Annotated in this window: 100 protein-coding genes (1 of these 100 cut by a window edge); 48 read left to right on the top strand and 52 right to left on the bottom strand. The window is 32.6% G+C overall.

The window, feature by feature from the left end; genetic code table 11:
* The 8 genes from DK508_RS12885 to DK508_RS12860 form a co-directional block, all read left to right on the top strand.
* Window positions 1–117: the 3' portion of a hypothetical protein gene (locus tag DK508_RS12885; protein ID WP_109301162.1), read on the top strand. It extends 72 nt beyond the left edge of the window; the window shows 117 of its 189 coding nt (coding positions 73–189); its start codon lies off the left edge, out of view; the stop codon is at window positions 115–117.
* Between the two features lie 93 nt (window positions 118–210).
* Window positions 211–369: a hypothetical protein gene (locus tag DK508_RS21165; protein ID WP_160114694.1), complete on the top strand. Its 159-nt coding sequence runs from the start codon at window positions 211–213 to the stop codon at window positions 367–369.
* 228 nt (window positions 370–597) lie between these two features.
* Window positions 598–774, top strand: a complete 177-nt coding sequence (locus tag DK508_RS21160) for a hypothetical protein (protein WP_160114693.1) — start codon at window positions 598–600, stop codon at window positions 772–774.
* Window positions 775–922: 148 nt separating this feature from the next.
* Window positions 923–1132: a hypothetical protein gene (locus DK508_RS12880; RefSeq protein ID WP_160114692.1), complete on the top strand. Its 210-nt coding sequence runs from the start codon at window positions 923–925 to the stop codon at window positions 1130–1132.
* Window positions 1133–1381: 249 nt separating this feature from the next.
* On the top strand, window positions 1382–1570 hold the full coding sequence (locus DK508_RS12875; RefSeq protein WP_109301160.1) for a hypothetical protein: 189 nt from the start codon (window positions 1382–1384) through the stop codon (window positions 1568–1570).
* A 265-nt stretch (window positions 1571–1835) separates the two neighbouring features.
* Window positions 1836–2459 (top strand): hypothetical protein, encoded by a 624-nt coding sequence (locus DK508_RS12870; protein ID WP_160114691.1) that lies wholly within the window; start codon window positions 1836–1838, stop codon window positions 2457–2459.
* A gap of 61 nt (window positions 2460–2520) precedes the next feature.
* Window positions 2521–3063 carry a peroxiredoxin gene (locus DK508_RS12865; RefSeq protein WP_109301158.1) on the top strand — a complete coding sequence of 181 codons (543 nt, stop codon included), beginning with the start codon at window positions 2521–2523 and terminating at the stop codon, window positions 3061–3063.
* Between the two features lie 51 nt (window positions 3064–3114).
* Window positions 3115–5310: a peptidase domain-containing ABC transporter gene (locus tag DK508_RS12860; protein ID WP_109301157.1), complete on the top strand. Its 2196-nt coding sequence runs from the start codon at window positions 3115–3117 to the stop codon at window positions 5308–5310.
* 92 nt (window positions 5311–5402) lie between these two features.
* Here the strand turns inward: DK508_RS12860 and DK508_RS21155 are convergent, their stop codons facing one another.
* The 5 genes from DK508_RS21155 to DK508_RS12850 all read right to left on the bottom strand — a co-directional run bounded on the left by DK508_RS21155 (window position 5403) and on the right by DK508_RS12850 (window position 10022).
* Complete coding sequence (locus DK508_RS21155) at window positions 5403–5573, bottom strand: hypothetical protein (RefSeq protein ID WP_160114690.1); 171 nt, start codon at window positions 5571–5573, stop codon at window positions 5403–5405.
* 105 nt (window positions 5574–5678) lie between these two features.
* Window positions 5679–5855: a hypothetical protein gene (locus tag DK508_RS21150; protein WP_160114689.1), complete on the bottom strand. Its 177-nt coding sequence runs from the start codon at window positions 5853–5855 to the stop codon at window positions 5679–5681.
* 159 nt (window positions 5856–6014) lie between these two features.
* Window positions 6015–7733: an AraC family transcriptional regulator gene (locus tag DK508_RS12855; protein WP_109301156.1), complete on the bottom strand. Its 1719-nt coding sequence runs from the start codon at window positions 7731–7733 to the stop codon at window positions 6015–6017.
* 257 nt (window positions 7734–7990) lie between these two features.
* Window positions 7991–8167 (bottom strand): hypothetical protein, encoded by a 177-nt coding sequence (locus tag DK508_RS21145; protein WP_160114688.1) that lies wholly within the window; start codon window positions 8165–8167, stop codon window positions 7991–7993.
* A 145-nt stretch (window positions 8168–8312) separates the two neighbouring features.
* Complete coding sequence (locus tag DK508_RS12850; protein WP_160114687.1) at window positions 8313–10022, bottom strand: helix-turn-helix domain-containing protein; 1710 nt, start codon at window positions 10020–10022, stop codon at window positions 8313–8315.
* A gap of 97 nt (window positions 10023–10119) precedes the next feature.
* On the opposite strand from DK508_RS12850, the gene DK508_RS12845 reads away from it, so the two are divergent.
* Entirely contained in the window at window positions 10120–11160 is a 1041-nt protein-coding gene (locus DK508_RS12845) for a low specificity L-threonine aldolase (RefSeq protein ID WP_109301154.1), read from the top strand.
* Window positions 11161–11199: 39 nt separating this feature from the next.
* On the opposite strand, the gene DK508_RS12840 is transcribed toward DK508_RS12845, so the two are convergent.
* A complete protein-coding gene (locus DK508_RS12840) occupies window positions 11200–11520 on the bottom strand; it encodes a YegP family protein (RefSeq protein ID WP_109301153.1) in 321 nt (106 codons plus the stop codon).
* 226 nt (window positions 11521–11746) lie between these two features.
* On the opposite strand from DK508_RS12840, the gene DK508_RS12835 reads away from it, so the two are divergent.
* A complete protein-coding gene (locus tag DK508_RS12835; RefSeq protein WP_109301152.1) occupies window positions 11747–12850 on the top strand; it encodes an OmpA family protein in 1104 nt (367 codons plus the stop codon).
* A gap of 60 nt (window positions 12851–12910) precedes the next feature.
* On the opposite strand, the gene DK508_RS12830 is transcribed toward DK508_RS12835, so the two are convergent.
* Window positions 12911–13363, bottom strand: a complete 453-nt coding sequence (locus DK508_RS12830) for a thioredoxin family protein (RefSeq protein WP_109301151.1) — start codon at window positions 13361–13363, stop codon at window positions 12911–12913.
* Window positions 13364–13412: 49 nt separating this feature from the next.
* Window positions 13413–13724 carry a YbaB/EbfC family nucleoid-associated protein gene (locus tag DK508_RS12825; RefSeq protein ID WP_109301150.1) on the bottom strand — a complete coding sequence of 104 codons (312 nt, stop codon included), beginning with the start codon at window positions 13722–13724 and terminating at the stop codon, window positions 13413–13415.
* A 68-nt stretch (window positions 13725–13792) separates the two neighbouring features.
* On the opposite strand from DK508_RS12825, the gene DK508_RS12820 reads away from it, so the two are divergent.
* From DK508_RS12820 to DK508_RS12810, 3 genes are all read left to right on the top strand, one after another.
* Window positions 13793–15928, top strand: coding sequence for a S9 family peptidase (locus tag DK508_RS12820; RefSeq protein WP_109301149.1), 2136 nt, complete (start codon window positions 13793–13795; stop codon window positions 15926–15928).
* Window positions 15929–16015: 87 nt separating this feature from the next.
* Window positions 16016–17056, top strand: coding sequence for a PLP-dependent cysteine synthase family protein (locus tag DK508_RS12815; RefSeq protein ID WP_109301148.1), 1041 nt, complete (start codon window positions 16016–16018; stop codon window positions 17054–17056).
* Between the two features lie 274 nt (window positions 17057–17330).
* Window positions 17331–18590, top strand: a complete 1260-nt coding sequence (locus DK508_RS12810) for an aminotransferase class I/II-fold pyridoxal phosphate-dependent enzyme (RefSeq protein ID WP_109301147.1) — start codon at window positions 17331–17333, stop codon at window positions 18588–18590.
* 73 nt (window positions 18591–18663) lie between these two features.
* Here DK508_RS12810 and DK508_RS12805 read toward each other — a convergent pair whose 3' ends face one another.
* Window positions 18664–19782 (bottom strand): GNAT family N-acetyltransferase, encoded by a 1119-nt coding sequence (locus DK508_RS12805; protein ID WP_109301146.1) that lies wholly within the window; start codon window positions 19780–19782, stop codon window positions 18664–18666.
* 167 nt (window positions 19783–19949) lie between these two features.
* A complete protein-coding gene (locus tag DK508_RS12800) occupies window positions 19950–21596 on the bottom strand; it encodes a transporter (protein WP_160114686.1) in 1647 nt (548 codons plus the stop codon).
* On the opposite strand from DK508_RS12800, the gene DK508_RS12795 reads away from it, so the two are divergent.
* The 4 genes from DK508_RS12795 to DK508_RS12780 all read left to right on the top strand — a co-directional run bounded on the left by DK508_RS12795 (window position 21562) and on the right by DK508_RS12780 (window position 27341).
* Window positions 21562–21966, top strand: a complete 405-nt coding sequence (locus tag DK508_RS12795) for a DUF4834 family protein (RefSeq protein ID WP_370443845.1) — start codon at window positions 21562–21564, stop codon at window positions 21964–21966. The two genes, DK508_RS12800 and DK508_RS12795, sit on opposite strands and share 35 nt — an antisense overlap.
* 176 nt (window positions 21967–22142) lie before the next feature.
* A complete protein-coding gene (locus DK508_RS12790; RefSeq protein ID WP_109301143.1) occupies window positions 22143–24584 on the top strand; it encodes a YfhO family protein in 2442 nt (813 codons plus the stop codon).
* 5 nt (window positions 24585–24589) lie between these two features.
* The gene (locus DK508_RS12785; RefSeq protein ID WP_109301142.1) at window positions 24590–25879 is read left to right on the top strand and encodes a glycosyl transferase family 1; all 1290 of its coding nucleotides are present in this window, start codon (window positions 24590–24592) and stop codon (window positions 25877–25879) included.
* 4 nt (window positions 25880–25883) lie between these two features.
* A complete protein-coding gene (locus DK508_RS12780; RefSeq protein WP_109301141.1) occupies window positions 25884–27341 on the top strand; it encodes a polysaccharide biosynthesis C-terminal domain-containing protein in 1458 nt (485 codons plus the stop codon).
* Window positions 27342–27405: 64 nt separating this feature from the next.
* Here the strand turns inward: DK508_RS12780 and DK508_RS12775 are convergent, their stop codons facing one another.
* The 10 genes from DK508_RS12775 to uvrA all read right to left on the bottom strand — a co-directional run bounded on the left by DK508_RS12775 (window position 27406) and on the right by uvrA (window position 49836).
* The gene (locus DK508_RS12775) at window positions 27406–28716 is read right to left on the bottom strand and encodes a hypothetical protein (protein WP_109301140.1); all 1311 of its coding nucleotides are present in this window, start codon (window positions 28714–28716) and stop codon (window positions 27406–27408) included.
* Window positions 28717–28995: 279 nt separating this feature from the next.
* Window positions 28996–34122, bottom strand: a complete 5127-nt coding sequence (locus tag DK508_RS12770) for a M43 family zinc metalloprotease (protein WP_109301139.1) — start codon at window positions 34120–34122, stop codon at window positions 28996–28998.
* A 296-nt stretch (window positions 34123–34418) separates the two neighbouring features.
* Window positions 34419–38153, bottom strand: a complete 3735-nt coding sequence (locus DK508_RS12765) for a hypothetical protein (RefSeq protein WP_109301138.1) — start codon at window positions 38151–38153, stop codon at window positions 34419–34421.
* Between the two features lie 64 nt (window positions 38154–38217).
* Window positions 38218–42495, bottom strand: a complete 4278-nt coding sequence (locus DK508_RS12760; RefSeq protein ID WP_109301137.1) for a DUF6443 domain-containing protein — start codon at window positions 42493–42495, stop codon at window positions 38218–38220.
* Window positions 42496–42537: 42 nt separating this feature from the next.
* Window positions 42538–43623 carry a hypothetical protein gene (locus tag DK508_RS12755; RefSeq protein ID WP_109301136.1) on the bottom strand — a complete coding sequence of 362 codons (1086 nt, stop codon included), beginning with the start codon at window positions 43621–43623 and terminating at the stop codon, window positions 42538–42540.
* Window positions 43624–43897: 274 nt separating this feature from the next.
* Window positions 43898–44992: an amidohydrolase family protein gene (locus DK508_RS12750; RefSeq protein ID WP_109301135.1), complete on the bottom strand. Its 1095-nt coding sequence runs from the start codon at window positions 44990–44992 to the stop codon at window positions 43898–43900.
* A gap of 151 nt (window positions 44993–45143) precedes the next feature.
* Window positions 45144–45797, bottom strand: coding sequence for a hypothetical protein (locus tag DK508_RS12745; protein ID WP_109301134.1), 654 nt, complete (start codon window positions 45795–45797; stop codon window positions 45144–45146).
* 116 nt (window positions 45798–45913) lie between these two features.
* On the bottom strand, window positions 45914–46558 hold the full coding sequence (locus tag DK508_RS12740; protein WP_109301133.1) for a peroxiredoxin-like family protein: 645 nt from the start codon (window positions 46556–46558) through the stop codon (window positions 45914–45916).
* 55 nt (window positions 46559–46613) lie between these two features.
* Window positions 46614–47039: a GNAT family N-acetyltransferase gene (locus DK508_RS12735; RefSeq protein ID WP_109301132.1), complete on the bottom strand. Its 426-nt coding sequence runs from the start codon at window positions 47037–47039 to the stop codon at window positions 46614–46616.
* 16 nt (window positions 47040–47055) lie between these two features.
* A complete protein-coding gene (gene uvrA / locus DK508_RS12730) occupies window positions 47056–49836 on the bottom strand; it encodes an excinuclease ABC subunit UvrA (RefSeq protein ID WP_109301131.1) in 2781 nt (926 codons plus the stop codon).
* Window positions 49837–50075: 239 nt separating this feature from the next.
* Between uvrA and DK508_RS12725 the strand changes: the two genes are divergently transcribed.
* On the top strand, window positions 50076–50660 hold the full coding sequence (locus DK508_RS12725) for an RNA polymerase sigma factor (RefSeq protein WP_109301130.1): 585 nt from the start codon (window positions 50076–50078) through the stop codon (window positions 50658–50660).
* Window positions 50661–50893: 233 nt separating this feature from the next.
* On the opposite strand, the gene nth is transcribed toward DK508_RS12725, so the two are convergent.
* Window positions 50894–51562, bottom strand: a complete 669-nt coding sequence (gene nth, locus DK508_RS12720; RefSeq protein WP_109301129.1) for an endonuclease III — start codon at window positions 51560–51562, stop codon at window positions 50894–50896.
* A gap of 154 nt (window positions 51563–51716) precedes the next feature.
* On the opposite strand from nth, the gene bcp reads away from it, so the two are divergent.
* Entirely contained in the window at window positions 51717–52166 is a 450-nt protein-coding gene (bcp, locus tag DK508_RS12715; protein ID WP_109301128.1) for a thioredoxin-dependent thiol peroxidase, read from the top strand.
* A 117-nt stretch (window positions 52167–52283) separates the two neighbouring features.
* On the opposite strand, the gene DK508_RS21140 is transcribed toward bcp, so the two are convergent.
* Complete coding sequence (locus DK508_RS21140) at window positions 52284–52436, bottom strand: hypothetical protein (RefSeq protein ID WP_160114685.1); 153 nt, start codon at window positions 52434–52436, stop codon at window positions 52284–52286.
* A 255-nt stretch (window positions 52437–52691) separates the two neighbouring features.
* Entirely contained in the window at window positions 52692–54146 is a 1455-nt protein-coding gene (locus DK508_RS12710; RefSeq protein WP_109301127.1) for a nicotinate-nucleotide adenylyltransferase, read from the bottom strand.
* Window positions 54147–54312: 166 nt separating this feature from the next.
* Here DK508_RS12710 and DK508_RS12705 point away from each other — a divergent pair, with 166 nt between their 5' ends.
* The 3 genes from DK508_RS12705 to DK508_RS12695 all read left to right on the top strand — a co-directional run bounded on the left by DK508_RS12705 (window position 54313) and on the right by DK508_RS12695 (window position 56517).
* Window positions 54313–55074 (top strand): MBL fold metallo-hydrolase, encoded by a 762-nt coding sequence (locus DK508_RS12705; protein WP_109301126.1) that lies wholly within the window; start codon window positions 54313–54315, stop codon window positions 55072–55074.
* Between the two features lies 1 nt (window position 55075).
* Complete coding sequence (locus DK508_RS12700) at window positions 55076–55585, top strand: hypothetical protein (RefSeq protein ID WP_109301125.1); 510 nt, start codon at window positions 55076–55078, stop codon at window positions 55583–55585.
* A gap of 137 nt (window positions 55586–55722) precedes the next feature.
* Window positions 55723–56517, top strand: a complete 795-nt coding sequence (locus DK508_RS12695; protein WP_109301124.1) for a type 1 glutamine amidotransferase domain-containing protein — start codon at window positions 55723–55725, stop codon at window positions 56515–56517.
* A 75-nt stretch (window positions 56518–56592) separates the two neighbouring features.
* Here DK508_RS12695 and DK508_RS12690 read toward each other — a convergent pair whose 3' ends face one another.
* Entirely contained in the window at window positions 56593–56793 is a 201-nt protein-coding gene (locus tag DK508_RS12690) for a hypothetical protein (RefSeq protein WP_109301123.1), read from the bottom strand.
* 94 nt (window positions 56794–56887) lie between these two features.
* Between DK508_RS12690 and DK508_RS12685 the strand changes: the two genes are divergently transcribed.
* Together DK508_RS12685 and DK508_RS12680 are read left to right on the top strand one after the other, a co-directional pair.
* Window positions 56888–59287 (top strand): TIM-barrel domain-containing protein, encoded by a 2400-nt coding sequence (locus tag DK508_RS12685; RefSeq protein WP_109301122.1) that lies wholly within the window; start codon window positions 56888–56890, stop codon window positions 59285–59287.
* Between the two features lie 446 nt (window positions 59288–59733).
* The gene (locus tag DK508_RS12680) at window positions 59734–60516 is read left to right on the top strand and encodes a hypothetical protein (RefSeq protein WP_109301121.1); all 783 of its coding nucleotides are present in this window, start codon (window positions 59734–59736) and stop codon (window positions 60514–60516) included.
* A 106-nt stretch (window positions 60517–60622) separates the two neighbouring features.
* On the opposite strand, the gene DK508_RS12675 is transcribed toward DK508_RS12680, so the two are convergent.
* The 5 genes from DK508_RS12675 to DK508_RS12655 form a co-directional block, all read right to left on the bottom strand.
* Window positions 60623–61282 (bottom strand): alpha/beta hydrolase, encoded by a 660-nt coding sequence (locus tag DK508_RS12675; protein WP_109301120.1) that lies wholly within the window; start codon window positions 61280–61282, stop codon window positions 60623–60625.
* Between the two features lie 12 nt (window positions 61283–61294).
* The gene (locus DK508_RS12670; protein WP_109301119.1) at window positions 61295–61624 is read right to left on the bottom strand and encodes a hypothetical protein; all 330 of its coding nucleotides are present in this window, start codon (window positions 61622–61624) and stop codon (window positions 61295–61297) included.
* A 39-nt stretch (window positions 61625–61663) separates the two neighbouring features.
* A complete protein-coding gene (locus DK508_RS12665) occupies window positions 61664–62917 on the bottom strand; it encodes a dihydroorotase family protein (protein ID WP_109301343.1) in 1254 nt (417 codons plus the stop codon).
* On the bottom strand, window positions 62914–64839 hold the full coding sequence (locus DK508_RS12660; RefSeq protein ID WP_109301118.1) for a BatA domain-containing protein: 1926 nt from the start codon (window positions 64837–64839) through the stop codon (window positions 62914–62916). Before DK508_RS12660 ends, DK508_RS12665 begins: the two co-directional genes overlap by 4 nt.
* Window positions 64840–64985: 146 nt before the next feature.
* Entirely contained in the window at window positions 64986–65507 is a 522-nt protein-coding gene (locus DK508_RS12655) for a porin family protein (protein WP_109301117.1), read from the bottom strand.
* Between the two features lie 237 nt (window positions 65508–65744).
* Between DK508_RS12655 and DK508_RS12650 the strand changes: the two genes are divergently transcribed.
* Window positions 65745–67301, top strand: coding sequence for an NAD(P)/FAD-dependent oxidoreductase (locus DK508_RS12650; RefSeq protein WP_235016404.1), 1557 nt, complete (start codon window positions 65745–65747; stop codon window positions 67299–67301).
* 7 nt (window positions 67302–67308) lie between these two features.
* Here DK508_RS12650 and DK508_RS12645 read toward each other — a convergent pair whose 3' ends face one another.
* From DK508_RS12645 to DK508_RS12625, 5 genes are all read right to left on the bottom strand, one after another.
* Window positions 67309–68517 (bottom strand): ATP-binding protein, encoded by a 1209-nt coding sequence (locus tag DK508_RS12645; RefSeq protein WP_109301341.1) that lies wholly within the window; start codon window positions 68515–68517, stop codon window positions 67309–67311.
* Between the two features lie 282 nt (window positions 68518–68799).
* The gene (locus tag DK508_RS12640; protein ID WP_109301116.1) at window positions 68800–70617 is read right to left on the bottom strand and encodes a cytochrome-c peroxidase; all 1818 of its coding nucleotides are present in this window, start codon (window positions 70615–70617) and stop codon (window positions 68800–68802) included.
* Window positions 70618–70620: 3 nt separating this feature from the next.
* Window positions 70621–72078 carry a phosphatase gene (locus DK508_RS12635; RefSeq protein ID WP_109301115.1) on the bottom strand — a complete coding sequence of 486 codons (1458 nt, stop codon included), beginning with the start codon at window positions 72076–72078 and terminating at the stop codon, window positions 70621–70623.
* Between the two features lie 205 nt (window positions 72079–72283).
* On the bottom strand, window positions 72284–73489 hold the full coding sequence (locus DK508_RS12630) for an ATP-binding protein (RefSeq protein ID WP_109301114.1): 1206 nt from the start codon (window positions 73487–73489) through the stop codon (window positions 72284–72286).
* 180 nt (window positions 73490–73669) lie between these two features.
* Window positions 73670–74443, bottom strand: coding sequence for a TIGR02757 family protein (locus tag DK508_RS12625; RefSeq protein ID WP_109301113.1), 774 nt, complete (start codon window positions 74441–74443; stop codon window positions 73670–73672).
* Between the two features lie 201 nt (window positions 74444–74644).
* Between DK508_RS12625 and DK508_RS12620 the strand changes: the two genes are divergently transcribed.
* Entirely contained in the window at window positions 74645–75706 is a 1062-nt protein-coding gene (locus DK508_RS12620; RefSeq protein ID WP_109301112.1) for an AraC family transcriptional regulator, read from the top strand.
* Between the two features lie 448 nt (window positions 75707–76154).
* The gene (locus DK508_RS12615; RefSeq protein WP_109301111.1) at window positions 76155–76991 is read left to right on the top strand and encodes a M57 family metalloprotease; all 837 of its coding nucleotides are present in this window, start codon (window positions 76155–76157) and stop codon (window positions 76989–76991) included.
* Window positions 76992–77068: 77 nt separating this feature from the next.
* Here the strand turns inward: DK508_RS12615 and DK508_RS12610 are convergent, their stop codons facing one another.
* Together DK508_RS12610 and DK508_RS12605 are read right to left on the bottom strand one after the other, a co-directional pair.
* Window positions 77069–77731: an ABC transporter ATP-binding protein gene (locus DK508_RS12610; protein ID WP_109301110.1), complete on the bottom strand. Its 663-nt coding sequence runs from the start codon at window positions 77729–77731 to the stop codon at window positions 77069–77071.
* 54 nt (window positions 77732–77785) lie between these two features.
* Window positions 77786–80218 (bottom strand): DUF5916 domain-containing protein, encoded by a 2433-nt coding sequence (locus tag DK508_RS12605; RefSeq protein WP_109301109.1) that lies wholly within the window; start codon window positions 80216–80218, stop codon window positions 77786–77788.
* 147 nt (window positions 80219–80365) lie between these two features.
* Here DK508_RS12605 and msrA point away from each other — a divergent pair, with 147 nt between their 5' ends.
* Genes msrA through DK508_RS12590 form a run of 3 tightly spaced genes read left to right on the top strand, consistent with a single transcriptional unit; the run spans window position 80366 to window position 81881 of the window.
* A complete protein-coding gene (gene msrA / locus DK508_RS12600; protein WP_109301108.1) occupies window positions 80366–80923 on the top strand; it encodes a peptide-methionine (S)-S-oxide reductase MsrA in 558 nt (185 codons plus the stop codon).
* Window positions 80924–80928: 5 nt separating this feature from the next.
* Entirely contained in the window at window positions 80929–81525 is a 597-nt protein-coding gene (gene folE, locus DK508_RS12595) for a GTP cyclohydrolase I FolE (protein ID WP_109301107.1), read from the top strand.
* A 56-nt stretch (window positions 81526–81581) separates the two neighbouring features.
* Window positions 81582–81881 (top strand): hypothetical protein, encoded by a 300-nt coding sequence (locus DK508_RS12590; protein WP_109301106.1) that lies wholly within the window; start codon window positions 81582–81584, stop codon window positions 81879–81881.
* Here the strand turns inward: DK508_RS12590 and DK508_RS12585 are convergent.
* From DK508_RS12585 to DK508_RS12560, 6 genes are all read right to left on the bottom strand, one after another.
* A complete protein-coding gene (locus DK508_RS12585; RefSeq protein WP_109301105.1) occupies window positions 81878–82399 on the bottom strand; it encodes a DUF6787 family protein in 522 nt (173 codons plus the stop codon). The two genes, DK508_RS12590 and DK508_RS12585, sit on opposite strands and share 4 nt — an antisense overlap.
* 31 nt (window positions 82400–82430) lie before the next feature.
* Window positions 82431–82862 (bottom strand): DUF6146 family protein, encoded by a 432-nt coding sequence (locus tag DK508_RS12580; RefSeq protein WP_370443844.1) that lies wholly within the window; start codon window positions 82860–82862, stop codon window positions 82431–82433.
* Window positions 82863–82928: 66 nt separating this feature from the next.
* Window positions 82929–83567: a DUF937 domain-containing protein gene (locus DK508_RS12575; RefSeq protein WP_109301104.1), complete on the bottom strand. Its 639-nt coding sequence runs from the start codon at window positions 83565–83567 to the stop codon at window positions 82929–82931.
* Window positions 83568–83747: 180 nt separating this feature from the next.
* The gene (locus DK508_RS12570; protein ID WP_109301103.1) at window positions 83748–84698 is read right to left on the bottom strand and encodes a D-2-hydroxyacid dehydrogenase; all 951 of its coding nucleotides are present in this window, start codon (window positions 84696–84698) and stop codon (window positions 83748–83750) included.
* A gap of 32 nt (window positions 84699–84730) precedes the next feature.
* Window positions 84731–85795 carry a 3-phosphoserine/phosphohydroxythreonine transaminase gene (serC, locus tag DK508_RS12565; protein WP_109301339.1) on the bottom strand — a complete coding sequence of 355 codons (1065 nt, stop codon included), beginning with the start codon at window positions 85793–85795 and terminating at the stop codon, window positions 84731–84733.
* A gap of 126 nt (window positions 85796–85921) precedes the next feature.
* Entirely contained in the window at window positions 85922–86983 is a 1062-nt protein-coding gene (locus DK508_RS12560; RefSeq protein ID WP_109301102.1) for an acyl-CoA reductase, read from the bottom strand.
* A gap of 66 nt (window positions 86984–87049) precedes the next feature.
* On the opposite strand from DK508_RS12560, the gene DK508_RS12555 reads away from it, so the two are divergent.
* The 4 genes from DK508_RS12555 to DK508_RS12540 all read left to right on the top strand — a co-directional run bounded on the left by DK508_RS12555 (window position 87050) and on the right by DK508_RS12540 (window position 89871).
* On the top strand, window positions 87050–87400 hold the full coding sequence (locus DK508_RS12555) for a 4Fe-4S dicluster domain-containing protein (RefSeq protein WP_109301101.1): 351 nt from the start codon (window positions 87050–87052) through the stop codon (window positions 87398–87400).
* 115 nt (window positions 87401–87515) lie between these two features.
* A complete protein-coding gene (locus DK508_RS12550; protein ID WP_109301100.1) occupies window positions 87516–88106 on the top strand; it encodes an outer membrane beta-barrel protein in 591 nt (196 codons plus the stop codon).
* A gap of 102 nt (window positions 88107–88208) precedes the next feature.
* Entirely contained in the window at window positions 88209–89078 is an 870-nt protein-coding gene (locus tag DK508_RS12545; RefSeq protein ID WP_109301099.1) for an alpha/beta hydrolase, read from the top strand.
* Entirely contained in the window at window positions 89071–89871 is an 801-nt protein-coding gene (locus tag DK508_RS12540; protein WP_109301098.1) for an alpha/beta hydrolase, read from the top strand. The genes DK508_RS12545 and DK508_RS12540 overlap by 8 nt, the downstream gene beginning before the upstream one ends.
* Window positions 89872–89910: 39 nt before the next feature.
* On the opposite strand, the gene DK508_RS12535 is transcribed toward DK508_RS12540, so the two are convergent.
* Entirely contained in the window at window positions 89911–90288 is a 378-nt protein-coding gene (locus DK508_RS12535) for a hypothetical protein (protein ID WP_109301097.1), read from the bottom strand.
* A 506-nt stretch (window positions 90289–90794) separates the two neighbouring features.
* Entirely contained in the window at window positions 90795–92492 is a 1698-nt protein-coding gene (locus DK508_RS12530; RefSeq protein ID WP_109301096.1) for an alpha-amylase family glycosyl hydrolase, read from the bottom strand.
* Window positions 92493–92720: 228 nt separating this feature from the next.
* On the opposite strand from DK508_RS12530, the gene menA reads away from it, so the two are divergent.
* From menA to DK508_RS12495, 7 genes are all read left to right on the top strand, one after another.
* Window positions 92721–93680, top strand: coding sequence for a 1,4-dihydroxy-2-naphthoate octaprenyltransferase (menA, locus tag DK508_RS12525; protein WP_109301095.1), 960 nt, complete (start codon window positions 92721–92723; stop codon window positions 93678–93680).
* 31 nt (window positions 93681–93711) lie between these two features.
* Complete coding sequence (locus DK508_RS12520; protein ID WP_109301094.1) at window positions 93712–94392, top strand: metal-dependent hydrolase; 681 nt, start codon at window positions 93712–93714, stop codon at window positions 94390–94392.
* On the top strand, window positions 94393–95436 hold the full coding sequence (locus DK508_RS12515; RefSeq protein ID WP_109301093.1) for an o-succinylbenzoate synthase: 1044 nt from the start codon (window positions 94393–94395) through the stop codon (window positions 95434–95436). It abuts the gene before it with no gap.
* 3 nt (window positions 95437–95439) lie between these two features.
* Window positions 95440–96363 carry a CPBP family intramembrane glutamic endopeptidase gene (locus DK508_RS12510; protein WP_109301092.1) on the top strand — a complete coding sequence of 308 codons (924 nt, stop codon included), beginning with the start codon at window positions 95440–95442 and terminating at the stop codon, window positions 96361–96363.
* A gap of 55 nt (window positions 96364–96418) precedes the next feature.
* A complete protein-coding gene (locus tag DK508_RS12505; protein ID WP_109301091.1) occupies window positions 96419–97534 on the top strand; it encodes an AMP-binding protein in 1116 nt (371 codons plus the stop codon).
* 140 nt (window positions 97535–97674) lie between these two features.
* The gene (locus DK508_RS12500) at window positions 97675–99771 is read left to right on the top strand and encodes a VWA domain-containing protein (protein ID WP_109301090.1); all 2097 of its coding nucleotides are present in this window, start codon (window positions 97675–97677) and stop codon (window positions 99769–99771) included.
* A gap of 128 nt (window positions 99772–99899) precedes the next feature.
* Window positions 99900–101216: a M24 family metallopeptidase gene (locus DK508_RS12495; protein ID WP_109301089.1), complete on the top strand. Its 1317-nt coding sequence runs from the start codon at window positions 99900–99902 to the stop codon at window positions 101214–101216.
* Between the two features lie 111 nt (window positions 101217–101327).
* Here DK508_RS12495 and DK508_RS12490 read toward each other — a convergent pair whose 3' ends face one another.
* The 7 genes from DK508_RS12490 to DK508_RS12460 all read right to left on the bottom strand — a co-directional run bounded on the left by DK508_RS12490 (window position 101328) and on the right by DK508_RS12460 (window position 108266).
* Window positions 101328–101639, bottom strand: coding sequence for a hypothetical protein (locus tag DK508_RS12490; protein WP_109301088.1), 312 nt, complete (start codon window positions 101637–101639; stop codon window positions 101328–101330).
* Between the two features lie 87 nt (window positions 101640–101726).
* A complete protein-coding gene (locus DK508_RS12485; RefSeq protein WP_160114684.1) occupies window positions 101727–102434 on the bottom strand; it encodes a hypothetical protein in 708 nt (235 codons plus the stop codon).
* 4 nt (window positions 102435–102438) lie between these two features.
* Complete coding sequence (locus DK508_RS12480) at window positions 102439–103140, bottom strand: VWA domain-containing protein (RefSeq protein WP_160114683.1); 702 nt, start codon at window positions 103138–103140, stop codon at window positions 102439–102441.
* Between the two features lie 100 nt (window positions 103141–103240).
* Window positions 103241–103873 carry a hypothetical protein gene (locus DK508_RS12475; RefSeq protein ID WP_109301085.1) on the bottom strand — a complete coding sequence of 211 codons (633 nt, stop codon included), beginning with the start codon at window positions 103871–103873 and terminating at the stop codon, window positions 103241–103243.
* Window positions 103874–104005: 132 nt separating this feature from the next.
* Window positions 104006–104758 carry a LytTR family DNA-binding domain-containing protein gene (locus DK508_RS12470; protein ID WP_109301084.1) on the bottom strand — a complete coding sequence of 251 codons (753 nt, stop codon included), beginning with the start codon at window positions 104756–104758 and terminating at the stop codon, window positions 104006–104008.
* A 25-nt stretch (window positions 104759–104783) separates the two neighbouring features.
* Window positions 104784–106625, bottom strand: coding sequence for a tetratricopeptide repeat protein (locus tag DK508_RS12465; protein WP_109301083.1), 1842 nt, complete (start codon window positions 106623–106625; stop codon window positions 104784–104786).
* A 12-nt stretch (window positions 106626–106637) separates the two neighbouring features.
* Window positions 106638–108266 carry an acyl-CoA carboxylase subunit beta gene (locus DK508_RS12460; RefSeq protein WP_109301082.1) on the bottom strand — a complete coding sequence of 543 codons (1629 nt, stop codon included), beginning with the start codon at window positions 108264–108266 and terminating at the stop codon, window positions 106638–106640.
* Between the two features lie 230 nt (window positions 108267–108496).
* On the opposite strand from DK508_RS12460, the gene DK508_RS12455 reads away from it, so the two are divergent.
* The 7 genes from DK508_RS12455 to DK508_RS12425 all read left to right on the top strand — a co-directional run bounded on the left by DK508_RS12455 (window position 108497) and on the right by DK508_RS12425 (window position 114558).
* A complete protein-coding gene (locus DK508_RS12455) occupies window positions 108497–109918 on the top strand; it encodes a DNA/RNA non-specific endonuclease (protein ID WP_109301081.1) in 1422 nt (473 codons plus the stop codon).
* A gap of 207 nt (window positions 109919–110125) precedes the next feature.
* Window positions 110126–110308, top strand: a complete 183-nt coding sequence (locus DK508_RS12450) for a CAL67264 family membrane protein (protein WP_109301080.1) — start codon at window positions 110126–110128, stop codon at window positions 110306–110308.
* 47 nt (window positions 110309–110355) lie between these two features.
* Complete coding sequence (ettA, locus tag DK508_RS12445; RefSeq protein WP_109301079.1) at window positions 110356–112047, top strand: energy-dependent translational throttle protein EttA; 1692 nt, start codon at window positions 110356–110358, stop codon at window positions 112045–112047.
* A gap of 52 nt (window positions 112048–112099) precedes the next feature.
* Window positions 112100–112792 (top strand): HAD family hydrolase, encoded by a 693-nt coding sequence (locus DK508_RS12440; RefSeq protein ID WP_109301078.1) that lies wholly within the window; start codon window positions 112100–112102, stop codon window positions 112790–112792.
* A gap of 1 nt (window position 112793) precedes the next feature.
* Window positions 112794–113423 (top strand): chloramphenicol acetyltransferase, encoded by a 630-nt coding sequence (locus DK508_RS12435; protein ID WP_109301077.1) that lies wholly within the window; start codon window positions 112794–112796, stop codon window positions 113421–113423.
* Window positions 113424–113429: 6 nt separating this feature from the next.
* Window positions 113430–113912, top strand: a complete 483-nt coding sequence (locus DK508_RS12430; RefSeq protein WP_109301076.1) for a hypothetical protein — start codon at window positions 113430–113432, stop codon at window positions 113910–113912.
* A gap of 94 nt (window positions 113913–114006) precedes the next feature.
* Window positions 114007–114558: a hypothetical protein gene (locus tag DK508_RS12425; RefSeq protein ID WP_109301075.1), complete on the top strand. Its 552-nt coding sequence runs from the start codon at window positions 114007–114009 to the stop codon at window positions 114556–114558.
* Between the two features lie 64 nt (window positions 114559–114622).
* Here DK508_RS12425 and DK508_RS12420 read toward each other — a convergent pair whose 3' ends face one another.
* Window positions 114623–115213 carry a pseudouridine synthase gene (locus tag DK508_RS12420; RefSeq protein WP_109301074.1) on the bottom strand — a complete coding sequence of 197 codons (591 nt, stop codon included), beginning with the start codon at window positions 115211–115213 and terminating at the stop codon, window positions 114623–114625.
* Window positions 115214–115343 lie beyond the last annotated feature (130 nt).

The following is a 115343-nucleotide window of genomic DNA, read 5'->3' as shown; positions in this document are numbered from 1 at the left end:
GCTCCAATAGGTCATGTGATTTTAATAGGTTTAATACTAGATGGTGTCGGAGCATGGGTAGAGGGTAATAACCAAAATCAATCCACGAATACCGATTATGGTAGAAATGTAACATAAATTGATAAGAACAAACTATTCATCCATCGATGAATAGTTTGCTTTTTTATGTACTTCCTAAGGGTAATTACCTATTAATATAAAATGTAAGTCATGAGAAATAAAGAATTAAAAAAATTAAATCTACATAGAAATGTGATTTCTAAACTTCAATCTATAAAGATTAAAGGTGGAGTTCATGATTCATGCACTCCACAATGTGTGGGAGATGAAACCAAGAACATTTTATGTATTCCTACAAATACTAAATAAATTATAAACAGAGGTTTCTGAACATTGCTTAACGAAGTAATATAAAAACACTTGAAAATAATTTTCAAGTGTTTTTTTGTTTATGAATAAATCGAAATTCTGGAAAAACGCTCGAAATTCTAGAATCTATATAACCATCATTTGTATTGGAGTAAGAGGTTGCAATAAGTTTGTGAGTATAAAACATTTTAGGTCTAAAATTAATGTTTAATTAAAACAATAAATATTATGAAAAGTAAAAAGAAACTTAGTCTTAAAAAGATGAATGTAGCACAATTGGATAGTGTTAAAGGAGGTAGTTATACTGGACCAATCTTTACGGTACTTTGTGGTCTAGATACTAGAGGAACCATTTGTCAATATTCTAGAACACCAATGAGCTGTCAAGTATGTGTAGAAAAATAAATATCAATTCTAAAAATCTCCATACGTAATTAGATTAATTGTGAGTATTGGATACAAAGAATTGAGTTGAATCGCCCTAAGGCTCCAAGGGCGATTTTACTAATACCATTTTAGATTTAAAATAATGTATAATCAAACAACAAATATTATGAAAAACAAAAAGAAACTTAGTCTTAAAAAAATGAATGTAGCGCAACTAGATAGTGTTAAAGGAGGAAATATAGCTTGGACTTTTCCAACAGGGCCATCTTTACCTACTGCAGATCCAATGGGATGCGGAAATGGAACTCAAGGACTAGCATGTCAATACTCTCAAACACCAATGAGCTGTGCAGTATGTGTTAATGCACATAAATAATAATCTATTTATAATGTCTTCATTTGTATCCTGATTAATTGTGAGTAATTATATGGTAAAAATAGATTCTGAATCGCCCAAAATATATTTGGGCGATTTTATAAGTCATATTGGTCGAATTTCGCGAAAAACGCTCGAAATTCAGGAATACTCGAAATCATATATTGGATAACATACGGTTACCGCATTATGTTTGTTTTGATCAAATATTTTGATGTTAAAAATAAAGTATAACGAAAAACAAACATTATGAAAAGTAAAAAGAAATTGATTCTCAAGAAAATGAATATTTCACAGTTAGGTAGTGTAAAAGGAGGTAATCCTAATGGAGGCTTTATGCAAACAGCCAATCCAGATGGTTGTGGGCTTAATTCTAACCTTACTACATGTCTGTATTCGCAAAATGTGATGAGTTGTCAAATATGTGTAGCGATGTAAAAATATTTAAAAAATTCTCAATGTTTTGATCACACATTTTTAGCTGATTTGTGACGATTTAATCCTTTTTGAGAGTTTGAGTTGAGTCGCCTAGACTTAGGTTTAGGCGATTTCTATAACTCCTAATTTTTTGGAGATTGACTGAAGGAATAGTATGACAATTATATAGCATACAGTAAGTAATGATCTGTGCGTATACCTTCTTAGTGGTATATGTAATCAAAATACTGAAGATTTTTTAGTTTCAAAAATAAAACAGCAAACCATGTTTAAGAAAATACCATTTATAATACTCTCTATAGTATCTGTTCTACTAGTAATAATGACAAATTATTTGCTAGATACTAACGAGTTAATGCTTAATAGTTTATCCGAACAACTTACTAGAGATCAATTTGAAGAATTTATCGAATTGAACCAAAAATGGCAGTGGGTAGGATATCTCTCTCTACCAATTATACTGTTTATAAAAGTTGGGTTGATAAGTACCGTTTTATTTATGGGTACTTTTCTATTTGACAAAAAAATACCATATAAGACATTATTTAGAATAGTTACCAAAGCAGAATTCATTTTTATTATTGTAGGTGTAATAAAATTAATTTGGTTCTCATTTAGTGACACTTTTACGATAGAAGAAATGCAAAGTTTTTACCCTTTGTCTGCTCTTAGTATTATAGGCTATGAAGGAATCTCTCCTTGGTTTATATACCCTTTTCAAACACTTAATTTATTTGAATTAATATATTGGATCATATTAGCCTATTTGATTGGTAAAGAGATTGATACCACAACAGATAAAGCATTAAAAATTGTGGCTAGTAGTTATGGTTCGGTTTTATTGATCTGGGTGGTTACAGTAATGTTTCTTACGCTAAATATGAGTTAAAGATTATTTCTGTCTTTCTATTTAAAGGAATGAAGTATTAGAAACTCTTAATAAAATATAGATGAAAACATATTTAAAAACTACTACGATTGTATTGGTAATCTTATTGTTATGTTTTATGGGATACAAGGTGGTTAACAAAATACAACAGAAGACCAAAGTAATAGAGACATTGAAAACAATTCCTAGATTCTCTTTTGAAACTTTAGATAACGAGACATTTACCAAAAGTGATCTTGTGTTAAATAGAACCACTGTATTTATATATTTTAATACAGAATGTAATTACTGTCAAAATGAAGCAATATCTATAAAACAAAGCATAGATGAATTTAAAAACACCCAATTAATCTTTGTCTCATCTGAAACAAAAGAAACTATAAAAACATTCTCCGAATTCTATAAACTAAATACTTATGATTACGTTAATTTCCTATTTGATTCACAAGATGATTTCTCCAGTCGTTTTGATGCTACTTCAATTCCTTATGTCTTAATCTATGATGAAAACCAAGCATTAGTAAAAAGACATAAAGGTCAACTTAAAGCAGAGGTAATACTCAAAACATTAAAAAGCAATTCAATTAATTTATCAAATTATTAGTCTGTATATAGGATTCATATTTTGATAAGCAAGATTTAAAAGATACTTATTATGAATAAGCATATGATATCAGAGAAGGAAATAAAAAACACTTTAGTATTACAACAAGACCAAAGTGATTGTGGAGTAGCCTGCTTATTATCTCTTATTAAACTTTATAAAGGAAATCATTCTCTAGAGAAATTGAGAGAGCTTAGTGGAACGACAAAGCAAGGTACTACGCTTTTAGGGTTATTTCAGGCAGCAAACAACTTAGGTTTTGCTGCTAGAGGATGTGAGTCCGATATTCAATCTTTAATTGATCATAAAGAACCGGTAATTCTTCATGTATTAATTGATAATCGATTGCAACACTATATAGTGTGTTATGGGTATTCTAAGAATAGATTTATTATTGGTGACCCAGCAAAGGGAATTAGATATTATAGCAAAGATGAGTTACTGGATATATGGAAATCCAAGACTTGTCTCGTATTAACGCCAAATGATGAGTTCATAGAAGAGAAAGAAGAGAAAGTCGCTAAAAAAGAATGGTTTATAAAACTCATAAAAGAAGATTATCCACTTTTGCTTTTTAGTGTTTTGTTGGGTTTGTTTACAGCCATATTAGGAATGGCAATGGCAGTGTTTTCTCAAAAACTAATTGATGACATATTACCTTCTAAAGATTTTAATAAATTGATTACGGGGATTGCTCTCGTTGCTTTTTTATTAATGATAAGAATTATAATGGAGGTATTGCGGTCTTATTTCTTAGTGCGTCAAAGTAAAGATTTTAACAATCGAATTATAGATTCATTTTACTCTTCTTTATTAAATCTTCCTAAACCTTTTTTTGATACTCGAAAAATCGGAGAATTAGTGTCGAGATTAAATGATACTCAAAGAGTACAACAAGTTATTCAAACGGTGTCTAATACTTTTGTAGTCAATTTGTTAATTTCAATAGTATCGCTTTGCTTTCTTTTTTATTACTCATGGCAAGCAGGACTGATTGCCTTAGTTAGTCTACCATTTTATTTTGTGTTAATATATGGTTTTAATGATAAAATAATTAAGGCCCAAAAAGAAGTAATGCAATCAAGGGCACATAGCCAGAGTAATTATATAGCAACTATGAATGGGATAGCAGCTATTAAAAATAATAACAAACAATCATTATTTCAAAAATTGAATAAAAGAATCTATGGGTTTTATCAGGATAAAGTATTTGATCTTGGCAAAATAGATATTCGATTATCTCTTATATCAGGGGTTTTTAGTGTTTTGTTTTTAGTCACTCTTTTAACTTTCGTATCTCTACAGGTATATCACGATACATTATTATTGGGAGAATTAATGGCTATTTTAGGTATTGCAGGGTCTTTATTGCCATCAGTAGCTAGTTTAGCATTAATAGCAATCCCAATCAACGAAGCAAAGATTGCATTTAATAGAATGTATGATTTTGCAGCAATGGAAAAGGAAAAGCAAGGAAATGTAAACATTACAGTTTTCGAATCTTTATCGATTAAAGATCTAAGTTTCAGGTTCGCAGGTAGAAGTCAGATATTAAAAAATATTTCGCTAAAAGTTAGAAAAGGTGAGTGTATTGCTATCGTAGGAGAAAGTGGATGTGGTAAAAGTACCTTGGGGCAAATTATTCAAAAGTTTTATGAAGGTGAAGAAGGAGAAATACTTGTAAATGAGCAATATAACTTGGGAGATGTAAATGTTAATTCATGGAGAAATCAAATAGGTGTTATAGAACAAGAGATTAAAGTATTTAATAGCACTGTGTTAGAAAATATAGCGTTGAATACAGAAGATGCACCCGAAGATATTATTGAATTTTGTGAAACGTACGGATTAGATACCTATATTTCGCAATTTCCGCAAGGGTACGCTACTATTTTGGGAGAAGCAGGGATAAATCTTTCTGGAGGACAAAAACAAGTACTGGCATTGGCAAGAGCTTTATACAAAAAACCTAAATTATTAATTTTAGATGAATATACCTCCGCTATGGATAGAAAAACAGAGCAGTTTTCACTTACATTATTAGAAAAACTAAAGAAAGAAATAGGGATTATTTTTATTTCACATCGATTACATTCTTTGCCCCAAATTGCAGATCAAATTTATGTTATAGAAGAGGGAGAAACTTCAGTTTCGGGATCACATCAAGAACTAATGCATTCTAATAATTTTTACAGTGATTTCTGGAGAGATCAAGAAGCGAATCATAATAAATTAATAGTGTCGTAATCAATACACCAATTTGGTCCAATAAGGATACCATACATATAATCGCCTATACTTGAAGAAGTATAGGCGATTATATTTTTTAAGTATTGATATTATTTATGTTGATAATTAGAACAAGTTTTGGTGTCACGATCAGGACAACTACGATCAGGAACAAAACTTGCTGTTCCAATACCACCATGAATAGTATAAGGATTGGTTAGTTTAGAAATTTTAATTTTATCTAAAGAAAGTGTTTTTGAGTTGAGTGATTTCTTTTTCATAAAGTTTACATGTTATGGTTAGTAATTATCTCCAAGGAAATATGAAAAATAGTTTTCCGTAACCTAAACTTTAGGTTACAGTATACCTGATTCTAGAATTTCATGTTATTTCTGATTGTGAAAACTGCAACTTGCAAATTGATCGCTAGGACAAACGTTGGCAGGATAAATACTGGCCGTTCCTCCAGGAAAACCTCCTTTAACAATGTTCAGGTTTATAAGTTTAGAGACCTTAATTTTTTTTAAAGAAAGTGTTTTTGAGTTGAGTGATTTCTTTTTCATAATATTTACGTGTTTAGTTAGTACTTATGTCAACGAAAATAAGAAAAAACAGTTTTTCTAAACCGAAAATTTAAGATACAGTATACGGGATTCTAGAATTTCGTATTATTTTACAGTAACCAAAATACTGTAAAGACGCAGTATTAATGCTGGTTTGGGCTAGTTTTTCTTTTTTCTAAGTTCCTTAATAAAATAAGATGGTTTAATCTTTACTTGTTTATAAAAAGCATTAGAAAAAGTTTCAGAACTGTTATAACCAAATTCGTTTGCTATAGCTTTTATGGTAAATTTTTGAAGTGTAGAATTTTCTTGTAATTCTTTTACCGCATAAGTAATTCTAAGTTCATTTAAATAACTACTAAAAGATTTATTTTTATAATGATTAATCACTAAAGAAAGATATTTTACATTGGTCTCTATAGTATCTGCTAATGACTGAGAGCTTAAACCCATACGCAAATAATCACGATTTTGTTCAAATTCTTCGAGCTTGGCTAGAATATAAGTAACATGTTTTTCTGGTACTTTTAGTTCATTATCCTTTGTTATCGGTTTATTTTGGTTTGTGATCTTGATATGATCGTTTGATTTGATGTCTGATGTGAGTTGCTCAAAACGAATTCTGTAGAGTTGTCTTTTTTTGTATTGATAATATATAAGGCTTCCTGAAACCAATAAAAGAATAGCCAGAACTAAGATACCTATCATATAGGTATTATTGTTTTTGCTTAATTTTTTGATTAATATTTGCTGTTCTTCAAGCAAAAGAGGAATGTCATAATCTTCTTTTACCTTTTTACTAATAAAAATTTGATCGTTTAAGTAGTTATCCAGAACAGAATTTAATTTATTAAGATATTTATTTTGACCATTTAGATCATTTATACTTTTGTAATAATCCTTTAAATATTCGTACGTTTTTATATGTTTATATTGTGGAGTAGAATTTAGAGTTTCTAATACGGAGTCGGTTTTCTTGAAATAAAATATTGCTTTTTCCTTATTTTTTAATTCATAGTAAGATTTGCCTAAGTAAAAATAGCTGTCTAAGGTATTAGATACATCTTCATATTCGATCATCGTAGGCAAAGCCTTGTGTATACTGTCTATAGTTGCAGTATATTTATCTCTTCCATTTTGATTTATTCCTTCACAGAGGGTAAAATATGATTTGATTTTATTAATTGTATTACCAGTATGTTGCGAAGCAATAGCATATCCAAGATTGTTATAATGACTGGCAGAGTCATTTTTTTTGAGACCAATATACGTTTCGGCGATAGCATGCAAGGTAAATAAGTACCTAATCATATATTTAGAATCAGTTTTATCTTGATAAAAGTTAGCACATTTTTTAAAAATTTGAATTGCCTTTTCCTTTTCGCCAAGATGTTCACTCCTTACAATAGCAATGTTGTGATCTATACGATATAAAAACGCAGTATCGTTATTCTTTTTTGCTATTTTACGTGCAATGTTGAGGTTGTCTAAGGTTTTATCGATATTTCTTTGAACAGATAGATAAAATTGAGCTTTTCTAAAATATGCAAGAAGAGGAAAATCTTTATTCTGTTTTCGTTTTGTAATTTTTATAATACTGTCTAGGTATCGAGTACCTGTTTCATAGCTAGTAATTCTATAGGTTAGTTCATAAGCTTTGGCAATCCTAAAAGTGTCTTTTTCCTTTTTTGCTTTGTTTAAAATGAATTCGGCTATTTTTTTAGCTTTAATAGAATCAGTCTTTCTATTTTTATAAAAATCATTTATGAGCTCGTCATAATTCATTTTAAGTAAAGAATCGTTCGGTGTTTGTGCACCGACAATAGCGGGGATAAGAAAAAGGGATATTATAATAAAGTAATAGTAAAACTTATACATGCTATTTTATTAAATAAAAATGGTTGCCTATAGTATTTGCAAAAATAGCATTATTTTAATTGCTCGGGTATTGAGTACACAAAGGGTAGTGTTTTTTTCTTTAAAAAAGGATAAACAAAAAGAAAATTAGATCGCGCAATTAAAATGAATTGTAGAGAAGAACACTCTCATTTTTTTTAAAAAACAAGAGTGTTATTTGATGTATTAGAGTAATCCTAAGCAGAAACTTATGATCACAGAAAGTTTTCATTAAATGACTATTGATTATTATATTCACAACCCCAACTACATATTGCGGTTACGCATAAATCTCCGGTTCGGGTACCATGGCCAACAGGACCAAATCCTCCTGAGATGTTGTTTAATTTATCCAATCTTGATATTTCAAGTTTTTTTAAGTTTATTTTTTTCGAGTTAGCAGATTTTTTCTTCATAACAATTCCCTTTTTAGTTTTTAAGATTTGCCACTAAAGTATATAAAATTAACCTTTAGAAAGAAGGAAATTAGTGTGTTGTACTCGGAATTCCTGAATTCCGGTTTTAGTTTTTCCTTGTTTCGAAGTGTTTGTTATTAATGTTTTACTTTCGTTTTTCTATGTTTTTAATAAAGTAAGAAGGTTTAATTTTTACATATTTATAAAACGCATTCGAAAATGTTTCGGCGTTTTTATAACCCATTTCTTGTGCAATTGCTTTAATAGTAAATTTTCGAAGCGTTTTATTGTTTTTAAGTTCTTCTACCGCGTATGTGATCCTTAACTCATTAAGGTAACTTGTAAATGATTTGCTTTTGTAATAATTAATAACCTGTGATAAATATTTAATATTGGTTTCCATATCATCTGCTAGTGATTGTATACTTGTACCAATAGTTAGATATTTATGATCTCTCTCAAATTCTTCAAGCTTATTTAAAATATATGTAGCATGTTTTTCAGGAACTTTTAATTCTTTTTTGGAAAGATCTTGATTTGTGTTATTAACTTTTACAATAGTTCGAGTAGAATTACTCTCTCTCATCAAAGCTTCGAAACGCGATCTGTACAGCTTCTTTTTTCTAAACTGAACATATAATAAGCTACCAAATGCTAGCAAAAGAGCAATTAACAATATTATACTTGATTGATAAGCATTGGTGTTTTTATTTAATTTTTTAATAATTACTTGTTGTTCTTCTAATAAAAGGGGAACATCATAGTCTTCTTTTACTTTTTTACTAATATGTACTCGATCATTTAAATACTTATCCAATATGGTATTAAGTTTCTGTAGATATTTATTTTGATTTTGTAGATCCTTCTTTCCGCGGTAATATTCTTTTAAATATTCATAGGTTTTTACATGTTTGTACTGTGGTATAGAGTGTAAAGTTTCGAGAATAGAATCTGTTTTAATAAAATAAGGGATTGCTTTCTCCTTTTGACCAAGTTTGTAATAACTTTTTCCTAAGTAAAAATAACTATCAATGGTATTTGATTGATCGTTATACTTTATGATAGGTAAAGCTTTACGAATACTATCTATTGCCAATTGATATTCTTTTTTTTCGTACCGATTTATACCTTCGGATAGAGTAAAGTAATATTTTTCATCAGGAAATAGATCAGAATTTTTAACCGCTTTAGTATACCCCAATTTGTTGTAATAAGAAGCAGAATCGTGTTTTTTTAAGCCTATGTAAGTTTCTGCAATAGCATGTAATGTGTTTAAATAAAGATATGCATGTCTGCTATTATAAAAGTTGGCACATTTTTTAAAAATAGATAAAGCATCTTCCTTCTCATTTAGATGTTCACTTTTAATAATGGCGATATGATAGTCGATACGATATAATAAATTAACGTTATCATATTGTTTTGCATATTTACGCGCTTGATTAAGGTTGTTAATTGTATTTTGAATGTTTCTTTTTTTATATAAAAAAAGTTGGGCTTTGTCAAAATAAGCTTGCGCAGGAAATGTTTTGCTTTGCTTTTGGGTTGTTAATTTAATAATGCTATCCAAATAAAGTTGTTGATCTCTATACTGAGATAGGTAAAAAGTAAAATGATAAGCGTCAGCAATTTTAAATGTGTCTTGATCTATTTTGGCACGTTTTAAAAAAACATCAGCAATACTTCTAGCTTTTAAGGTATCTTTTTGTACATAACTATAAAAATCTTTCTTAAGCTCGTTATAACTTTTGTTGGATAAAGAGTCTCTAAAGGTTTGTGCTTGTGTATAAATAGAGAGAAAAAAGAAGATAACTACAAAAATGTATTTTTGAACTATATTGAATAGAGTTTTCACAAAGAAATGATTTAGCATAATTGAGTATGCGATATTCATAAAAATAGCATTATTTTTATGGTTCAATGTAATACTAAAAAAATATATAAAAAAATATATGAAAATTGATCTGCGTAGTGATACGGTAACCAAACCTTCTAAGCAAATGTTAGAGGCGATTATGAATGCCGAGGTAGGAGATGATGTATATAAAGAAGATCCCTCTGTAAACAAACTAGAAGAAAGTATAGCTACTATGTTTGGGAAGGAGAAGGCTTTGTTTTTTCCTTCGGGTAGTATGGCAAATCAAGCTGCAATCAAACTACATACTCAACCAGGAGAGCAACTTATAGCTGATCAATATGCACACGTATATAATTATGAAGGAGGTGGGGTATCGTTTAATAGTGGTGTATCCTGTAAACTTATAAATGGACATAGAGGCATGATAACTGCTGATCAGGTTGAGGCCTCAATCAATCCTCCAGATTTTTACCATAGTCCATTAACTAGTTTGGTTTGTATAGAAAACACAACTAATAAAGGAGGAGGTGCATGTTATGATTTTGACGATATCAAGAAAATTAGAAAGGTGTGTAATGATCATAATTTAGGATATCACCTTGATGGAGCAAGGTTATGGAATGCATTAGTAGCAAAACAAGAAAATGCAAAACAATATGGTGAAATGTTTGATACCATTTCGGTTTGTTTAAGTAAAGGGTTGGGAGCACCATTAGGTTCGGTACTTATTGGTGATGCAAAAATAATGGACGATGCCATTAGAGTGAGAAAAATTTTGGGAGGCGGTATGAGGCAAGTTGGCTTTATGGCTGCGGCCGGTTTATATGCGATAGAAAATCATATAGAAAGACTTAATGATGATCATGCTCGTGCCAAAGAAATAGGACAAGTACTCAATACATTACCATTTATTACTGGTGTTGAGCCTATAGATACTAATATCATAATTTTCACGATAGAAGGGGATGAGCAGGAGTTTATTGCAAAAATGGAAGCCAAAGGGGTGTATTTTTATGGAATGGGACAAGGGAAATTAAGGTTCGTTACCCATTTGGATTATACACAAGAGCAACATGAATATTTTTTAGACCTTTTGGTATCGTACAATACAAGAAAAGCTGTTCAAACTATTTGAACAGCTTCATATACTTGTTATTAAAAAACACTTAAAAGATTATGCTTCTTTAGTATCGGCTCCAGAAGCATTTTCTTTTACAGAATTGATTCCGTTTTCCATTCCAGACTCAGAAGAATACATTTGACTACTTCCGATAACTTGACCATTTCCAGCCTTTAAATTAAAAAAGAACCTACCATCTTTGGCAGTTTTACGTTCATATCTACCATCTTCAGAAGCATTCTTCTTAACTGATGCTATCCCGTTTTCTGCTGCAGATTTACTATTGTAAACTTCGCTAGATAGAATCACTTGTCCGTTTTTTGCCTTTAAAGTAAAATGATAACTAGACCCTTCCTTATTTTTGAGTTCAAACATGTTGTCAATATTTTTAGTTAATTTTTAAGCTTCCGTTAAAATTATAGAATTAATAGGAGAAAGAAAAATGTAAAATGGGAGAACATTAACTTTTATTTTGCATTTTATCGAAAATAAATACAAGTTATCGAGAACAGAACCTTTAATTACTTCCCAAAAGACCTTCAATATAGTTGATCCTGATAGTTTTACAACTAATTAACATTCATATTAAAATTTATCAACTATGAGAAAAATTATTTTAGGGGTATTCATTATACTTGTTGTAGCAAATATTAATGCTCAACAAGATTTACCCCAAAATCCTGAACCAGGTAAATGTTATGTGCGTTGTACAACTCCTGATGTTTACGAAAATCAAACTGTACAGGTAAAGATCACGCCAGAGTATAGTAAATTAAGAACCATTCCGGCGAAATATGAGACCGTAACAGAACGCGTTATCGTAAAGGAAGCTTCAAAAAAGTTAAGAGTTATTCCGGCTAAATACGAAACCACAACGGTGACTTTTGTTAAGAAACAAAAAGCATCTTCTTTAAAAGTTATTCCAGCAAAATTAGGTAATGGATCTGAAACCGTAGAAATTAAACCAGCATATGCACAATGGGAGTTAGGTTCACCAGCACCAGATTGTGCATCTAGTAATCCAGATGACTGCCGTTACTGGTGTTATAAAGGATACCCTGCAGAATTCACTACAATACCTGTAAAAACTTTAGGTTCGGATGCAACTACAAATACGACTCCTATTTCAGAACAATCAGGATCGTATACAAAAAGAGTTTTGGTAGAAGCTGCTAGAGTTGTTGAAGAAGAAATACCTGCAGAATATGGTACAATAACAAAAACTGTTTTAGTTAAAGATGCGTATACAGAACAAGTTACTGTTCCTGCAACTTTTGAAGAGGTTACAAAAGAAGTACTAACTCAAAAGGGAGGATTAACTACTTGGAAAGAAGTAGAATGTTCTCTTGTAGAGTACTCTGCACTGCCAATTAACTGGAATTTAGGAAGCTCTACATTAACTTCTCAAGCAAAAAGCTTAATCGATACTAGATTAATGCCAGTATTAGCTAACAATCCTGGAACTAAAATGGAAATAGCTTCACATACAGACGCTAGAGGTTCTAGAACAAGTAATAAAACACTTTCTGATAAAAGAGCTCAATCGGTTGTAACATACCTAATTAGTAAAGGTGTAAATGCTAGCCGATTAGTAGCTAATGGATATGGAGAAACAAGATTAAAAAACAGATGTGCAGATGGTGTTACTTGTACAGAGAGACAACATGCAGCAAATAGAAGAACAGAATTTAGATTGATTCAATAATTCTGTATTGGGGAATACAAAAGCCTTTAAAAGCTCGATACATTAAAGTATCGAGCTTTTTTATCTACTATACTTTTCGAACATTTCAAAATGATACGTAGTATCTCGTAAAGAACTATATCCAGAAATATCATCTAGTATTTTACCTTTATGATTTACGATGTTAATTAAAGGAAAAGTCTTTTGCTTATTATAGGTACTTAACAATTTGAAGTTTTGAACTTTTTGATCACTTGAGAGTAAATCAGTATTTCGTGGTATATCAATGTAGAGAAAAACGAAAGCATTCTTAAATTTTTGAAATTTATAATTATCAAAAACATCTTCCTGAAGCATCATGCATGGTCTACACCAGTCACTACCGCTAAAATACATAAGAATGGGCTTGTCTTCTTCTTTCGAAATTTCTTTTGCTTGTTCAAAATCGTACAACCAATATGAATCTTTTTGTTCTTGAGAAAATACTACAAGATTAGAAAGAAACAACAATAAAAATAAATATGGATACCTCATTTGTAATGGCTTTATAATCTATTATACTCAATAATTATTCCATAAAATCTTATAATCCAGGAATGTTAGGCATACCTTCTTTGGCAACAGCAGCTAATTCGCTTTCGTTAATCTGTGTGGCTTTGGCAATAGCTTTGTTTAAATTAAGAATAAGATAATCTTCTAATTGTTCTTTGTCCTTTAACAGCTCATCTGCAATAGTGATATTTTTGATTTCTCTATTTGCTGTAAGTGTAATTTTAAGAAGTTCATCGGCACTGCTTTGATCTACTAGTACGGTATTGAGCCTTTTTTTGGTGTCTTCAATTTTTTGTTGAGCTTCTTTAAGTTTCCCCATCATTCCCATCATGTCTCCAAACATATTCTTTTTTTTTAAAAATTATATGAGCAAAATTAGTACTTTGGCTGTTAATAAACTAAGAGATTATTATGAAAAGTCTACATATTATATTCTTACTTTCAATTACTTTTGCAACTTCGTGTAAAAAAAATACTAGTACCGCATTGGAAACACAACTTCAGTACCCGTTAGCAGACAAAAAGAAAACAAACTTAGAAAAACATGATGATGTTAGGGTTGATAATTACTTTTGGTTAAATGAGAGAGAAAATCCAGAAGTAATTGACTACTTAGAACGAGAGAATGACTTTAATGATAAAATGACTGCTCATACCAAGGATTTTCAAAAAGATCTTTTTGAAGAAATGAAGGGTAGAATCAAAGAAGATGATGCTTCAGTTCCGTATAAACTTAATGGATATTGGTATATTACTAGATATGAAATTGGTAAGGATTACCCAATATATTCTAGAAAAAAAGAAACCCTTGAAGCTGAAGAAGAAATATTATTTGATTGTAATATAGAGGCAGAAGGTCACAGTTATTATAGACTTTCTGGTTTAAATATTAGTCCTGATAATAAGCTAGCAGCATTTGGGGTGGATACCATAAGTAGGCGTAAATACACTATTCGTATTAAAAACTTAGAAACTGGAGAAGTATATCCAGAAACTATAGAGACCACTACAGGAGGTAGTACTTGGGCTGCAGATAGTAAAACATTATTTTACACAAAGAAAGATGATGAAACATTAAGATCTGATAGAGTTTACCGCCATATATTAGGTACGCCCGTTTCTCAAGATGTAGAAATCTATAATGAAAAAGATGACACTTTTTATACATTCGTTTATAAATCAAAATCTAAAAAATATTTGATTATTGGCTCTAGTAGTACACTCACTACAGAATATAGAATTTTAAAGGCAGATAACCCTACTGGGGAATTTAAAGTATTTCAACCAAGAGTAAGAGGGTTGGAGTATGGTATTGCTCATTATGAAGATCATTTTTATGTATTGACTAATGATGATAATGCTAAGAATTTTAAATTGATGAAAGTTGATGAAGAAAATACGCTGAAAGAGAATTGGAAAGAAGTAATTCCGCATAGGGATAATGTATTATTAGAAGATATCGAAATTTTTAAAGACTATTACGTTATTAGTGAACGTAGTAATGGTCTTAATAAAATAAATGTAAAGCGTTGGGATGGTACAGTAAATTATTATCTTCCTTTTGACAATGAAACATACACGGCGTATACAAGTACCAATCCTGACTTTGATACAAAAATCCTTAGATATTCCTATAATTCGCTAGTTACTCCTAATTCTGTTATCGATTTTGATATGGAAACCAAAGAGAAGGAAGTGAAGAAAGAACAAGAAGTTCTTGGTGGAAAATTTGACAAAAATAACTACGTATCAGAAAGGGTTTGGGCTACAGCTGCAGATGGGACCAAGGTACCCATTTCTTTGGTGTACAAAAAAGGTATTAAAAAAGATGGTAGTAATCCATTATTGCAATATGGATATGGTTCATACGGATCAACAGTAGATCCATATTTTTCTACAGTGCGTTTAAGTCTATTAGATAGAGGTTTTATTTATGCTATTGCGCATGTAAGAGGAGGAGAGTATTTGGGTAGGCCTTGGTATGAAGAAGGGAAGTTGTTTAAAAAAATAAACACTTTTACCGATTTTATTGATTGTTCAAAATTTTTGATTGAAGAAGGGTATACATCCAAAGATCACTTATATGCAATGGGTGGTTCTGCTGGAGGCTTACTAATGGGAGCTGTGGTAAATATGGCACCTGAATTATATAATGGTGTAGTCGCAGCTGTACCTTTTGTAGATGTAGTAACAACTATGTTAGATGATAGTATCCCTTTAACTACTGGGGAATATGACGAATGGGGTAACCCAAATGAGAAGAAGTATTATTTGTATATGAAATCTTACTCTCCTTATGACAATGTTATTGCACAAGAATATCCTAATATGTTAGTTACTACAGGACTTCATGACTCTCAAGTGCAATATTGGGAACCGGCAAAATGGGTAGCTAAACTAAGAGAGTTAAAAACAGATAATAACATATTGCTTTTACATACCAATATGGAGGCTGGTCATGGAGGAGCCTCTGGTAGATTTGAAGCTCTTAAAGAAGTAGCCGAAGAATATGCCTTTTTGTTGGATTTAGAAGGTATAAAACAATAATTGAAAAATTTAATGTAACTTCGTACCGTTTTTATAGCAGTATTTGAACCCCCGATTTTTTTCATTTACCTGCTAAAACACCACTATATGAGAGAAAAGATACAGGCTTACAATAATGTTTTAGAACTTATAGGTAATACACCACTTGTAAAACTAAACAGAATTATGGAAGGCTTTCCGGGTAATTACTATGCAAAAATGGAGTCGTTTAACCCTGGCCATTCAACTAAAGATAGAATCGCACTTTATATAATAGAAGAAGCTGAAAGAAAAGGAATTCTTAAACCAGGTAGTACAATTATAGAGACAACTAGTGGAAACACAGGTTTTAGTCTTGCTATGGTAAGTATTATTAAAGGGTATGAATGTATTCTTGCGGTTAGCTCTAAATCCTCGAAGGATAAAATAGCGATGCTCAAGAATATGGGAGCAAAAGTATATGTTTGTCCAGCCCATGTTAGTGCAGATGATCCAAGATCTTACTATCAAGTTGCCAAGAAATTACATGAAGAATTAGAAGGATCAGTATATATTAATCAGTACTTTAATGATTCTAATATTGATGCACATTATAACTCAATGGGCCCTGAAATATGGGAGCAAACAGGAGGTGAACTTACTCATTTTGTAGCTTGTTGTGGAACCGGGGGAACTATATCCGGTACCGCAAGATATTTAAAAGAACAAAATAGCAATGTGCGAATTTTAGGGATCGATGCTTATGGATCGGTACTCAAGAAATATCATGAGACAAAAGAATTTGATTCGAACGAAATTTATCCATATCGTATCGAGGGGTTAGGTAAAAACCTTATTCCTACGGCTACAGATTTTGACGTTATTGATGAATTTGAAAAAGTAAATGACGAGGATAGTGCTCATACTGCTAGAGAACTGGCTAAAAAAGAGGGTATGTTTTTAGGATATACCAGTGGAGCAGCAATTCAAGGGATTAAACAACTAGCCGAAAAAGGAGAATTTACAGAGGATAGTAATGTCATTGTAATTCTACCAGATCACGGATCTAGATATATGAGTAAAGTATATAGTGATGATTGGATGATGGAGCAAGGATTTTTTGATAGCAAACATGAAGTGGATGCTACCAAAGTTGAGTTTGTTAAATAGATTTAATGATCACATAAAAAATAAAGGCATCTGATATACATCAGATGTTTTTTTATGGACTAATTTAAAGTTGTAATCTAGTAGATTACTAGGGTTTTTGAAGCAATTTTCCGTGTTAGAGAATTGGTAAAAGCCAAAAAATCAAGTACTTTGGGGAGTAGAATACTGAAGAATTGTTAAATTATCACTTTGTAAAAGTGAATTGGAATTTAATTATGCCATCAAATCAATTTTACGTATTTTCGCAGACTTATAAGACACAAATTTTTGATAGATGAGAGATTTATTTGATAAGATTTATAAAGACAAGGGACCATTAGGGAAATGGGCAGATCAGGCTGAGGGATATTTTGTTTTTCCGAAACTAGAAGGTCCTATATCAAATAGAATGAGATTTCAAGGAAGAGAGGTAATTACATGGAGTATTAATGATTACCTCGGATTAGCAAATAAAGAAGAAGTAAGGAAGGTAGATGCAGAAGCAGCGGCTATGTATGGATCAGCATATCCTATGGGTGCTCGAATGATGAGTGGGCATACAGATCTTCATGAACAATTGCAAAATGAACTTGCAGAGTTTGTAGATAAAGAAGCTTCGTATTTATTAAATTTTGGTTATCAAGGGATGGTATCAACTATCGATGCTTTGGTAAGCAAGGATGATATTATTGTTTATGATGTTGATGCACATGCGTGTATCATTGATGGTGTACGGTTACACCAAGGAAAAAGATATACCTACCGCCATAATGATATAGAAAGCATTGATAAAAATTTGATGCGTGCTACAAAAATGGCAGAGAAGACAGGAGGAGGAATTTTATTAATTTCTGAAGGTGTTTTTGGAATGCGTGGTGAGCAAGGAAGATTAAAAGAAATAGTAGCGCTAAAAGAGAAATATAATTTCAGATTATTTGTTGATGATGCTCATGGATTCGGAACTTTAGGAGCTACTGGTGCAGGAACGGGAGAAGAGCAAGGGATTCAAGATCAAATAGATGTGTATTTTGCTACGTTTGCAAAATCTATGGCAAGTACAGGTGCTTTTATTGCTGCAGATCAGGAAATTATAGATTATTTAAAATATAATTTGCGATCTCAAATGTTTGCAAAATCACTTCAAATGCAATTAGTTGTGGGTGCTTTAAAGCGTTTAGATATGCTTAGAACAATGCCAGAGCTAAAAGCAAAACTTTGGGATAATGTTAATGCATTGCAAAATGGGTTAAAGGCTAGAGGATTTGATCTAGGTACTACTCAAAGTTGTGTAACGCCAGTGTATTTAAAAGGAAGTATTCCAGAAGCTATGGCATTGGTAAAAGATTTAAGAGAAAATCATGGGATTTTCTGTTCTATAGTTGTGTATCCTGTGATTCCTAAAGGATTAATTTTATTGAGGTTGATTCCTACAGCATCTCATACTATGGAAGATATTGAAGAGACATTAAATGCGTTTTCTGCCATAAGAGAACGATTAGAAAACGGAACATATAAAAGAATGTCTGCTGCTGTTGCTGCTGCAATGGGAGAGTAGATAATAATAAAATATTAGACATATAAAAAAACATCACTCATTTGAGTGATGTTTTTTTGTATGTCAGTAACTTCTAAATATCTTTTCTAAATGTTCTTCTTTTTTTATGTAAATCATGGTCATACCCATTCCATAAAGCCTGAATAGCTTTGTTTTCTTCTAATTCTGGATTGGTTTCTACAACTTCGATACCATTGCGTAAGAAAGCTTCGTTCATCTCTTTAAAAATAAGAGCAGTAACACCTTTGTTTTGATATTCTGGGTCTACTCCTATAAGATAAAAAGCAGCTGTATTATTTCTACGCTGGGCTTTTAGAATATGTAAAAAACGTAAAGGATACACCTTCCCGTTCATTTTCTTCAATGCTTTTGAAAAAGAAGGCATAACAATAGAAAAAGCAATTAACTTACCTGTTTTATCAGCAATGCATGTAATATATTCTGGATTAAGATAGGGTAGGTACTTTTTCTTGTACATATCTATCTGGTATTGTTGTATAGGAACAAAAGTCTGTAAGCTGCTATATGTTTTGTTTAGTAAATCAAACATATCATCAGCATACTTTAAAATCTCTTTGCTTTTGTTAAATTTTAGAAGAGTAAGCTGGTAGCGTTCCTTTATAACTTCTGCAAACTTGACTACCTTTTCTTTGGTTTGTTTAGGTACACGTATTTTGTATTCTACCCAGGTAGCGGCTTGTTCAAAACCAAGTTCTTCCATATGTTTCGCATAGTACGGGTAGTTATACCATGTGATCATTGTGTTTAATTCTTCAAATCCTTTGATCAAAATTCCGGCCTTATCCATATTAGAAAAGCCAACAGGCCCTTCCATGTATTCAAGAGAGTGCTGAGTGCCAAATTCAGAAACTTTTTGTAATAAGGCTTTAGTTACCTCAATATCATCAATAACATCATACCATCCAAAACGTACTTTTGGTTTCTTTTGTTCATTAACTTCTATCCAATTAATAATAGCGGCAATTCGACCAACAATCTTGTCGTTTCTGTATGCAAGAAAGTATTTGGCATCAGAATTTCTGAAGACAGGATTTTTTTTTGGATTCATTACATCCAGTTCTTCCTTAATAATAGAGGGGACGTAATAAGGGGAATCTTTATATAATTCAAAAGGAAATTTAACAAACGTAGTTAAATCTCCTTTTGAAGTAATTTCTTTAATCGTAATCATAAATCATATGTCATCTCTAATTCGTAGCAAATATATAACCCTTTTATCAAATATTACGAATGCAGAAAGATGATTTTGTTAATTATATCAACAGAAGTTACTTTGGGTAACACATAAAAAATGTATAAATAAAGACGTAATGATTACATTATGGTTTTAATTCTCTATTAAGATCCACTGTCATCCTCGTTTTCTTCATCCTTTTTTTGCTTTTCTTCCTTTTTTCGTTTTTTCTCGTCTTTTAAGCGTTTCTTTTCTTCTTTCTTTCTACGTTTTTCTTCAGCTTTTTTAGCTTTTTCTTGTTCTTTTTGGTACTTCTCATATTCAGCATCAACATCGGCATCTTCAGCCTCTTGTTCCTTCTTTTCCTCTTGCTTTTCTTCTTTTTTCTCTTCTTTTTTCTCTTCTTGATTTAATTCTTTTTCCATTTGCTCCAGCTCCTTAAGCTGTTTGTCAATATCATCAAGTTCCTCATCTACGCCTTGTTCTTCCTCCATTTTATCCAGTTCTGCATCAATGTCTTCTATCATCTTTTGCTTTTCTTTCTCGGCTTTTATAGCTGCTTTTTCAGCTTCTCTAGATGCTTTCTCTTCTCGTTTTAATCTTCTGGACTCTTCTTTCCTAAACTTTTTATCTTCCTTCTTAGCAATTTTTTCATTCTCGATGCGCTCACGTTCTAATCGTTCTTCAGTACGTCTCTCATCGAGGTCTTGCTCGATAGCATCCCTAAAACTATCATCTTCAAAATCATTAACAAATGGAGTTTTTCGTAGTTTAAGACTATCGTTTTCAACACCTTCTGTTTCTTCATCTTCATCCAATCCATCTTCGTCCTCATTTTCTTCTCCCTCACTTTTCTCATCTTCGTTTTCTTCTCCTTCTTTAACTCCTCCCTCTAATCCTGGTTCTTCAATAATTTCATCTTTTGTATGCCAATCAAATCGGTAAGATGCACCAATGCTGCAAGTAAATATCGAAGGTGTGTCTTTAAAGTTAAAGGCTATGTTAGCATCAAACTGTAGATCCTGATCAAATAAATAGGCACCACCTATTCTAAGTATATTATCACTATAAAAATCACTTTTTTGACCTTGATATTCAACAAAACCGGCCCATTGCTCGTTTACGGTATGGGTAGCTGTAAAAATCCATCCTATTGCTGGATTATCGGTAGTTACTTTATCTACAATGATATTTGTTACAAAAGCCCAATCACCACCATACGTGGTCGTCCAGTTGTTTTGAGCTGCTACTACAAATATAGGACTTATAGAAGCGTCATTTGGAAAAGTGAAAGGATTGTCTTTGGCAACAAAATTGACTCCTGCATAAGCTGATACTGCGGGTATAAGAGTTTTCCAACTAAATTTATAGCGTTCTTTCCAGCTTTTTAATTTATCGTAATTTAAAGAGTCTTTCTTTGGTTTTTTATAAGGGTCGTAAATCAAATACTTAGCACCTAAAGTATTTATCTCAAAATTACTTCTATTAATTTTCTGTTCATTAGCTCCAACGGTTTGAGTAACTCCATCTGCTCTATAACTACCATTAAGTCTGATCTCAAGTTGTTCTATAAGAAGTCCATATCTTACAGTATAGTCAAGATTAAAAACCTTGGCTCTAGTATCTAAAATCTTGTGTTTTTCTTTTCCAAGTCCCATACCACCTTCTAGCTGCAATACATTGTTACCTACAGAAAAGGCACCTTGAGAAGTACCAGGCCTGTTGGAGTTGATCTTCTCGGTATATTGCGCAGAAGACGTTAGCCCAAACAAAAAGATGGTGACTAACAGCAGAATAGATTTAGGGCTCATATTCAATAGATTTGGTTCAAATATAGCAGATTTTATCATTTTTTTAGGATTGTCTACCCGTAATTGTATAGAGAGTTCGCTATTTTTGAAAAAAAATAATATGCAAGAAGCTTCTTTGCCAGGGGTATTAAAGGTTATCCTCATTATTTTACTTATATATTATGGACTAAAGGTATTAACGCGATTATTTGGTCCTCTATTGCTTAGATACGTCACAAAGAAAGCTGGAGAGAAATTTCAGCAACAGTTTAGTCAATACCAACAACCACAACAATCTCCTGAAGATGACGTTACTATTGATAAAAAAACGAAGCAAAAATCTTCAAATAAAGATGTAGGGGAATATATCGATTATGAAGAGATTGATTGAGTTCTCCCTCTAGTAATTTATCCATTTCAAAAATAAGTAATAGCTTATCTCTAAATCATGGGGTGCTAGTATCGCATTTTTCAAAAATATAGGTGTTTTAAAAATATGTCTATATTTTTATAGAAGTTGCTTATATTTTTTAATTTGGCTCATCATTAAATAAACGTACACAAATCATGTCTTTAATTAAAAGATTCTTACCCCATATACTTGTTATTTTTGGTTTTATAATTGTCTCATTGATCTATTTCAATCCAGTTTTAAATGGTAAAATGTTATATCAAAATGATATAAAGCTTTATGAGGGGATGACTAAACAACAGAAAGATCATAGAGCTCAAAAAGGACAAGAAACGTACTGGAATAATTCTGCCTATGGTGGTATGCCTACGTATCAATTGGGGGCGAAGTTTCCGCATGATTATATGGATAAACTAGATCGGTTAATCCGTTTTTTACCCAGGCCTGCAGATTATTTATTTTTATACCTAATTAGTTTTTATATATTAATGCTAGTGATGCGAATTCCGTGGCGAATTGCCATTGTTGGTGCATTAGCCTTTGGATTTTCTACATATCTTATTATAATTATTGGAGTTGGACATAACTCTAAAGCACATGCAATAGCGTATTTCCCGTTGGTAATTTCAGGAATTCTATTGGTTTTTCAACGAAAATACATCTGGGGATTTTTACTTACAGCTGTAGCTATGGGTCTAGAGATACAAGCAAATCATTATCAAATGACTTATTATTTAGGTTTACTCACTTTGGTAATGGGTGTGGCATATGGGATTGATGCTATTAAGAAAAAACAGACTCTGCACTTTTTTAAATCTGTTGGGATATTGGTTGTGGCTGTGGTTTTAGGTTTAGCTACAAATGCAACTACGTTGTTATCTACATCAGAATACGTGGATACTAGTATAAGGGGTAAGAACCTGCTTGCTGAAACAACAGCAAGTTCTTCAGAAAAAAATGGTCTAGATTATGAATATATTACAGAATATAGTTACGGAAAGTTAGAGTCCTTAAATCTTTTTGTTCCTAAACTAATGGGTTTAGGAAGAGCATCAGACCTAGGAAAAGATTCTGCTTTTTATCAAAAATTGTTAGAATTGGGACAACCCCGCGAACAAGCAAATTATTATGCCAATGTAACGGGATTGTATTGGGGAGATCAACCTTTTGTAGAAGCTCCTCCTTATCTAGGTATAACTGTGGTATTTTTGGCTCTTTTGGGACTATTGCTTATTAATGGAAGATTGCGCTGGTGGCTTTTGGGCGGTATTATCTTATCATTACTGCTTAGTTGGGGTAAGAATTTAGAATTTCTAACTCAGTTTTTTATAGATTATGTACCTTTTTATAACAAGTTTAGAGCAGTATCTAGTATTCAGGTAATACTGGAACTATTGATGCCTATTGCCGCTGTATTTGGTTTACATAGGTTTTTTAATGATAAAATTCCTTTTATCGAGAAACAGAAGAAATTTTTTATTGCATTAGGTGTTTTTGGTGGGTTGTGTTTAATATTTTGGTTATTTGGAAGCAGTTTATTCAGTTTTAAATCACCTTCTGAAGTGCAATTAGCAATAGAGCAACCTGCTATTTTTGACGCTATTAAAGAAGATCGTATTACCATAATGAAAAGCGATAGTTTACGATCTCTTATATATATTATCCTTGTTGGTGGTGTGCTGTGGTTTACTTTAAAAAAGAAATTATCAGAGAATATCGCTTTGATCGTTGTAGGGCTGCTTATTCTTGTTGACCTTGTTTCGATTGATAGACGAAGCGTTAATGAAGAAGGGTTTATTTCAAAAAGAGAATACAAAAATTATTTTCAGCCTACTGCTGTCGATAAAGAAATTTTAAAAGATAAGTCATATTTTAGGGTGTTAGATCAAGCAAGAGGGTTTAATAACTCGCACACAAATTATTTTTTCAATTCTATTAATGGGTATACTGCGGTACGCCCAAGAAAAATGGAAGATTTATATTATAATCATATTGCCAAGGGTAACTTGCAGGTGATCAATATGCTTAATGTAAAATATGTCATACAACAAAACGAGAAACGTGAGTTAGATGTGCAGCAAAATCCTTCGGCTAATGGTCCGGCTTGGTTTGTCGAAGAGTTAAAGTTTGTTGATGGATATAAGGATGAGTTTGAATCATTAAATACTATAGATACAAAGAAAACGGCTGTTATAAGAAAAGAGTATCAAGATCAATTAAAAGGATTTAAGCCAGTAAAAGATAGTATCTCTACAATATCTATTTCTAAAACCTCACCCGATCATCTAGCATATAATGTGTATGCTGCTAATCCTGGTTTTGTTGTGTTTTCTGAAGTATATTATAAAGAAGGTTGGAAGGTATTTATCGATGGGAAATCTGATAATATATATCCAGTTGATTATACTCTAAGAGGAATTAAAATACCGGCAGGTAGGCATGAGGTAGAATTTAAATTCGAACCTCAAGTAGTTAAAACAGGAGGCGCAATTACGCTAACCAGTTCTATCATTTTGATAGTATTACTTTTAGGTGGGTTAATGTATCAATACAAGAAAACGGGTAGTTTACTATCTTTAACAAAAGAAGATAAGTAATTAAGGTGTTAAAAGTTTTGATTATTACATATTATTGGCCACCAGCAGGAGGGCCAGGCGTACAACGTTGGCTTAAGTTTGTAAAATACTTAAGGGATTTTGATATCGAGCCAGTTATTTATATACCCGAAAATCCAACCTATCCTTTAATAGATGATTCTTTGTTATCTGAAATACCTGATGGAGTAACAATTTTGAAAAATTCTATTTTCGAACCTTATCGTTTTGCACAAGTTTTTTCAAAGAAAGAATCCAAAACTATTAGTAAAGGCATAATTGCTAATAAGAATAAGCAATCACTGGTGCAAAAATTATTACTCTTTGTTAGAGGGAATTTTTTCATTCCTGATGCTAGAAAGTTTTGGGTAAAGCCGTCGGTTACATATTTAAAAAAATACATTTCAGAAAATAATATAGATACTATAATTACTACAGGCCCTCCTCATAGTGTGCATTTAATAGGGAAGGGGCTTAAAGATAAATTAGGGATTCGTTGGCTTGCAGATTTTAGAGATCCTTGGACGACTATTGGGTATCATGATAAATTAAAATTGACGAAGAGATCAATAAGAAAACACAAATCTTTTGAGAAAGAAGTATTAACTACCAGTGATCATGTTATAGTTACCAGCTTTAGGACCAAAACAGAATTTGAGAACATTACGACAAAACCTATTTCTGTAATTACCAATGGTTATGATAAAGAAACGATATTAGAAACAATTTTAGATAGTAAATTTACTATATCACATATAGGATCTTTATTATCGGGCCGTAACCCTCGAAACCTTTGGAAAGCTCTGTATGAAATTGCCGAAGAAAATAAGGAGTTTGCTAAAATGTTTCAATTACAATTGATAGGAGCCGTAAGTAATGATGTGTTGGTTTCTATAAAGGAAGCTGGTTTATCCAGTTTTTTAAATATGCAAGGATATGTTTCTCATAATAAAGCCATCGAATTGCAAAGGAGTTCTTCATTGTTGTTACTTGTAGAGATTGATAGTGAGGAAACTAAATCTATAATACCGGGGAAATTATTTGAATATATGGTATCAAAACGTCCTATTATTGCATTAGGACCAAAGGATGCAGATATTTCTATTTTGATTAAAGAAACCAACTCTGGTAAATTTTTTGAATATCATGAGTTTGAAGCTTTAAAGGCTAGTATCTTAGAAGCTTTTATAAATCATAAGGAAGGAAAATTAGTGTCCAATGTAAACGGCATTGAACGATATAGTCGAAGAGAATTAACTAAGAGTCTATCAGGTATTATAAAAAACGATAGGATGTAAAGGTATGGGAGTAGTTGTTAATCAATCCGTAAAGAATGTAATTATTACTTGTTTGGGATTTGGTATTGGAGCAATAAATACGCTTTTTTTATTTACCAATTTCATGGAAGAGCAATATTATGGCTTGATTTCATATCTTATATCTGCTTCAAATTTGATATGGCCTCTTATAGCATTTGGTGTGCATAATACACTTGTAAAGTTCTTTTCTTCATATAAAGATAGAAAACAGCAAGATAAATTTATGAGCCTAATGTTGGTACTACCCTTATTTATGGCGCTTATAATAGGTGGCTTAGGAGTACTGTTTTATAATGTATTGTTGGGATACTTTAGCAAAGGGAACCCTATTGTACAACCCTATATTTGGACTATTTTTGTTTTAGCTTATGCCTTATCTTATTTTGAAGTCTTTTTCGCATGGTCCAAAGTAAAATTAAAGAGTGTTTTTGGAAATATGATGAAAGAGTTATTCTTAAGAGTGTGTATTAGCATCCTATTGCTCCTGGTTTATCTTGATTATTTATCTGTAGAACAGTTTATTTACGGATTGGTGTTTGCTTATTTGTTAAGAACCACCATCATGAAGGTATACGCTTTTAAGCTACATAAGATTAAGCTTAGTATACCTATACCAACTAATTATATTGCCGTTTTAAAGTATTCTGGATTGATCTTGATTGCTGGCTCTGTAGCAACTTTACTTATAGATCTTGATAAAACTATGATAGAAAGGTATTTGGCTATTGAAAATGTGGCCAAATATGGTATCTGCGCATATATAGCAAGTGTAATTATAATACCTTCTAGAGCAATGCATCAAATCACCTATCCTTTAACAGCAAAGTTAATTAATGAAAAAGCTTGGAGTCAATTAAAGTCTTTGTATAGAAAAAGCTCTATAAACCTTTTGATAATCAGTGGATTATTGTTTGTATTGATTGTTTGTAACGTCCATGAACTTTTTGATGTTATTCCTGATAATTATGAATTATATATATGGGTAGTTATCCTTATTGGAAGTGTAAAATTGTTTGATAACGCTATGGGTAACAATAATGCTATACTATATACTTCTGATTACTATAGATTAGTTTTGTATATAGGAGTGGGAATGGCTATTCTTTCTTTTGTTCTTAATGTTATATGTATACCGATATTTAAAGTAACGGGAGCAGCTATAGCTACATTTGGTGCTGTTTTCTGTTATAACATTGCCAAATTATGGATTGTATATATAAAGTTTAAAGTGCATCCATTTTCTAATAAAACGATTCTTTCGTTAGTTTTAATTTTAGGTTTTGTTTTAGGGTTTTATTTCTGGAATTTCCCTTTTCACCCTATACTTAATATTATTTGTAAAAGCGCTTTGATAGTAGGGGGATATACAGCAGTATTGTATTTCTTAAAATTATCTCCAGACATTAATAAACTAATAAAGAAAATCCCCAGAGATGCTTAAGCATTTGTCTCTAAGGGATTTTCCAACTAACCAACCAAAAAAATAAATTTCTTATATATCTTTATTAGCTTCTACTTCTAGCCGAACGTGATCTTGGACTACTTGATTTTGAGTTACTAGATCCTCTAGAAGATCTGCTATATGTATTGCTTCTTTTTTTATTAGTACTAGTTTTTGCTGTATTTGCAGCTCTATTACTATAACGACTGTTGCTAGAACCTTTTGTTACATTTCTAGAGTAATTTCTAGAAGTAGTTCTTGGTTTTCTTGCTTGAGTACTACCAGAACTTGTGTACTTCGGTTTACTACTATAGTTATTTGATCTATTCGATACTGTATTTCTTGTTCTTTTAGTCGTTTGTACCGTTCCTCTTGATGGAGTAGTTCTATTACCAGATCTAGTTCTAGATGTACTTTGTGTATTTCTGTTTACAGTACGTGATCTCTGATCAGGAGTAACACTACGAGTTCTATTTACATTTCTTGTACCATTATCATAAGATCTGCTTCTAGTTACACTTCTTGTTCCGGTATTGTTAGATCTACTTCTTGTAGCAGTTCTTGTTCCGTAATTAGTAGATCTAGATCTACTTCTGTTAATTGTGCTATAGTTACGATCATTTCTCTTATACATAGCCGTTCTATGACCTCTTGATCTGTAACCTACGTTTCTAATATTAGAACCTCTATACCCTCTGTTATAGCTTGTTATTCTATTGTGAGGTCTGTAATAGTTACGGCTTCTATAAGGTCTGTGGTAATATCCGTTATAATAGTTTGATCTATATACTGTATATGAACATCTATATGGTGTATAATACCTTCTATATGGTCTCGTGTACACTATACATCTACTTACTACAGGTATAGTGAAATATGCGTGAAATGGTCTATATACATAATGTCTGTTATAGTTGTTTATATATCCAGTACAGTTTAAGAAGTTTCCATAACTGTTATAGTTTACATATAATCCACCTACTCTTGAGATACGACCATAGTTATTGTAATTAATAAATACATCACCAGCTTGTGTTATTCTACCGTAGTGATCGTAAAAAATAGGAGTATCTTCTACCTGTACAACCGCTCCGTAATCATCATATTGTACAAAAGCGTCATAATCATATCCAGAATTAAAACTTATGTTTACCCCAGGTGCATTTAGACCAACATTAACTCCTCCTCTTGACCCATTGATATAAAAATCAAATTGGCCATCAGCATAAATTGAAAAATCAATTCCTCCTTCACTGAAGATAAATGACTTTCCGTTATTATAATAACGAGTAGAAGACTCAGTATTTGTTTCTGATGCATTAGCTGTAAATGTTGCTAATAATAATCCTGTAAAAAGTAAAACAAATTTTTTCATAATTCTTGATTTTAAATGAGTATCTCGATTTGTGTTTTTGATGCTCACTTTTATAGTATCAATCAGCGTGCCAAAAAAATAAACCATTGATTATTAGGTGTTTTTTCTTTGATCTTTTTAATTCTTTACTGGGGTTAAGAAATATATCCTTGAAGATTACTCTTGTTAATTAGAGTTCATTAGTATAAAATAAAAAAACAGCTGCATAGTAGAGCAGCTGTTTAATTACTAACTAACAAACTTCATTACGTATTCGTAACGGCATTACTATTTGTGTGTTTAGAGTTTAATAAGTCGTAGAATCGTATTTTTTGTTTTGGTCTGTATTTTTACAAAATAACTTCCTGATACTTTAATTTGTTTACCTAAAACTATTCTACCTGGATTTTTTTTGTAATTTTTATGAATCACCTCTTTCCCTAGTAGGTTATATACTTTTACAACTAAAGCCTCGCTATTCATCGTAGAAACATCAATCGTAAAGGTGTTGTCGAATGGGTTAGGGTATAGGTTAGGAGTATTTTGTTCTAATTCATCTTTGGTTCTTGTAGGTCTCTTTGTTATTAAACCTTGGTTTGGTATCGTGTTATATGCGTAATCTTTTATAGTATATGATAATCCATTATTAGCGACTGTTGCATAAAACCATCCATAATGAGTGGCTCCATTAATTTTGAAAGAAAATCCTATATAACCTAGTTTTCCATTCCAGCTTGTGTATGATGAGGAACTAATTAAGAAACTATTAGAATTGGCAACAAAGTTGCTAGAGGAGTTCACTTCGACACCTTCTTCTATTAAAGTTACATTATTGCTGGTGCCTTGGCAAACGACATCCTTTTCATAAGTAACTAATCGAATAGTACTATTGGAGAACCATCCTCCAAATCCATTTTCGTCGCCTGTTTCAATTCTAAAGAAATTCCAAGTATTTGATGAATTAGTGGTTTTGTCCTCGATATCGACATATACTATTGTACCGTCATTGTTACAAGGTGTGCATGTTCCTCCACAATCGATACCGGTTTCATTTCCATTTTGAATACCATCTGTGCAGGTTGGACCAGAACCGTTACTAATATTGATAGTATAATCCTCTACTTCACCATAATTTATGGTCCCGCAAGAACTATTACCATCATTAGCATCGTATCCCACTACAACTCGCATTCTTGTGCTTCCTGTTTTAGCTGTGCTAGGTATATTTATTAGTAACTCACGAATGGTATTACTTGTTTGGGTAGTTATTTCAAATTTCTCACCTACATCGGTAAAATCTCCATCTATATTCCAGTCGAACCATGCATACACTTCATTATTGGCTCCCCCTTGATATCCTACAATGGTGACTTTAAGATTTGTTGATCCTCCTTTGGTAACATTACCAGAAATGGTTGTGTAGTTCTCGTATCCAGTAGTGCTATTTGAAGAGCTGTTATTTATTCCTGCAAAATTTACATTCGCTATTGAATCATCATTAGAGTTTGTTCCATTCATATTGCAATATGTCACAGTTGGACACGGATCACAAGAGCCACCACAATCTATTCCGGTTTCATCTCCATTTTGTATACCATCACTACAAGATGGACCCGATCCCTCTGTAATAGTAACTCTATAATCTTCTACTTCGCCAATTGAAGTAATAGTACCACATGGTCTTAATACATCTTGGTAGTATCCTGATCGTACTCTCATACGTAATGACGTATTTGTCGTTGCAGATGCAGGAACAGTAACTGTACTCGTATAAGAACCATTTTGAATGCCTGATATGTACAACACTTTTTCTTGATCATCTCTAAAATCATTATCATTATTCCAATCAATCCATACTGCGACAGTAGTAGGGTTCCAGGTATTTTTTGTAGTTATGGTCAATGCTAATTGTTGCCCCGTGGTAAGGTTTGTAGAGATATTAGAGTAATCGGTATATTGATTATCACCAGTAGAATTATTATTGATACTGCCAAAAGTTACATTATTGATATCAATCCCTTCACCCGTTCCTGTTGCAGTTGCTGCACAAATTTCTGTAAAGATTTCACATGGTTCGCAAAATTCACCTCCGCAATCAACTTCTGTTTCACCTCCATTTTTAATCCCATCATCACAAGTTGGCTCAGGAATACAGTCGTTACAAGACGATCCACCGCAATCGACTCCTGTTTCATCACCATTTTGTTCACCATCGGTACAAGAAGCATTGGCAATGCCAATATTTACTTGGTAATCTTCAACTTCACCGCGGCTTCTATCTCCACAATCTGCGTTACTAGCCCTGTCATCTACTCGTATTCTCATACGTGTAACACCTAACTGGGCATTGGTAGGGATATTTACACTAATCTCTCCAGTAGTATTAGATGTTTTTATCACTTCCAGATATTCTCCAGAATCTCTAAAATCGAAATCATTATTCCAATCGAACCATACATATATTCGGGCAGCAGAACCACCATTCCACCCTACAACATTTACCTTTAAAGGATACTCTTTTCCTCGAGCAACGAAAGCAGTATTTCCGGTATAATCAGAATACCCAGTTGCATCTCTAGCTGAAGATTTATCTATCCCTGCAAATTCTACATTAGTAATTCCTTCGGTACCATTATTACCTTTAGCATCACAATAGGTTTGTACATCATCAGAATCTTTGGTGCCAGCTTTTATAGAAGCTTCTGGGATACCTTGTAGTCCATATTCTAGAATTTCATATGTTCTTCCGTTGGTGCCTACTTTTATTTTTAACCAACCATAATGCATTCTTCCAGATCGGTTTATTCTAACCCCGGCATAACTTGTTCTTCCGCGCCAGGCTCTATATGTTTCAGAATCCATCATATGTTGCCCTCTTCCTTCATTGTATTCTCTTCCGTTTTTCCAGGAATTATTGGGTCCAATAACAGATCCCGCATTTAATGGTGTAAGTTCATAATTGGCGTTGGCTACGGCGTCCTTTCGCCACGAAATAAATTTAACCCCAGGAAACTCATTACTTGAGTTGCTTGCTGGATATTCTTGAAATTGGTATGATGCCGAAGTAAATTCTAGGTTATAAGTCCAGGGTAAAATGGTAGTACTGCCATTTTCTGAATCTGAACCCACCACGAATCTTCTTATAGGCGATGGTACTTTGGTGTATGCATTGCCTATATATTCTATATTGAGTGGAAACTCTTTGAATGCTACTTGAGAGCCAATTCCATTTGCGAATATGGTACTCTTAAATTTTAATCTTATGTTTTTTACAAATCCTTCATATTGGGCCCAATCACTTTCGGTAGCAATACCTTTCATGGTTAACTTGAGTTGTCTGGAGTTCATTACTTTTGCGGTAAAAGTTAATCCTTTAGGAACATTTCTTATGCTATAATGATTACCTGAAACCAAAGTTCCTGAAACCGATAAGGAGGCGTCTTTAATATCTACTGTGATTTCATTTTCTATTGTGCCATCATTCTTCACGGATTCTAAAAAACGATCACTAGAATACACCAAATTAGGTACGGCAACCGTTGCCTGCATAGATTTGCCAGGATCTGGGTTTAATCCAAAAGTTGTTAACTCTGCATATTCTCCATTGGCGGTGACCTTTATTCTTAACCAGCCATATACATAATCCCCTGTTATCGTAGGTACTCTAATACCTACATATCCGGTTTTACCATGCCAAGAAGTATACCCAGCACCAGCTATTCGCGGGGGAGATGTAGCAACGGCTTGTCTTCCTATCCACGTTCCTGAAGTGTTAGCACTTATGGTTGTTCCTTCGGCTAAGTTTTTTATATTTATACTACCTGGGTTGCACAGTACATCAAACTCCATAGCATTATTGTCAATAGTGATTGTATTACCATCATATGATCGTAGCCTAGTTCTGTATCGACCACCTATTACTAATGAATTAAATTTTGATGCTATGGCATCGTTATAATTTTGTACAGAACGCCCGGTTACTATAGCTGGAGAGTACATCTCATAGTAGGGTTTATATGGGTCAATAAAATTGATATCGTATACTCCTGTTTTGGAGTATAATGAATTTACACCACCTACAATGGCAGGGTTTAATAATGTAATTTTAATTTCTTTAGAATCTGCTTTACTGTGGTTTGTAGCATTGCCAGTAAATGTTATAATGGCATTTTCATTGTCCTGCACTGTAATTTGAGTACTTAAACCATTGGGTACATTGGTTGTTGTAAAGTGAACACCTTCTTGCATTTGACCTGTAATAGCAAATTGAGCGCCAGCAACAGCTTTGATTCTTTTTTTATTAAGTATGTCTCCGTTATTATTTGCAAAACCTTCTATAAATGCCAACGCTTGATCTACTGCACTATCTTCGCTATCTTGATAGGTAAAAATTACTCTGGCCCCCAAATCAGCTTGTTTAACACCTGTGGCTATCAAATTAGCATCTTGCCATAAAGTGATTCTTGCTTCATGATCCATAAAAGATTCCATTCGAGTTACTTGCCCTTTGGTAAACATAGATTCACAGGGGTTATAATCCATGTGGTTTTGATGATTGATCAAATTATTAAAACAGTTTGTAACTCCTGATTTACAAGATCTTCCTCCTTGTTCTGATGCTGTACCCGCTAATGTAGGAGGTGTATCTGCTACAAGATCTCCTTGGTCATCACCAGATACACATCCTCCATTAAACGTATGGTGCAATCCCAAGAAATGCCCAAACTCATGCGTTAAGGATGAGGCAGGAGGGGAGTAAATGATATATTTACCATTATACACTACTCTTGCTGTACCTTCTTCAGACATGTTTTGAGCGGGAAACCAAGCTATGCCAGACTGCGTAGTACTACCGGATTTGATCACTTCTTGTATATGAACATTCATGTATTTAAAATTATCCCAAGCATATTTTGCGATCTCTGCATTGTTGCTACTAAGTCCAAAACCTTCTTTTCTTTCGTGGTAAATGATTCCGGTTGTGGTGTTGCCATTGGGATCTACTTGAGCTAATCTAAACTCAATATTCATTCCTCCTTCAATATTGCCAAAAGCATTATCTACAGGATCGTTGAAACCTTTAAAATCATCATTAATATCCTTAAGTGCTTGTATTATTCTGGCATCGGTAACATTTCTTATGTTACCATCACTATCATTGGGGTATTTGGCATCGTAGATGTGAAAAACTACAGGTACAATATAAGAGCCTGCAGCTTTATTGGGGGTTATTTTCTTTTGTAAAGCATGTTGCTTTACTTTTTTTTCAAAAGCTAATGCTTTTCGTAGTTCTTCAGGGTTGTCCTTGTAGAATTCTTCTTTGATCTGATCAAATGAGCAGGGTTCGTCTATTGCCTGTTGAGCCTTAATCGATGCTGTTGAAAATAGTAACAGGTAAATAATCGATATTTTAACAATAAAATTCATAATAAAGTAAAGTTTGTGTTAATTATTAAAATTACAACAAACAATACCTTTAAATAATTAAAAAATATCCAATACTGATATTATATATACCTGTTTGGTTAAACTTCTATTTTTAAGGTGTTTATAATGAAGATAATACGTTTTTTCGTATACTAAAAAGAGATGTTTTCTATTTCAAGAAAGGGTAGGAGTATACTTTGTTCTAAATAAAAATAGCTCGGGTTTTTAGGTCCGAGCTATCTGATCATTTCATTAAAATGTTATCTTTTACCTAACTTGTAATAATTATGGTCAATTTATTCTGTTTTATAATTATAAATATTCTTCTTCAGAACATTATTATTATGATCACTTATATAATCCAAACGATTAAAGTTATCATAGTTATTTTTAATTTCTCTTTGTCTCTCATTGACTTGAGTCATTATTTTTCCTTCAATATCATATAGACTTAGTTTAATCATCGCATTAGGTAGTCTACTATATAGTTTACTTAATTCTGATTTCAGATTTGAATTATTTAAGTTCTGCAGTGCAGATTCGGTTACATCCAAATTATTAATGACATCATTGTGCTTTGCATTGGATAAAGTAGCCACAGGGTATTTGTTATTATAACCATATAACATACATTTATATTGGCCTCTTCCATTTGTTGTTTCCAACACCTGACCATATGTATTCATTTTACTTACTTCTCTAATTTTTCTCAAATTATCATAAGAGTTTCCTGCCCAAGTTTCGGAAGCATAGATTTTATCTTCTGCAACCCAACTTGTTCTTTTTATCGAAACAATTGTTCCATTTACCTTTGTGGTAATTTGATATGGTTGACTTAAAAAGTTTCTCTTATCCATTTCCGAGTATTCGGTAAATGCATATGTCATAGTTACTTCTTCAGTTTGTCCCTTACTATTTGTGCTTTTCGTTTTTATCGGGAGATAATTAGGGAAATTGTATTTGGTTTCTGTAATATTGGTCATTGCTTTACCGTTATAGAACACGTTACTTTCTTGTTTTGTTTGCTTAATGCTAAATCTTCTAGGTATTGCATCGTATTTTTCAAAAGTACTTATAGAGTGACTAATAGTAACGCCATTTGTGTCTTTTGCAATTTCTTCTAGCAATAACCCAGCCATTTGTGCATCTGTAGCACCGTTATCATATTTCTTTGTTAATTTTCCGATAGAAGAAGCTCCGTACCCTTTATTTTCTATAGTAACATTTCCATAAAAAGTAAAATCATTATTCTTGGTTGAATTTGGATTTTGATACGTATATACGGTTTCTCTAATTTCATTATTTCCATTATTGGTTTGGACTTTTGTTACTACAATATCTTTTACCACATTATTAACCTTATCGTCAATAATTCGATACAAATAATCAGAAGCTCCTTGATTTCTTAACCACATGGCATTGGTACTTAAGAAAGGAGTTTTGCCGGCAAAGATTGTTGGACCCGCCATATGATATTTTTTACCAAGATCGATTGTTGATATCTGATTATTTTTCTTATTTACATACACATACATCCCTTTCTCAAAATTTTCTGATGCAGTAGAGCCACTTGTAGTGTGTGAAGCAAGTTTTATAAATCCATGACTTAATCCATCGGTGTGACTAAAAACATTAGTATAAGGTAATGTTTGATTTGCAATAGGGGATAATGAGGTGTTTGAGAATGTATAAATCTGATTACCTGCTATTAAAAAATCACTTGCCACTCCGGTAATTTTATTATTTGTGCTATACCAAGGATATGTATTTAAACCATTGGTATACTCCCAAGAGTCTGTATTTGGATTATACAATGTATAACCAGTTCTTTTATTGTTTGCGTGATTTTGAAAGGTTGCGAAGTCTTCTCCATAAGATGGTTTTGCATAATATGAAGAGGAGGTAGGAAGATTAAAAACATTCCAATTAATCCCATTGAATCGAGCATATTTAATCGAATGTTGGTAAAACCTATTTTGAAGTGTAAACATACCGCTATATGTAGGGATAATAGGATTATCGTCATTCACGCTTCCTAAAACATTATCTGGTTTTAGTAAATTATAGTTTTCATCCCACCTCAAGAAAAATTCAGGGTTATCATAAGCAACAAAACCAGCCATAGCATTTCCTGGATAAAAATAACTAGCTTCTTCTATTCCATTTATGTATGGATCTGCAGCTGCAGACCATGATTTGGTGATCCAATTTTTACTAGCATCTAGATAATGAATGTAATAATTATCTTCATGATTTACACCGGTAATCAGATCGTTTCCACCATCTTCATTAAGAGATAGTATAAAATTATTTGTTGCTCCGTAGTAATATTGACCTGCGCCTTGATTGATAATCTCTCTATTCCATCTTTTAAGATTCCAATTATACATATGAATTTTTCCATTATGATGCCCACCTATGGCTACAAACTCATTCCCAGAAATTAATGAAGGTCTTCCTGCTCCTACATTAAGATGATTCTCCGTCTTATGATCCCAATTGATACCATCTGGTTTTAAGTGAAATAAATCCATTCTTATGAAGTTTCCGTCATTATGCATAAACCCGTAATACTCTGCTCCAAAAACAGATTGAAAATTTTCTAACCACACTCCTGTGGTAGGGTGAGTATCTTTTATTAAGTATGGAAGTACAAATGAGTTATGTGTCCAATCTTGACCGTTCCATGTGTATCTAACTATTTTAAACCTATGTTTTCCATCTCTTATGGGTGATTTAGATTTCAAAAGCATTAGTGCATAGTTTTCTTTAGTTGCTATTGAATAATAGTTGTATCCAAAATTGTTTGGTGCAGATCCTGTGTTATTATGAGGAGAATTCGTAAAAAGAGTTTTGTTCTCATAATTATAGGTAACGGAGCTTCCCATAGGATAAATGATCTTTTTGATACCTCCTTTAAAATCTCCGGTAGTATGATATTCAAACCTTTGATTTGGGAGTGATTCTCCTATTTCGTTTTCTTGCGTAATACTGGATAGATATCTTTTTTTATCGGTTGAAGAACTATTATTCTCTAGAGTATATGCAAAATTATAGGTATACATTAAGCCATTACTGCTATTATATGTTGCTATGTTTTGAAGATATCTTTTTTCATACCTTTCTTGATATGCATCTGGTTCTGCATACTCTATGTGTGGTTCATAAAATTCGCTAACACTTTTAGTACCATAATTAAATCGTATGTTTTCTCCTGTTGACGATATTATTTTTTTGATGTATGAAGCTTCCGTTTGTTTGACATTTCCAACAAAGTTTTCTTGTAATTCATATTCAAAATTAATATCATTATCCCATTGATCTTTTATTGTAGAGAGGTTCCAAACTATAGTTGCTCTAGACCCACCATTTTTTTTGGAGTTACCTATCCAATTACCCCATGCGACCATGTTTTCTCTCGCGTTCTGAGTTTCGCCATAGACATATTCTGTTCCTTTGTCATCTATAACCATCCAATAATCTAAGGGTCTTTCTACTAACACGCCATGTAGATCAAATTTTTCACTTTTGTAGTATTTTATTTTCCAGGGAATGTATTTTTCGGCTTGAAATTCCCAGATGGTTTCTCCTTCAATATTTCCCGGATCAATTTTATTGGTACAAAATAACTTTGTGTTATTACCATCCTGCAAAAAGAAATCATCATCTTCTTTTGATGCTGTCCCTTTATTATCTGTCACAATTTTGGAAATAGGTAAACTAAATCCAACACCAACAGTACTCGCAGGATTGTATTTATTGGTATTTGAACCAGTATCAAATGATGATTTCCCATCATAGGTAAGGGCAACGCTATAAGAAACCCCTCTTGCCGAAATAGAAGCTATGGGTACCCCAAAAGTTACTTTTCCTGTTGCTTCGTTTATCGAATTTTGAATAAAGCCTTCAATACTTTGTCCAGAGTTGAACGATGATAATTGAGGGGTTGTAATATCGACAGCTTCTTGAGGGTAACTTTTTACACTCAAAAGTATCAGTAGTATTACTATTATTTTTTTTAGAAAATACATTAGTTTTATTTTTAGTAGAGCAATCTCTATTTTTAATAAATATTTTTAATTAGGAATGGCAATTTTACCATGATGTAAAGGGGTTATTATAACTTTTGTATTGAGTATATCTTTTTATGTCCCAACTCGTTACTTTAAAATATCCTTGGGGCCTTGCTTTTCCATGGGCAAATTCATTTTGAATGGCATGACGAACTCTTTCAGAATTAATTCCTGTTCTTTTATTCTTATACCCAAGGTATAATGCTCCCATTCTATATTTTGTACCTTCTTCATTGACTAAACCGTATTTATACGTTACGGGAAATATCGGATCACGCTCATTAGTTTCTTTCCATACCGCTGGATCCTCACTCATATTTCTATACCCTGTAAAAAGATTAAATCCAACGCTGTAATCGCCATACCCTACAGATAAAGCTGCAGTTCTGAAACTGTCTCCCGCATCTCCAAGTCCAATTTTGTCATAAAACCAACCATCGTTTTCATATGAAATGCTAAAATCTTTGTACTTAAGAAAACCTGATCCAACTCTTTGTTTTCCTGTTTTTTTTCCATTTCCGGTTACATTACTATGCCATGATGTACTTAACCCTATTCCAAAATTACCATCATCATAACTTACCCCTAAGGTTCCTACACCACTATAGCCTTGTAAACCACTTCCTTCAGCTGCATTATTGTAAGAGCCAGTTAAGCTAGCGCTTACCGTAAAATCACCAAGCTCCAGGTTACCGGTGGCATTTATACCCATCGAAGAAGCATCGGATCCTACAACCAAAGCGGGACTTAATGTTATCGAAAAATTATCGGTTACTGGGATGTCTACACTGGCATATCCCATAGAAAAGGTTTCTATGGCAGATCCTACAACCCCACTAACTCCAAAAATGGCGCCTTCAACAGCTCCTTTTGTAGCTCCTTTTACAATATTACTACTATCACTAAATTTTTTCCCATTCATTTGATTGGCCATCATACCCGTCATCATCCCTAGATATGCGCCTGCAATAGCGCCTGCAATAAGACCTGAGCCTATTGCATATTCTCCATTGGGATCAACCATAGAAATAGGATTGTTACCCATAGCTAAATATGGACTATTAAACTGATTTTGAGGGTCTGTACTAAACCATCTTCCAACGGCAGGATCATATAGTCTGGAACCAAAATCATACATGGTTATATTATTTTCTTGCTGTAGTTCTTTTCCTTGAAACTTATAGTTGTAGTTAGAAGCAATAGAACTGGTAAATTCGCCACTATGAATTAATCCCATAGGATAGTAATCACTATTAGAAAGAATTTCATCGATACTAATACTTCCATTATTATCTGTATCACTATAGGTAACTCTATTATTACCTAATTGATCAGATATCATATAAACATACTTAAAAGAGTTACCAGTATTACTTGGGTAAGAATACCCTTCGGCATTAGGTACAAATTGTAACTGATTTTGTTGATATTGAAATCCACCTAAATAATCGGTTTGATTTACGGCACCACCACTTATATAGATTTTAGAAAGTTTTCTTCCGGTTCCATCATATTTGTATTGAATGGTTTGCCCATTTTCAAAAGATACCTTTTTTACCAGATCAAGATGGTTATATTCTATTAGACTAATTCCTTTATTTAAATCTTTGATGAGATTACCGTTAGAGTCATATTCATAATCATCTCCTGTAGTATTTCCATCTGTGAATCCCTGAGTTACATTTCCAGTATCCGTAATAGCTTTCAGTTGATTTCCATTTATAGAGCCATATTGATACCTTAAATTATCAATGATACCATTTTGTCCATTTCTTTTTACATGCTTGATATTTCCATTTACATCATAAGCAATATCGTGAATTTCAAATTTTAAATTGGCATCTCTTACCAAAGTATTACCGGCTAAAAATGCTGCATCTGTTATCCTGTTTAGTTTGTCATATTGATATGCATAAGATTTTTTTTGATTATCATGCTTGGACCTCCAGATAGTTTGTGCAATGTTTCCATTAAATAGACTAGTGGCATCGGTATTGGCACCTTCAATAGACTCATTATAGTTAATTTTGTATGCAAATAGATCGTTCCCTAAATTATCTACATTATTAATCTCTTTAAGCCATCCCTGGATATTATAGGTGTAATCAATGCTTTGTAATCTACTTCCTGATGTGCTTAACCCTCCAACATTCTTATTTTCAAGATTTCCTAGTTCATCATAATTATGGGTTACTAAATGTTCTTCTTGCTGATTATTGATCTTTTGATATTGCGATTTTATACGCTCGTTAACATCATATTCATATCTATCATTAATAGTCAATAATGTAGCATTTGAAGTTCTGCGATGTTTGGTTACTTCTTTTTCTACCTTTCCTCTGAAATCCACTTTGTTTTCTGTGGTTGTATACCCACCTAGATGATTCTTTTCATGTATTTTTATAGCAATACCGGTTTCATTATAGTATGTATATAATTTTGACCAGATATTCTCTCCGAGAGTTTTTGTCCAATTGGCTGTAGTAAGCCCTTTAGTTTTGTTTGTTACTGTTTGTCCTTCAATAGTATTTTGGAAAGCAGGTTTATCTGGATCAATAAAATTATAATCATCGTAGTAATTTACAGTTAGCAATTCTGTAATGTTCGTTTTTGGGAAAGCATTATTGGAATAGTTTATAGAGGTTCCAGAAATATGTACTGGACTACTGGTTCTTGTCTCGGTATTTGCCAGGTTCGAAGAAGCATTGATAAAACCATCAACTTCCAGTTGTAAATTTTCTCTAGATTTAGTGCTATAGTACTTTCCAGTATAAAGAGGTCTTCCAAAAGCGTCTTTTTTGGTAAAAAGCCATAAGTTATTTGTTTTTAGATTAGCATCTTGTGTAAGAATAGGATTGTCTAATTGATCATAAATCATGTATTCCCAATCCTTTCCGGGTACTTTTTGGGCAACCTGTCTATTATATGTATCGTATTGATATTGATAGCTCAAATCATTCATTAGACCTGTATTTATAATCAAGTTAAGATCTTTATCTATAGAAGTTCCAAATTCTCTAAAGGTATTGGTAGAAGTTCTATTAATAACCAGATTACCATTTGTTATACTTGCTTCTCCAACTTTAAGTTTAAATCCTTCTCCGGTGACCGGATCGATCAAACCACTAACTGTCGTAACATCCCCTAGAAACATATCGGGTAGAGGAGAAGATGTGTTTATTATTTTGGTTACTTGATTTTTTAATTTTCCCCATATAAGATTACTAGGTTTAGACAAATTTGAAGCCTCTATGGTTATTACATTGTTTTGTACTTTGAACACAAAATCTCCTTCAAAAGTTCCAGTTTCAATAAAATCACTCAAAGACCAGCTTACAGAATAATCTTCGGTATTGGGTATTGAGTTCTCTAAAAATTTTGGAGTTAACACAGATACTAATCTCCCAAAAACATCGTATACATAATATGTGACAAGTTTTTGAATAGTATTTTCATTTTTCACATAATCTATTTCTACTATTTTCCGTCCTTTTTTGTCTGTAAAAACTTCTTTGGTATTCAAATGACCATCTTGAGGTTGCCAATTGTTACTTTTTACAATATTCTTGGCGAGCTCATTTTTTTCATAATATGAAACATTAAAACCGTCATTTGTAGGTTCATATTTTTTCACTTCATTCGCATCATTCGTAGCATATTCATACTTGATTGTATGATCTGTGTCGTTAACATTAGATAATCTCCAGTCATTACCTGGACTGGCAGATTCTAATACTCTGCTTAATGGAGAATTATCAAATCGTTGCTCCGAAAATGGATTTGTATCTCCATATTTATTTTGATAATATGTGTTGATTTGAGATACAGGATTGTTTATAAAGTTACCAGTGTTTTGACCACCAGGTAGCGGTAAATATGATTTTTCGGTTCTACCAAATTGATCATATTCATAATGCTGTACAATATCTTTCCCTTCTGGATTTTGACCAATTGCATTGGATTGAATAGGCCTACCTAACCCATCGTAATACGTTATGTTTTTGAAAACAGTTTCATTAGCAGAAAAGGTTTCGTCGCTTATTTTTAAATGCGTATTTGGGGTTATAAGAGAATTGTTCTTTACCGTAATGGATTGAGATGCGGTTAAGGTTTGATCACTTACGTCATAATCGATTGTAAGATTGCTTATAGTAGTAGCAGTTTGGTCTGCAACAGCATTTACTTCTTCAATGCTTAAGGCTTCTTTGGGAACGATTGTCATTGTGAAATTCTGATCCAAAGATTGTGCATTAGCATGAAGTGTTACCGTGCTAATTAAAATGAATAGCCACTTTTTCATACGTTATAGTTATTATGTAGTGTAAATAGAAGTTATTTGTTCTTATTTTTTTGATACTAAAGCTTCCAGTTTAGAAAGACGTTCTTCCTGAATTTTTAGTTTCTTTTCCTGTGCAATAGTGTACAGAGTAAGCTCTTCTATTTTTTCTAAGAGTTTTGCATTCATTTCTCCCAATTGGATACCATTTTCTATAACCTCATTCTCGGATGGAATATTAATTAGATGTCCATTAGTTTTGATGTGATTTTCTACTTGTTGTAATGTAGGTAGGTTGTATCCCTCTGTAAATACATAGTCTGCCCAACCTATAAGATCTACTTTCACTTCTTTAGTATGAATGTTTCCATTCACAGCCAACTTTGCGTCAGGTGTAGAAGTCCCAATACCCATATTGCCATTAGCAATAAAATCACCATTTACATAGGCCCCACCATTGTTTACTACTAAGTTATATCCCTGTTCTTTTAAATACCCACCGTATTGACCTATAACCATTCTAGCATCGGAGGTAGGCATATGTATGTAAGTAGCAAATTTTCCTGGTTCGTATTCTGATCTATTTAGTTTAAAAAAATGAGTTCCTTTATGGTCATCAAGATCTATCCAGGTATCTGTGTTTCTAGAAACAAAATCATGTCTTAAATTTTCTGATTGATCTGTTATTCCGAATGCAGTATATCCAGAACCTGTGTTGGTAGGATCAACAACGAACTCAAAAGTTCTTCGTCCTGTTTTATACTCGCGACCTATAGAAACAGGAATCCATCCATTACCTCCCAAACTACTAGAATCGAAAACACCTTTTAGTCCGCTAATAGTATTACCACTTATGCTACCTGCTGTTTCAAAATTCCCTAAAGTGTTTAATGCCGCAATAGGGGTTTGGCCAGTCACACCCCAAGTCCAACCTCTACCAGCGGTATTACTCATGTTCATTTTGATACTGTAATCTGTTACGGGACCAAACTTATATTCGGAAGTATTACCCATATGAATTTTATAAGTATCGCTATTCCAAAAACGTAATCCATTACCATTTCCAGGCGTTACATTGTATTGTGTTTGTTGTGCAAAACTAAGTTGTGTTATAGCACAAAAAAATAGAACTGTAAGTATGTGATTTTTCATAATAATATAGATAACATTAAGTGTTAAATAATTCGTTGTTTTAATGGTGTTCCTATATTCTTTAAATGTTACTATTGTTTATTCATTTTTTTGAAAATAAACTCGTGTGAACATCTTTTTGGTAGAAGTATTAGATTAAGGAAGAGTTTTGGAAATCCTTTTTTATGATAGGTCGATTACTTATTTGAAGTAGGAATGAAATAAGTTTCAGAAATAAAAAAAAGCCTTGCGAAATGCAAAGCTTTTGGTTTATAGAATAATTAGAAATGAATGCCTATTTAGGAAATAAGCTCTTGTCTATATTAGGAATTACTTGTAAGGCATTTTTATAGTACAATTTTTTCAATACTTCATCATCGAGGTCTAAACCGTACATTTTCCAAAAGGCATGATATCTTTTGTAATAAGGGAAATATTCATCATCCGATTCTAATACTCTGAAGTAAGTGTAATACTCTTCTGGGTTCCAGGAGTCTTTCCCAAACATTATACGATCTTGATATTTGGTCAAAAATTTCTTGGCATTTCTTGGTTGCCGTCCTAACTCTGCGATTACAGCACCAATTTCGCTATACATATTTGGCATCTCATCCATTAGTTGAGCTAATTTTTCTAAATTATTGCCATACCATCCCAAATGTGCATTGATAAATTTTGTGTTTTTATGCTTTTTAAATATGTTATGTTGTTCTTGAATAATAGTTTCCCAAGAACCTGTAACATTGGCATCTCTTTTTCTTCTCGATCGTAGTTTAAGTTCTAACCATCTTTCATTTTGATTATCATGCGCATCCCAAAAAGGTTTAGGGTCTGCAGCATGTATTAAAACAGGAATGCCCAGTTCTCCACATTTTTCCCAAACTGGTCCAATACGAGGATCATCGATCTTGATACGATTACCTTTACTATCCTTGTTATCCATACCTTGGCTTTTGTATATTTTTAATCCATTTGCACCCATAGCTACATCACTTTCTATTTGAGCTACAGTTTTTGATGTCCAATCTGAATCATCAATACCAGTGAGATTTATGTTAGTAAATACAATAAATCTATTTGGGTGATTGGATTTTACATTTTTTAGAGAATTTATAAGATGCTCATCAGAGCCTCTTCCTCTTCCAGATAAGTTTACCATTACCGCCATGTTAAGTTTATCCATCTCGGTTACAACTTCTTGCAAATTTTGGGTAGGCATTCTAAATTGATGATTATGAACATCAATAAACGGAAACTTGGCTTTTTTGATTTCCTTTCCTGGCACCACTAAAGTAGAGGGAGGATCATAATCTTCAAACTCCATTTGCTGCGCACTACTTTGAGAGTGACATACTATTAGTAGTAAAAGAAAAAAAGGATAGCACTTCATGTTGTATACATTTTGATTGTGAGTTCATAAATATATAATAATCGCCTTTGTTGCGATCAAAAGTTAACAACACTTTATCAATAGAAAATCCCGTTACCTGAAGTATTCGGTAACGGGATTTTCAACAACTAACCAACAACTAATCTATATTTTAGTGATCATCATCGTCATGATATTTTTTCTTTCTTTTTCTGTTCTTGTAATAAGCATTATCATTATTAGTGTGCCTATAGTGATGTTTTTGTTTCCAATTTTGACTGTAATATGGGTCATGACTAATTGTACAACCATCAACACCACAATATCCGCATCCAATATGATGAACATTACCTTCGGTATATTTTATTTTACCATATTTGTTGTAATAGATATGTAATCCGCCAACTTCATATAATAAACCTTTTCTATTATACCTTACAGTGATAGTACCAATTCTTCTTACTCTATTGTATCGATCATAGTTGATATAATTAACACCTACTTTTTTTAATCGTCCGTAGTAATCATATCGTACCGCTCTTCTATATGGATTGTAATATGCATGTGATCCGGGAGCTCCGTGAATATTTCTATTCCAATTATAATGAGCTTGTCTTGTTCTAGACCTTGTTCTTAAAATTTTGAAATCAATGTCTCCCTCGGGATATACAAAGAATTTTACACCACCTTCAATAAAGACAATCGGTTGTGTATGGTGATAGCGTTTTGTAACCCTATCCTGGTGATCCGAATTTTTGTGATCGGTCGCTTGTGCAGTTGTTCCTACTAGTAACATGGCTGCAATAAAAAGTACCATTTTTTTCATAACTTAACTGTTTTGGGTTTTATGCCTACTCATTAGCTTTTCGGCTTCCGCTATTTGATTAATAGTATTTCAAATGGCGTGCCAAAAAAATTAAGTTATGAAAGAATGAAGTTTAACTATTTGATATTTAAAGCTTTAATTATTTTTTCTGGATCAGCTCTTTCTTTATAATCTTCACTGATAAAATCATAGATAATCGTTCCATCCTGATCAATTATATAGGTTGCAGATATAGGTAACTGCTGGTTAGAGTTTCCATTGCTTTTTTCTAGATCAATACCGAACCCGTTATAAACTTGGATTAAATCTTCGGGTAATGTAAACGCAAGATTAAAATCTTTTGCTGTTTTATTATCAATATCAGATAGAACTTCAAAACTTAAATTATTTTTTTCAGAAGTCGATAGAGAATTATCTGGTGTTTCGGGACTTATTGCTACGAGTGTTGCATTGTGTTTTTCAAAATCTGGAAGTGCTTGTTGTAGTGCTTTTAATTCAAGATTACAATACGGACACCATCCTCCGCGATAAAATGAAAGCACTACTTTTTTTTCTAATAACAATTCTTGAACCGAAATAGCTCTATTGGCAGCATTAGGAAGTTTAATTTCTGGTATTTTGTCTCCTTTTTTTAACGCTTTTGATACTAATTTAGAATCACGTAATGATTGTATACCATTATTCATGATATTGTGTATGTTTTCTGGGTATTTTTGAGCAGACTGATCTGCGCGAGTTTTAAGATCTTGAGTAAGTGACATGTTTTTGTTTTATGGTTGAGTTGGCTTAGCCGAAAACTTCATCATATCATTACAACTAATCGTTTGATAATTTTTTAGACAGGTAAACTCTGTGATGCCCAGATGGGAAATCATCAAGTTTTCCGAATATGGTGTATCCATTTTTTAGATAAAAAACTTCAGCTTGAAAATCAAACGTATCTAATATAGAAATTGTGGCACCTTTGGTTATAGCTACATCTTCAACAGTTTTTAATAATTTTGAAGCTATTCCTTGCTGTCTCATATCTTCTCGAACCCAAAGGATCTTAATTTCTAAGCCTCCCCAATATCCTATACCTGATAATAATCCACCTAGTATTTCTTGATTTGAGTCTTTAACTACATAATTTATGGGTGTCCACATCTCGGATAAAATAGGAGGGACCTTGCTATAATTATAATCATTAATTCCTTTCACGATGGTTTTTATCTCATCGCTGGTACATACTTCAAAATTCATTGGTGATTCTTATTGGTTATAATTTTTCTTTCAGGTACTTACCGGTATAAGACTTCTTTACTTTTAGAATTTCTTCTGGAGTTCCTGTAGCTATAATATTACCGCCGTTTTTACCACCTTCTAGGCCTAAATCAATTATATAATCTGCACATTTTACAAGATCCAAATTGTGTTCTATTACTAATATAGAATGTCCTTTGGCAATTAATTCATTAAAGGATTTTAGGAGCTTCTGAATATCATGAAAATGTAAACCTGTAGTTGGTTCATCAAAAATAAACAGGGCTTTGTCTTTGGTATTTCCTTTTACAAGAAAAGAGGCTAATTTAATACGTTGTGCTTCTCCTCCAGAAAGAGTAGACGAGCTTTGTCCTAATTGAACATATCCTAATCCAACATCTTGCAATGGTTGTAATTTTTTCCGAATTTTTGTCTGGTTATGTTCAGCAAAGAAATCAATAGCATTGTCAATGGTCATTGATAATATATCGTGAATATTTTTATCATGAAATGTTACTTCGAGTACATCTTTTTTGAATCGTTTTCCTCCACAAGTTTCACATTCAAGATGTACATCAGCCATAAACTGCATTTCGATAGTAACTTCACCTTCACCTTTACAAGTCTCACATCTTCCGCCATCTACATTAAAAGAAAAATGCTTTGACTTATAATTACGGATACCTGATAATTTTTGATTGGCATATAAGTTACGAATATCATCATATGCTTTGATATATGTAACGGGGTTGGATCTAGATGATCTTCCAATTGGATTTTGATCTACAAACTCAACATGTTTGATATTACTATAATTACCTTTTATCTCGGTAAACTGACCAGCTTTTTCACCATATCCACCCAATTCTTTTAAGATTGCCGGATATATTATTTTTTTGACCAAAGTACTTTTACCGCTACCAGATACTCCGGTAATAGCCGTAAATATTCCTAGAGGTATTTTGACATCAACATTTTTAAGATTATTTTCTCTAGCGCCGATAATCTCTATGTAATATTTTGATGTTCTTCTGGTTTCCGGAACTTCAATTTCTAATTGTCCATTAAGATACTTTGCCGTGAGCGAATCGGCTTTTAGAATATCTTTAAAAGTTCCTGTTGCTACAACATGTCCTCCATAAGTTCCTGCCTCAGGACCGATATCAATGATCTCATCCGCAGCTTTCATAATATCTTCATCGTGTTCGACGACAATTACAGTATTACCTAGATCACGCAAAGAGAGTAGTACCTTAATTAATTTTTCGGTATCCTTTGGGTGCAGACCGATACTGGGCTCATCTAGAATATACATAGATCCCACAAGACTGCTACCTAATGACGTAGCCAAGTTTATTCGCTGCGATTCTCCTCCAGATAATGAATTAGATTTACGATTAAGCGTTAGATACTCTAAACCAACATCTTGTAGGAAACTCAAGCGGCTATTGATTTCTTTCAGCAATCTTTTGGCTATTTGCGAGTCATATTCATTTAATGATAGATTTTGAAAAAAATCAGCTAATTCGTTTAAAGGTTTTTCAACCAGATCAGTAAGAGTTGCATCACTAACTTTAACATAATTTGATTCTAATCGTAATCGTCTCCCTTTGCAAGTAGTACATTTCGTTTTTCCTCTGTACCTTGAGAGCATAACACGATTTTGAATCTTATATGCTTTAGATTCTAATTCCTTAAAGAAACTATGGATTCCTTCAAAATATTCGTTTCCATTCCATAATAGATCTTTATGTTCTTCGGATAACTCGAAATAAGGTTTATGAATCGGGAAATCGAATTTATAGGCGCTATTTACCAATTGATCTTTATACCACCCCATGCTATCTCCTCGCCAAGGAAAGACAGCTCCTTCATACACACTTAATGCTGTATTTGGTAATACTAAATCCTCATCAATACCAATAACATCTCCATAGCCTTCACACGTAGGACAAGCTCCATATGGGTTATTAAAACTAAAAAGATGAACATTGGGTTCAAGGAAACTTATACCATCTAAATCGAACTTGTTACTAAATTGGCGTTGCTCTTTATTAGATAATTGTTCGATGTAACAAGTACCTTTACCTTCAAAGAAAGCAGAATCTATTGCATCTGCTAATCTATTAAAAAAATCTTCTTCATCACGTTTTACAATCCTGTCCACAACAAGAAAAATACTGTCTTTATCATTTGGTGTTGCTTCCTCAATCCTAATTACCGTTTCGTTAATCTTAATTCGTGCAAACCCCTGTTGCTGTAATACTTTTAATTTACCTTCAAGAGTTCTTCCTTCTTCAACAGTAATAGGAGAGAGTAGTAGTAATTTCTCACCATCATTAAACGATTTCACATATTCTATTACATCTGTAACCCTATCTTTTTTGACTAAGTTTCCAGAAATAGGAGAATAGGTCTTGCCAATTCTTGCAAAAAGCAGTTTTAAGTAATCATAGATCTCGGTGGTTGTTCCAACGGTAGACCTTGGATTCGTAGAGTTAACTTTTTGTTCTATTGCAATAGCAGGAGCGATACCTTTTATATAATCTACTTTTGGTTTATTAAGACGACCTAGAAACTGTCTTGCATAAGAAGATAAACTTTCTACATATCTACGCTGACCCTCAGCATATAACGTATCAAAAGCAAGACTAGATTTACCAGAACCTGATAACCCCGTAATGACAACTAATTTATTTCTAGGAATAACGGCATCTAAATCTTTTAGGTTGTGAAGTTTAGCTCCTTTTATTATAATATTCTCTTTAGGATCTAGGCTAGTAATATCTTGAATCATAGTAAATACGCGGTAAGGGCGCAAAGATAATGATTACTTAATAAGTATGATAGGCTATTAAGAATGAAAGTTTAGTTAAAAAAATTAACAGAAAATAGTTTGATTTTAATTGATAGTTACTATATTAGCGCCAAGTTAATGAACCAAATTTAAACCAGAAAGCCTATTGCATACCATTACTTTTTAAGTTTAACATAGCCCGAGCCCCAAGCTTGTTGGTACTAAAATAAAGTAACGGTATGAAGGATAACACCCTAACAGACGCAGTTCTGGTAAATAACTACATCAAAGGCAGCGAAAATGCCTTATCGGTTCTAATCGAACGACACAAACAACGTATTTACAGTTTTATTTATTCTAAAGTATTTGATCGAGACGTATCTGAGGATATTTTTCAGGATACCTTTATTAAGGTTATTCGTACTTTAAAGAATGGAAAATATAATGAAGAAGGAAAATTTCTTCCTTGGGTAATGCGTATAGCACATAATTTGGTTATTGATCACTTTAGAAAAGGAAATCGTATGCCAAAATTTGAGGATAATGGTGAGTTTAGTATTTTTTCAGTTATTAGTGACGGAAATCTTAATGCTGAAAAAAGACTCATTAAAGATCAAGTCGAAGAAGATTTGCGTAATTTAATACAAGAACTTCCAGACGATCAAAAAGAAGTACTGATAATGCGTATGTATAGAGATATGAGTTTTAAAGAAATATCAGACAAAACAGGGGTAAGTATAAATACAGCTCTGGGTAGAATGCGATATGCATTAATCAATCTAAGAAAGGTTATCGAAAAAAATAATATAGTTTTAACAAATTAATAACTCTTTGATGCAATAAAGTATTATTAGCCCCGTTATCTTCTTAAATAACCCTTAATTTAAGATCATATAATATGGCGAAATTTTACTTTAAGTCTTCTAAAAAAGAGGAAAAACATTTAGTACCATCAGGAAGAACAATAGATTTTCTTCTTAATTACTCAAAATCTTTACAAGTTGTAGAATATAGCAACTTAAAATTTGAAACGATTTTGAACTAAACTTATAAAGGCCTATTTTTTAATAGGCCTTTTATTTTTTTCATACTCTTGTAGTATAGTTTTTCTCCCAATAGTTTTTGTGATAATATCTTTATCCAAGTCCCAACCTCGTGCAGGAGAATATTCCCTACCGTACCATATAATCTGTAAGTGCAGGTCATTCCATAATTCTCTAGGGAATAGACGCTTGGCATCTTTTTCAGTTTGTACTACATTTTTACCATTAGTAAACCCCCATCTGTACATTAATCTATGAATATGAGTATCGACAGGAAATGCAGGTACGCCAAAAGCTTGTGACATAACTACACTGGCAGTTTTATGTCCTACTGCAGGTAATTCTTCAAGAGCCTCAAAACTTTGAGGCACCTCGCCATTATGTTTGTCTATAAGTATATGTGATAATCCATGAATGCCTTTTGCCTTCATCGGACTTAAACCAACCGGTCTTATGATTTCTCTAATTTCTTCTACAGATAATTTTATCATAGTATAAGGGTTATCTGCTCGATCAAATAGGAGAGGAGTAATTTGATTTACTCTAACATCAGTGCTTTGAGCACTCATCAGTACAGCTATTAATAGGGTGTAAGGATCTTTATGATCCAGAGGAATTGGTATTGTAGGATATAGCTCTTTGAGTTTTTTTATGGTGTAATCTACCTTTTCCTGTTTTGTCATTTTCTATTTAGTTTTAAGCTAAAATATTAAATTCTTATTCGAATAAAGGTATAGACAATCATTAAAATTATGATAAAAGTATGCGTCTATTCTGTTTTTAATTTTAAATTTATCGAAAAAGTTTAAACAAAATATAATTCTTACATATTAGAACATGACAACACTCAAAACAGGAGATAAGGCGCCTAATTTTACGGCTTTAGATCAAGAAGGAAATACGATTAGCCTAAGTGATTATCAAGGTAAAAAATTAGTTGTCTTTTTCTACCCAAAAGCGAGTACTCCAGGATGTACTGTAGAGGCATGCAATTTAAGAGACAATTATCAAACTTTTCAGTCACAGGGTTACGAAATATTAGGAGTAAGTGCAGATAGTGCTAAGCGTCAACAGAATTTCAAAAATAAATTTGAACTTCCTTATCCGCTTTTGGCAGATGAAGATAAAAAAGTGATAGAAGCTTTTGGAGTGTGGGGTCCAAAGAAATTTATGGGCAAAGAATATGATGGGATTCATCGTACTACTTTTGTTATTGATGAAAACGGAATTATTTCTGAAGTTATCTTAAAAGTAAAAACGAAAGATCACGCTGCACAGATATTGTAATAAACTCATAATAAAATATAAGAAAAGAGATAACAAGCGTTATCTCTTTTTACTTTATCATTAGTTTTTTGATAAATAGATCAGAGTTGTACTCCGAAAACAAGATTTAATAAAAAATTAATAACACATTTGATTACCACATCTACTATGTAAAGCCGTTTGAGTGCACGTAGGTGTACAAGAATAATGACCTCCTTGAATTTTAAGCTGTTCTAGCTTAGAAATAGTTTCCTTGTTTAAATTCAGTTTTAAATCTTTAGATTTTTTCATAATTTATGTGTTAGTGCCTACATTTTATAAAGGTTTTCGGCTATACCTTATTCCTAATCGAATAAGACTAAATTATGCAGTATTTTAGAAGATAAAAAGGCCAATTGCCTTAAATTGTTCAATTTAGGGTAGCTTAAAATTAGGTTTAAAATTAAAATTTAGAATTCCGTTTTATTAATAAAGAAGACAATTATTTGAAATTAAAAAAGCACCGTATTTATAAATACGGTGCTTTTAATATGCTCTACTAATTATTTACTTTGTTTTTACAGATTCAATGCTTTTGTATCCAAAAAAGTTATTTGCTTTGATCATTTCAGGAATAAGATCTGGTAATTGATCTTCCCAACCAGTTTCTCCTTCCTGAATTTTTTGTAGTACTTCTCTAGAGAAAATTTCCATAATACTTTGATCGTAATCAACAATATCTACTAATTTACCATTGTACTTAAAGAACTTATATAATTCTTTCATTCTTGGATGCACTTTTAGATTGTCACTATTGGTAAGTTTTCCTGTATTATGATTTTTTAATGGATATAAGTATACTTTTAAATCCTTAAAGAACAGTTTACCAAAGGCTTCAAGAATACCACCACTTAGGTGTCTATAATATTTCTCATCAAAAATATCAATCAAATTGTTTACACCCATAGCTAGTGCCATTCTTTCTTTGGTGTAATTAGAGAAATATTCTACTACTTTGTAGTATTCTTTAAAGTTAGAAATCATTACGGTTTGCCCTAGAGAACATAATAATCGTGCTCTAGCCATGAAATCCTCTTCATCAATTTCTCCTTCTGCTCTTAAATTGGATAAGGTGATTTCAAATATAACTACTGTTTTATCTTTATTCACTTTGTTTTCACTTAAGAACATATTAAGTGATTTCTTGTATATATCCATATTTACCTTAGTCACAGGTCTAAAACTACCTCTAAGTGCTAATATGTTTTTCTTGTATAAAATTGCTGCAGGTAATATATTATTGCCATCTGGACCAAACATAACCGCTTCTGTCATTCCATTCTTAACAAGTTGTAGACTCATTAATCGATTATCTACCTTGGTAAATCTGGGCCCTGAAAAATTAATGGTATCAATTTCGATTTGATCCTTATCCAAATGATCATATAGATATCGCAGTAATTTTTTTGGGTTATCATACTTATAGTAAGCACCATATATCAAATTAACTCCTAATATACCAAGAGTCATTTGTTGTAATTTTGCATCATTTTCATGAAAACGAATATGCAATGAAATCTCATTATATTCTTCATTGGGTACAGTTTGATAGCGAATTCCTACCCAACCGTGACCTTTATATTTTTTTGCAAAATCTATAGTGGCTACTGTATTGGCATAACTAAAAAACAACTTATTTGGATGTTTTTCTCTGGTGATTCTTTGTTCGATAAGACCAACCTCATGCCTAAGCATTTTCTTTAACCTAGCTTCGGTTACATAACGTTTGTCATTTTCGATACCATAAATAGCATCACTAAAATCTTTATCATAGGCACTCATTGCCTTTGCAATAGTACCGGAAGCACCACCGGCTCTAAAAAAATTTCTTGCAGTTTCCTGACCGGCACCGATTTCGGCAAAGGTACCATAGATATTTTGGTTCAGGTTAATACGTAAAGCTTTGCTCTTTATTGAGGGGACAGACTCAAATTCCTTATCTCCCATAATTGTGATAGGCATAGTAAAAAGGGCTTTTTTTGTTTAAGGTAAAGGTAGTAATACCTACATTATTAAAAAAACTTGAATGAAAATTTCTATAGTAAACATCTCTTCAACTTAATAATTAAGATATCTCTATAAATTTTGCCAAAAAAATATAATTACATTTGCTCTTAGATACAACAATATGGAAATTACATTTCTCGGAACAGGTACATCACAAGGGATTCCAGTAATTGGAAGCAATCACCCTGTTTGCCATAGTGATGACCCAAGAGATAAACGACTTAGAGTTTCCGTTTTGGTGTCATGGGGTGAATATGTATATGTTATTGATTGCGGACCTGATTTTAGACAACAAATGTTAACCAATAAAGTGTCTAGAATTGATGGAGTTATATTTACTCATGAGCATGCAGATCATACCATGGGGTTAGACGATATAAGACCTTTTTTTTTCAGACAAGGAGATATCCCTATTTATGCGCATAAAAGAGTATTAGAATCCCTTAGGATACGATTTAATTATATTTTTTCTTCTGAAGATAAATATCCTGGCGCTCCAAGTGTTATTGAACATGAAGTGTTAAATCAGCCTTTTGTGTTAGAAAATCTTGATGTAATACCGATTAATACTATGCATAATCGGCTTCAGGTATATGGATTTCGATTTAAAAATTTTGCATACTTGACGGATGTAAAAACGATAGAGGAAGAAGAAAAAGAAAAGTTACAAGGTGTAAAAGTATTGGTAGTTAATGCCTTAAGAATAGAACCCCATCATTCGCATTTTAATTTGGAAGAAGCCTTAGAGTTTATTGCCGAAATAAAACCAGAAAAAGCATATCTTACGCACATTAGTCATATGTTAGGGTTTCACGCCGAAGTAGAAAAGAATCTACCAGAAAACGTATTTATAGCTTACGATAATTTAAAAATTACAATTTGATATGAAGAATAAGATTTTTATGTATTTATTCATTTTTACAGCATTATTTGTGCTTTTTCAATTTATGAACGCCAAAAAAGCTCAAGAATCGTATGATGCAAAAATTATTAATCTTGAAGAAATCTTGAAAGAACAAGAAACAGCAAAAAATCTTGTAATTGACTCCTTGGTCGATATAAATATGGATCTTACGTATTTTAGCCTAGATAGTGATGAAGAGGCTGTTGCTTATTTTGAAGAACAAGGGTATAATGCTAAAAAATTAGAGTTAACAATTAGTGATCAAATTATAGCTCAAAATAAAGCTGGAAAAGATAATCCTATCGTGCCATTTGTGGGAATGGAAGGTAATATGGCTATAAATAAAGTTCGATTATTAAATCATAAATGGATTATTGCTGACTTTACCGATGGAGTCTACTGGGGGCAACTATTTATAATATACGACGTAAGAGATGATGGTGTTGTAGATTTTGAAGTATTAAAATCATTTTTGTATCCTAGGAGCTAGCCGTATTTATTCTTTTTATTCGTAAGGGATCTTAATTATAAAAAATCAAACTGAAATAAGCATAACTTACCATACATCAATTTTTTTCTCAAGAATCTCTAATAATTTTGCATGTACAATTATAAAGTAAAAGAGATATGAAAAAAATAGCTTTGACCATACTAATAGTAGCCTTCGCTTCTTGTACAAATAATAAAACAGACAAAAAAGAAGTAAAAGATCATGTAGTATCTAAAAAAGAAGAACCTGCAAAAACTAAAAAAATACTCATTGTATTAACTAGTCATTCTGAGCTAGGAAATACAGGAATAAAAACCGGTTTTTGGATAGAAGAATTCGCTACACCTTACTATTATTTAAAAGATAGAGGTTTTGATATTACTTTGGCATCTCCAAAAGGAGGACAACCACCGATTGATCCGAAAAGTGAATTGGCAGACTTTCAAACAGAGTCTACAAAACGATTTAATGAAGATCAGGAAGTCAAGAATCAATTAACCAAAACATTGAAGCTTTCTGAAATAAATCATATTGATTACGATGCGATATTTTATCCAGGTGGCCACGGACCACTTTGGGATTTGGCAGAAGATGAAATTTCTATTAAGTTAATTGAAGATTTTTATAATAATAATAAGCCAGTTGCTGCAGTTTGTCATGCTCCTGCGGTTTTTAAGAACACAAAAAATGCTGATGGAACTTCTCTGGTTAAAGGAAAAAAAGTTACTGGATTTACTAATGGGGAAGAAGCAGCTGTAGAGTTAACAGAAATAGTACCGTTTTTGGTAGAAAATATGCTTCAGGAAAATGGAGGCATATATTCTAAAGGTGCTGATTGGGGTCCTTATGCGGTAGAAGATGGATTGTTAATTACGGGTCAAAACCCTGCATCTGCAGAATTGGTAGCAGAATTTTTGGTTAAAAAATTATAACTCTAATTAAGAGCATTATAACAAAAGCTGCCTGATCCCGGCAGCTTTTTATTTGTTTAAAATAGGTATGATTTTTTATCGTTTGATCAATTTTTTCTTATAAAGATTACCATCAACTTCTATAATAGCGATATAAATTCCAGGAGCAGTTTCAGAACCATTTGCTGATTTTCCATTCCATGTATATAACTCATTGGGTAGAGTTTCTTTTACGAAAACGTTGTAGTAGATTTTTGTGATTATTATTGGATATAGCTTGTTTTGATGATTATTCAATAATTCTAAGGCTCAAAGTATAGCTATACTTTTATTCTAAGAGGATTCGGTTATATTTGATTTTAATTCAAATTAAACACATACTTGTCAAAAAATGAATATCAAATTTCTATTTCCCCTATTCGTTATTTTTATTATTGCATCTGCTACATCTTGTAAGAAGAAATATGATGGGGCGTACCAAGGTTATGAAAATAGAGATGGTAATATCGAAGTTTTTAAGAGAGATGGTAAATATCAATTTAAAATTTATTCGGATAAAATTATAGAAACTTCATTTATTCCTAAAGGAGAAACACAAAACAAGGAGTCTCATGCTGTAGTATTAAAACCATTACAAACTAAAACAATGATTCATGAAAATGACAGTGTTTTGACAATTAATACCAATGGGATTGATGTTCATATTAACAAAGAACCGTTTCATATTTCATACACTTATAAAGGAAAGGAGCTAATTTCTGAAAAGAAAGGGTATATCAAGACGGATTCTACCGAAGTTTTAGATTTTAATTTAGATAAAGATGAAGTTATTTATGGAGGTGGAGCTCGAGTAGTAGGAATGAATCGAAGAGGAAAGCGCTTGCAATTGTACAATAAGGCTCATTATGGATATGAAACGTATTCTGAACTTATGAACTTCACAATGCCTTTGGTACTTTCTTCAAAAGTATATGCTGTTCATTTTGATAATGCTCCTATAGGTTTTCTTGATATTGACAGTAAAAAGGATAATACATTAAGTTACGAAACAATAGGAGGAAGAAAGACCTATCAGGTAGTTGCGGGAGATGATTGGAGAGATTTAATAGATCAGTATACTAACCTAACAGGAAAACAACCTTTACCACCAAGGTGGGCTTTTGGAAATTTTGCAAGTCGTTTTGGATATCACTCAGAACATGAAACCAGAGAAACTGTAGAAAAATTTGCCGTGGATAGTATACCATTAGATGCGGTAATACTTGATATTTATTGGTTTGGTAAGGATATTAAAGGGCATATGGGTAATCTTGAGTTTTTAAAAGATTCTTTTCCTAATCCTAAACAAATGATCAATGATTTTAAGGATAAAGGAATAAAGACTGTATTGATAACAGAACCTTTTGTGCTTACGACATCAAAAAAATGGGATGAAGCTGTAAAAAACGAGGTGTTGGGTAAAGATTCTATAGGGAATCCATTTACATATGATTTTTATTTCGGTAATACTGGAATTATAGATATTTATGATCCTAAAGGAAAAGATTGGTTCTGGAATATTTATAAAGAATATAGTAAAGATTACGGAGTGGCCGGTTGGTGGGGTGATCTTGGAGAGCCGGAAGTCCATCCATCTGATTTATTACATGCCACAGGAAGTGCTGATGAAGTACATAATATTTATGGTCATGATTGGGCTAGATTGATTCAAGAAGGGTATCAAAAGGATTTCCCAGATCAAAGACCATTTATATTAATGAGAGCAGGATATTCGGGATCTCAACGATTTGGTATGATCCCTTGGTCTGGAGATGTAAATAGAAGTTGGGGAGGTTTACAACCACAAACTGAAATAGCATTATCTATGGGTATGCAAGGGCTAGGGTATATGCATTCGGACCTTGGGGGTTTTGCAGGCGGAGAAACTTTTGATAGTGAATTATACACAAGATGGTTACAATATGGAGTGTTTCAGCCTATTTTTAGACCACATGCTCAAGAACATATTGCTCCAGAACCTGTATTTCATGATTCAAAAACGCGTACACTTGCAAAAAAGAGTATCGATCTTAGATATAGCATGATTCCTTATAATTATACCATCGCTTTTGAGAATAATCAAACGGGAACACCACTAATGCGACCTTTGTTTTTTGAAAATCCAGAAAATAAGGAGTTTTACGAGATGAGTTTTACTTATTTATGGGGGAATAACTTCTTGGTAACGCCTGTTGTAAAATCGGGAATAGCCTCTATGGATATTCCATTTCCCTCTGGAGCAAATTGGTATGATTTTTTTACGGATCAAAAATATGTCGGAGGTACATATAAAAATGTTGAAGTTGTAGAGGATCATATACCAGTATTCGTCAAATCGGGGTCATTTATTCCTATGGTAGAGCCAGTACAAACTACGGATAAGTATACAATTCAAAACTTTAAGTTGCACTATTTTCATGATGCTATTGTTAAGACAAGTACAGGGAAGTTGTATAATGATGATGGCATAACTCCTAATGCTTATGAAAAAGGGAAATATGAACTATTGCGATTTAAGAGTAGCACATCTTCAGAAAAACTATCTATAGATCTATCTTTAGAAAAGGGTGTTGGTTTTGATTCGAGAAATAAAAGTGTTGCTATAATTGTTCATAATATAAATACAGCTCCAAAATCTGTTATTATTAATGATGTAACAGCTTCTTTTGATTGGGAAGAAAAAAGTAAAACTTTACACATAAATTTAGACTGGCAAGTAAACGAATTAAAAAGGGTAGAGATTTTTTTATAGAAATTAACCTGTTTACAAAAGGTAAAATGTTATTGTTTTAAAAACATATATCAATCTATTATTGCCCCGTATAATTTAACAGTTTTAATATCATCTTGAGCGCATATTTGTGCTTGTCTATAAATTCTGTTCGTAACTTAGTTATCAAAAATTCAATTTGAATATCACTTTTTTATCGATATGATAATACGCCCAATATTGCGTATTAAAATTCTCGGGTATTATCAACAAAATAGATACGTACAAACCATATTTTTAAATAAAAAAAATATTTTAAATTACTGATTAATAATTAGTTAAATGTCATTTATTACTTAAATGTTAAGAATAGATTTAACTTGAAACACTCTTTTTTTGGGGAGTAAACTTTCTACATTTGTGAAGAATTAAGGATACAAATTATTGATTTTTTAATCAAAATTCGCACTCAATTTAAACCCCAAAAAATGACGAAACTTGAACATTATCGTATTAAAGAAATTAGGAAAAATTCTAAATTAGAAAACAGAGTTCATCAATTATTTATGACCTCGATAAGTGAAGAAGTTAATATTTTTAGTTTTAGAAAATTATTTGCCAAATATGATGTTATGGACCTCTACATCATGAAAAAGAATAGAAAAGATATTGGTATTGCATATTTCATGTCTTGTAAGCATCCTCAAAACAAAAAAGATATGTATGTACGATTAGGTCTCGGAATTATTGAAGAAGAAAGAGGAAGTTCTAATTTTCCAAAAGGCTTGATTCTACGAATAATGATCAAGGCTAAATTGTCTAATATGTTTAGAAATGTTTTTATGGTCGGAATTACTATGAATCCTATCGTTTATTCTGCAACTTGTAAATATTGGAAATATACATATCCTAGCCCTGTTTTGGATACTTCTAAGCATATATCACAAGTAAAAGATAGGATTGTAAATTTATTTGGAATGAATGAAATTGAAGAGAATGTAATAGGTGTTCCTTTTAATATCACTGAAGTGGCTGAAGTAAAGAAGAAATTTTCTAATAGTATTAGTGAAAATATGTATATCAACTATTTCACAAATAAAATCAGTAATAAAGAATACAATAAGGGCCTATTAAGTATTGTACCTATAGATTTCAAAAATTTGGCTATCGTAATGGTAAGGAAGAACAAAATTGATATAGAGCGATTTATTACTAAAACGATAGAAGAAAAAATAAAACCAATATTACAAGATTACCGACCAGCTAATTAACCATAAAGTTTAACGATTATTTTATTAGTTTTGGATTGTTGCGTCCCTTTTATACAAGGTATAGAGGGGCGCTTCTATATTTTATGCGGTATGTGATATCATAAAGTTAAATACGTTGAATCAACCATTCTTTGAATTGATAAAAGTTTTGCGGTGCAACTCCATGTCCAACAGGAAATTCATTAAGAGAAGTTTGTATGCCTAGTTCTGCAAGTTGTAGAGGTGCGTTTCTAGCCCAATCCACAGGTATTACCTGATCTACACTACCATGAGAACAATAGATATTAATTCCAGAAAAATTATTTTGTTCGTAATTTTCTTTTAAAATATCCTTATTAAGATATCCGCTAAGTGCAATTACGTTCTTAATTTTATGAGGATAGGAGAGTGCTACAGCGTAACTCAAAATAGTTCCTTGACTAAAACCTAATATCGTTACATTATTTGCATCCAAATCATAAACCTGTACAGCTTCGTCAATAAATGCAGCTATTTTATCTCTAGATAAAATGGCTTGTTCATCATCACTAAATTTACCTTGAGCGGCATCAAAATAGATGGCATACCATGCATTACCATGCGGTTGCATGGGGTACGGAGCTCTTACCGAAATTATACATAACTCTTCTGGTAACTCAGCTGCAAAAGAGAAAAGGTCATTCTCATCACTACCATATCCATGAAACATAAACAACACTGGTGTTTGTTCTTTTTTAATAGTTGGTTCTTTGATGATATGATGTAGTGATAATGTCTTTGTGTGCATATAATTTAAATTCTATTTAATAAAACTAAACCAATCTTGAAAATAAGTCCCAAGAATCGGAACTGGTTTTTGTTCCTCTCGTATGGCAGTAATTAATCCATATACGATAAGAACAATCGAAAATATATAAAAAGCTGCATGAATCATGATAGAACCAAAAACTCCTGCCAGAGCGATCAATATATAAAACGTAACCCATAGTCCCAGAGCCTGACGTATATGAAAACTCGTAAACTGGTTTTTGGTGTCATTATTCATAAAAAAAGCGATGATAGTACCAATGATGGTTATGTAAGCTACTATCGCTGGTGTTTTTCCTTGTTTAGCGTAATCTGACTGCATATATTACTTTTTATTTCCTATGAGTGCCAAGAGAATAATCTACTTCAATACCATTTTTCCGTTAGAGAGAATACCATAAGTGGTACCTTTTATAACTTTGCCCATAAAGGCACTGTTTTTGGATGTTGATAGTATGTGTTCTCTTCTAAACTTTGAATCACCCTTGGGGTTAAATAAAGATAAATTAGCCTCGTTACCAATATCAATACTATGGTTTTTTATCCCAAAAATTGTTTTACCATTGGTAAGCATGGCGATTGTTTTTTCTATTCCTAAAATATTATTTAATGTGCCAAAAGCACTTTCTAAACCAGTTGTACCGTATTTGGCGTTATCAAACTCTACATTCTTATGTTCTATATCCATAGGTTGATGATCCGATGTTACCATATCTATTGTACCATCATTAATTCCTTTTTTAAGAGCATCTACATCTTTTTGAGTTCTTAGAGGAGGTAAAACCTTGTAATTACTATCAAAACTTGATAACTTGCTATCCGTTAGAGCGAGATGATGCACTGTAATACTACAACTTACTTGTAAACCTTTAGCTTTAGCTTCTTTGATTAATTGTACAGACTTGGCTGTAGAGATTGTGGGTATATGAAGTTTTCCTCCGGTATATTCCAGTAAGAAAATATCCCGGGCAATTTGTAACTCTTCTGCAATATTGGGAATACCTTTTAGACCTAAGAAAGTACTTTGCTCTTCTTCATTTACCATTCCTTTTCCCGCTATATGATTATTTTGAGGGAAAGATTGAACCAGTCCATCGAAGTTTTGAGCGTATAATAATGCTATTTTTAATAAGTTTGGATTCTGTATGGCTTTTTTATAATCTCCAAAAGCAATTGCTCCTTCTTGCTGCATATCATACAACTCTGCCATGTCAATTCCGTCAGACTTATTTGTTAATGATCCTATGGGGTGTAGCGTTACAGCACTGTGCAAGGCTTTACTCATAAGAAAACCTATAGATGCACTTGTATCTGTAATAGGATTAGTATTTGGGTTAAGAGCAACGCTTGTAAAACCACTTTTGGCTGCTACATCAAGACCATGCATAATCGTTTCTCTTTCTTCATATCCCGGTTCACCAAAGCTAACACTGCTATCGAACCAACCTTGAGATATATGAAGGTTATCTAAAACAACTTCTTCAATATTGGCTTTAGTATTTATTTTGGTGTTTATATCTGTAATAGTTCCATTTTCAATAAGAACATCAACCGATTGATGATGAAAAGGTGATGTAGGATCGATTACATAAGCAGCCTTTAATAAGAAGTTCATTTCAAATATTTTAGTAATATGATTTCGACTAGTAAAAATATCAGCGCAAAAATAATAAACCATTTCCAAAGTTCATTAACACTGGTCTCTTCTTTTATTTGATTAAAAAGTTCAGAAACAGATTCATTTACTTCATAACCCGAGGTTGTTTGTAAATTATAATAATTCAGATTACTTTCAGAACTGTCATAATTATAGCTTACATGCTGGATAACCTTGTTTTTATCTCGCAAACTATATATACCAGATCGCGTAGGCACTTCATCTGTAGTAATACGAACCTTAGTAGCAAAACTTTGTTGTAAGGGAATAATATTTTCTTGATTTGATACTAAGGACACTATTCCGTCCTGGCCTAGAGCTATAGGAATATCATAAGTGTTATTTTGACCAATGGTATACGATATATCTGTGAGTTGTAAACTCTGTTTTCCGATATTATATAGCGTAGGTACAATGAGGGGAGAATTTTTAAAATTCGAATTCTCGTTATTTATAGCAGCGGTAAAGGCGTAAATACGATTGGTTTTGTATAAAAACGGGCTACTGTCCTCAAAAGAAAGAATCACATTAGAAGCATTGGTAGGGTAGTAGCTATTTACTTTAGGATATTGAAAATTAGTAACTTTTTTGTCAAATACTCCAAGATATAAGGGGTGAGAAAAATTAATTTGCGTAATCTTTTTTTCTTGCTGTGCTTGTGCAAGTATGTTTAATGCAGTAAAGGAGTTCATAAACTCTTGATACGAATTTAAATCTCCATCCTGAGCTGGAATAAAACAAATCGTACCTCCTTGATTAACAAAAGGTTTTAGAGCATTTATGAGGGATATAGGTATTTGCGTGATTTCATTAATGACTACAAGATTAGCATTAGAAATTGCATTGTAATTAAGTTCGGCTGTAGAACTACTTGTTAAGATAAATTCATCTTGAGTAAAAATATTCTTTATAAAACTATCATTAGCCTCATTTACGGCTACCACTTTAATTTTTTCTGGAGTATTTATGGTAAAATATCTAGAATTATCGAATGTAATTGCTGGATCTTCTAGAGTAACTCTTCCATTTATTTTTATATTTTCATCTAAACGAAATTCTGTACTTATTTTACTGTTTCTGGGAATAGATACAGCCGTTTTTGCAATTAATTTTTCACCATTATACAGTGCTATTGATGTGTTTTCTGCATTAGAATCGGTATTGCTTAATCGTACTTGCAGCATCAATTCGTTATCAAGGTTACGCTGAAGATAAAGACTATCTATTGCGATATTATGCCGAGTAACAGGTTTCATTTGCACCAAATGAGTCCTAGTTTTATCATCTGTTGGTAGTGAAAATGGATTTTCTTTTTGTTGAAAATCTGAAACCATTATAACACGCTTAATTGTTTCTGAAGAAGAGGTCAACAATTGTTTCGCTTTTAGATGAGCCGCACCATAAGGAATCTGATTTGAACTATATTCTATTTGAAGTAAATCGTTTTGAATGTCTTTTTTTGAAACGTTTCTAAATGTTTCGGTATTGGTAAATATAGAAATATTTTCCTCTTCGGATAAACCACTAAGAATTTCTTGAATCGATCGTTTCAATAAAGGTCCTTTGGCCCCCTTAGCCTGCATGCTAAAAGAGTTATCAAGGTAAATAATAGTTTCACTTTGTTTACCAACAATATCTTGCGAAGCCAGAAAAGGCTGTGCAAATGCAATTATAAGAGCGGCTAGAATTAACAGGCGAGTAAGTAGTGTAAGCCACTTTTTAAGCTGAGAACTTTTTCGAGTTTGTATAGTAACAGCTTTAAGGAATTGTACGTTAGTAAAATCAACTTTTTGAAAACGACGTAATTGAAATAAATGAACTAGGATAGGAATTATAAGTGCAAAGAGAGCATAAAGAAATTCTGGATGTTTAAACTGCATTCCTAATTTTTAGTTTATCAAATATAATACAAGATTTATGATTTGAGATTCTTCATTAACTAATTTTAATAAACTTATTCGTATTTCATAAAAAAAGGTGGAAGTAAATACTTCCACCCATTATATATATGTATAGTATGTATACCCTAGAAAATGTAGTATCCTACTGATACTTGGAAATTCGAATTTTTTGCATCACCATTAGAAACAATATCAGTAAGACCAAAATTATATCTTAGTTGACCGAAAAAAGCACCAAATTCTACTCCTGCACCTACTGCACCACTAAAGTCAAAACTTTCGATGTCATTTACATTATCTCCTTCATTAACAACGAAACCAAGCTGTGGCCCTGCTTCTACACTAAGAAATTTGGCAAATTTAAGCTTAGCCAAAATAGGAACGTTAAGGTAATCAATATTAAAATCAATATCACCTAATTCAGCACCTTGGGCAGAATATAAAAGTTCTGGTTGAATAGCAAAAGTCTCAAGAACGCTAATTTGAAGAACACCACCGATATGAAATCCAGTTCTGGAATCAAAATCAACATCTCCTGTTACGTTGGCAAAGTTAACTCCACCTTTTACACCTAATTTAATGTCTTGTGCGCTAGAAGTAAATGTAAAACCGATTACTGCAATTGCTAATAAAAATAGCTTTTTCATAATTGTAAATTTAAGGTTTGTTTGAATTCAAATATATAAACTATTAGTTGAATAAAACATTAAATTTAAAAAGAATTGGTTGTTTCGTCGATACTTTTTAGTTGTTTGTCCTAGTAAATATCATTCTTTCAACAATATAAATGAGGTGATTAATCCAAGGATTCTATCATTTTTTAAGTACGATTTCAAAAGAAAGAATGTTGTATCTTCGCCAAAAATTGGAAAATATAATTCAACTTGCAACACGAATTTACTATACAAGTTTCTCCTGAAATTGCTTCGAATCCCGAGCAATTAAAGCAAATGATTTCTAGCAAAAATAGTATTCCTATAGATGAAATACGTTATGTCGAGATTGTAAAACGCTCTATCGATGCCCGGCAAAAGGCAATTAAAGTAAATTTGAAGCTAAAAGTTTATGTGCAAGAAGATTTTATAGGTCAACCGATTGAATTACCCGATTATCCAGAAGTTACAAATGCTCCTGAAATTATAATTATTGGAGCTGGCCCTGCAGGTTTATTTGCTGCTTTGCGTTGTATTGAGCTTGGCTGTAAACCAATTGTTCTAGAACGGGGTAAGGATGTAAGAACACGTAGAAGAGATCTTAAAGCCATTAATAGAGATCATATTGTTAATGAAGATTCTAATTATTGTTTTGGTGAAGGAGGAGCAGGAACATACAGTGATGGAAAGCTATATACGAGATCAAAAAAAAGAGGAGATGTACATCGTATCTTAGAATTATTAGTGGGATTTGGAGCTACAGATCAGATTTTGGTAGAAGCGCACCCACATATTGGTACGAATAAATTGCCAGAAATTATATCAACAATTCGCGAAAAGATTATAGAAAGGGGAGGTGAAGTACATTTTGAGACTCGCGTTGTAGATTTTGAAATTAAGAATTCTGAAGTTAAGGGTGTTACATTACTTGATGGGAGTACAATAGCCACGAATAAAGTAATTATTGCTACGGGGCATTCTGCAAGGGATATTTTTGAGTTGTTATATCAAAAAAAGATAGTAATCGAAGCAAAACCCTTTGCTCTTGGAGTGCGTGTTGAGCATTCTCAACAATTGATAGATCAAATTCAATATTCTTGCACCACAAGAGGGCCGTATTTACCTCCATCACCATATAGTATAGTAAAACAAGTAAGAGGAAGAGGAATGTATTCTTTCTGCATGTGTCCTGGAGGCGTAATAGCTCCATGCGCTACAAACCCAGGAGAAGTAGTTACCAATGGTTGGTCACCTTCTAAAAGAGATCAATCAACAGCAAATAGTGGTATTGTAGTAGAGCTTAAATTAGAAGATTTTAAGGCGTTTGAGGAATATGGTCCACTATCTGCTATGTATTTTCAGAAAAGTATTGAGCAAAAGGCCTGGGAAGTAGGTGGTAAGAGTCAGCGTGTTCCTGCACAGCGGTTAGTAGATTTGGTAGAAGGTAAATTATCAAATGATTTACCCAATACTTCGTATAAACCTGGTTTAACCTCTGTTGATATGGGACAAGTGTTTCCAGAATTTATTCATCGTACCTTACAATCTGGTTTTAAGCAATTTGACCAGAGAATGAAAGGATATCTTACTAATGAAGCTGTGGTACATGCTCCAGAATCCCGTACTTCTTCGCCGGTACGCATCCCTCGAGATTGGAAAACATTACAACATGTACAAATCAAAGGCCTTTATCCTTGTGGAGAAGGTGCGGGATATGCAGGAGGGATCATTTCTGCTGCCATAGATGGTGAAAAATGTGCCGAGGCATGTGCGGCGACAATTATTTAAGGGATAATTAATTAGATCTTTTAATTGAAAAATCGAAAATTGTTTGTACTTTTTCTTGAGAACTTACTTCAATAGATCCACCTAAGTTTTCAACTAGTTTTTTAACGGTAGAGAGGCCTATGCCATTACCTTTGTTACCACTTCTGTCTTCGGCATTTGCAGTGGTGAATAGCTCAAAAATAGTATCTAATTTATCATTTGGAATACCCATTCCATTGTCAGTGATTCTGAAGTAATAAAATTTTTCATCCATGCTATTATCTATGGATACAATGATTTCTTTCTTATCATTATATTTTATACTATTCCCTATCAGATTGAAGAAAATTTGTTTGAGAGCAGATTTATTGCACTCCAAGACTGGATCATCTTCGGGAAAATTAATAGTAAAATCAGGCTTAATACTTAATAGATCCACAATTTCTTGTAATAAATCATTTAGCTTAAACTTTTCGGGAGTATTATGGATCAGACTTTCACTTTCATAGTGGGCGAGTACATCATTTATGTAATCACTCATCGAAAAAGATGAAGATTTTATATACTCAAAATACTCAAGGCTTTCTTTATCTAATCTATTTTTGAGTAAAAGTTTAAGTAAATCTGTTGTAGTAATAATATTCGCTAAAGGCATTTTTAGATCATGAGAAATAACTCGAGCAAATTCTCTTAGTGCTTCGTTACGTTTCTTGAGTTTATTTTGAATTTTTTCTTGATCTCTAGTTCTTTTATTAAGTTCAAATAGCAATGTTACTTGATTTGCTAATGCTTTTAGAGAATCTAACTGCCTTTTGGATAGTTTTTTTGGCTTACTATCGATCACACATAAGGTACCTAATGCAAAGCCATCTTTGTCAACTAGTGGTACCCCTGCATAGAAAATCACTAATTTTTCTTTTTCGGTAAGTGGATTTTCAGAAAAACGTTTGTCTTTTCTTGCATCTTCAACAATCATAACATTATCTGGATCAAGAATAGCGTGTGCACAAAAGGAAACATTTCTAGGTGTTTCACAAATATCTAAGCCATATTTGGATTTAAACCATTGCCTATCGTTATCTACTAGAGAAATCAAAGAGATCTCTGTTCCGCAAATAAAAGAAGCCAGAGCAGTAATATCATCAAACTCTTTCTCTGTTTTGGTATCGAGAATGTCCAAAGATTTTAAAGCGCCTAACCGTAAGTTTTCATTTATGGGTGTAGCAGTAGAAATCATTCCAATTATAATTGAATTGTAAGGTATGATACAATTCATAATAAAATTAACAAAAATTTATCAATTATTACTAATTAATCAGACTTACGTAGTTATTTTGTGTATTAACCGTAAATTATTGATAATAAAGGTGTTTTGGTAAGTAAATTGTAGAGAGTAAAGCTAAGTTACCCTCTACAAACATGATATATGAATGATTAGTTGAGCATATAAGATCAGGATTGTTCATAAAAGCAACATAGATATATTTAAAAACATGTACACTTTGATAGTTTTTTGTTTCTATTTATTAGTGCTTTCATAATTTTCATTTGGATCCTCAAGTGATTCCATAAAGGCGATAATATCTTTTATTTCTTGTTCGTTTAAATTTAACTTATCTGGAGGTAAGGTTTGATAATCTTGTGCAATACCAATTCCAGAACCGCCTCCGCGATTATAAAAATCTAAGACTTCTTCTAGCGTGTTATATACACCATTATGCATATAAGGGCTGGTTTTGCTGGCATTTCGTACTGTAGATGTTTTAAAGAAGTGTTTTCTCTCTGGAGTATTATACACATAATACCTACCTAGATCAGCACTAATTTTTGCATTTATAGTATCATTCTCTCTAGGTACACCAATCAGTTCTATTTCAGATTCTTTATAATCAGGAGGAACAGTACCATTAAAAAGTGGTGCAAAGTGACATGTAGCACATTTAGCTTTACCATTAAACAAGTTAAACCCTTTAATTTCGCTTGGCGTTAGCGTATTTTCTAAATCATTGATATTGCGATCAAATTTAGAATTAAATGGATTTAGATCACGTATGTAACTAGCTATAGCATTTCTGATATCGGCATTATTGATTTTGGTTTTGTTAAACACCTTAGCATAAGCTTTGATATACGAACTGTCTTCTTCTACTACTTTTTTCAGGGCCTCTAAATCTGTATGAAACTCATTTTCATTTTTAACTACAGCTATGATTTGCCCTTCTAGACTACCCGCTCTCTTATCAAAGAAAAAAGCCTTTTGTAGACCAGAATATAAGAGGGTAGGGGTGTTACGAGTTACTCCTTTACCAATTTTTAATCCATCTGTAAAAGCTTTCTCTGGTAAATGACAAGTAGCACAACTCATGTTCTTATTAGAAGACAAATTTGTATCATAAAACAATTTCTCCCCCAATGCGATTTTTTCTGTAGTTATTTCACCTGAGTTTCTATCTGAAAAATACTTCAAATTAAAGGTATTTGCAGAAAAGAGTGATTTGACATCGTTTTTTATAGCCAATTCGAAAGGAAAACTAACATTCCAATCTGTCACGATCAGATTCCATAACGCTAATTGTTTATGCGTATGCTTTTTTATGAATGTATACCGGTCAAAAGAATTAAAATCACCCGTAAGATCCTGTATAGAATTATCCAACTCGGTATTTAATTTCTGAAAAACCGTAATATCTTTAAATTCATTTTCAAATAATGCCAAATAAGTCTTAAGACTTTGGTATACAATCTTTGATTCTTCTAATGAATTTTCTAATACGGGAGAATCAAAACCAGTAGTCCCGGTAACAGCAATTCTAATAATCGCTTTTCTTAGTAGCCATAAAAAATGATATGTTTTTAAATGACTAAAATTGCAATTTTCTTTAATTAGTTTTAATCGATTCGAAACTAAACTTAGATGTTTGTTTACAATAGTTAAGTCGATATTGTCTACAAAGATATTTTCTTCTAATACCTGATAACCACTTGGTTTTTTTATTTTAATATCCGTAAAATCATCTTCTTCTACTTTTAGAATATTTGGTTGATTGAGAAAACCATAATTTTCTGAATCTATAGAAGATAGTATAGGTTCGATTTTTTTAAAATAAACTCTTGATTTTAAAAAATATTTTTCAATTTGCTCTGTGTCATTTGCCGAGCTATCTAAAAAGGCAATAGCCATAGAAATATCTTCTATAAATTGCTTTTTCATTTGTGCATGATATGGTACTATTTCGGCTTTTTCTTGTTTCGAACAAGATAAAGTACTTAATATGATAAAGAGGCTTATTGCAAAATAAGCCCCTTTTTTATACGTTGATAAATGTGTAACAATCATATATTATCTTGCTAACCCTTTTACTACATATAGCATACTTCCTTCTTTACGACTACTTGCCAAATCAGGATTTGCTGTTGGATCTGTAAACGGAGTACCATCTGTTCTTTCCCAACCGTGATTTTGAGTGATTAATAAGAATGTTTCTTCTACTCCAATAGTTTCTGAGATATCAATCATACCTGTGATTTCCCAAATTCTATCCTGAGGACCATAACCTAATGATGCAGCTCTTACTTGATCACATTCTAATACAGTCTTTAAAGTACCTGTATTTAGATCATATTGGTATAATCTAGAGTAATGATTAGCAGTAGCTTTAGAGATTCCATTAGGGTCTTCTTGGATGTATGCATAATTTTCTGTAATTAAAATATTATCAGGACTGTGAAAAGCTTCTGCTTTTCCACCAGGAACATCGCCATCAAGGACACATACAATTTTACCAGGACCAGAAGGATTTCTTGGGTTAAGAATGACTTTATAAATTCTTCCTGAAATAGTTCCTTTTCCAATTAGACCATCTTTTTCTCTACCTGTTACTGCAAAGTATAATTCTTGGTTGTTTTGTCTAGAACCTCTTCTCCAGTCAAGATCTTCTAATCTAGAGAATCCCATAACTCCTTTTTCTTTTGCTTCGGCATCCAATAAATCAATATCTCTTTCATTAAGTTCTACAAACTCGATACTGTAAGCCACACCCTCTTTCATGTCTACCTCATATGTTATATCAGGAGAAGTTACTTTTAAGCCATATAATTTTCCTCCATCAAGATCACCTCTTCGACCTACATACATCCCTAGTTGACCAGAAGGAACTTCATTATTACTATTATCATCACCAATAAATACTACAGTTTTACCAGGATATGCTCTTTTGTTTAAGGCTACTGTATTTTCTGTAGACCATTGTCCTAAGGCAGGTAACATTCTTGCTGCCGAAGCTTCAGATGCATCTCTATTTGGATTAGTTGCGAAAACACCTTTAGAGTTTCCTCCCCATTCTCCTCCAGAAAGATATAATGGCCCAAAACCATGCTCTTGAGGTGTAATTAAAGAACCAGAACACTGAGCAGTATTTGCTGTAGCAACAGCATTAAGAATATGTTCTCCTTTAACAGGCTTAAAAGTTTTATCTAGTGTAATTCTAGCCACAGAGTAATCTGCTTCGATGTTATTTATTAAGGTATAAGTACCATTTTTATTGCGAAGTAATCCTGCACCGTCGGCCATAGAACCATACGTGAAGTCAGGAATGTAAGTATCTTCTGAAGAAAGAATGTTGAAAATTTCTATATCTGAAAACTCTGAAGTTGTTTCTAATAAAACTGGGGAGATAGAGTGATTTTTAAATTCAATATCATCATTTCCAGGCTTGGTAGGTCCGCTATAGTCATCAAGATTACAGGAAGCCAAAATCATTGCAAACGCAAGCACTGCAGTAAAAAAGTAATTTTTCATGATTGTGTGAGTTTTTTTCGTTTTCACAAATTTAACTCAAGACAGACCTCAACAACTTTATGAAGATGTTTTATGTTTATTAAAGAAATATCACGCTAATGTTTTCAATGTAAAGTAATCATTATTGTTTAGAATAAGTCTAAACATCATCGATGTATTATACCCAAAATTGATTCCTTTTTCTAATAAGTAGACCTTTATACAATTAGTCTTTACAAACCGTAAAATGAAATACACTTCCTTCATTTATTTGTGAATCAACGGTAATGGTTCCGTCGAGATAGTTTACAATTCTTTTTACAGTAGCCAAACCAATACCGCTACCCATATTTCCATCCCTATCCTCTTTTCCTAGTGTTGTAAAAAGCTCAAATATTTTAGACCGATCATTTTCTGAGATGCCATCTCCATTATCCTTTACAGAAAAAGTATAGTGACTCTTAGTATCTTCAAAAGAAATTGAAATTTTAATATGCTCTTTAGAATTGTATTTTATGGCATTTGTTATCAGGTTAAGAAACACCTGCTGTAAAGCCGATTTATTAGCATATACAGTTGTGTTGTTATCCTTAGGATATTCGAAATCGACATTAACGGCTGCCGCAGATAATTCCTTAATTTCAAGAAAAAATGCAGATAAGTTAATATGCTCTCTTTTTTTCTTAATTGTATGGTCACTTTTGTAAAACTGTAGTAAACCATCTACATAATCTCTTAATGAAAGAGATGAAGTTCTTAAATATTCTATGTATTGAATAGATTCCTCACTTAAATTACTCTGATTTTCTTCTTTAAGAAGCTCGGTGAGCATAACAATATTCGAAATAGGAGATTTAAGATCATGAGATACTATACTTGCAAATTTTTTCAGGTTTTCATTTCGTTCCTCAAGATGAGTTTGAAATTTTTTTAATTGTGTATTATTATACTTTTGCTCATATAAATTCATGACTTGTTTAGATAAATCAAGCATAGCATTTATCTGTTTAGAATCGAGTTTACGAGGTTTATGATCGTAAACGCACAAGGTGCCTAGTTTATATCCATCATTATTGACTAACGGAACTCCAGCATAAAAAATGGCACCATACTCACTTACTAATGGATTGTCATGAAATCTCTCGTCCTTTCTTGAATCTTCGACAATCATTATGTCATCATCAGAGTTTATAGCATGACCGCAAAATGATATTTCTCTAGGGGATTCGTTAAAAGGAATACCTAGATGTGATTTCAAGAAATTACGATCTTTATCTAATAAAGTGATTAAAGCAATTGGAGTATCACATATATAGCTAATTAATCTAGTTATATTGTCAAAACTTTCTTCGGGCAAAGTATCTAAAAGTCCGTATTTCTCTACGGCTTTTTGTCTTTGATATTCATTTTTTGGTATCTGTGGGGCTATCATTTCTATATTCTAAATTGTTAATGCAAAAAGACTCATTATCAATCAAATAATTATTCGGATTTAGACGATAAATAGTTTAAAAACTAACATTTAAGTCTATTTATTGAAAAATAAAGGCAATGGTTCGGTATATAATTTAAGTCCATTTCTAGATATTATCAACTAAAAAAAGATGTTTTTTTAAAATTTCTCAAAAACACCAAGACCAAATAATGCATAATCATATTTTACAGGATCTGTACGATCTAATAGTCTTAATTGATGATCCAATTCTGCTAATGCTTTACCATCATTCTGTTTGCGTTTAAGTAACCTCAATTTCCTTGCCACATTACCAGAATGAACATCTAAAGGACATGAAAGTTGTGCTGGAGATAAATTATTCCAAATACCCAAGTCAACTCCAGCTTTGGCATCTCTTACCATCCATCTTAAGAACATATTAATTCTTTTTGCCGCAGAGTTTTTATGCGGGTCACTTATATGTTTTTCGGTTCTGACTGGATGCGACAGAGAAAAGAATTCTTTTTTAAAATGATGTATAGCGCTTTGCAAATCCTCCTCTTCGCTAAATTGCATATAAAATGACTCCATATCTACATATTTAGTATAGATATACTGTAACCCTTTAATAAAGTAGGCAAGATCTATATTGTTAAATGTTCTATGCACAAAACTATCAAAAGTGCTTAAATCATCTGAACTATGATTCATTACAAAATCATAGGGACTATTATCCAAAAGCGCCATTAATCGATGTGCATTGGTTAAAATACTTTTTCTATTACCCCAAGAAATTGTAGCTGTAAGAAATCCTGAAATTTCAATATCTCTTTTTTGAGTGTATAGATGTGGAATTTGAACAGGGTCTGTTTCTATAAACTTGGGTTGTTCATAAAAAGCAGCTTTCTCATCCAAAAACTCTTGTAGTTCTGATTTACTTAGGTTCTTCAAAGTTTTGTTATGCTTATAAGTTGGTCAAAATTAATTAACACTATTACAATTAACCAAATAGTAATGCAATAAATTCTATTATATAACAGTTTTTAATACTTTAGTAATGAATACAACAATTTTTTGTTGGATTGCTATAATTAAATAATTTTACCTTCCTAATAACACATTTGTCAGTGAGTTTTTTTAAAGAATCGTAAAATGGACACAAGAGACACATTGTTTTTAATTTTGGGCTTACAAACGTTAGTTATTTTACTGATATTGTTTTTATATAGATCAAACAAAAACCATATAAATAAATACCTTGGTTTGGTTTTTATCACCTTGTTCACAGAAATTATAGTTTATTTTCTGGCAAAGGTAATCCAGCATCCGGCAATGCATTATATTCCTTTAAGGTTTGACTTTTTAACCATCAACTTTTTGTTTCTATATGCCTTAAAAACAGCAGGGGTGAGGGTAAAGTCAGAAATTAGTTTTTATATACCGGCAATAATAGAATTTACGGTCCTTCTGTTTGTTTTTATTGGTGTATTAATTAACTCTAACCTTCATGATAGTCTAGTTCTGTATCGTTTTAACACGATTACACATATTCTTTCCTCAATCTATATCATCACTATATGTATATTGATTATTAGGGTTAATCAACGGCATAAAGCATTACTACCAATTCATTTTACAAATACAAGATATAAGTCTTTAACATGGCTCACTGTATTTTGTATTAGTTGTATTGTCCTAAATGTTTTTAGGCATTTATACTTAAATATAGGGGGCAAAACAGAATTTGTTTCTCTTGTATATTGTGGCATATCGCTACTCTGTACTTATTATATTACGATTGCTAGTATCATTCAGATTAATATTGATAATATTATTCCTTCAAAAACTGAAGTTGAAGAAGATAGAAAAGAATTGAAAGGTATTCTTCATAACATTGAACAATACCTCTATAAAAACCAAAGTTATTTGGATCCAAACATTAATTTAAGAAATTTTGCAAAAGATATTAATATACCCGAGCGATCAATATCTAAGGCTATAAATCGAATAGATAACAAAAACTTTAGTAATTATATTAATAGCTATAGGGTTGAAGAGTTTAAACGTTTATTAAGTTCTGGAGAATACGATAAATATAGTATTTCGGCTATTGCTAATGAGGTAGGATTTAGTTCTAGGGCATCTTTTTATAAAAATTTCAAAGAAATTGTAGGAGTTTCTCCATCTGTTTATGTTAAGGAATTAAGCGCTTGATATGTTGTGTTTTAAAGCATGATTGTAGATGTCTCAAATCGTGTTTATGGACATCCTTTTGTTGTTTGGAATGTAATTTTTCTTCAATTTAGCCTCAACTAATTACACAAACTCAACTTATGAAAATATGCTATTACCTAACACCAAGAACATGGTGTTTACTTAGGATTAATACCTAAAGAAACATACATTTTGTAAAGCAATAAATCGGGAACATACTTTTTATTGATATTAAAAAAATGTGTTATCGAACATTAGAACCCGAAATTTTTTATCATTCTTGTCACAATAGTAACACTCTCTATCGTCGAAACCCGGTTTTTGCTTTTCATTTTATTTCTTAAAAGAAACGAAGTACAATTCTCAAAGCTCTTTTTACCTAATTATTTTTAACTACGGTCTACAACTGACACATACGTTTTTTTGCAGATCAAAATAAATAAACAAAATGAAGACAATCAAATTATTGGCGCTTAGCTCTATAATCGCAGGAACTATATTTTCCTGTCAAAAAGATGAAATTAAATCAGAAGTTAATGAAATCGATAATACTCCTACCAAAGAACAACTAATAAAGTTGTCAGACATGGGAGTAAATACAAATAATGTTACCATAAAATCCATTACAGATCTAGATGGAAGTGTAGCTGATTATTTTGTAAATGATACAGATCTTGCAATACCAGTTTCTGATCTGCAAGACCAAGCTAGTTTATCATCTTTAAGTAATGGTACTAAACAGTACAGGACTAGGAATTTAATTTCTAGTAATAATAGAACTATCGATGTATTAGGATTTACAGGTGGTGGTGGAAATGGTTTGGATGCAACAAATCGTCAAGCACTACAGATAGCTGTAAATAATTATAATCGTATAAACAGTTCATTAAATCTAAGACTTACCTTTGGAACGAACTATCAAGCGGCAGATCTTGTTGTATATGTTCGTGGTGATTTAGGATCTGGTGGATTAGCAGGATTTCCTTCTCGCGGTAGACCATACAAATGGGCGAGAATTGGTCCAAGCGTATCTAGACAAGGTGTAACATACGCATCACATGTAATTACTCATGAAATGGGACATTGTGTTGGTTTACGCCATACAGATTGGTTTGCAAGAGTTTGTAATGGTGTCAATGAAGGACAAGGATCTGATGGTGCAATACATATCCCAGGTACACCAACAGGTATTGACAGGCTTTCTGTAATGATTTCTTGCCCTACAGGTAACGAAAATGGAGTGTTTAGTAACGGTGATGTTACGGCATTAGAATACTTATATTAAAAAACAAAAATCGGTGTAAGAGCTTTGATTTTGATAAAGATAGAGGCTTCCTGTAAGGGGAGCCTTTTCTATTTCATTTAATTAACAATTTTACCATCTACCATAGTAAGTTTTCTATCTGCCATATCAGCTAGTTCACGATTATGAGTAACGATTACAAAAGTTTGCCCAAACTCATCTCTTAATTTAAAAAATAACTTATGAAGGTTTTCTGCAGCTTCACTATCTAAATTACCAGAAGGTTCGTCTGCAAATATTACTTTTGGGTTATTAATTAAAGCTCTAGCTACAGCTACCCGCTGCTGTTCTCCTCCAGATAATTCACTAGGTTTATGATCATATCGATGAGAAAGCCCAAGAAAATCAAGGAGTTCTTTTGCTCTTTTTTCGGCTTTTGATTTAGAAATTTTGCCTATATATGCCGGAATACAAACATTCTCTAGTGCCGTAAATTCTGGTAATAATTGATGAAATTGAAAAATAAAACCTAGTTGTTCATTTCTAAATTTTGAAAGGTTTTTTTGGGATAAAGAGTTTATTTTAGATTCATTTATAATCAGATCGCTTTCTTTTATTTCTGATGCTCTATCTAAAGTACCCAAAATTTGTAACAAGGTTGTTTTTCCTGCACCCGAGGCACCAACAATAGATACAATTTCTCCTTGTTTAATATGTAAATCTACACCTTTTAATACATGTAAATCCCCATAATTTTTATGAATATTATTTGCTTTGATCATCTATTTTAAACTTACAAGGAGTGAAAGTAATCAATATTCGTAGAAACCCCAAGATTATCCTTTAGAAGAGCTTTTTAAATTATTTACATCAAGGAAATATACTACCCTAAGGGATAATGTATGTTGTATGGCTTGGCCAAATAAATTATCCAAACTATCAGAGTAATTTAGAGTAGAAAACTCATCTTGATTAAAAATTTGATTTCTATAGAGTAAGGTAGCTTCACTTCCAGGAGCGAACCTCCAGTTAAAACTAAGGTCTAGATTCCAAATATTAAAATTGGTATTTGGATCGTTTTCAGAGGTATCATACGCAACTTGACTTCGGGAACCGTCCTCATTTAACATAAAAAACACATTATCGCTATAATCTGCTGTACTCCAGAAATTCCTGAAGCGAAGATTTATAGCTTTATATGGATCAAAGTTATAACTTGCACTTAACGAATTTTCAATGGTGGTGATATCTCTTTGTCCCAAAAAAACATCCGTATCATCATTATCAATGTATCCAAAGCTTTTGTTTCTTATTGAATAATCTGTGGTCCAGATCATTAATAACTTATCAGAAAAACGATATCTAGGGGATATATTGATTCCATAGTTTTCTTGAGGATCTGCAAACCAATTTCGATAAGATACTCTAAGATCATAGGCAAATTTTTTCCTGAAATCAGAAGATACCCAAGCGTTACCTCCAACATTTTCACTAAAAGTGACAAATCTTCCTTGCACTCGTGGTTCAAAATAATTATCAGTATCAGAATTATAGTTCGTAAACCCACCAAAAGCAAAACGCTCTCGAGTAACAAAAAACCAATCGGCACCAATAGTATTTTGTGTTTTTACGCTTGGATCATATAATCTACGGTGCCTAACAAATACATTAAACCTATAGGTGTTAAATTTTCCTTTTGGTTCAAAAATTTGATAAGAGCCACTTACTCTAAAATTATTAAAGTTATTCCTGAAATTAACGCCTAAATCATTTATATCATAGGTTTTATTAGCTAGGTCATAACCAAAACCATATCTAAAATTACCTTTAATCCTATCAAAATCAACTTCGGCACCAAAACCTCCTATATTATCACCAGGTAAATTTACTTGACTTACAATGGTTCTTCCTGTAAGTCGATAAGAGTTCGCTTTGTTTGCCAAATTCCAAACTAAACCGGTAACATTAGAATCCCTAAATTCACTACCATTTCTAGTAACATTAGTATTTATTAATGATAGGGATGAATTTTTATTAAATTGTTGATCCAAAACAAAAATGTTGTAGTTCGACAAAGGTTCTACCTCTATTTTTCTTACATCACCAGTAATGGTATCAGTTACTCTTACCTCTGTTTTTTCTGTAATTGCATTAAATAATCCGATTCCGAGATTGCCTTTGGTTCTTCCCGAAACTTTTAAAGCATTTAATAAATTCACTTTTGAAGGATTATCTTCGGCAACTTCGTTAATTTCAAGGTCATCATCAGATACTGATCCTGTTGGCCCGTTACCCACACGTCTCGAAAAGAAAATATCTCCTTTATTAAACAATTCTGTTCCTTCAGTAAAAAATTGCCTATTCTCTCCAAACGTTTGTTCAAAAGGTCCCAGATTAAGGCGTACTTCATCAAAAGCGGCTTGGCCAAAATCGGGGATCAATGTGGCATCCAGCGTAAAACTATCACTCAAACCATATTTTACATCCACTCCTGCGCTAAAATCTGTTTCAGTACTACCGTCAAATTCAGAAACCACTCCTTGTAAGAAAGGGAAAAAGGTTAATCGTACCGGAGGATCAATATTCTCAACACCTCTTACCAAACCATTATATTGCGTTTGTTGACCAATTTCTCTATTTATAAAATTCCAAGTATGTGTTTGATTACGTGCTTGTGATCTTCGGTAGAAGTTAATACTCCAATCTTGTACATCGATCTCAGGAAAACGAAGTGCATTATAAGGGATTTTAAATTCGGCATACCAACCTTTACTATCGAATGAAATCTTAGCATCAAAAACTACATTATAGCTAAAATCTTCGTTAAATTGATCCGCTCGAGCATCTCCTATGGTACCTGCACTGGTTATAAAAAAACGAGTTTCATTAACTCCATCATTATAGGTGTTAATGGCAATACTAAAGAAGTCAGCTTGCACAAAAACATTATCACGTTGACTAAATTGTCTTAGTATTTTATCGGGTTCATCATCATATAAATAGGCCGCAAAATAAATAGCTTTATTATCATAAGCCATTTTTACTTCGGTTTGTAGGTTTTCTGGGATAACACCATCATTTCCTGGTCGCCACATATGAAAACCTCCATTACCGGGAATATCTTGCCAAATATTGTCATCAAGAATACCATCTATTTTAGGTGCTGTAGAAATTCTTTTAGCTCTAATTTCCTTTTTTTCTTGTGCTAAAACACTAATGGTGACCATAAAAAAAAGCACACTTAATTTGGTGCGTAGAAGTGTATCCATATATTGTAATAAAATCCTTACTTTTTCGACTTAGTTGCAAAACTAGGATTGTTGTGATATACCTGGTACTAATGAAAAGTTAAAAAGTGTATATTGCGTTTAATATAAATGTATTTTCGTTAAACAAAAATTGATTTTAACAAAATTATGGCAGACTTACGTATTGAAACTGCAGTTTTTGCAGGTGGATGTTTCTGGTGTACAGAAGCAGTTTTTCAACGCTTAGAAGGAGTTCAAAAAGTAATTTCTGGTTATACCGGAGGAACGATTAAGAATCCTGCATATAGGGAGATAACTACAGGTAGAACTGGGCATGCTGAAGCTATCAAAATAGAATTTGATCCAGGCGTAATTAGTTACGCAGAGTTATTAGAGGTGTTTTTTGCAACACATGACCCAACAACATTAAATCAACAAGGTGCAGATCGTGGTACACAGTATCGAAGTGCGATTTTTTATACAAATGAAACACAAAAGGAGATTGCAGAGGGAATAATTAATGAACTTCAAAATCTAAAAGTATTCGAGAACCCTATTGTAACTGAAATAACAGAATTAGGGGAGTATTATAATGCTGAGAGTTATCATCAAAATTATTACAATCAAAATAGCAGTCAAGGATATTGCCAGTTTGTGATAAATCCTAAACTTAATAAATTAAGTACTACCTTTAAAAATAAATTGAAAAAAGAAAAATTGAAGTAATTGCTATGCAGTATAAGAATTTTGAGGAATATAATATTGAAGTTACAGAAGAAGTAAAAGATAAATTTAAGTCTATAATATCGGGTATCGGAGAAGACCTGGATAGAGATGGTATTGTTAAGACACCCGAACGAGCTGCAAAGGCCATGTTATTTTTGACTCAAGGTTACCATCAGGATCCTGCCGAGATACTTAAAGGCGCCATGTTTAAAGAAGATTATGACGATATGGTAATTGTAAAGGATATAGAATTGTATTCTCTATGCGAACACCATATGTTGCCATTTTTTGGAAAAGCTCATATTGCTTACATCCCTAATGGACATATTGTAGGGTTAAGTAAACTACCTCGTATAGTAGATGTGTTTTCAAGAAGGTTACAAGTTCAGGAACGACTTACTCATGATATATTAGAATGTATAAATGATACCCTAAAACCAAAAGGAGTTGCAGTAGTAATAGAAGCGTCGCACATGTGCATGATGATGCGTGGGGTCCAAAAACAAAACTCTGTTACAACAACATCAGGTTTTAGAGGGCAATTTGAAAAAATAGAAACCAGAACCGAATTTTTAAGGCTTATTACCGCCGATTTAGGATAATTTTTTTTGGAATACTATTTGCTTTATCACTAATGTAATTTAACCTAATTAATAATATGGCAAAAGATAAGTATAAAAAATTAGCATTAAGCCTTCTGTTTGATGCGCTAGGTATGGTGACTTTCATTATCCCTATGGTTGGAGAGTTTGGTGATGTAATCTGGGCTCCATTAGCCGGTTGGTTAATGACTAGAATGTATAAGGGTAATATAGGTAAAGCAGCGGGAGTTTTTACTTTTATTGAAGAAGCGCTTCCTGGATTTGATGTGATACCAACATTTACTATTATGTGGGTATATACCTATGTGATAAAAAAGGAAAAAGTAAAAGATATTATCGATGTAGATATTTCTTAATTTTTAAAAAAACGAGCAAACCCCATTCTAGAAAGCATTTTCTTTTCAAAATTCCAGAAAAATTTGAATTGGCCAAATAACCAGCCTACAATAAGTAGTAACATTTGATATGCCGGGAAAATAAGTAATATTCGTATTGGCCAATAAATCCAACCACTAGTACTTTCTTTATGAAGACCGATAAAAGAGATTATTGGATCTGAAAGACGAGCAGAGGTAGAACCTGTGATAGCAAATGCAATAAATATGGCTATGAGTTCCCATCGGTAGGTAACACTCCATTTGTTTTCAAGAACACCAAAAAGCTTTAATGTAATATATAATAGGAGTGAAGTAAAAAAAATAGTTATTGCCGATAATACACCTAAATAAGAAGAATCTGATTGAGAAAGATTAAAAGAACCTAAAATAGATTTACTTATTAAATATCCCGAAAACACCAAACTCATTAGTCCAATTACAGGAAATATTAACTGCCAGTTAGATTGTATCTCCCAACGATCTTTAAATTTTTGCATGGCGCAAAAGTACAATTAAAAAAAACGGAAATCAAAACCTTTGCCCTCGAGAAAAAGCAAATCGCTGTCGATATCTTTGTTGAAAATATAAAAAGTAATTATAGAGTAAATAATTTACTTCATATCCATAATCTATTTGCGACTCATAATTTATTTGTTGAAGATATAAATTGGGATTAAAACGTTGTGGTTGTGTTACTCTTTGATTGTATTCAATTACAAAAAGATTGTTACGAGAGGCTAGAAATTGCTCTGAGTAATAACCTCGTGGTCTTTGTGTAACTAACCAAGCATTAAAACCTGGTTCGATAATAATAATTTCATATTCCAAACTATCATTAGCAATTCTAAGTGTATCTGATACGGTAGTATTTGAAGCCACACCAATATTTCTATCTTTTGTTGTAGCACAACTATAGATAAAAACTCCCAAAACAATAATATATATTACTTTTTTAATCATTCCGAAGGTTAAGGTACAAAAAAGCCGAAGACATAGCTTCGGCTTTAACCATATTTTATGATCGGTTTATTTACCGAATAGTCCTCCTAATAGACCTCCTAAACCACTTTTTTTCTGCCCGCCACCACTCAATAACATTCCTGCTACATCATCAAGAATACTTCCATCACCATCAGCATCAAGAAATGATTCGATTAGTGACTGTTCTTTAGATCCTTGAGCTGCACCAGACATACCACCTAGTAGGCTAGAAAGACCATTAGCATCACTAACATTATTTTGCGAAGCTTGTTTTCCTAATACACCCATAAGAATTGGAGCTGCTACTTTAAGAATTTGAGCTACAGAACCGGCATCTATTCCAGATTTTTGACTTAATGCATTTTCTACAGCTGGTTGTTTACCTCCTAGAATATGTCCCAGGATTCCTGCACCATCATTAGTAACACTTTGATCTACACCACCTTCAAACAGGCCTCCTAAATTATCTAAGATTCCTCCTGAATGTTTTCCAGAAAGTGCACCTAAAAGTCCAGAAGCTCCTTCTGGAGTCGATGCATTTCTTTGCATAGCGCCCATTAAAACTGGCATAGCCATACTTAATAAACTACCAGTTTTATCTGCAGATTGCCCTGTTTGTGAGCTTACTCCGCTAATGATTTGCTTGCCCATAGGGCTATTTAAAAGTTCTAAAATTCCAGACATAGTAATATATTTTGTTTTTACGATTCTAAATTTACATCTTTTAATCTAAGAATTAAAGAGAAGAGGAGCTTTTATTTTCCTAAAAACCAGACCAAAAACATATTTACCAGTTGAAATACAAAAACGTCATTCCTAACTTAGAAATGACGTTTTTAATATAAGCGATATGCTTTAGTTTTTCTATTTCAATATAGTGATAATTTGATCAGCTAATTCCTGACCAATACGATCTTGAGCCTCACCAGTGGCTGCTCCGATATGCGGAGTTAAAGAAATTTTATTATTCATCAAAACTTTGATAGCAGGGTTTGGTTCATCTTCAAAAACATCAAGACCAGCAAAACCTAATTTTTCTTTTTCTAAAGCTTCTACCAATGCAACTTCGTCTACAACACCACCTCGTGCAGCGTTTATAATACCAGCTCCACTTTTCATTTGCTCAATTTCTGATTTGCCAATCACATATTCCTTTTGTGAAGGAACATGTAAGGTGAAGAAATCTGCATTTTTCAATACTTCTTCTTTAGAAACTGTTTTGATTTTAAAATTTAGAGTTTGACCATCATAAAACTCTAATGGTATTTCTACTTCTTCAATAAAAGGATCATAAGCAATAACATTCATTCCAACTCCTATGGCTATCTTGGCAGTGGCTTGACCTATACGACCTATACCAATAACACCAAGAGTTTTTCCTCTTAATTCGATCCCGCTAGCATAAGCTTTTTTAAGGTTTTTAAATTTACTATCTCCTTCAAGAGGCATATTTCTATTAGAATCATGTAAAAATCTAACACTACCATATAAGTGTGCAAATACTAATTCGGCTACAGAGCCAGAAGAAGCAGCTGGAGTATTAATTACATGTAATCCCTTTTCTCTAGCATAAGCAACATCAATGTTATCCATTCCTACACCACCACGGCCAATAATTTTAAGTGATGGGCAGTTATCAATAATATCAGTTCTTACCTTGGTAGCACTACGAACTAATAATACCGAAATTTCATTATCATTAATATAGTCTACTAATTGATCCTGAGCGACAGTAGTTGTTAACACTTGGTATCCACTTTTTTCAAGAGCATCAATACCGCTTTGAGATACACCGTCGTTTGCTAATACTTTCATTATTAAATTTTTAGTTTTTATTATACAGTTGGTTACGCTTTTCTTTCTAAATCCCCCATTACATCAACAAGAGCAGCTACACTTTCCATGGTCATAGCGTTATACATACTTGCTCTATATCCACCAACACTTCTGTGTCCATTTACTCCGTTAATACCCGCTTCTTTCCACATATCATCAAAAGTTTCTTTAAGATCTTCATTTAATAGTGTAAAAGTAGCATTCATGTTAGAACGATCTTCTTTGGCAGCAAAGCCGTTAAATAAAGGATTCAAATCTATTTCAGAATAGATAAGTTTTGCTTTCTTCTCATTCAGCTCTTCAATAGCTTCAATACCACCAAGTTTCTTAAGCCATCTAAGGGTTAACATTGATGTGTACACCGGAAAAACAGGAGGAGTATTAAACATACTACCTTTATTAAGGTGAACCTGATAATCAAGCATAGAAGGAATTTGTCTTTCAATTTTTCCTAATATATCTTCTCTAACCACTACTAGCGTAGTTCCTGCAGGCCCCATATTTTTTTGAGCTCCAGCATAAATCAAAGCGAACTTTGAAAAATCTAATTGTCTTGAAAATATATCACTACTCATATCACAAATTAATGGAGCGTCTGTTACAGGGAAGTCCTTCATTTGTGTTCCAAAAATAGTGTTGTTACTTGTGCAATGTAAATAATCTAAATCCTTAGGTATTTGATACCCTTTTGGGATGTAATTAAAATTAGAATCTTTAGAAGATGCAATTTCAATAACTTCTCCAAATAATTTTGCTTCCTTTATAGCTTTATCACTCCAACTACCTGTATTAATATATCCAGCTTTGGTTTGCAATAAATTATAAGCAACCATAAGAAATTGAGTACTTGCTCCACCTTGTAAGAAAAGAGCTTTGTACCCTTTACCCTCAAGACCTAGAAGTTCTAGAGCAAGACTGCGAGCTTCTTCCATAATATCAACAAAATCCTTACTTCGATGCGAAATTTCAATAAGAGAAAGACCGGAGTCATTATAATCCAAAATAGCTTGAGATGCTTGTTTAAATACTTCTTGTGGTAAAATGCAGGGTCCAGCGCTAAAATTGTGCTTTTTCATCGATAATTTGTTAGTATTAATAATTTCCAGTTTGTATCTTCTTTTTTCTTCCAATTAAAGGGAGAAAAAAACACCACAAAGGTGCTAATAATCTTATACAAATGCATTATCAAAATGATAAATTATTCAATTAATTTTTGTCAAAAATTCAATAATATCAATGCCATCTGCGTAATCTGAAAGTTTTGGACTTTGAGTTTGTCCAAAATCTATATTTTCGTGAACAATATCAGTAGCTACCACGCATTGAATTTTTTCTTCATCGTTTTTTAGTTTTTCTGATAATTTTGATTCTGAAACATACGTTTCATAAAACACTGTGGCTATTGGTGATGCGTAGCTTTTATCTTCTTTGAGCATTAAAAAACCATTTTCAAAAAGTTTATAATTACTCATTAAGTATACTGCTTTATTATAGTCATAATTGTTGGCATACTTTGCGCTATTCATAATATCATGATACGGATAGATGGCTTTGAAAAATTGATCAAAATCATATCCTTCGGGAATCATCAATTTTGATACACTTCTACAGCCTAATCCATAATACCTAAAAATATCTTTACCCAAAGCTGTAAGCTGATCTGCCGTTTCTTTTCCGGTTAATATGGCTACAGAATTTCTGCTTTTACGGATGATATTAGGAACTTTACCAAAATAATATTCAAAATACCTAGAAGTATTATTACTTCCTGTAGCTATAACTGCATCAAAATGAGATAACCTATCAGAAGTAAATGAAATGTACTCTTTGAACTCTGGTGCCACAGCAATAAGATATGACGCCAAAAAAGGAAGAAGCTGATCATCATCTGATGATTGCTTGATTAGCACTTTATGACCAACAATTAGGACAGATAAAAAATCATGAAAACCAACTAACGGTATATTACCCGCCATGATTGCTCCTATAGTTTTTGGAGTGATTGTTTTTAAAGAATAAGGAGATAACCAGTCATTAAGGTTTTCTTTAGAAAGAGCTTGACCCCATTCATTTAACGAAAAAAGTACGTTTTCTTTTGTGAACCAACCATTATAATGCACAGCAGAATCAATCTTATTTACCATTCCATCAAAAAAATCATCATTCAATAGAACAGTATCAACTTGCTCATAACCAGTAGATTTAAATTGACTTAAGAAGTTTCCTAATTCAGAAAAAGCGCGTACGCGATCATTTAATACCATTTCTTATTTGTTTATCATTGGTTTACGAGTTATTTTTGTCATGCAAATTTAGAATAAAAAAGAGCTATGGCAATTATAATAACTGATGAATGTATAAACTGTGGTGCTTGTGAGCCAGAATGCCCAAACACAGCAATTTATGAAGGTGCAGATGATTGGAGATATTCTGATGGTACAGATTTAGAAGGAGATGTTGTACTTCCTGGAGGAAAAGCAGTCAACTCTGATGAGGCTCAGGAACCTGTTAGTGACGAAATATATTATATAGTACCTGATAAATGTACAGAATGTAAAGGTTTTCATGAAGAACCACAATGTGCAGCGGTATGCCCGGTGGATTGTTGCGTTCCTGATGAAGATGTTGTTGAAACTGAAGAGTTTTTATTACAGAAGCAATCTTTTATGCACAAAGAATAGTCTAGATAGGACAAATAAATACTAAAACCTGCTCTATGGCAGGTTTTTTTATGCTTGTTTTTTAAATTTTAGTATTTTCGCCATTATTAAACAACCTCAAATCAAATCAAAAATTATGAAAAAAATTATCATTTTCCTGGTACTAACTGTTTGTGCAGTTACTTCTAATGCACAATATAGGTGGGAAGTTTCTGCAGGACCTACTTTTTCTACTTTAAATCTAGATGATGTTGAAACTAGTAGTGGAACTGGTTTTTATGTTAATGCTGGTTACGGTTATGTAATGGGCGTAAGAGCAAAAACGAGTATTGTATTTTCTTTAGAACTTTTGCAACGTAAGAGTGAAATAGAAAATGTAGGAGATGCCAAAACGCTGCAAGTTGGTCTTAATCCAAAATTTAGATATTTATTTGGAGCAGGAAAGGATAGATTTCGTGCGTTTGTAAATGTAGGTCCTTCTTTCAGAGTAAATACAAAGTTTGAAGTTGCGGATGTAGAATTAGAAGATGATGCTTTTGAGAAGTTGATCATTGGTGGAGTATATGGAGCAGGTTTCTCGCAAATGGTTGGAGAAATGTTCGATATCATGGCCGAAGTTGGAGTTATGAATGATTTTGTAGATAATATAACAGATACTAATAGTAAGTTTTTTGATATCTATGCTAGAGTAGGTATACGATTTCGAATTTATGATGCTAGACGATAATAAAAACATAGATCTTAATAGTTAAAATCCTGCTTCGGCAGGATTTTTTTTATAATTAACTTTAATTTTTTGTAAATTAGTTACTTACGAAAAAAGAATCAGATGTCAAATTGGGGATATATAGTAATCGTTTTGGTTGTACTGTACATTGTAATAAATGTAGTATTGTATTATCTTCAGGAGTACTTCATCTTTAAACCAGAAAAATTAGATAAAGATTTTGAGTTTCATTATAACAATCAAGTTGTAGAAGAATACAACCTCAAAACACGAGATGACGCCGTTATTAATGGGCTCCATTTTAAAGTAGATAATCCCAAAGGCGTTGTACTATATCTTAAGGGAAACTCTAAAAGTATAAAGGGTTGGGGAAAGTTTGCCGTGGATTTTACTAGACACGGTTATGATGTCATCATGCTAGATTATAGAGGCTTTGGTAAAAGTACAGGAAGACGTTCTTTTAAAGCAATAAAAAGAGATCTTCAATTCGTATATAATAAAATTAAAGATAAAGTAAACGAAAAGTATATCATTTTATATGGTCGTTCTATGGGTTCTGGTTTTGCGGCAAAATTAGCATCTATAAATAACCCCAAAATGCTCATACTGGATGCTCCATATTATAGTTTAAATAAAGTTGCGGCCAAATTCATACCATTTATGCCAGTATCATTGATAATGCGTTATCCTATTCCTACCTATAAATGGCTTAAATATGTGAATTGCCCAATCCATATCATTCATGGAACACATGATAAACTAATACCTTTTAAATCTAGTGTAAAGTTGTCTAAAATAAGACCTAAGCTTACTAGATTATATACCGTGATAGGAGGAGGGCATAAAAACCTTAATAATTTCGAATCTTATCATAAGATGTTAGGAGAGATTATTAATTCTAGAATAAAAAGAATAAATTTATCTAAAACGAGCATAGGAGTAATGCATACTTCAAAAAAAGTGAATGCGTAAATTAAAAAAAATAATGTTTTGGATTATTTCGATTTATGCAGTGATTCTTTTAACTCTTTATCTTTTTCAAGAAAAAATTCTTTTCCAACCCGAAATATTACCTGTAGATTATGTTTATCAATTTGATCAGCCATTTAAAGAGGTTTTCTTAAAAACCAATGATGGCAGTCTACTAAATGGTCTACATTTTACAAACAAGAACACCAAAGGTGTGATCTTGTATTTTCATGGAAACAGAGGTAGTTTGAAACGTTGGGGAGAAATAGCTTCTTATTTTGCTTTAAAACAGTATGATATAGTGATCATGGATTATCGAAGCTACGGAAAAAGTACCGGTAAGATTACGGAGCAAATATTATATGATGATGCTCAACTTTTTTATAACTATGTATTGGATAAATATCCTAAACAACGCATTATTATTTATGGCCGATCATTAGGAACAGGTATTGCTACAAAAGTTGCATCAGAGAATAATCCTGCCGCACTTGTATTAGAAACGCCATATTTCAATATGAAAGATGTTTCAGAAAGTTGGTTGCCTTATGTTCCAACAGGTATTTTATTAAAATATAAAATACCTTCAAACGAATTCATTCAGAAAGTGAAATGCAATATTACTATCTATCACGGTACGGCAGATAAGGTAGTGCCACTAGCATCGGGTAAACGATTATACGAAAGTATATCTATTCCCAACAAGAAAATGATTACCATACCTAAAGGATCTCATAATAATCTAATACAATTTGAAGAATATCAATCTACTATAGAAACTACTCTAAGCAATTAATTTTACATTGCCATCAAACAAAAAGTAATATTACCCGATTTAAAATGCTATTAAAGCATCTCTATATTCTTTTAGATCAGATATATTTGTCTTGTTCTTTAAACTCTTAGTAAGAGAAACAAGATACTTCAAACTTTCAACAGGATCTTTTACAGCAGCTTTTTCTGTAGCAGCAGTGGTTTCATCTGTATCTTCTTCGATAGGTTCATCATCCGGAATAGGGATAAGAAAAGAGTCATTCTCTTCAATATGTTCATAAGTAAAGCGTAATACTTTAACTACTAAAGGTACTTGCGCTTCAAGTGCATACTCTCTTAACTCTTTAAGATCTTTAATCAGTGTATCGGCATTGATACCCGTTTTATCAAGATCAGTGAGAATTTTATCGACTAATTTTATTGCCTTTTTATTTTCCAAGGATGTTAAATTATATTGAGGTTAACTAAATAATCACTGCAAATTTAATTTTTTCTTGAACTTTTGAGATATCTATTGGAGTTATTTATTAATACTATTTTATTATTTTTTTGTTCACGATAATTTAACAATTATTACGTTTTTATGTAAATTACTGATAATCAATAATATAAAGTTAATTTAATGTGTAAATACTAGTATTCCAGCTAAAGTTTGAGGTAAAACCGTAACCGTATATGCTCGAAACATCTTTATCTTTGACAGGTATTCCAATTACAATTTTTCCCTTACTTTTTTTGTTTTCCCCAACACTTACCTCCTTAATCCTAAGGAGGTAAGTTCTTCTATAGGGGTAACTGTTTCTAACATTATATATGTTTTTGATTCTTATATGTTGTTTTTCAGAAATATATAATTAAGACGCTAACTTTTATTAAGGCATAAAAAAATGACCCAATTTTTATCAGGTCATTTTATATTGTATCATAGTATGTATGATATATAAACTATCTCTTGCGCTCTAGTAGAACGATACTGTATTCAGAATTAATTTTTATAGTATCCTTAACGACATTTGCTTCATAGCCGGAGTAATGATCAACTAAAACAGTTCCTTCTTTAAAAATAGAATTGATTTTTAAGCTTTTTTCTCCTTTCGGAAGATCTAATGCTACGATAACGCTATCTGAGGTCCCATTTCTATTATAACTTCGAGAAAACGTATAAGGAGTTTGCGAAATCATTTTGTGTTTTCCTGCACCAATTGAGGGATGATTTTTTCTAAAAGTTCCCAGTTTTTGCCAATGTGCTAATAATAATTTTGTTTCATCGTTTTGTAGGTCTTCCCAATTCATGTTAGATCTTAATGTGGCATCTCCTTGGGTATCTTCAATAATTAATGACCTTGCCGTTTCATCACCATAATAGATCTGAGAAACTCCTGGAGTAAGTAATAGTTTGGTAGCAGATTCGTATGTCTTAGTTCTATCTTTATCAAAAGGATCGCCATCATCATGTGAACTTATATAATTCATGACACTTTTTCCTATTAAATTGGTGTAAAGAATTTCGCTATACTTACTAAATAATTTTTCATAACCTTCTTGTTTGGCATCATATTTAAATTGAAAGTTGATCATGTTATTAAACCCATTAGCGAAATAATCTACTTTTTTGTCTCCAAAATCATAATATCGTTTACTGTCTATCCCATACCCATATAGTTCACCTAGTACATAAAAATCATTATCGTCAAGTACTTCATTAGGGTGTTTGGTTTTCCATTCGGCAAATGCTAATTTTGCTTGTTCTGCTAGCGTACGCCATGCACTTTCTTCAACATGCTTTACGGTATCAACTCTATATCCATCAATACCAAGTTCTCTTACATAATCTGTAAGCCATTTGATGATATAATTTTTTGGTGATCTTTTTAATCCTGTTTTGGTGAAAAAAATATCTAATTCTGCCAATTCAATTTCTAATCGCCCTTCAGATTTCCATTTATCAACAAGTTCCTTAGGTAGATCAACACCTTCATTACTTTCAGTTTTAATATCAGGTAAATTTTCAACTAGTGTACAACCTACCGCACTATTATAATCTTTATAAGTGCATTGTGGTGATGTACGTACCCAGTTATCAGGCCATACCGGATCTTTTTCGGTTACTGGCCCTGTATGATTCATTACAACATCCATAAGAATACGAATTCCATTTTCATGCGCTACTCGCACTAATTTTTTCAAATCCTTGTAGGTGCCAAATCCGGGATCAATTTTGGTCCAATCTTTTGCCCAATACCCATGAAAAGCATATGTGTTTCCTGTACCTTCATCGACACTATCATGAATTTGCTCTACCACTGGGTTAAACCAAAGCGCATTAACACCAAGATCTTTAAAATATCCTTCTTCTATCTTTGTAATAATCCCTTTAATGTCTCCGCCTTCAAAACCTCTTAATGTTCCAGTTTCTTTGGTTCTTTCAAGGGTTTTGTCATTTTCTTGATCTCCATTACTAAATCTATCTGCTAATAAGAAATATACATTCGCTCCTTCCCAGATAAATGGTTTCTCTTTTATGGTTTCTGGTTTTTCAGTATTGGTGGTAGTCGTTTTAGTTTCTTCTTTTTTCACATCATTTTTACAGGAGAAAAAAGTGCATAAAAGTAACGAAACAATAGTGTTAACAATGGTTTTCATAACGATCTTAGTGGTTTAAAATGCTAATCTATAAAAAGTCTCACAAAAATTAGAATATGGTGAGTTGCGAAATTCATAAAAATACATATGGAAAGTTAGTATAATTTGTGGGATTAATTTTGATACAATTCAAAATTGGCAATTATAGGTTCAAGTATTTACCTCAATACGCAATTTTTATTTTTTTTTAATTTAAAATACTGTTCCTTTGAAACCTAAATCATTAAAATGAATAAAGTAAAAGCCTGGGTTTCGGCAGCAAGATTGCGCACATTGCCTTTGTCTATTTCAGGAATTATCGTTGGTTCATCGATGTTTAATAACGTATTACTGTTTTCAGATTCATCCCTTAGAAACGATATTGGTTTTGGGGGTAAACGTTTTCTGTTTTCAGAGACCGCTATATTTTGGTTAGCGATAGCTACTACACTAGGGCTACAGATTCTTTCTAATTTTGCTAATGATTATGGTGATGGTGTTAAAGGAACAGATAATGAGGATAGAGTGGGGCCAACACGCGCACTGCAAAGTGGTGCCATTTCAAAGAAAGAAATGCTAACCGGAATTATTATTACAGCCATAATAACGTTGTTTTTTGCTATAACCTTAATTTTTATATCCTTTGGGAAGGAGAATTTTTATTATTCTCTCTTTTTCTTTGTTTTGGGATTAACAGCTATCATAGCTGCAATGAAATACACCATGGGTAATTCTGCCTATGGCTATAAAGGTTTAGGTGATATTTTTGTATTTATTTTCTTTGGATTGGTAAGTGTTGTAGGATGTTATTTCTTGTTTACTAAAGATCTTAACGTTTTAGTTTTTCTTCCGGCAATAACGATTGGACTGCTAAGCACTGCAGTTTTAAATCTAAACAATATGAGAGACCATGAAGGGGATAGGAAGGCTGGAAAGAATACACTTGTAGTGAAACTGGGTATTGCTAATGCAAGAAAATATCATTTTTCTATTTTATCTATAGCTATGTTATCGATGCTTACATTTTTATATTTCACCTATGAGAATACGATGAACTTATTATTTTTGATCGCTTTTATTCCTTTACTCATACATATTATTAAAGTATATAAAACTGAAAAACCTCAATTATTAGATCCTGAGCTTAAAAAAGTAGCTTTAACAACATTTTTACTTTCTATTTTATTTAGTTTGGGCCAGATTTTATAATTTTCACCAGCGAATCATAACAACTCGACTAATGAAAATCACCTTTTTTGGACATAATACCTTATTACTAGAAATCAATAACACAAATGTATTAATAGATCCTTTTGTTTCAGGAAACCCTTTATCCAAAGATAGCATTGATGTCAATAGTATAAAAGCGGATTATATTCTACTTACTCATGCACATCAAGATCATGTTTTGGATGCCGAAGTTATTGCAAAAAATAATGGAGCTATTATTGTATCTAATTATGAGATAGCGACTCATTATCAAAATAAGGGCATAGAGGTACATCCTATGAATCATGGCGGTAGTTGGGGTTTCGAATTTGGAAAAGTTAAATACGTAAATGCAATACATACCAGTAGCTTTGCAGATGGAACCTATGGAGGGCAACCGGGAGGTTTTGTAATTGAAGGAGAGCATAAAACTGTATACATTGCAGGAGATACTGCGCTTACTATGGATATGAAACTAATTCCTATGACTACCAAATTAGATCTTGCAATTTTACCAATAGGTGATAATTTTACCATGGGTATTGATGATGCTATTCTCGCAAGTGATTTTGTAGAATGCGATAAGATATTAGGCGTACATTATGATACTTTTGGTTATATAGAAATTGATCATACCGAAGCTAAACGCAAGTTTTTTGAAAAAGGGAAAGATCTCATGTTATTAGAAATAGGGAAGAGTATTGATCTATAAATGAAAGCGAGCTACTACAAACATATTCTCAATTTTAAAAGACCAAGCGGAACCTCGAGAGGAGTTCTAAACAAGAAAGAAACCTGGTTTATTGTAATTTCTGATGGTAAAAGAAAAGGCATCGGAGAGTGCGGTATTTTAAGAACATTAAGTATTGATGACAGACCTGATTATGAAGATAAATTAAGATGGGCATGTGATAATATACATTTAGGAAAAGATAAACTCTGGGAGGAATTACTAGAATTTCCCAGTATTCAGTTTGGTGTTGAAATGGCATTTAAATCTTTTGCAAGTGAATCGCCTTTTTTGTTGTTTCCTTCCAAGTTTACTGATAATCAAGAAAATATCGCAATTAACGGACTTGTTTGGATGGGGAGTAAAGAATTTATGCTTGAGCAAATTGAGCATAAATTAGATCAAGGTTTTAATTGTATTAAAATGAAGATTGGGGCTATTGATTTTAAAACTGAATTGGATATCTTATCTTTTGTAAGATCAAAATTTTCATCAGATGTAATCGAACTAAGAGTAGATGCTAATGGGGCATTCTCACCTGATGAGGCAATTGATAAACTTAATAAACTCTCTAAGTTTAATCTACATAGTATCGAACAACCTATACGACAAGGGCAATATGAACAAATGCGTTCTTTGTGTAAAGATACTCCATTACCCATTGCTTTAGATGAAGAGTTAATAGGAGTTTTTGATGTAACGAAAAAGAAAGAGTTGCTACAAACAATACAACCACAATACATTATTCTCAAACCAAGTTTAATAGGTGGTTTTAATGGCACTAATGAGTGGATAGATATTGCAGAATCATTAGATATTAAATGGTGGATCACAAGCGCTTTAGAAAGTAACGTGGGGTTAAATGCAATTGCCCAGTACACTTATACGTTGAATAGTAAAATGCATCAAGGATTGGGGACTGGAAGTTTGTTTACAAATAACTTTCAAGCACCGCTAGAAGTTAATAATGGATCACTATCTTATATCAATGAAACTGATTGGGTAGTAGAATATTTAAATAAATAATACATGTATATAACACAAGGGAGAAAAGGAAAATTGGGGATGTGGAAATATATTCCGGTACCATTAGGTTTTTTGGGATTAATGACTTTAAATTATATCATCGCCAAGATGATGCACATGGATACCGAAGCGATTTTGAAACAACAGATCGAGTTGATTGGTAAAAATGGACTATTTCTTGAGTTGATGATTCCTTTTGTAGTCTTTTTAGGAGGCTTATTGTTTTGGGTAAAGTTTGTGCACCAGCAATCTATTTTGTCTTTGACTACTGCGCGAAAAAAGATAGATTGGGGTAGAGTGTTTTTTATTTTCGTGTTAATGGCAACTTTTATTATTACCTCTACGGGGCTATCTTACTATTCTAACCCAGAAGACTATATTTATAATTTTGAACCTGTTCCGTTTTTTATATTGTTGCTAATGGCTATAGTACTAGTTCCTATACAAACTAGTTTTGAGGAATATATGTTTAGAGGATATTTAATGCAAGGATTGGGCCTGGCTACCAAAAATAAATGGATACCCCTCGTAGTGACTTCTGTATTGTTTGGAGTAATGCATGCTGCAAATCCGGAAGTAGAAACTTTAGGACCGATAATTATGGTATTCTACATAGGTACGGGTTTATTTTTAGGGATCATCACTTTAATGGATGAGGGTATGGAGTTGGCGCTTGGTTTTCATGCCGCAAACAATCTAATTACAGTATTACTTGTTACTGCCGATTGGACAGCACTTCAAACAAATTCGATACTGTTAGATGTATCAGAACCTGGAGCTGGATACGAAATATTGATACCAGTATTTGTAATTTTCCCATTGTTTATATTCATATTGGCTAAAAAATATAAATGGACAAATTGGAAAGACAAACTATTTGGAAAAATCGGTGATGAAGAAATCACTGAAGAGATAATACAAGAATAATATATTCTTTACATATAGATAACCTACGGGTATTTTAGAAAATTGAAATTTGAATATGGAAACAAGAAATGCATTTTCTATCCCCGAAATACATGAAAAATTTTCTATAAACAAACACTCTTCGGATAAGAAAATACTGGAGCGTATTGCCTATAACTTTGTTAAAGAAGGAGAAGTATATGAGCAAGAAGTTGGTAGTTTTTTATTAGATTGGTTAAACGAAAAGGATTATATAGTAGTACAAACTTCAGGGTCTACAGGAAAGCCTAAAAAAATTAAAATCTACAAACGGCACATGATTAATAGTGCTAAAGCAACGGGTAAATTTTTTAAAGTAGGAGAAGATACCACAGCGTTATTATGTTTGCCGGCAAATTATATTGCTGGTAAAATGATGTTGGTTCGGGCAATGGTTTTGGGGTGGAAAATTGATCTGGTACCTCCAAGAACAAATCCTCTGGATACAGTGTATAAACAGTATGATTTTTGTGCAATGGTACCGTTACAACTGGATAACTCATTAAACAGGCTTCATTTAATAAAGAAATTAATAGTAGGGGGAGGACCCGCTTCAGAAAATCTTAAAGAATTAATACAAGGTGTTGGAACCAAGGTTTATGAAACCTACGGAATGACAGAAACTATTACCCATATTGCAGCTCGCAGAATAAACCCTAAGAAAAAAGATAAAAAAGACTCTTCCTATTTTAAAGCACTTCCTAACGTATCCCTGAGTATGGATAATCGTAATTGCTTAATGATTAAAGCTCCCGAGTTAAACGACGATACCATAGTTACTAACGATGTTGTTGAACTTAAAACATACAAGAAATTTTTGTGGAAGGGCCGTTATGATAATGTAATTAATAGTGGCGGTATAAAATTATATCCTGAAGAAATAGAAACCAAATTACAACTCCTTATAGGACATCGTTTTTTTATTACTAGCCTTCCTGATGATGCTCTTGGTGATAAGGTTGTTTTAATAATCGAACAAGATTACAATGAAATTGCAAAGTTGACTATTTCTGAAGCCATCAAAAGTCTTGAGACTATTAATAAATATGAAATTCCTAAAGAGATTTATTTCCTCTCTCAATTTATAGAAACTGAAACTGGTAAGGTACAAAGAGCAAAAACCTTAGCTTTAGTTTCTAATAGTGAATTATAACCCGATGTTATACTGCAGAGATTATATCTAGATAGCTCAAAAGTTACCTTTACTAACTCAAATAACCATTTCACTCATTGTCGATTGTTACCTGTTCGGGTAACTTCTAGTTTTAGATTATAATTTAAAAACTATCGACTATGAGATCACTACATTACTTCGTATTTTTTCTATGTATCATAGGAACTATAAAAGCACAACAATTAACGGTTGCAGGAAATGTAACCGATGAGCAGAGTTTACCATTGCCAGGCGTCAATATATTTATAAAAGGAACTACTTCTGGTACACAAACAGATTTTGATGGTAACTATACAATTCAGGCTTCAAAAGGAGATATCTTAAATTTTTCTTATGTGGGATTTACTACACAAGATGTTGAAGTAACAGGAAAATCAAATATTATTAATGTCGAGATGAAAGTCTCAGAATCACAATTAGAAGAGGTTGTCGTTACCGCTTATGGTGTTCAAAGAAGAAGTGTATCATTAGGTTATGCCGTTACTTCAAGGAATAGGTCACGAAGAAAAGGTAAAAGAAGTAAACATAAACTAGCAGGAAAAGTTGCTGGAGTACAAATATCAAAAGCTAATGGATCCGCAAATACAATTCGAATAAGAGGAGCTATTTCTGTTTTGGGTAACAAAGAACCATTATACATTGTTGATGGTGTAGCTATTAAGAAAAAGGATATAGCAAAAATTAAAGCTATTGACCCTGCTAAGATAGCAGACTTAAAAGTTCTTAAGAATGAGAGTGCTAGCTCTATTTATGGAGTAAGAGCAAAACATGGTTGTATTGTAATTACTACACATAGTGGTACATATGATGTGAAAAACAATGAATCGTATAAAGAAATAGATGAAAATAGGTTCGAAAGAGTTCATTTAGCACCATTATCTACATTTTCTATCGATGTTGATAAGGCATCTTACAGTAATGTTCGTAGAATGATTAATAATGGAAATAAGATCCCTACTGATGCTGTAAAGGTTGAGGAAATGATCAATTATTTTAATTATTCATATCAGCAACCCAAAGGAGAACATCCTTTTGCTATTGATACAGAATATGCAACTACACCATGGAATGCCGATACGCAGCTTGTAAAAATTGGTTTAAAAGGAAAAGAAATTCCGCAAGATCAGATACCAGCTTCTAATTTAGTATTCTTAATAGATGTATCTGGCTCTATGGGAGATAGTAATAAATTACCATTACTAAAAAAAGCCTTTAAACTTTTGGTTAATCAATTACGCGAAAAAGATAAGGTTTCGATAGTTGTATATGCTGGTGCTGCGGGATTAGTGTTGAAACCTACATCAGGTGCATACAAGAATGAAATTAATAAAGCTTTACAACACCTCGAAGCGGGAGGATCTACAGCTGGCGGAGAAGGTATAGAACTGGCATATAAAATAGCAAAAGAGAATTTTATTAAAGAAGGAAACAATCGCGTAATCCTAGCGACCGATGGGGATTTTAATGTGGGTATGAGTTCTGATAAGGACATGAAACTACTTATCGAAGCTAAAAGAAAATCAGGAGTATTTCTTACATGTTTAGGCTTCGGAATGGGAAATTATAAGGATAGCAAATTAGAAACTCTAGCGGATAAGGGTAATGGTAATCACGCCTATATAGATACAATGCAAGAAGCGCAAAGAATATTGGGTAAAGAGTTTGGAGGTACTTTGTATACTATTGCCAAAGATGTAAAGATTCAAGTAGAATTTAACCCAAACAAAGTACAGGCATATAGATTGATAGGGTACGAGAATAGATTATTAGCTAATGAAGATTTTATAGATGATACTAAGGATGCCGGGGAGTTAGGTAGCGGCCATACCGTAACAGCTTTATATGAAATTATCCCTGTTGGAGTGAAAAGTAAATACCTCAAGAAGGTTAATACGCTAAAATATACCAAACCTAATGTCGGTAACAAATACGGAAATGAATTGTTAACTGTAAAGTTTAGATACAAAAAACCACAAGGAAAGAAAAGTATACAGATGGTTCATGTCCTGAATACAAACAAAAATGCTGTTGCAACTCAAGATTTTAATTTTGCTGCAGCTGTAGCATGGTTTGGTATGAAAGTTAGAAAATCAAAATTTATCAAAAATGAGAAACTGGATGATATTATTACATTGGCTCAAGCCAATAAAGAAAATGACGATCAGGGATATAAAGCAGAGTTTATACGACTAGTAAATAGTTATGACGGGCTATAGATATAAGGATTAAATCGTTAGAGTAGGTTAATTCAAGAAGAGATATCTGCATTGTTGCAGGTGTCTCTTTTTTATAATACTTTTAGTTGCGCTTAAATAAACTCATCACACAACAATACATATACCCAATGAAAAAGCTTCTTGTTTTACTCGTATTCTTCAGTTATTTTTCTCAGGCTCAGATTCTTCAACAAAAGGAAAGAGCAGCAGCTATAGATATGATTCTGGTTGATCGTTTTAATACTCTACTACCTCAATTAATGGATAGAACCGAGTTTGATATGTGGATTTTGATTTCTAGAGAATATAATGAAGATCCTGTTCTTAAAACCATGTTACCTTCTACATGGCTTAATGCAAGGAGAAGAACTATTTTGGTTTTTTATAGAAATAAGAAGAAAAATACAATAGAAAAATTAGCAGTTGCAAGATATAATGTTGGTAAAAACATTGAATCTGCTTGGGATAAAGAGAAACAACCTGATCAATGGAAAGCATTGGTAGATATCATTTCTGAAAGAAATCCTGATAAAATAGGAATAAATTTTTCGGAAAATTTTGGGATCGTAGATGGCATTGTAAAAACGGATTATGAAGCATTTATGAAAGTTTTACCCGCGGAGTATAAGCCTAGGGTTACCTCTGCAGAAAAATTGGCTATTGCTTGGGTAGAAACCCGAACAGCTCAAGAGATGGAGCTATATAGTGAACTTGTAAAAATTACTCATGATATTATTGCCGAAGCATTTAGTACAAGTGTAGTTAAACCCGGTACGACGACAACAGATGATGTAGTTTGGTGGTTAAGACAAAAAGTTACAGATATGGGTTTAAAAACATGGTTTCATCCTACTGTAGATATTCAACGATCAGGAGAAACTTTACAGAGTCATATCGTTTCGTTTTCGGATAGACCCAAAGATAAAGTTATTAGACCAGGCGATTTGATTCATTGTGATTTTGGGATTACCTATCTAAGATTAAATACAGATTGCCAACAACATGCATATATTCTTAGGAATAACGAAACATCCTCTCCAGAATTTTTGGATAAAGCATTCGCAGATGGTAATCGTGTACAAGATGTGTTTACTGGTAACTTTGAAACCGGTAAAACGGGAAATGAAATTTTATTAAAATCCCTAGATCAGGGAAGGGCAGAGGGTCTTACCCCTGCCATTTATACGCATCCGCTTGGATTGTTTGGTCATTCGTCTGGCCCTACAATCGGAATGTGGGATTCTCAAGAAGGAGTTTCTGGTACAGGAGATTATCCACTATACGAAAACACTGTATATGCTATTGAGTTAAATACTACCGTTTCTATTCCCGAATGGAAAAAAGACATACGTATTATGTTAGAAGAGGCTGGTTTTTGGGGACCCGAAGGATTTCGATATGTAAACCAAAGACAAACAAAGTTAATCACCATACCCAAAAGATAAAAGGGTCTTCATAAAGAAAACCCTTTTGTATAAATATTTACATGTACACCTATATTTAGTTTATTATCAAAAGCAATTGAACTAGATTCTTTTCAGAAAATGGAGCATTAACTACATGTATTGTTTGACCAACATAAATATTCCTAGTGCTCCAAATATAAATCCCCAATATTGCATTTTTATCCAGAATAAGCTGTGATTTGGTTTTAATATAACCTCTTGTCCTGTTTCTTTATCAACTAAAGTTTTTCCATTAGGTTCGTTCCATTTTTTACCCATAAACCAACTAAAAATTGCAGATGTAAAAAGACTAATTGCAAATGCCATATTATTTTGCTCTTCTGGCAAAAAAGAGGTTAGAGCAAATAAGACTAAGGCTAGCACTAATACAGAGAGAAACCCTCTGCCAGACCATACTATCATAATTTATATTTTTAAAGATATTGCCTACTTCGATTTAATGTCCTTTTTTGGCATATTCAGACATGTATTACTTTTTGTTATTTAAGTTTATTGTATTCCTGTTAACTCGTGATATGCGATCATTTTTCCTTTTTTGTTATATGATTCTGATCGTACTACCACTGCGTCATTATAATACCATTCTACACCTTTTCCTTTTATGTTTAAAATACCAAATTTAGATTCGAAATCAAATGTAACTTTTTGGCACTTATAGGTTCCCGCTGGCGTGGTAATAGATTCTTCGCCAACGATCTCCCGGTTAAATACTTTAAAGGTTAATGTAACTAAGGTAAAACTGTCACTATTTACTTTTATTGATAAAGTGCCATCATTAAGAGCATCCCCTGGTTTCATACCACCAGGAAATTCTAGAACGTCCCCATCTAATTTTAAGCTAATATTACTTTTATCATGTTGCGCAAGTTGATCTAGACTAAAGAATCGAAGCATATCTATACTAAATAAACCTTTATTACAATTGGCCTTATACTCTGTGCTAAAAGGGTCTTTCTTTTTTAAATCTGTAACCGTTGCTTTTATCACAGCTTCGAGGACATCATTAGACCCTGAAATACTTAAGGTTTCATGTTTTGTAGTATTTTGAGCTTTCCCTTTTTTATTATAGTCAGTATACTCTAGAATGGCTCCTTTTTTCATAAAAGGGACAGCATTACACTGTTGCGCCTGAGACGATAATGTAATACCTAAAAATACTATTGAAAGAGTTATTTTTTGTAATAGGTTATAATTCATTTTGTTACATTTTTGAAGTAATAAATGTGCCATTATTTTCCTGAGCTAGAGTGCGCATAAAATTATGATCTGCATCTTCCCCAAATGCTATGGTATGAATGATAACATTGTTGGTATTAACTCTTCTTATTTCTTCCAAAACAGCTTGAGGACCGCCATTGGGTAATCCATCACTCATTAATACGATTTCTTGAACACCTGGAGTAGATAATGCTTCAACCAAACCTTTGGCAGTATTGGTACCGCCACTTGCTTTTAAATTCTCAACAAAAATATTAGCCGATGTTCTTGACATATTGCTTGCGATTCTAAGTTCTGCAGTTTGCTTGGTAACATCATTGTTATAAGCAAAAACGGCAAATTTCTTACCATCAGGTAATCCTTTGATGGCTGGAATCAGTTTTCGTTTTACAGCCCCTAATTTGGTAGCTTGTTTGGTTACTTGCTTGCCAAGAATACTACCAATTTTTCCACCAATGGTATTACTTACTATATTCCCAGCCTTATTTCCTGCCTCACGCATTACTTGATCTTTAATAGAACCTTCATCTATTCCTTCCATACTACCAGAAATATCAATTAGATATAACGTATTGTTGGTAGATGTTTCAATTCCAAAAAACTGATCTGATTTTTTCATGACATAGCATGACTGAAATGTAGAAAATAAGAGACATATTGATAATATGGATAGTATCTTTTTCATATTTATATGTATTGAATATACTTTTAATGTTTTCATTTTTCCTTTGTAATGGTAATAATTCAGTTATTCACAAGTAATAATTAAACTATAAGTGATTAAGCTAGTTAGCTTTTTGTTCTAGACTTTTTAAATCCAGTTCATCTACTGCTTTTTTTAATTGATTTACAGACATATTTTGCCCTTCGACAGAAATCAAGAATCTATTGGCGACCATAAGATCGATTTTGGCATCTTCGGCATCAGAGTAATCATCTTTTTCAACTTCTTCTACAGCTTTATAACCATTGATTGTGGTTGATTTTCTATACCCTCGATCACTTTGTTCTTCAAAATCCCTGGCAAAACTTAAACGAGCCAAAGTAACCATTGCACTTCCTGTTTCACCTGCACCATCAATAATAGATAAAGAGATTATATCTCCGTTTTCTTTTTCATATTCAGCTTCACCCATGGCTACATCAGGCATAAACTGGTTTCCTACAGAAAATTTCTTTCTGGAGTGTCCTAATAAACTTTCGGGAAGCATGCTTTTTAAAGCTTCATTAGAAATAGGAATGGTGGTGACCAGTTTTTCATTTTCTTCTTCAATTTTTTCGGCTTCTTTGGCCATTTTGTTTAAATCAGATACCCCCTCAATCATATCCATTAAACCTCCACCTTCTTCCTTTTGTTTATCTTTTCCGCATGAAAAGAATAAAAAGATCATACCCACAGTGATGATTGTTTTTTTCATTACTTTTTTATTGTTTTGATTTGTGTAAAAAATTAGTTCTATGAACTAAATTACACCTAATAACAAAGCGTTTTTGAGTAAATGAGAATTCGTAGAGGTATTTTTAGTAATGAATAGGGTGTAACGAGAATTCTATAAATGTCGTTCTATATAATCAATTAAACTCTTTTTGCGACTTTGAGCCACAGGGATTTTATGTTTTTGATTTAGAATAACTTCTTCATTACGTTTATGAAATGCCGAAACATGTAAAAGGTTTATTAAAAAACTTTGATGTACCCGAAAAAAATTATGCGGAGACAGTTTTTCGTCAAAAGATTTTAAGGGTTTAGAAACCAGTATTTCCTTCCCATTGGTGAGTAAAAATGTAGTGTAATTATTATCTGATTTGGCATATAGGATATCCCCAGTACTTACAATATTTATCGTATCAGCATTTTTGAGTACTATTTTCTTAGGCTCTTGTTTATTTGCGAAATTTTGTAATAGCGTATTTAATTGTAATTGATAACTATCCTTAAGTTTGTCTGTAGTGATTTTATCTAAGGCTACAACCATTTCTCTTTCTTCGTAAGGTTTTAGTAGATAATCTATAGCACTAAACTTAAAAGCTTCTAAAGCGTATTTGGCAAATGAGGTAGTAAAGATAATTTTGAATTGTATTTGGTCAAAAAATTCCAAAAACTCAAATGCATTACCATCCTTAAGGAAGACATCTAGTATTATAAAATCTGGAGAAAGTTTTTTTACAAGGCTTGATGCTTTGTTAATCGTATCTGCGTTACCCAAAATATCAATACCTCCATATTGTTCAATAATAGAAGAAACATAAAAAAGAGCTTGAGGATCATCCTCTACAATAAAACAAGTAATACGATTGGTCATGAGATAAAGATACTATACATATTTTTTAAGCGGCTGTAAAACTTAAAATAACCTTAGTTCCCTTATCTGATGAATTAATCGAAATATCACCTTCAAAGCTTTTAGAAGTTCGATTTAAATTTTTCAATTGTTCTTTTATAATACCCATACTCATTGATTTATGAAGCTTTCTTGAATCTTCTTTTTTATCTTGAATCCCTTTTCCGTTATCAGAAATAGAAACACATAATGCATCATTTTCTTTATAATAATTGACATTAATAACACCTTGGTTAATGTCTTTAAGTCCATGTAAAATAGCATTTTCTACAAAAGGTTGCGTGATAAGAGAAGGGATTTGATCGAAATCTTCGATTACATTTTCTCCCATGTCTATTTGATATTCAAAAGAATTATTGTGGGTTAATTGCTGTAAATTTAAATAGGATTCTAGAGCCAATTTATCATCTCCAACACAAATAAAGTTGTCGTCGGATTTTTCTAGAATTAATCTAATTAATTTTGAATAGCTGGCTAAGTAAGCTCCAGATTTTTCTTTGTCGTTTTGATAAATAAAATTTTGAATACTTTGTAAAGCATTAAACAAAAAATGAGGATTAAGTTGGGTTTTCCTAAGTTTTTGCTGCAATAAAACCGTATTTAGTTGTTGTTTGGTTTTATAATTTTTAAACCCAAAATAGCTCAATATAAGTACTAAAACTCCAATTATTCCCAATACTAATAATATGTATTTTTGTTGTTTGATGGTAAGTGCTTGCACCTCGTTTTGAGCATCCAAAACATCGATTTGCTGTTGTTTTTTCTCAGACTCAAATTTTTCTGTTAGTTCTGCAACTTTCTCTTTTTGTTTTGCATTAGTTAGAGAATCTTTTACTTCATCTTTTAAATCAGCATAATACATTGCTTTTTTATAATCTTTTAGTCCAATATATGACTCTTTTAGATTATTAAAAACATAAGATCTTAAAATTCCTTTAGAACTAGGTTTTGCACTATCTAGATATGCAATGGCTTTATGATATTCTCCTTTCTTGAGAAAAGAGTGCCCAAGGTTATTATATGCGACATCCAATGTCTGGGTCAGGTTGAGCTCTTTTTTTAAAGACACACTTTTTTTACCATAATAAAGTGCCTTATCATAATCGGTTCCTTCCTCGGTATAATATGTAGAAAGGTTGGTGTAAACAACAGAAAGGATTCTTTTTGCATTGTACTTTAAGCCTAATTGCTCAGCTTCAAACACACTACTCTCATATTTTTTGAATAATTTTTGCTCTTTATAAATCGTACTTAAGTTGACCAAAATTTGCAATCTTAATACTTCATTAAAATCACTTAACGGAAGTGCTCTTTCTAGATATATTTGAGCATTTTTAAAATTCTTTAAAGCAGCATTGATAGAACCAATATTTGTATACGTATTTACTAATTGTTTAGAATTATTGGCTTTTTCGAGCACTTTGGCAGCTTTTAGATATATATCTAAGGCTTTGTGGAAATCTTGCTTGTAATATTCAATGGTTCCTAAGTTATGCCAGGTTTGTCCTTCGATATGTACAGGAAGTTCTTTTGCTTGAAGATTATTTTGAAGCAAAGAATCGGCTTGTTCAAATCCACCCTTTATAATCAATACACTACTTTTTTGTAAATAAGATTTAGCTACTAATGTATCGTTGCTTATAGATTTAGACAGTTGTAAAGCCTTATCAGAGTAAAACATAGAACTATCTACATTTTTTTGTAGTAATTCTTTTGATCGTATTAGATTTTGTTCAATTTCTTTAGCCTTTTCTTCATTAGATTGTGCGCTTATTTTATATGTACCGACAAGTAATAAACAAACTAAGAGTATGTGTGAAATTTTCATTAATCTATTTAATTATACCTGGATAATCCCCAGATTAAACTTCTTTTCGATAGGAGCGTGGTTAGCGGCTTCTATCCCCATAGAAATAACCGTTCTTGTATCCATAGGATCAATTATCCCGTCTGTCCATATTCGTGCAGCTGCATAATAGGGTGAAATTTGTCGGTCATAACGAGCTTTTATTTTATCGTAAAGAGCTTTTTCATCTTCTTCGGATAATTTTTCTCCTTTTTTCTTTAGTGAAGCTGTTTCTATTTGTAACAATACTTTTGCCGCTTGAGCACCTCCCATAACCGCCAGCTCAGCACTTGGCCAAGCGTATATCAACCTAGGGTCATAAGCTTTACCACACATAGCATAATTACCAGCCCCATAAGAATTACCTACTACTATCGTAAATTTTGGAACTACACTATTACTTACGGCATTAACCATTTTAGCACCATCTTTTATGATTCCTCCGTGTTCACTTTTACTACCTACCATAAAACCAGTTACATCTTGTAAAAACACCAAAGGAATTTTCTTTTGGTTACAATTAGCAATAAAACGAGTAGCCTTATCCGCAGAATCAGAATAGATAACTCCACCAAATTGCATTTCACCTTTTTTGGTTTTAACAATTTTTCTTTGATTTGCTACAATACCTACAGCCCAACCATCAATTCTAGCATAACCGGTTATAATTGTTTGACCATATCCAGCTTTATATTCTTCAAAATCAGAATCATCAACAAGACGACTAATGATTTTCATCATATCATATTGTTCATTTCTGGCCTTAGGTAGAATTCCATATATTTCTTCGGGGTTTTCTTTGGGTTTTGATGGTTTCGCCCGGTTAAAACCAGCTTTTTCAAAATCTCCGATCTTAGACATTACATTTTTTATGGTATCTAAAGCATCTTTATCATCTTTGGCTTTATAGTCGGTAACACCAGAGACTTCACAATGTGTAGTTGCACCACCCAAAGTTTCATTATCAATAGTTTCGCCAATAGCCGCTTTTACCAAATAACTACCAGCCAAGAAAATACTTCCTGTTTTATCTACAATCAGCGCTTCATCACTCATAATTGGTAGATAAGCTCCTCCTGCAACACAACTACCCATAACTGCAGATATTTGAGTAATCCCCATGCTACTCATTACAGCATTGTTACGAAAAATTCTACCAAAATGTTCCTTGTCAGGAAAAATCTCATCTTGCATAGGAAGATATACACCGGCACTATCTACAAGATATATAATGGGTAATTTGTTTTCAATCGATAATTCTTGAGCTCTTAGGTTTTTCTTTCCAGTAATAGGGAACCAAGCTCCAGCTTTTACAGTAGCATCATTGGCAACCACAATACATTGTTTGCCACTAACATAACCTATTTTAACTACGACACCACCACTAGGACAACCTCCATGTTCTTCATACATATTCTCACCGGCAAAAGCACCAATTTCGATACATTTCGAATCGTTATCTAATAGATATTCAATTCGTTCTCTAGCCGTCATTTTGCCTTTGGCATGTAGTTTTTCAATTCGTTTTTCGCCTCCTCCAAGTTTTACTTTAGCAAACTTCTGACGTAGTTCTGATACTAGTAATTTATTATGATCTTCGTTCTTGTTGAAGTTTATATCCATTTGTGTGTATTGTTTGCACGAAAATACAAAAAACCCCGAGTTTATTGATATTAGAGAGATAATTTAAGATGCTTCATAAACATACGCTTAAAATAGCAGGTTGTTGTTGTTTATTAAATTGATTTTTAATGCTTTAATAACATTTATTTGGTGATCGATTAACAGTTTTTTAAGACATATTGGATTATTTTGATAGAAACATAAACACACAATAATCTAATAATTCAACTATGAAGTATGTAAAGCTTAACTCAATCATTTTATTTTTCACTTTAGCATTTATAACAACGAGCTGTAGTGTAGATGATCAATCTAGTTACGAATTTATCCCAACTACTAGATTGGATATTAAAGGCGAATTAAAAGTACAAACTAATTTTTATGATAATGAGGGGCCTCATGATCACAATTTTTCACAAAAAAGAGCGTCAGGGTTTACAGAAACTTTAGAATCGGGGTCAAAAGAAAGTTATGTGGGAGCGAGTGTTAACCTTTCTTCTGGTACTTGGTATTTTAACGATGCTTTGATTGGCACATTATCTAATGATCGAAAATTTGGATCGAAATCTGGTCGTATTCGAAATACGGGATATACAATTATGTCTTTTAATATGGATGATGGTGCACAAACAGTAAGAGTACGCCATGCAAAATATGGTAATGATGGTAATTCTTCTTGGCGTTTGATAGCTTCTTATGATAATGGTTCTTCATGGTCCTATGCTGGATCTACGATTAACACAACTTCAACGTCACTAAATACCGTGTCGTTTAATGTTAATGAAACAAGATCAGTTCGATACGGGATTTATAAAACTTCAGGAGGGTCTAATCGAATTAATATTGATAATATTGAAATAGTTACTGGCTCTACAGGAGGAGGTAACGGCGGCAATGGTAGTCCATCAAGAGATAGTAATATTACCTTTGGTAATCCTTCTAACGCATCTTCGAGTACTACAAATTATTATTTATCAAAACCGGATTACGTACTTTCATATAACAATAATAGAGGGACAGCTAATTGGGTGAGTTGGCACTTAAGTAGTGCTTGGACAGGTAGTTCGCCGAGGTGCAATTGTTTTAAACAAGATAGGTCATTACCAAGTAATTTTTTTAGAGCTACAACTAGTGATTATACAGGTTCTGGATTTGATAGAGGGCATTTATGTCCTTCGGCAGATAGAAATGGAAATTCATCCTCTAATGAGAACACATTTTTTATGACCAATATAGCTCCTCAAGCTCCTGATAATAATCAGAGAAGTTGGGCAAGTTTTGAAAACTATCTGAGATCTTTGACCCTAGAAGGGAACGAGATTCATGTTATTGCTGGCGTTGTTGGAAGTGGAGGAACGGGAAGAAATGGTTTTGCATCCACAATAGATGGAGGAAATATTACAGTACCAGATTCTTTTTGGAAAGTAGCTTTAGTATTACCAAATGGATCAAATGATATTAATAGAGTAAATACTTCGACTAGAGTAATAGCTATTAATGTACCTAATGATCAGGGAATTAGTAGCAACTGGACACAATTTAGAACAACCGTAAATACTATTGAAAACTTAACAGGATATGATCTTTTAGAAAATATCCCTAATACTATAGAATCGGTACTAGAATCTCGATTAGATAATGAAGCATTATAATAAATAAATTGGTTTAATTTTACACGAGCACTATCTATTTTAGTGCTCGTTTGTATTAAAAGTTAATTTTTAATTAACTGTAAAACAAGTCATAAGCTAATTTAATATCTTAACATCCTTTTAAAAACCTGTTTTTTGATGATAAAATATCGATATTTGTAACTTTACTATTCGCAACAAACAACTAATTGTACTAAATAAGAATTTATGGGAATGAATAAAAATACTGTGCTTGCATGGGCTACTTTTATTATGGTAATAGTCGGCCTTTCATTAATAGCATTAGGAGCTTTTAGATACAGAGATGTATCTGGATATGGTTTTGCCGCTGTTGGTATTGGTTTCTTTGCAATCGCTTGGGTTTTTAATGCTTTAAAAGGAAGAGTTTAATCTTCAATATAATAAATTCATCAAATAAAATAATATAATAAGGACTTATGTCAGACGATAAAAAGGTGATCTTCTCCATGTCGGGAGTAAGTAAAACATTTAAAAGTGCTAATACGCCTGTATTAAAAAATATATATTTAAGTTTTTTCTATGGAGCAAAAATAGGAATATTGGGGCTTAATGGCTCTGGTAAATCAACCCTTCTTAAAATTATAGCGGGTGTTGATAAAAATTATCAAGGTGATGTTGTTTTTTCTTCAGACTATTCGGTTGGATATTTGGAGCAAGAGCCACAATTAGATCCTGAAAAAACTGTTCTTGAAGTCGTAAAAGAAGGTGCTGCAGAAATTGTTGCTGTTCTTGATGAATACAATAAAATCAATGACATGTTTGGTTTGGAAGAAGTTTATAGTGATGCAGATAAAATGCAGAAACTTATGGATCGACAAGCTGCTTTACAAGATCAAATTGATGCTGGTAATGGCTGGGAGTTAGATACCAAGCTTGAAATTGCTATGGATGCATTACGAACTCCGGATTCTGATAAGAAAATTGGAGTATTGTCTGGTGGAGAAAGAAGGAGAGTTGCTCTTTGTCGTTTATTGCTTCAGGAACCAGATGTCTTATTATTAGATGAGCCTACAAACCATTTGGATGCAGAATCAGTACACTGGTTAGAGCATCATTTGGCACAATATAAAGGAACCGTTATTGCGGTAACGCATGATAGGTATTTCTTAGATAACGTGGCAGGTTGGATCTTAGAACTTGATAGAGGAGAAGGTATTCCTTGGAAAGGTAACTATTCCTCATGGTTAGATCAAAAATCTAAACGTTTGGCGCAAGAAAGCAAATCTGCTTCAAAACGTCAAAAAACCCTAGAACGTGAGTTAGAGTGGGTTCGTCAAGGTGCAAAAGGGAGGCAAACCAAGCAAAAAGCACGTTTAAAGAATTATGATAAACTAATGAGTCAAGATCAAAAACAACTTGACGAAAAATTGGAAATATACATTCCTAATGGACCTCGTTTAGGGAGCAATGTTTTAGAAGTTACCGGAGTTAGCAAGGCGTATGGGGATAAACTTTTATATGAAGATCTTAACTTTAAATTACCGCAAGCAGGAATAGTTGGAATTATTGGACCAAATGGAGCAGGAAAAACGACTATTTTTAAAATGATCATGGGAGAAGAAACTCCTGATAAAGGAAGTTTTTCTGTAGGAGAAACAGCAAAAATCGCTTATGTAGATCAAGCACATTCTAATATAGATTCTGATAAGTCTATTTGGCAGAATTTTAGTGATGAGCAGGACTTAGTGATGATGGGCGGTAAAGAAGTCAACTCCAGGGCGTATTTAAGTCGTTTTAATTTTGGAGGAAGTGAACAAAACAAAAAAGTATCTACCTTATCTGGAGGTGAACGTAACCGATTACATCTGGCTATGACACTTAAAGAAGAAGGTAATGTATTGCTTTTGGATGAACCTACTAATGATCTTGATGTCAATACGTTAAGGGCTTTAGAAGAAGGGCTTGAGAATTTTGCAGGATGTGCTGTAGTGATTTCTCACGATCGTTGGTTCTTAGATAGAATATGTACTCATATCTTAGCTTTTGAAGGAGATTCTCAAGTGTATTTCTTTGAAGGTAGTTTCTCTGATTATGAAGAAAATAAAAAGAAACGCTTAGGTGGTGATTTAATGCCAAAACGTATTAAGTATAAGAAATTAGTTAGATAATTAAGCTCAGATTAGATATCTGTATTTATAATATTTTTCAGAATCAATAAGGATGCCTTTAAAAAAAATAAAAGTTATTGCCTTTGATGCGGATGATACGCTATGGGTAAATGAAACTTTTTTTAGAAAAGCTGAAGAAGAATTTTGCGAATTGTTAATTGATTTTATGCCCAAGGAACAAGCTAATAAATTGTTGTTTGATGTGGAGATGCAAAATTTACCTATTTACGGTTACGGCATTAAACCATTTACATTATCCTTAATTGAAGCTGCTATAAATATTTCAAATGGAAATGTTCCTATAACATTGGTTCAGAAACTAATAGATAAGGGTAAGGAAATGCTTCAAGAACCTATAGAATTGATTGATGGTATTGATCAAACACTACGTCAATTGTCTCAACAGTATCGTCTTGTAGTAGCCACAAAGGGAGATTTGCTAGATCAGGAGCGTAAGTTAATTAAATCGGGATTAGAAAAGTATTTTCATCATATCGAAATTGTATCGGATAAAACAGAGAAAAATTATACCAAGTTGGTAAAACATCTCGATATTTCTGAAAATGAATTTTTAATGGTAGGAAATTCTTTAAAATCTGATATTCTACCCGTATTAAATATAGGTGCGCATGCTTTTCATATTCCTTTTCATACCACATGGGAACATGAAATGATCCATGAAGAAATAACACATACTAATTTTAGAAGTTTCACTAAGGCGAGTGAATTACTAGAGGTACTATGATATGAGAAAAGCTATTGATCTTAATAACTGGGACAGAAAAGAGCATTTCGAATTTTTTGGAGGCTTTAATGAACCATTTTTTGGGATTACAACAGAGGTAGATTTTACTTTAGGGTATCAAAAGATAAAAGATTTTGGATACCCTTATTTTCTTTTCTATCTACACAAGTCTTTACTGGCGGCAAATACTATAGAAGCTTTTAGGTATAGAGTAGAAAATGATCAAATTTTCTTATATGATCAAATCCACGCTTCGCCAACCATCGGAAGAGATGATCATACTTTTGGATTTTCGTTTATAGAGTATGATAAAGACTTCAATAGTTTTGTCGAGAAAGGTCAAAGAGAAATATTTGATGTAAAAAATAGCTCTGGCTTGCGTAACAATGATAATGCAAAACGCATAGATACTATTCACTATTCTTCTATACCATGGTATAGTTTTACTGGATTAACTCACGCTAGGCATTTTGAGTTTAAAGATAGTATTCCTAAAATCTCTTTCGGAAAATATACGAAAATCCAAGGTAAAATAAGCTTGCCTATAGCAATCAATGTGCACCATGGTTTAATGGATGGTTATCATATTGGAGTGTACCTTGAGGAATTTCAGCGGTTGTTAAACGAATAATGTATCATGAGTGGAGAAGCGGGAGCAGGGGCTATAACTAAATACTTTCATATATTTTTTTCTTCTGGCATGACGGTAAGTGTGGCAATGCCTCCAGATGCAGAAGAACATCCTCATTACATCTCTGATTATTTTACCGAAGCAAACAAACCTTTTGAAAAGAAATTAGAACAAGCTCTTCCCTTACTTAATGATGAAATACAGAAGTTGATAAATCGGTTAAATTTACCCATAATTGTTTATGATCCAAACTCTGATTTTGTTAGAGGTGCTATTAATGAAGATACAAATGACTTTGATAATACTTTTGCAGATGAAGATCATGCCAACAATTGGTTTTCTAATTCAAAAGAACCTAAAGCTTTTGTTAGTATTGAGTTTATGACAAGGTCTTTTTCTAAAATTACATTATCCATTACTGTCAAACAAAGGATTCTTAGATCTCAATTAAACAAATTGCAGGATGTAATCTTATCGCTATTTGAATAGCATTCGCTTGTAATATGTATTATTTCTTTATCTTTAATTAAACCTTTTTTTAATTCTCCGGTCTTAATTATGAAGTAACTTAAAAAAATGAATTATGAAAATGAATAAAATTTTAAGTATTGTACTTGTTTTCGGTATAACCTGTTTAGGATATGGTCAAGAAAGAACTGTAAAAGTAAGTACTAACAAAGATGGAGAAAAAGTAAGATTAGTTGAATCTGAAGATGCTGAAGGAAATAAAAAAATAAACGCTACAAAAAAAGATACTAACGGTAATGTGAAAAAAGCGGTAAAAGCCAACCAGGCAGATGGTGACACATATCGAGCGGCAGGAGTAAATAGGGCAGATGGAACTAAAAAAAGAGCAGTACAAGCAAATAAGGCTGATGGTACTAAGAAACGAGGGATAGGAGTACAACAAGCAGATGGTGATAAGTATAGAGCAGGAGGCGTAAATAATCCCGATGGCTCGAAGAAAAGATCTGTTGGTGTAAAAAAAACAGATGGTAGTGTAAAAAGAGCTTCTGCTGTAAAACGAAGTAATGGAAATAGAAGTAGTGAGATTGTAAACAGTAATGCTAAACAAGCTAAGAAGGCAGGGAAGAAAGTATCCAAAAACAAGAAAAGAATAAAGAGAAAAAATTAGATGTTAATCTAATAATAATATCACAAGTTTCGAAGCATATTGCTGTTTCGGGACTTTGTTTTTTTTAAATAACTTCTAGCTGCTTCACTTCACCTACTTGCATATTGTGTAATCGAATATCTCCAACTCTAACACGTACTAAACGTAATGTTGGAAACCCAACAGCCGATGTCATTTTTCTAACCTGTCTAAATTTACCTTCGGTTAAGGTAATAGATACCCAACTAGTAGGGCCATGTCTATCATCTCTAATTTTCTTTGACCTTTGCGGAAATGTGGGTATTGTACTAATAGCTTTTGCTATACAAGGTTTTGTAAGATATTTTTTTCCTTCGAACCCAATCTCGACGCCATCGCATAGTTTTTGAACAGCTTCGGTAGTGATCTCTCCGTTTACCTGGGCATAATACTCTTTTTCGATTTTACCGCTACAAATATGATTGCTGGTTTTGCCATCTGTTGTAAGTAATAAAAGACCTTCAGATTTTTCATCTAATCTCCCGATTGCCATAATGCCCTCGGGGAAATCATGTAATTCTCCTAATAACTTCTTGCTGTTTTTCTTTTGACCATTGTTTACAAACTGGCTCAAGTATCCATAAGGTTTGTAGATAACAAAGTGTTTGTGTTGTTTTGATTCAATGTTGCTCTCCATTATACTTAAAATGTATTCATTTTAAAAAATCGTGGTAATGTACAGATTTTAACTCGTTTTGGATTTACGCGGATCACAAAAAAGGCTAGGAGAGGCCAAACCAGTTTGTTTTGTAAAATAGTTTACTACA

This window comes from Aquimarina sp. AU474 (genome assembly GCF_900312815.1).
GTDB lineage: Bacteria > Bacteroidota > Bacteroidia > Flavobacteriales > Flavobacteriaceae > Aquimarina.
The sequence above is the reverse complement of the archived record's forward strand: the minus strand, read 5'-3'. Positions and strand labels throughout refer to the sequence as shown.

Coding starts and splice junctions, on each gene's coding strand:
- DK508_RS21165 (WP_160114694.1), top strand. CDS start 211: ATGAGAAATAAAGAATTAAAAAAATTAAATCTACATAGAAATGTGATT.
- DK508_RS21160 (WP_160114693.1), top strand. CDS start 598: ATGAAAAGTAAAAAGAAACTTAGTCTTAAAAAGATGAATGTAGCACAA.
- DK508_RS12880 (WP_160114692.1), top strand. CDS start 923: ATGAAAAACAAAAAGAAACTTAGTCTTAAAAAAATGAATGTAGCGCAA.
- DK508_RS12875 (WP_109301160.1), top strand. CDS start 1,382: ATGAAAAGTAAAAAGAAATTGATTCTCAAGAAAATGAATATTTCACAG.
- DK508_RS12870 (WP_160114691.1), top strand. CDS start 1,836: ATGTTTAAGAAAATACCATTTATAATACTCTCTATAGTATCTGTTCTA.
- DK508_RS12865 (WP_109301158.1), top strand. CDS start 2,521: ATGAAAACATATTTAAAAACTACTACGATTGTATTGGTAATCTTATTG.
- DK508_RS12860 (WP_109301157.1), top strand. CDS start 3,115: ATGAATAAGCATATGATATCAGAGAAGGAAATAAAAAACACTTTAGTA.
- DK508_RS21155 (WP_160114690.1), bottom strand. CDS start 5,573: ATGAAAAAGAAATCACTCAACTCAAAAACACTTTCTTTAGATAAAATT.
- DK508_RS21150 (WP_160114689.1), bottom strand. CDS start 5,855: ATGAAAAAGAAATCACTCAACTCAAAAACACTTTCTTTAAAAAAAATT.
- DK508_RS12855 (WP_109301156.1), bottom strand. CDS start 7,733: ATGTATAAGTTTTACTATTACTTTATTATAATATCCCTTTTTCTTATC.
- DK508_RS21145 (WP_160114688.1), bottom strand. CDS start 8,167: ATGAAGAAAAAATCTGCTAACTCGAAAAAAATAAACTTAAAAAAACTT.
- DK508_RS12845 (WP_109301154.1), top strand. CDS start 10,120: ATGAAAATTGATCTGCGTAGTGATACGGTAACCAAACCTTCTAAGCAA.
- DK508_RS12840 (WP_109301153.1), bottom strand. CDS start 11,520: ATGTTTGAACTCAAAAATAAGGAAGGGTCTAGTTATCATTTTACTTTA.
- DK508_RS12835 (WP_109301152.1), top strand. CDS start 11,747: ATGAGAAAAATTATTTTAGGGGTATTCATTATACTTGTTGTAGCAAAT.
- DK508_RS12830 (WP_109301151.1), bottom strand. CDS start 13,363: ATGAGGTATCCATATTTATTTTTATTGTTGTTTCTTTCTAATCTTGTA.
- DK508_RS12825 (WP_109301150.1), bottom strand. CDS start 13,724: ATGTTTGGAGACATGATGGGAATGATGGGGAAACTTAAAGAAGCTCAA.
- DK508_RS12820 (WP_109301149.1), top strand. CDS start 13,793: ATGAAAAGTCTACATATTATATTCTTACTTTCAATTACTTTTGCAACT.
- DK508_RS12815 (WP_109301148.1), top strand. CDS start 16,016: ATGAGAGAAAAGATACAGGCTTACAATAATGTTTTAGAACTTATAGGT.
- DK508_RS12810 (WP_109301147.1), top strand. CDS start 17,331: ATGAGAGATTTATTTGATAAGATTTATAAAGACAAGGGACCATTAGGG.
- DK508_RS12805 (WP_109301146.1), bottom strand. CDS start 19,782: ATGATTACGATTAAAGAAATTACTTCAAAAGGAGATTTAACTACGTTT.
- DK508_RS12795 (WP_370443845.1), top strand. CDS start 21,562: ATGGTGACTAACAGCAGAATAGATTTAGGGCTCATATTCAATAGATTT.
- DK508_RS12800 (WP_160114686.1), bottom strand. CDS start 21,596: ATGAGCCCTAAATCTATTCTGCTGTTAGTCACCATCTTTTTGTTTGGG.
- DK508_RS12790 (WP_109301143.1), top strand. CDS start 22,143: ATGTCTTTAATTAAAAGATTCTTACCCCATATACTTGTTATTTTTGGT.
- DK508_RS12780 (WP_109301141.1), top strand. CDS start 25,884: ATGGGAGTAGTTGTTAATCAATCCGTAAAGAATGTAATTATTACTTGT.
- DK508_RS12775 (WP_109301140.1), bottom strand. CDS start 28,716: ATGAAAAAATTTGTTTTACTTTTTACAGGATTATTATTAGCAACATTT.
- DK508_RS12770 (WP_109301139.1), bottom strand. CDS start 34,122: ATGAATTTTATTGTTAAAATATCGATTATTTACCTGTTACTATTTTCA.
- DK508_RS12765 (WP_109301138.1), bottom strand. CDS start 38,153: ATGTATTTTCTAAAAAAAATAATAGTAATACTACTGATACTTTTGAGT.
- DK508_RS12760 (WP_109301137.1), bottom strand. CDS start 42,495: ATGAAAAAGTGGCTATTCATTTTAATTAGCACGGTAACACTTCATGCT.
- DK508_RS12755 (WP_109301136.1), bottom strand. CDS start 43,623: ATGAAAAATCACATACTTACAGTTCTATTTTTTTGTGCTATAACACAA.
- DK508_RS12750 (WP_109301135.1), bottom strand. CDS start 44,992: ATGAAGTGCTATCCTTTTTTTCTTTTACTACTAATAGTATGTCACTCT.
- DK508_RS12745 (WP_109301134.1), bottom strand. CDS start 45,797: ATGAAAAAAATGGTACTTTTTATTGCAGCCATGTTACTAGTAGGAACA.
- DK508_RS12740 (WP_109301133.1), bottom strand. CDS start 46,558: ATGTCACTTACTCAAGATCTTAAAACTCGCGCAGATCAGTCTGCTCAA.
- DK508_RS12735 (WP_109301132.1), bottom strand. CDS start 47,039: ATGAATTTTGAAGTATGTACCAGCGATGAGATAAAAACCATCGTGAAA.
- uvrA (WP_109301131.1), bottom strand. CDS start 49,836: ATGATTCAAGATATTACTAGCCTAGATCCTAAAGAGAATATTATAATA.
- DK508_RS12725 (WP_109301130.1), top strand. CDS start 50,076: ATGAAGGATAACACCCTAACAGACGCAGTTCTGGTAAATAACTACATC.
- nth (WP_109301129.1), bottom strand. CDS start 51,562: ATGACAAAACAGGAAAAGGTAGATTACACCATAAAAAAACTCAAAGAG.
- bcp (WP_109301128.1), top strand. CDS start 51,717: ATGACAACACTCAAAACAGGAGATAAGGCGCCTAATTTTACGGCTTTA.
- DK508_RS21140 (WP_160114685.1), bottom strand. CDS start 52,436: ATGAAAAAATCTAAAGATTTAAAACTGAATTTAAACAAGGAAACTATT.
- DK508_RS12710 (WP_109301127.1), bottom strand. CDS start 54,146: ATGCCTATCACAATTATGGGAGATAAGGAATTTGAGTCTGTCCCCTCA.
- DK508_RS12705 (WP_109301126.1), top strand. CDS start 54,313: ATGGAAATTACATTTCTCGGAACAGGTACATCACAAGGGATTCCAGTA.
- DK508_RS12700 (WP_109301125.1), top strand. CDS start 55,076: ATGAAGAATAAGATTTTTATGTATTTATTCATTTTTACAGCATTATTT.
- DK508_RS12695 (WP_109301124.1), top strand. CDS start 55,723: ATGAAAAAAATAGCTTTGACCATACTAATAGTAGCCTTCGCTTCTTGT.
- DK508_RS12685 (WP_109301122.1), top strand. CDS start 56,888: ATGAATATCAAATTTCTATTTCCCCTATTCGTTATTTTTATTATTGCA.
- DK508_RS12680 (WP_109301121.1), top strand. CDS start 59,734: ATGACGAAACTTGAACATTATCGTATTAAAGAAATTAGGAAAAATTCT.
- DK508_RS12675 (WP_109301120.1), bottom strand. CDS start 61,282: ATGCACACAAAGACATTATCACTACATCATATCATCAAAGAACCAACT.
- DK508_RS12670 (WP_109301119.1), bottom strand. CDS start 61,624: ATGCAGTCAGATTACGCTAAACAAGGAAAAACACCAGCGATAGTAGCT.
- DK508_RS12665 (WP_109301343.1), bottom strand. CDS start 62,917: ATGAACTTCTTATTAAAGGCTGCTTATGTAATCGATCCTACATCACCT.
- DK508_RS12660 (WP_109301118.1), bottom strand. CDS start 64,839: ATGCAGTTTAAACATCCAGAATTTCTTTATGCTCTCTTTGCACTTATA.
- DK508_RS12655 (WP_109301117.1), bottom strand. CDS start 65,507: ATGAAAAAGCTATTTTTATTAGCAATTGCAGTAATCGGTTTTACATTT.
- DK508_RS12645 (WP_109301341.1), bottom strand. CDS start 68,517: ATGATTTCTACTGCTACACCCATAAATGAAAACTTACGGTTAGGCGCT.
- DK508_RS12640 (WP_109301116.1), bottom strand. CDS start 70,617: ATGATTGTTACACATTTATCAACGTATAAAAAAGGGGCTTATTTTGCA.
- DK508_RS12635 (WP_109301115.1), bottom strand. CDS start 72,078: ATGAAAAATTACTTTTTTACTGCAGTGCTTGCGTTTGCAATGATTTTG.
- DK508_RS12630 (WP_109301114.1), bottom strand. CDS start 73,489: ATGATAGCCCCACAGATACCAAAAAATGAATATCAAAGACAAAAAGCC.
- DK508_RS12620 (WP_109301112.1), top strand. CDS start 74,645: ATGGACACAAGAGACACATTGTTTTTAATTTTGGGCTTACAAACGTTA.
- DK508_RS12615 (WP_109301111.1), top strand. CDS start 76,155: ATGAAGACAATCAAATTATTGGCGCTTAGCTCTATAATCGCAGGAACT.
- DK508_RS12610 (WP_109301110.1), bottom strand. CDS start 77,731: ATGATCAAAGCAAATAATATTCATAAAAATTATGGGGATTTACATGTA.
- DK508_RS12605 (WP_109301109.1), bottom strand. CDS start 80,218: ATGGATACACTTCTACGCACCAAATTAAGTGTGCTTTTTTTTATGGTC.
- msrA (WP_109301108.1), top strand. CDS start 80,366: ATGGCAGACTTACGTATTGAAACTGCAGTTTTTGCAGGTGGATGTTTC.
- folE (WP_109301107.1), top strand. CDS start 80,929: ATGCAGTATAAGAATTTTGAGGAATATAATATTGAAGTTACAGAAGAA.
- DK508_RS12590 (WP_109301106.1), top strand. CDS start 81,582: ATGGCAAAAGATAAGTATAAAAAATTAGCATTAAGCCTTCTGTTTGAT.
- DK508_RS12585 (WP_109301105.1), bottom strand. CDS start 82,399: ATGCAAAAATTTAAAGATCGTTGGGAGATACAATCTAACTGGCAGTTA.
- DK508_RS12580 (WP_370443844.1), bottom strand. CDS start 82,862: ATGATTAAAAAAGTAATATATATTATTGTTTTGGGAGTTTTTATCTAT.
- DK508_RS12575 (WP_109301104.1), bottom strand. CDS start 83,567: ATGTCTGGAATTTTAGAACTTTTAAATAGCCCTATGGGCAAGCAAATC.
- DK508_RS12570 (WP_109301103.1), bottom strand. CDS start 84,698: ATGAAAGTATTAGCAAACGACGGTGTATCTCAAAGCGGTATTGATGCT.
- serC (WP_109301339.1), bottom strand. CDS start 85,795: ATGAAAAAGCACAATTTTAGCGCTGGACCCTGCATTTTACCACAAGAA.
- DK508_RS12560 (WP_109301102.1), bottom strand. CDS start 86,983: ATGGTATTAAATGATCGCGTACGCGCTTTTTCTGAATTAGGAAACTTC.
- DK508_RS12555 (WP_109301101.1), top strand. CDS start 87,050: ATGGCAATTATAATAACTGATGAATGTATAAACTGTGGTGCTTGTGAG.
- DK508_RS12550 (WP_109301100.1), top strand. CDS start 87,516: ATGAAAAAAATTATCATTTTCCTGGTACTAACTGTTTGTGCAGTTACT.
- DK508_RS12545 (WP_109301099.1), top strand. CDS start 88,209: ATGTCAAATTGGGGATATATAGTAATCGTTTTGGTTGTACTGTACATT.
- DK508_RS12540 (WP_109301098.1), top strand. CDS start 89,071: ATGCGTAAATTAAAAAAAATAATGTTTTGGATTATTTCGATTTATGCA.
- DK508_RS12530 (WP_109301096.1), bottom strand. CDS start 92,492: ATGAAAACCATTGTTAACACTATTGTTTCGTTACTTTTATGCACTTTT.
- menA (WP_109301095.1), top strand. CDS start 92,721: ATGAATAAAGTAAAAGCCTGGGTTTCGGCAGCAAGATTGCGCACATTG.
- DK508_RS12520 (WP_109301094.1), top strand. CDS start 93,712: ATGAAAATCACCTTTTTTGGACATAATACCTTATTACTAGAAATCAAT.
- DK508_RS12515 (WP_109301093.1), top strand. CDS start 94,393: ATGAAAGCGAGCTACTACAAACATATTCTCAATTTTAAAAGACCAAGC.
- DK508_RS12510 (WP_109301092.1), top strand. CDS start 95,440: ATGTATATAACACAAGGGAGAAAAGGAAAATTGGGGATGTGGAAATAT.
- DK508_RS12505 (WP_109301091.1), top strand. CDS start 96,419: ATGGAAACAAGAAATGCATTTTCTATCCCCGAAATACATGAAAAATTT.
- DK508_RS12500 (WP_109301090.1), top strand. CDS start 97,675: ATGAGATCACTACATTACTTCGTATTTTTTCTATGTATCATAGGAACT.
- DK508_RS12495 (WP_109301089.1), top strand. CDS start 99,900: ATGAAAAAGCTTCTTGTTTTACTCGTATTCTTCAGTTATTTTTCTCAG.
- DK508_RS12490 (WP_109301088.1), bottom strand. CDS start 101,639: ATGATAGTATGGTCTGGCAGAGGGTTTCTCTCTGTATTAGTGCTAGCC.
- DK508_RS12485 (WP_160114684.1), bottom strand. CDS start 102,434: ATGAATTATAACCTATTACAAAAAATAACTCTTTCAATAGTATTTTTA.
- DK508_RS12480 (WP_160114683.1), bottom strand. CDS start 103,140: ATGAAAAAGATACTATCCATATTATCAATATGTCTCTTATTTTCTACA.
- DK508_RS12475 (WP_109301085.1), bottom strand. CDS start 103,873: ATGAAAAAAACAATCATCACTGTGGGTATGATCTTTTTATTCTTTTCA.
- DK508_RS12470 (WP_109301084.1), bottom strand. CDS start 104,758: ATGACCAATCGTATTACTTGTTTTATTGTAGAGGATGATCCTCAAGCT.
- DK508_RS12465 (WP_109301083.1), bottom strand. CDS start 106,625: ATGAAAATTTCACACATACTCTTAGTTTGTTTATTACTTGTCGGTACA.
- DK508_RS12460 (WP_109301082.1), bottom strand. CDS start 108,266: ATGGATATAAACTTCAACAAGAACGAAGATCATAATAAATTACTAGTA.
- DK508_RS12455 (WP_109301081.1), top strand. CDS start 108,497: ATGAAGTATGTAAAGCTTAACTCAATCATTTTATTTTTCACTTTAGCA.
- DK508_RS12450 (WP_109301080.1), top strand. CDS start 110,126: ATGGGAATGAATAAAAATACTGTGCTTGCATGGGCTACTTTTATTATG.
- ettA (WP_109301079.1), top strand. CDS start 110,356: ATGTCAGACGATAAAAAGGTGATCTTCTCCATGTCGGGAGTAAGTAAA.
- DK508_RS12440 (WP_109301078.1), top strand. CDS start 112,100: ATGCCTTTAAAAAAAATAAAAGTTATTGCCTTTGATGCGGATGATACG.
- DK508_RS12435 (WP_109301077.1), top strand. CDS start 112,794: ATGAGAAAAGCTATTGATCTTAATAACTGGGACAGAAAAGAGCATTTC.
- DK508_RS12430 (WP_109301076.1), top strand. CDS start 113,430: ATGAGTGGAGAAGCGGGAGCAGGGGCTATAACTAAATACTTTCATATA.
- DK508_RS12425 (WP_109301075.1), top strand. CDS start 114,007: ATGAAAATGAATAAAATTTTAAGTATTGTACTTGTTTTCGGTATAACC.
- DK508_RS12420 (WP_109301074.1), bottom strand. CDS start 115,213: ATGGAGAGCAACATTGAATCAAAACAACACAAACACTTTGTTATCTAC.